Source organism: Rhizobium jaguaris (genome assembly GCF_003627755.1).
GTDB classification, from domain to species: domain Bacteria; phylum Pseudomonadota; class Alphaproteobacteria; order Rhizobiales; family Rhizobiaceae; genus Rhizobium; species Rhizobium jaguaris.
In genome coordinates this window covers 230,687-346,029 of record NZ_CP032696.1, presented here as the reverse complement: position 1 = coordinate 346,029, position 115,343 = coordinate 230,687, and the positions used below count along the sequence as shown (strand labels likewise).

At 57.1% G+C, this 115,343-nt stretch carries 85 protein-coding genes and 27 pseudogenes (2 of these 112 running past the window's edge); 54 read left to right on the top strand and 58 right to left on the bottom strand.

Annotation, left to right across the window (positions count from 1 at the left end):
* A pseudogene (locus CCGE525_RS35770) lies at window positions 1-742 on the top strand (recombinase family protein); it begins 1,018 nt to the left of the window's first position.
* A 27-nt stretch (window positions 743-769) separates the two neighbouring features.
* On the opposite strand, the pseudogene CCGE525_RS35765 reads toward CCGE525_RS35770, so the two are convergent.
* Window positions 770-1,359 (bottom strand): annotated as a pseudogene (locus CCGE525_RS35765) (IS66 family transposase); the annotation flags it as partial.
* 201 nt (window positions 1,360-1,560) lie between these two features.
* Between CCGE525_RS35765 and CCGE525_RS35760 the strand changes: the two are divergent.
* Both CCGE525_RS35760 and CCGE525_RS35755 read left to right on the top strand, forming a co-directional pair.
* Window positions 1,561-1,932, top strand: coding sequence for a ribbon-helix-helix protein, CopG family (locus CCGE525_RS35760; protein ID WP_120709027.1), 372 nt, complete (start codon window positions 1,561-1,563; stop codon window positions 1,930-1,932).
* Window positions 1,883-2,080 carry a group II intron maturase-specific domain-containing protein gene (locus tag CCGE525_RS35755; protein WP_245472395.1) on the top strand — a complete coding sequence of 66 codons (198 nt, stop codon included), beginning with the start codon at window positions 1,883-1,885 and terminating at the stop codon, window positions 2,078-2,080. Before CCGE525_RS35760 ends, CCGE525_RS35755 begins: the two co-directional genes overlap by 50 nt.
* Window positions 2,081-2,426: 346 nt before the next feature.
* Here the strand turns inward: CCGE525_RS35755 and CCGE525_RS35745 are convergent.
* From CCGE525_RS35745 to CCGE525_RS35735, 3 genes and pseudogenes are all read right to left on the bottom strand, one after another.
* A pseudogene (locus tag CCGE525_RS35745) lies at window positions 2,427-3,181 on the bottom strand (IS701 family transposase); the annotation flags it as partial.
* A 90-nt stretch (window positions 3,182-3,271) separates the two neighbouring features.
* Window positions 3,272-4,864, bottom strand: coding sequence for a 5-guanidino-2-oxopentanoate decarboxylase (locus CCGE525_RS35740; RefSeq protein WP_120709025.1), 1,593 nt, complete (start codon window positions 4,862-4,864; stop codon window positions 3,272-3,274).
* 989 nt (window positions 4,865-5,853) lie between these two features.
* Window positions 5,854-6,816: an aldo/keto reductase gene (locus CCGE525_RS35735; protein ID WP_342637465.1), complete on the bottom strand. Its 963-nt coding sequence runs from the start codon at window positions 6,814-6,816 to the stop codon at window positions 5,854-5,856.
* A gap of 81 nt (window positions 6,817-6,897) precedes the next feature.
* Here CCGE525_RS35735 and CCGE525_RS39370 point away from each other — a divergent pair.
* The 3 genes and pseudogenes from CCGE525_RS39370 to CCGE525_RS35715 all read left to right on the top strand — a co-directional run.
* Window positions 6,898-7,369, top strand: a pseudogene (locus CCGE525_RS39370) (helix-turn-helix domain-containing protein); the annotation flags it as partial.
* 350 nt (window positions 7,370-7,719) lie between these two features.
* Complete coding sequence (locus tag CCGE525_RS35720; protein WP_120709023.1) at window positions 7,720-9,273, top strand: ISL3 family transposase; 1,554 nt, start codon at window positions 7,720-7,722, stop codon at window positions 9,271-9,273.
* A gap of 133 nt (window positions 9,274-9,406) precedes the next feature.
* Window positions 9,407-10,436, top strand: a pseudogene (locus CCGE525_RS35715) (IS110 family RNA-guided transposase).
* 211 nt (window positions 10,437-10,647) lie between these two features.
* On the opposite strand, the pseudogene CCGE525_RS35710 reads toward CCGE525_RS35715, so the two are convergent.
* Window positions 10,648-11,669, bottom strand: a pseudogene (locus CCGE525_RS35710) (IS110 family RNA-guided transposase).
* A 72-nt stretch (window positions 11,670-11,741) separates the two neighbouring features.
* Between CCGE525_RS35710 and CCGE525_RS35705 the strand changes: the two are divergent.
* Window positions 11,742-12,309: pseudogene (locus CCGE525_RS35705) on the top strand (IS630 family transposase); the annotation flags it as partial.
* Here CCGE525_RS35705 and CCGE525_RS35700 read toward each other — a convergent pair.
* Window positions 12,272-13,408 (bottom strand): GMC family oxidoreductase, encoded by a 1,137-nt coding sequence (locus tag CCGE525_RS35700; RefSeq protein ID WP_120709020.1) that lies wholly within the window; start codon window positions 13,406-13,408, stop codon window positions 12,272-12,274. The pseudogene CCGE525_RS35705 and the gene CCGE525_RS35700 sit on opposite strands and share 38 nt — an antisense overlap.
* A gap of 26 nt (window positions 13,409-13,434) precedes the next feature.
* Window positions 13,435-13,674, bottom strand: a complete 240-nt coding sequence (locus CCGE525_RS38660; protein ID WP_162950429.1) for a hypothetical protein — start codon at window positions 13,672-13,674, stop codon at window positions 13,435-13,437.
* Window positions 13,675-13,724: 50 nt separating this feature from the next.
* Between CCGE525_RS38660 and CCGE525_RS39990 the strand changes: the two genes are divergently transcribed.
* Together CCGE525_RS39990 and CCGE525_RS35690 are read left to right on the top strand one after the other, a co-directional pair.
* Window positions 13,725-13,985: a helix-turn-helix domain-containing protein gene (locus CCGE525_RS39990; protein ID WP_425375934.1), complete on the top strand. Its 261-nt coding sequence runs from the start codon at window positions 13,725-13,727 to the stop codon at window positions 13,983-13,985.
* A gap of 635 nt (window positions 13,986-14,620) precedes the next feature.
* Window positions 14,621-15,439: a maleate cis-trans isomerase family protein gene (locus tag CCGE525_RS35690; RefSeq protein WP_120709019.1), complete on the top strand. Its 819-nt coding sequence runs from the start codon at window positions 14,621-14,623 to the stop codon at window positions 15,437-15,439.
* A 189-nt stretch (window positions 15,440-15,628) separates the two neighbouring features.
* Here the strand turns inward: CCGE525_RS35690 and CCGE525_RS35685 are convergent, their stop codons facing one another.
* From CCGE525_RS35685 to CCGE525_RS35570, 24 genes and pseudogenes are all read right to left on the bottom strand, one after another.
* On the bottom strand, window positions 15,629-16,786 hold the full coding sequence (locus tag CCGE525_RS35685) for an iron-containing alcohol dehydrogenase (protein ID WP_120709018.1): 1,158 nt from the start codon (window positions 16,784-16,786) through the stop codon (window positions 15,629-15,631).
* A 158-nt stretch (window positions 16,787-16,944) separates the two neighbouring features.
* A complete protein-coding gene (locus CCGE525_RS35680; protein ID WP_120709017.1) occupies window positions 16,945-17,829 on the bottom strand; it encodes a polysaccharide deacetylase family protein in 885 nt (294 codons plus the stop codon).
* A 288-nt stretch (window positions 17,830-18,117) separates the two neighbouring features.
* Window positions 18,118-19,065, bottom strand: coding sequence for an SDR family NAD(P)-dependent oxidoreductase (locus CCGE525_RS35675; RefSeq protein WP_120709016.1), 948 nt, complete (start codon window positions 19,063-19,065; stop codon window positions 18,118-18,120).
* A 162-nt stretch (window positions 19,066-19,227) separates the two neighbouring features.
* Window positions 19,228-20,013 carry an SDR family NAD(P)-dependent oxidoreductase gene (locus CCGE525_RS35670; protein ID WP_245472392.1) on the bottom strand — a complete coding sequence of 262 codons (786 nt, stop codon included), beginning with the start codon at window positions 20,011-20,013 and terminating at the stop codon, window positions 19,228-19,230.
* A gap of 342 nt (window positions 20,014-20,355) precedes the next feature.
* Entirely contained in the window at window positions 20,356-22,068 is a 1,713-nt protein-coding gene (locus tag CCGE525_RS35665) for a recombinase family protein (RefSeq protein WP_245472391.1), read from the bottom strand.
* Window positions 22,049-22,588 carry a DUF5372 family protein gene (locus CCGE525_RS39985; protein ID WP_425375933.1) on the bottom strand — a complete coding sequence of 180 codons (540 nt, stop codon included), beginning with the start codon at window positions 22,586-22,588 and terminating at the stop codon, window positions 22,049-22,051. The genes CCGE525_RS35665 and CCGE525_RS39985 overlap by 20 nt, the downstream gene beginning before the upstream one ends.
* Window positions 22,557-22,958, bottom strand: a pseudogene (locus CCGE525_RS35660) (ATP-binding protein); the annotation flags it as partial. The gene CCGE525_RS39985 and the pseudogene CCGE525_RS35660, both read right to left, overlap by 32 nt.
* 123 nt (window positions 22,959-23,081) lie before the next feature.
* Window positions 23,082-23,819 (bottom strand): IS21-like element helper ATPase IstB, encoded by a 738-nt coding sequence (istB, locus tag CCGE525_RS35655; protein ID WP_120709014.1) that lies wholly within the window; start codon window positions 23,817-23,819, stop codon window positions 23,082-23,084.
* 12 nt (window positions 23,820-23,831) lie between these two features.
* Window positions 23,832-25,361, bottom strand: coding sequence for an IS21 family transposase (gene istA, locus CCGE525_RS35650; RefSeq protein WP_120709013.1), 1,530 nt, complete (start codon window positions 25,359-25,361; stop codon window positions 23,832-23,834).
* Window positions 25,362-25,555: 194 nt separating this feature from the next.
* Window positions 25,556-25,816: pseudogene (gene istB / locus CCGE525_RS35645) on the bottom strand (IS21-like element ISRsp2 family helper ATPase IstB); the annotation flags it as partial.
* An 11-nt stretch (window positions 25,817-25,827) separates the two neighbouring features.
* A pseudogene (locus CCGE525_RS35640) lies at window positions 25,828-26,360 on the bottom strand (Mu transposase domain-containing protein); the annotation flags it as partial.
* Between the two features lie 59 nt (window positions 26,361-26,419).
* A pseudogene (locus CCGE525_RS35630) lies at window positions 26,420-27,547 on the bottom strand (IS3 family transposase).
* Between the two features lie 392 nt (window positions 27,548-27,939).
* The gene (locus CCGE525_RS39980) at window positions 27,940-28,158 is read right to left on the bottom strand and encodes a dimethylsulfonioproprionate lyase family protein (RefSeq protein ID WP_162950428.1); all 219 of its coding nucleotides are present in this window, start codon (window positions 28,156-28,158) and stop codon (window positions 27,940-27,942) included.
* A gap of 404 nt (window positions 28,159-28,562) precedes the next feature.
* Window positions 28,563-30,929: a penicillin acylase family protein gene (locus tag CCGE525_RS35620; protein ID WP_120709012.1), complete on the bottom strand. Its 2,367-nt coding sequence runs from the start codon at window positions 30,927-30,929 to the stop codon at window positions 28,563-28,565.
* 626 nt (window positions 30,930-31,555) lie between these two features.
* Window positions 31,556-32,303, bottom strand: a pseudogene (locus CCGE525_RS35615) (pyridoxine 5'-phosphate synthase).
* A gap of 88 nt (window positions 32,304-32,391) precedes the next feature.
* A complete protein-coding gene (locus tag CCGE525_RS35610; RefSeq protein ID WP_120709011.1) occupies window positions 32,392-34,029 on the bottom strand; it encodes an MFS transporter in 1,638 nt (545 codons plus the stop codon).
* A 227-nt stretch (window positions 34,030-34,256) separates the two neighbouring features.
* On the bottom strand, window positions 34,257-35,675 hold the full coding sequence (locus tag CCGE525_RS35605; RefSeq protein WP_120709010.1) for an aldehyde dehydrogenase family protein: 1,419 nt from the start codon (window positions 35,673-35,675) through the stop codon (window positions 34,257-34,259).
* Between the two features lie 161 nt (window positions 35,676-35,836).
* Window positions 35,837-37,240, bottom strand: coding sequence for an aspartate aminotransferase family protein (locus tag CCGE525_RS35600; protein ID WP_120709009.1), 1,404 nt, complete (start codon window positions 37,238-37,240; stop codon window positions 35,837-35,839).
* A 789-nt stretch (window positions 37,241-38,029) separates the two neighbouring features.
* On the bottom strand, window positions 38,030-39,208 hold the full coding sequence (locus CCGE525_RS35595; protein WP_245472389.1) for a M24 family metallopeptidase: 1,179 nt from the start codon (window positions 39,206-39,208) through the stop codon (window positions 38,030-38,032).
* A 546-nt stretch (window positions 39,209-39,754) separates the two neighbouring features.
* The gene (locus tag CCGE525_RS35590) at window positions 39,755-40,897 is read right to left on the bottom strand and encodes a M20 family metallopeptidase (protein WP_120709008.1); all 1,143 of its coding nucleotides are present in this window, start codon (window positions 40,895-40,897) and stop codon (window positions 39,755-39,757) included.
* 33 nt (window positions 40,898-40,930) lie between these two features.
* On the bottom strand, window positions 40,931-42,130 hold the full coding sequence (locus tag CCGE525_RS35585; RefSeq protein ID WP_120709007.1) for an aminotransferase class V-fold PLP-dependent enzyme: 1,200 nt from the start codon (window positions 42,128-42,130) through the stop codon (window positions 40,931-40,933).
* 435 nt (window positions 42,131-42,565) lie between these two features.
* The gene (locus CCGE525_RS35580) at window positions 42,566-43,096 is read right to left on the bottom strand and encodes a GNAT family N-acetyltransferase (RefSeq protein WP_342637464.1); all 531 of its coding nucleotides are present in this window, start codon (window positions 43,094-43,096) and stop codon (window positions 42,566-42,568) included.
* A 225-nt stretch (window positions 43,097-43,321) separates the two neighbouring features.
* On the bottom strand, window positions 43,322-44,734 hold the full coding sequence (locus CCGE525_RS35575; RefSeq protein WP_162950427.1) for a Glu/Leu/Phe/Val family dehydrogenase: 1,413 nt from the start codon (window positions 44,732-44,734) through the stop codon (window positions 43,322-43,324).
* Between the two features lie 203 nt (window positions 44,735-44,937).
* Window positions 44,938-45,435, bottom strand: a complete 498-nt coding sequence (locus CCGE525_RS35570; protein ID WP_120709191.1) for a UPF0262 family protein — start codon at window positions 45,433-45,435, stop codon at window positions 44,938-44,940.
* A gap of 624 nt (window positions 45,436-46,059) precedes the next feature.
* Between CCGE525_RS35570 and CCGE525_RS35565 the strand changes: the two genes are divergently transcribed.
* The 24 genes and pseudogenes from CCGE525_RS35565 (at window position 46,060) to CCGE525_RS35450 (ending at window position 67,986) form a co-directional block, all read left to right on the top strand.
* Entirely contained in the window at window positions 46,060-46,524 is a 465-nt protein-coding gene (locus tag CCGE525_RS35565; protein WP_120709006.1) for an Lrp/AsnC family transcriptional regulator, read from the top strand.
* Window positions 46,525-46,924: 400 nt separating this feature from the next.
* Window positions 46,925-47,881, top strand: coding sequence for an ectoine/hydroxyectoine ABC transporter substrate-binding protein EhuB (gene ehuB / locus CCGE525_RS35560; protein WP_342637463.1), 957 nt, complete (start codon window positions 46,925-46,927; stop codon window positions 47,879-47,881).
* Window positions 47,882-48,190: 309 nt separating this feature from the next.
* A complete protein-coding gene (locus tag CCGE525_RS35555) occupies window positions 48,191-48,508 on the top strand; it encodes a hypothetical protein (protein WP_162950426.1) in 318 nt (105 codons plus the stop codon).
* Window positions 48,509-48,918: 410 nt separating this feature from the next.
* Window positions 48,919-50,259: a diaminobutyrate--2-oxoglutarate transaminase gene (gene ectB / locus CCGE525_RS35550; protein WP_120709004.1), complete on the top strand. Its 1,341-nt coding sequence runs from the start codon at window positions 48,919-48,921 to the stop codon at window positions 50,257-50,259.
* Between the two features lie 168 nt (window positions 50,260-50,427).
* The gene (locus CCGE525_RS35545; RefSeq protein ID WP_162950425.1) at window positions 50,428-51,870 is read left to right on the top strand and encodes an aldehyde dehydrogenase; all 1,443 of its coding nucleotides are present in this window, start codon (window positions 50,428-50,430) and stop codon (window positions 51,868-51,870) included.
* Window positions 51,871-51,992: 122 nt separating this feature from the next.
* Entirely contained in the window at window positions 51,993-53,165 is a 1,173-nt protein-coding gene (locus tag CCGE525_RS35540; protein ID WP_120709002.1) for an amidohydrolase, read from the top strand.
* A 337-nt stretch (window positions 53,166-53,502) separates the two neighbouring features.
* Window positions 53,503-53,906 (top strand): annotated as a pseudogene (locus CCGE525_RS35535) (VOC family protein).
* Between the two features lie 44 nt (window positions 53,907-53,950).
* A pseudogene (locus CCGE525_RS35530) lies at window positions 53,951-54,692 on the top strand (SDR family NAD(P)-dependent oxidoreductase).
* Between the two features lie 11 nt (window positions 54,693-54,703).
* Window positions 54,704-54,985: pseudogene (locus CCGE525_RS39760) on the top strand (SDR family NAD(P)-dependent oxidoreductase); the annotation flags it as partial.
* 28 nt (window positions 54,986-55,013) lie between these two features.
* Window positions 55,014-55,810, top strand: a pseudogene (locus CCGE525_RS35520) (thiamine pyrophosphate-dependent dehydrogenase E1 component subunit alpha); the annotation flags it as partial.
* The gene (locus tag CCGE525_RS39755) at window positions 55,755-55,991 is read left to right on the top strand and encodes a reverse transcriptase domain-containing protein (RefSeq protein WP_425375932.1); all 237 of its coding nucleotides are present in this window, start codon (window positions 55,755-55,757) and stop codon (window positions 55,989-55,991) included. The pseudogene CCGE525_RS35520 and the gene CCGE525_RS39755, both read left to right, overlap by 56 nt.
* Before the next feature lie 3 nt (window positions 55,992-55,994).
* Window positions 55,995-56,108 (top strand): annotated as a pseudogene (locus tag CCGE525_RS40045) (group II intron maturase-specific domain-containing protein); the annotation flags it as partial.
* Between the two features lie 176 nt (window positions 56,109-56,284).
* Window positions 56,285-56,476 (top strand): annotated as a pseudogene (locus tag CCGE525_RS35510) (IS630 family transposase); the annotation flags it as partial.
* Between the two features lie 174 nt (window positions 56,477-56,650).
* Window positions 56,651-56,842 carry a Rossmann-fold NAD(P)-binding domain-containing protein gene (locus CCGE525_RS35505; protein WP_120709001.1) on the top strand — a complete coding sequence of 64 codons (192 nt, stop codon included), beginning with the start codon at window positions 56,651-56,653 and terminating at the stop codon, window positions 56,840-56,842.
* 539 nt (window positions 56,843-57,381) lie between these two features.
* Window positions 57,382-58,146 (top strand): maleate cis-trans isomerase family protein, encoded by a 765-nt coding sequence (locus CCGE525_RS35500; RefSeq protein ID WP_120709000.1) that lies wholly within the window; start codon window positions 57,382-57,384, stop codon window positions 58,144-58,146.
* Between the two features lie 806 nt (window positions 58,147-58,952).
* Window positions 58,953-59,837: an ectoine/hydroxyectoine ABC transporter substrate-binding protein EhuB gene (gene ehuB / locus CCGE525_RS35490; RefSeq protein WP_120708998.1), complete on the top strand. Its 885-nt coding sequence runs from the start codon at window positions 58,953-58,955 to the stop codon at window positions 59,835-59,837.
* Between the two features lie 69 nt (window positions 59,838-59,906).
* Window positions 59,907-60,578, top strand: coding sequence for an ectoine/hydroxyectoine ABC transporter permease subunit EhuC (ehuC, locus tag CCGE525_RS35485; protein WP_120708997.1), 672 nt, complete (start codon window positions 59,907-59,909; stop codon window positions 60,576-60,578).
* Window positions 60,575-61,243 carry an ectoine/hydroxyectoine ABC transporter permease subunit EhuD gene (gene ehuD, locus CCGE525_RS35480; protein WP_120708996.1) on the top strand — a complete coding sequence of 223 codons (669 nt, stop codon included), beginning with the start codon at window positions 60,575-60,577 and terminating at the stop codon, window positions 61,241-61,243. The genes ehuC and ehuD overlap by 4 nt, the downstream gene beginning before the upstream one ends.
* A gap of 112 nt (window positions 61,244-61,355) precedes the next feature.
* Window positions 61,356-62,132 carry an ectoine/hydroxyectoine ABC transporter ATP-binding protein EhuA gene (gene ehuA, locus CCGE525_RS35475; RefSeq protein ID WP_120709189.1) on the top strand — a complete coding sequence of 259 codons (777 nt, stop codon included), beginning with the start codon at window positions 61,356-61,358 and terminating at the stop codon, window positions 62,130-62,132.
* Window positions 62,133-62,458: 326 nt separating this feature from the next.
* Window positions 62,459-63,067, top strand: a complete 609-nt coding sequence (locus CCGE525_RS35470; protein ID WP_120708995.1) for an adenylate kinase — start codon at window positions 62,459-62,461, stop codon at window positions 63,065-63,067.
* Window positions 63,068-63,192: 125 nt separating this feature from the next.
* Complete coding sequence (locus CCGE525_RS38640) at window positions 63,193-63,396, top strand: hypothetical protein (protein WP_162950424.1); 204 nt, start codon at window positions 63,193-63,195, stop codon at window positions 63,394-63,396.
* Between the two features lie 120 nt (window positions 63,397-63,516).
* Window positions 63,517-64,992 carry an NAD-dependent succinate-semialdehyde dehydrogenase gene (locus tag CCGE525_RS35465; RefSeq protein ID WP_120708994.1) on the top strand — a complete coding sequence of 492 codons (1,476 nt, stop codon included), beginning with the start codon at window positions 63,517-63,519 and terminating at the stop codon, window positions 64,990-64,992.
* 617 nt (window positions 64,993-65,609) lie between these two features.
* A complete protein-coding gene (locus tag CCGE525_RS38635) occupies window positions 65,610-65,768 on the top strand; it encodes a hypothetical protein (protein WP_162950423.1) in 159 nt (52 codons plus the stop codon).
* A complete protein-coding gene (locus tag CCGE525_RS35450; protein ID WP_120708991.1) occupies window positions 65,761-67,986 on the top strand; it encodes a recombinase family protein in 2,226 nt (741 codons plus the stop codon). The genes CCGE525_RS38635 and CCGE525_RS35450 overlap by 8 nt, the downstream gene beginning before the upstream one ends.
* Before the next feature lie 17 nt (window positions 67,987-68,003).
* On the opposite strand, the pseudogene CCGE525_RS35445 reads toward CCGE525_RS35450, so the two are convergent.
* Together CCGE525_RS35445 and CCGE525_RS35435 are read right to left on the bottom strand one after the other, a co-directional pair.
* Window positions 68,004-68,453, bottom strand: a pseudogene (locus CCGE525_RS35445) (reverse transcriptase domain-containing protein); the annotation flags it as partial.
* 537 nt (window positions 68,454-68,990) lie between these two features.
* A pseudogene (locus CCGE525_RS35435) lies at window positions 68,991-69,475 on the bottom strand (IS66 family transposase); the annotation flags it as partial.
* A 16-nt stretch (window positions 69,476-69,491) separates the two neighbouring features.
* Here CCGE525_RS35435 and CCGE525_RS39345 point away from each other — a divergent pair.
* From CCGE525_RS39345 to ectB (CCGE525_RS35390), 11 genes and pseudogenes are all read left to right on the top strand, one after another.
* Window positions 69,492-69,977, top strand: a pseudogene (locus CCGE525_RS39345) (IS110 family transposase); the annotation flags it as partial.
* Between the two features lie 457 nt (window positions 69,978-70,434).
* On the top strand, window positions 70,435-71,094 hold the full coding sequence (locus CCGE525_RS35425) for a recombinase family protein (protein ID WP_120708990.1): 660 nt from the start codon (window positions 70,435-70,437) through the stop codon (window positions 71,092-71,094).
* Between the two features lie 21 nt (window positions 71,095-71,115).
* A protein-coding gene (locus tag CCGE525_RS35420; protein ID WP_162950421.1) for an IS3 family transposase occupies window positions 71,116-72,254 on the top strand; the annotation gives its coding sequence in 2 pieces (ribosomal slippage) (window positions 71,116-71,374 and window positions 71,374-72,254; 1,140 coding nt in all).
* Between the two features lie 61 nt (window positions 72,255-72,315).
* Window positions 72,316-72,756 (top strand): annotated as a pseudogene (locus CCGE525_RS39340) (recombinase family protein); the annotation flags it as partial.
* 98 nt (window positions 72,757-72,854) lie between these two features.
* Window positions 72,855-73,502: a hypothetical protein gene (locus tag CCGE525_RS39335; protein WP_245472484.1), complete on the top strand. Its 648-nt coding sequence runs from the start codon at window positions 72,855-72,857 to the stop codon at window positions 73,500-73,502.
* Between the two features lie 87 nt (window positions 73,503-73,589).
* Entirely contained in the window at window positions 73,590-73,784 is a 195-nt protein-coding gene (locus CCGE525_RS39330; protein ID WP_342637472.1) for a hypothetical protein, read from the top strand.
* A gap of 29 nt (window positions 73,785-73,813) precedes the next feature.
* A pseudogene (locus CCGE525_RS35405) lies at window positions 73,814-74,188 on the top strand (transposase); the annotation flags it as partial.
* Window positions 74,189-74,643: 455 nt separating this feature from the next.
* Window positions 74,644-75,681: an IS110 family RNA-guided transposase gene (locus CCGE525_RS35400; RefSeq protein ID WP_120708988.1), complete on the top strand. Its 1,038-nt coding sequence runs from the start codon at window positions 74,644-74,646 to the stop codon at window positions 75,679-75,681.
* 512 nt (window positions 75,682-76,193) lie between these two features.
* On the top strand, window positions 76,194-76,325 hold the full coding sequence (locus tag CCGE525_RS39640; RefSeq protein ID WP_281024690.1) for a hypothetical protein: 132 nt from the start codon (window positions 76,194-76,196) through the stop codon (window positions 76,323-76,325).
* 480 nt (window positions 76,326-76,805) lie between these two features.
* On the top strand, window positions 76,806-77,510 hold the full coding sequence (locus CCGE525_RS35395; RefSeq protein WP_120708987.1) for a winged helix-turn-helix transcriptional regulator: 705 nt from the start codon (window positions 76,806-76,808) through the stop codon (window positions 77,508-77,510).
* A 346-nt stretch (window positions 77,511-77,856) separates the two neighbouring features.
* Window positions 77,857-79,185 carry a diaminobutyrate--2-oxoglutarate transaminase gene (gene ectB, locus CCGE525_RS35390; protein WP_120708986.1) on the top strand — a complete coding sequence of 443 codons (1,329 nt, stop codon included), beginning with the start codon at window positions 77,857-77,859 and terminating at the stop codon, window positions 79,183-79,185.
* Window positions 79,186-79,295: 110 nt separating this feature from the next.
* On the opposite strand, the gene CCGE525_RS35385 is transcribed toward ectB (CCGE525_RS35390), so the two are convergent.
* From CCGE525_RS35385 to nodD2, 12 genes are all read right to left on the bottom strand, one after another.
* Window positions 79,296-80,309 (bottom strand): 1-aminocyclopropane-1-carboxylate deaminase, encoded by a 1,014-nt coding sequence (locus CCGE525_RS35385; protein WP_120708985.1) that lies wholly within the window; start codon window positions 80,307-80,309, stop codon window positions 79,296-79,298.
* 359 nt (window positions 80,310-80,668) lie between these two features.
* A complete protein-coding gene (locus CCGE525_RS39325) occupies window positions 80,669-80,893 on the bottom strand; it encodes an exopolysaccharide production repressor protein (RefSeq protein ID WP_425375942.1) in 225 nt (74 codons plus the stop codon).
* 54 nt (window positions 80,894-80,947) lie between these two features.
* A complete protein-coding gene (gene fdxB, locus CCGE525_RS35375) occupies window positions 80,948-81,277 on the bottom strand; it encodes a ferredoxin III, nif-specific (RefSeq protein ID WP_120708983.1) in 330 nt (109 codons plus the stop codon).
* Window positions 81,274-81,477 carry a CCE_0567 family metalloprotein gene (locus tag CCGE525_RS35370; protein ID WP_120708982.1) on the bottom strand — a complete coding sequence of 68 codons (204 nt, stop codon included), beginning with the start codon at window positions 81,475-81,477 and terminating at the stop codon, window positions 81,274-81,276. Before CCGE525_RS35370 ends, fdxB begins: the two co-directional genes overlap by 4 nt.
* Before the next feature lie 24 nt (window positions 81,478-81,501).
* Entirely contained in the window at window positions 81,502-81,990 is a 489-nt protein-coding gene (locus CCGE525_RS35365; protein WP_120708981.1) for a NifX-associated nitrogen fixation protein, read from the bottom strand.
* A gap of 12 nt (window positions 81,991-82,002) precedes the next feature.
* The gene (nifX, locus tag CCGE525_RS35360; protein WP_120708980.1) at window positions 82,003-82,500 is read right to left on the bottom strand and encodes a nitrogen fixation protein NifX; all 498 of its coding nucleotides are present in this window, start codon (window positions 82,498-82,500) and stop codon (window positions 82,003-82,005) included.
* Window positions 82,466-83,857, bottom strand: coding sequence for a nitrogenase iron-molybdenum cofactor biosynthesis protein NifN (gene nifN, locus CCGE525_RS35355; protein ID WP_120708979.1), 1,392 nt, complete (start codon window positions 83,855-83,857; stop codon window positions 82,466-82,468). Before nifN ends, nifX begins: the two co-directional genes overlap by 35 nt.
* A complete protein-coding gene (gene nifE / locus CCGE525_RS35350; protein WP_245472465.1) occupies window positions 83,857-85,302 on the bottom strand; it encodes a nitrogenase iron-molybdenum cofactor biosynthesis protein NifE in 1,446 nt (481 codons plus the stop codon). The genes nifN and nifE overlap by 1 nt, the downstream gene beginning before the upstream one ends.
* Before the next feature lie 112 nt (window positions 85,303-85,414).
* Window positions 85,415-86,956 carry a nitrogenase molybdenum-iron protein subunit beta gene (gene nifK, locus CCGE525_RS35345; protein WP_120709187.1) on the bottom strand — a complete coding sequence of 514 codons (1,542 nt, stop codon included), beginning with the start codon at window positions 86,954-86,956 and terminating at the stop codon, window positions 85,415-85,417.
* A gap of 123 nt (window positions 86,957-87,079) precedes the next feature.
* Entirely contained in the window at window positions 87,080-88,582 is a 1,503-nt protein-coding gene (gene nifD, locus CCGE525_RS35340; RefSeq protein ID WP_120708978.1) for a nitrogenase molybdenum-iron protein alpha chain, read from the bottom strand.
* 106 nt (window positions 88,583-88,688) lie between these two features.
* Window positions 88,689-89,582 (bottom strand): nitrogenase iron protein, encoded by an 894-nt coding sequence (gene nifH / locus CCGE525_RS35335; protein ID WP_120708977.1) that lies wholly within the window; start codon window positions 89,580-89,582, stop codon window positions 88,689-88,691.
* A 473-nt stretch (window positions 89,583-90,055) separates the two neighbouring features.
* Complete coding sequence (nodD2, locus tag CCGE525_RS35330) at window positions 90,056-91,030, bottom strand: transcriptional regulator NodD2 (RefSeq protein ID WP_120709186.1); 975 nt, start codon at window positions 91,028-91,030, stop codon at window positions 90,056-90,058.
* A 1,113-nt stretch (window positions 91,031-92,143) separates the two neighbouring features.
* Between nodD2 and CCGE525_RS35325 the strand changes: the two genes are divergently transcribed.
* Window positions 92,144-93,109, top strand: coding sequence for a phytanoyl-CoA dioxygenase family protein (locus CCGE525_RS35325; protein WP_120709185.1), 966 nt, complete (start codon window positions 92,144-92,146; stop codon window positions 93,107-93,109).
* A gap of 498 nt (window positions 93,110-93,607) precedes the next feature.
* Here CCGE525_RS35325 and CCGE525_RS35320 read toward each other — a convergent pair whose 3' ends face one another.
* The 3 genes from CCGE525_RS35320 to CCGE525_RS35315 form a co-directional block, all read right to left on the bottom strand.
* The gene (locus tag CCGE525_RS35320) at window positions 93,608-93,937 is read right to left on the bottom strand and encodes an amidohydrolase family protein (protein ID WP_120708976.1); all 330 of its coding nucleotides are present in this window, start codon (window positions 93,935-93,937) and stop codon (window positions 93,608-93,610) included.
* A gap of 141 nt (window positions 93,938-94,078) precedes the next feature.
* The gene (locus CCGE525_RS38630) at window positions 94,079-94,237 is read right to left on the bottom strand and encodes a hypothetical protein (protein ID WP_162950420.1); all 159 of its coding nucleotides are present in this window, start codon (window positions 94,235-94,237) and stop codon (window positions 94,079-94,081) included.
* 50 nt (window positions 94,238-94,287) lie between these two features.
* Window positions 94,288-96,363: a prolyl oligopeptidase family serine peptidase gene (locus tag CCGE525_RS35315; protein ID WP_120708975.1), complete on the bottom strand. Its 2,076-nt coding sequence runs from the start codon at window positions 96,361-96,363 to the stop codon at window positions 94,288-94,290.
* A 1,037-nt stretch (window positions 96,364-97,400) separates the two neighbouring features.
* Here CCGE525_RS35315 and CCGE525_RS35310 point away from each other — a divergent pair.
* Window positions 97,401-97,946 carry a hypothetical protein gene (locus CCGE525_RS35310; protein WP_120708974.1) on the top strand — a complete coding sequence of 182 codons (546 nt, stop codon included), beginning with the start codon at window positions 97,401-97,403 and terminating at the stop codon, window positions 97,944-97,946.
* A gap of 184 nt (window positions 97,947-98,130) precedes the next feature.
* Here the strand turns inward: CCGE525_RS35310 and CCGE525_RS35305 are convergent, their stop codons facing one another.
* The 4 genes from CCGE525_RS35305 to CCGE525_RS38625 all read right to left on the bottom strand — a co-directional run bounded on the left by CCGE525_RS35305 (window position 98,131) and on the right by CCGE525_RS38625 (window position 102,397).
* Complete coding sequence (locus CCGE525_RS35305; protein WP_120708973.1) at window positions 98,131-99,195, bottom strand: LLM class flavin-dependent oxidoreductase; 1,065 nt, start codon at window positions 99,193-99,195, stop codon at window positions 98,131-98,133.
* Between the two features lie 261 nt (window positions 99,196-99,456).
* Window positions 99,457-100,965: an SDR family oxidoreductase gene (locus CCGE525_RS35300; RefSeq protein ID WP_120708972.1), complete on the bottom strand. Its 1,509-nt coding sequence runs from the start codon at window positions 100,963-100,965 to the stop codon at window positions 99,457-99,459.
* Window positions 100,966-101,117: 152 nt separating this feature from the next.
* Window positions 101,118-101,651, bottom strand: a complete 534-nt coding sequence (locus tag CCGE525_RS35295; protein ID WP_120708971.1) for a nuclear transport factor 2 family protein — start codon at window positions 101,649-101,651, stop codon at window positions 101,118-101,120.
* A 581-nt stretch (window positions 101,652-102,232) separates the two neighbouring features.
* Window positions 102,233-102,397, bottom strand: coding sequence for a hypothetical protein (locus CCGE525_RS38625; RefSeq protein WP_162950419.1), 165 nt, complete (start codon window positions 102,395-102,397; stop codon window positions 102,233-102,235).
* 291 nt (window positions 102,398-102,688) lie between these two features.
* Here CCGE525_RS38625 and CCGE525_RS35290 point away from each other — a divergent pair, with 291 nt between their 5' ends.
* Entirely contained in the window at window positions 102,689-103,399 is a 711-nt protein-coding gene (locus CCGE525_RS35290; protein ID WP_120708970.1) for an amino acid kinase family protein, read from the top strand.
* 107 nt (window positions 103,400-103,506) lie between these two features.
* Here CCGE525_RS35290 and CCGE525_RS35285 read toward each other — a convergent pair.
* Window positions 103,507-104,215 (bottom strand): annotated as a pseudogene (locus CCGE525_RS35285) (SOS response-associated peptidase).
* A 22-nt stretch (window positions 104,216-104,237) separates the two neighbouring features.
* Window positions 104,238-104,702, bottom strand: coding sequence for a hypothetical protein (locus CCGE525_RS35280; RefSeq protein WP_120708969.1), 465 nt, complete (start codon window positions 104,700-104,702; stop codon window positions 104,238-104,240).
* A 290-nt stretch (window positions 104,703-104,992) separates the two neighbouring features.
* On the opposite strand from CCGE525_RS35280, the gene aepX reads away from it, so the two are divergent.
* The 4 genes and pseudogenes from aepX to CCGE525_RS35255 all read left to right on the top strand — a co-directional run.
* Window positions 104,993-105,904, top strand: coding sequence for a phosphoenolpyruvate mutase (gene aepX, locus CCGE525_RS35275; protein ID WP_120708968.1), 912 nt, complete (start codon window positions 104,993-104,995; stop codon window positions 105,902-105,904).
* A 162-nt stretch (window positions 105,905-106,066) separates the two neighbouring features.
* Complete coding sequence (locus CCGE525_RS35265; protein WP_120708967.1) at window positions 106,067-106,870, top strand: phosphocholine cytidylyltransferase family protein; 804 nt, start codon at window positions 106,067-106,069, stop codon at window positions 106,868-106,870.
* Between the two features lie 97 nt (window positions 106,871-106,967).
* Entirely contained in the window at window positions 106,968-107,192 is a 225-nt protein-coding gene (locus tag CCGE525_RS35260) for a hypothetical protein (RefSeq protein WP_120708966.1), read from the top strand.
* Between the two features lie 345 nt (window positions 107,193-107,537).
* Window positions 107,538-107,693: pseudogene (locus CCGE525_RS35255) on the top strand (IS5/IS1182 family transposase); the annotation flags it as partial.
* Window positions 107,694-107,794: 101 nt separating this feature from the next.
* On the opposite strand, the pseudogene CCGE525_RS38820 reads toward CCGE525_RS35255, so the two are convergent.
* Window positions 107,795-108,304 (bottom strand): annotated as a pseudogene (locus CCGE525_RS38820) (transposase); the annotation flags it as partial.
* A gap of 445 nt (window positions 108,305-108,749) precedes the next feature.
* On the opposite strand from CCGE525_RS38820, the gene CCGE525_RS35240 reads away from it, so the two are divergent.
* The 3 genes and pseudogenes from CCGE525_RS35240 to CCGE525_RS35230 all read left to right on the top strand — a co-directional run bounded on the left by CCGE525_RS35240 (window position 108,750) and on the right by CCGE525_RS35230 (window position 112,614).
* Window positions 108,750-109,577, top strand: a complete 828-nt coding sequence (locus CCGE525_RS35240) for a type IV toxin-antitoxin system AbiEi family antitoxin domain-containing protein (protein ID WP_120708963.1) — start codon at window positions 108,750-108,752, stop codon at window positions 109,575-109,577.
* A pseudogene (locus CCGE525_RS35235) lies at window positions 109,574-110,460 on the top strand (nucleotidyl transferase AbiEii/AbiGii toxin family protein). Before CCGE525_RS35240 ends, CCGE525_RS35235 begins: the two are co-directional and overlap by 4 nt.
* 192 nt (window positions 110,461-110,652) lie before the next feature.
* Entirely contained in the window at window positions 110,653-112,614 is a 1,962-nt protein-coding gene (locus CCGE525_RS35230; RefSeq protein ID WP_120708962.1) for a DUF4236 domain-containing protein, read from the top strand.
* Here the strand turns inward: CCGE525_RS35230 and CCGE525_RS35225 are convergent.
* The 3 genes in view from CCGE525_RS35225 to hxsC are tightly spaced (at most 24 nt apart) and all read right to left on the bottom strand, a layout consistent with a single transcriptional unit that may run on beyond the window.
* The gene (locus tag CCGE525_RS35225) at window positions 112,549-113,709 is read right to left on the bottom strand and encodes a COG3904 family protein (RefSeq protein ID WP_120708961.1); all 1,161 of its coding nucleotides are present in this window, start codon (window positions 113,707-113,709) and stop codon (window positions 112,549-112,551) included. The two genes, CCGE525_RS35230 and CCGE525_RS35225, sit on opposite strands and share 66 nt — an antisense overlap.
* 24 nt (window positions 113,710-113,733) lie before the next feature.
* A complete protein-coding gene (gene hxsA / locus CCGE525_RS35220) occupies window positions 113,734-114,357 on the bottom strand; it encodes a His-Xaa-Ser repeat protein HxsA (protein WP_120708960.1) in 624 nt (207 codons plus the stop codon).
* Window positions 114,354-115,343, bottom strand: the 3' portion of a protein-coding gene (gene hxsC / locus CCGE525_RS35215) for a His-Xaa-Ser system radical SAM maturase HxsC (protein WP_120708959.1). It continues 93 nt past the right edge of the window; 990 of the gene's 1,083 nt are visible here — the last part of the coding sequence; the start codon falls outside the window, past its right edge; it ends in the stop codon at window positions 114,354-114,356. Before hxsC ends, hxsA begins: the two co-directional genes overlap by 4 nt.

Genomic DNA, 115,343 nt, shown 5'->3' with positions numbered 1-115,343 from the left:
CATTGCCGCGCGGCTTGAGAAGAATTGGGAAACCGCGCTACGCCGCGTGCGCGATCTGGAAGTGCGCAAGCCTACCGAAAGTCCTTCAACCATCGAGGTTGACCCGGGCACCTTTGCAAACCTTACCGATAATCTACACACGGCCTGGGAATCGCCCGATGTGACCATGCGGGTGCGCCAGCAATTGCTTCGTACTTTGATTGCCGACATTGTCGTTGATGTCGACGATGCGGTGCGTGACGTGGTTTTGACGATCCATTGGAAAGGCGGTCAGCATTCGGAGCTCAAGGTCCGCAAGCCTCGGACTGGTGAACACGGTTGTGCCACCACGGAGGATGCCCTTGCGGTGATGCGCAGCATGGCTGGTCGCTGGTCCGATGAACATATCGCCGCGTCGCTCAATCGAATGGGCATGCCCACGGGGCAAGGAAAAACCTGGACCGCGCACCGGGTCGCTTCGGTAAGGCGGGTACGTGCGATCCACGCGTACAAATCAGCCGACAAAGACGGCGAATGGCTGACCATCACCGAGGCTGCGGCGGCATTAGGCGTGACCAATCATCGGATACGCCATCTGATTAAGATGAAGGTGTTGTCCGCCGAACAGGTGGTTCGCGGTGCGCCGTATCAAATCAGGGCCAGCGACCTGATTTCGCCGACGGTTCAAGCCGCGATAGCCCGAAAGGGCCGTCCGTGTCGCATTGCTGACGCGGAGACGCTTCCAATGTTTACAGATACTTAGAGAAGGAGTGCGCAATGACTCAGGTCCGGCAAAAACTCTGATGTCACGCTCCAGCAAATTGTTGTCGATCGGCATGCTGCCGTCGTCGGTGTAGCGGGTCAGGTAGTCCTATTGATTGAGCACTAGGAGACGGCATCGCCAAGTTTGGTGTCGGGCACGACCTTCGGCGCGATTTTGTCGAGCCATTCCTTGAAGGCGGAAAGGACCGCGATGGTGTGTTTCTGGCGAAAGCGGCGTATATAATGATCTCGCGTTTCGCCGTCGTCGGGTTTTTCGAGCCGCACCTGCCTTTCGATCCGGTAGAGCTGGTCGAAGAACTTGATGGCCTGTGCCGGCGGCCCACCGGGTGTCTTGCGCGCTTTGAGAGCATCGACAAACTTCCGTCTGGCATGGGCCGTGCACCCGACATGCGTGGCGCCTTTCAACGTGCGCCAGGCCTGATAGCCATCGCTCATCAGGATGCCACGGTAGTCGCCAAGGAAGGCCTGCGGGTGTTCCTGCCCGCGGCCGGGCTGATAATCGAACAGCACAATCGGTTGCTGGCTGTCCTCGCCGCTACGGTAGCCCCACATGTAAGAGATGCTGGCGGCCTCTTTGTCTTTTTCCTTGAGAACCTGCTGTGCTCGGGGTTGCGACGCATCAGCGAAGTTGGTCGCCCAAGGACGGAGAAGTCGTCGAGCGAACACGCGGTACTCCGCAAGGGGGCGTTGTCACCCCCTGATCGCAAAAGGTAATTTTACGTTCGAGCGGACGATTCCACTCGATCGTTCTCGTTCTGTGCTTGATCTTCGTCTCAAAAAGTAATATGTATATGTCACATGTCGCGATCGACCGATGCGCAAAAAGCGGAACGTCTCAATACGGCCCATGGGTTACTCGCGCGCGGGCTGAGTGTGACGGAGGGTGCCTTGTCGTTGTCGCGCGAATTCGCAATGTCCCGACGTCAGGCCTATCGTTACCTCGAGGAGGCGCAGTTGATCGGTCGCCCCGTGCCGGTTGTCGAGCCAGCCGCAGCAGTGACGTTCAAGCTTCCGCCGAACCTGGTCGATGCCGTCCGGGCGCGGGCAGCGGCGGAAGGAACGACGATCAGCGAGATGGTCAGCCGGGCTCTGCGGGCGTTCCTCGGCGAAGCTGGCGGCCATGATCAAAAGCTTGAACATCCCGCGGCAGACGCCCGGGACGCTAGCTGAAATAGCCAAACAGCTCAATCCACTCCTTCGGGGATGGATTCCATATTATGGCCGGTTCAGTGGTCCCGGTAGGGACGATGGTTACCCATCGCCCCCCGGTCAGTTCCGTACGTGCGGTACTACCGCATACGGCTCCTATCGGCTGTAGTGACGGTAAGCCGAGCATCAGGATGCGGATGCATCAGCCGGCACGGTGGCAGGTATTTGCGGACGAGCCTTTGGAAACGATCCCAAAGCAAGCGGTGTCGCTGGGTTCGGCGCATCAAGGCGTGTCGCCAAGCTCGACCAACTTCCCAGCGGAACCCTCCCAATCGTCGCAGATTGTCAGGCACCGCATGGTAGTTAAGATACCCCTGTAGCACTTGCCGTAACCACCGACCTACCTTTGCCATTGGTTCATGGCGTCGTCGCATCAGCGTTTCCCGTATTGCCGTCAGCGTCGTGCGCATGCGCTTCTTGATCGTCAGACGGACAATCTTGAAGCCTCCATCATTTCGCCAGACACTGAGTGTCGGCTGCACGCCCACGACGTAGTCGAGTCCGAGCGCCGACAGGCCAGCGCGGAATGCGCCGTCGGCGCCATAGCCGGCGTCGGCCAACGCCACGCCGGATGTAACTCCGGCCGCTTGGGCGGCGCGGATCTGATCGAGTGCGATCCTTTCCGCGCCAAGGTTTGGGTGGCAACGGGCCCTCCCCGGGTTGCCGTCTTGGTCTGGAATGCGACGCTGTCAGGGATCTTCGCCTTGCGCCGCCGCTCGGCATCGCCGGCCCAAATCTCGGGCAGATACAGCCGGTAGGCAATTGGCAAACTCGCTGCGACGTTGGCGACCGAAAGGCTGACCGCGACCTGGCAGTTGTCCTGCTTGCCGAGCTGACCGCAATATTGCCGCGCAACCCCGACCGAATGCTTGCCCTTCTTGGGAAATCCGGTGTCGTCGACGATCCACGCTTCAATCGACCCATGTCGCTCGATCAGCGCCAGCACCAAATCGCCAACCCGCCGCAGGAGCGCCTCATCCGACCACGGCGCTTGGCCGACGAAATGCAATAACGACTGATGTTTGGACGATACTCGCGCCGGCGCCGTTACCGCCGCCAAAGGCTCGACACTCTTGCGCTCCACCGGTAGCATGAGGCCGAGGCAGTAATCTTTCAGCGGCTCGGCTCGATCGGCATGGCCGATCACATCGACAAGCCCCTCGACATAAGCTGCAAAGTCTGATTCACTTCCTCTGCTCAGGCCATTCATCTCAGCTCGCTCCTGCTGACCACGAATCGCTACGCTAACACATCATCGCAACGCGCGAATCTCCCATTTTTGTGACTCAGTGAGACTAGATTAGGAGGTCTCTACAATCTCGATCAGAGAGGGCTTGCTGCACCCCCTGACCGCGGCCAGACAGGCACCAAGGTTTTCGAGCCCCACCAGTATCTCAGCGTGCCAGTCAAAGGCCTGCGCGAGCTTCCGGAAATCAGGTGTAAAGATGTCAACACCGACCGGCTTGATCCCAGCATTCTCCATATGTGTCTTGATCTGGCCATAGCCGTTGTTGTTCCAGACGATCATGATGACTGGACAGCCAATTTCGGTCGCGGTTGCCATTTCCGCGAGAGTGAATTGAAGTCCACCGTCTCCGATGACACAAACCACGGAGCGGTCCGGAGCTGCGATTTTAGCGCCTATCGCGGCGGGCAGCGCATATCCAAGCGTCCCGTAGCCGGTCGCCGAACAGAAGAAGGTGCCGGGCGCGTCCGCACCGAATGCCATGCAGCCGGCATAGACTGGTTGGGTGGAATCGCCGACGATGATCGTACTTGGCGCGCTGTCGCGTAACGCCGATAGTAAATACAGGCCCGCCTGCTCCATGGGCGTGGCTAACGCCGCCACCGCTGCCCGTGCGGCGGCCGCGCGTCCCTTCCCCCTGCCTCCTGCACCGCAACACGCGATCAGTGCACTGATTTGTTCGACGGCTTCGGCCGCATCGGCCACGATCGCCAGATCCGGGGGCATGCCACGCACCGCCTGTTCAGGGTCGATATCTATTCGGACGAGCTTGCCAGAGAAGCTGGTGAGATCGAAGAGCTTGTCCCCGAAATCGGTCGGCCCCATTTCGGTACCGATCGCTAGAACTACGTCGGATTTGCTCAGCAGTTCGAAGGCGGGCGAGCTGGCAGGAATAATGGGAACAGCTAGCTCGTGCGCGTACGACAAGATTCCGCGACCGTTCACGGTCATCAATACCGGCGCGTGTAAGGCTTCGGCTAGACTCCTGATGGAAACACTTGCGCGCCTGGCTCCTCCACCAGCCACTATCACCGGCCGACCGGCGTTTTCGAGCAGTTCTGCCGCTGCAGCCGCTATTTCCTTTCCGATGCCCGGGCGGGCCGGCGGGTCAAAGCGGCGCGCACCTCCCAAGGACGTGCTGTCGCATCGCAGCAAGGTCGTGGGAATCTCTATGTGAACTGGACGCGGCCGGGCAGAACCAAAAATCGCGAAGGCTCTCGCAAGAGCCAGTTCGAACTCATCCATCGTCAGAACCGTGTGACTGAAGGCACTGACCTGCCGCATCAGCTGGCGCTGATCCGGAAGTTCGTGAAGATAGCCGGCACCTGAGCCCATCGCGCCGAGTGGATTTACCGCGGAGATCACTAGCAGTGGGATCGAGTCGCAATAGGCCTGCCCCATCGCAGTCGCGATGTTGGTCACTCCCGGGCCGCTGATGACGAAGCAGACCCCAGGCTTGCCGCTGACCCGGGCGTATCCGTCGGCCATGAAACCGGCGCCCTGCTCATGGCGGGACGTAACGTGCCGCAAACCTGTGTTTTGCAGGCCGCGGTAAAGCTCGATCGTATGTGCTCCGGGAATGCCGAAAACGAGCTCGACTCCGTTGGCGACCAGCAACTCAACAATGTAAGTTCCAAAGGTTCTCATTACAGAGCACTCCACTATTGGATGAGAGCTGGACTGGCTCTCAGGCCGGGGCTGATTCCGCTGCGGACAGCATTTTTGCGTCGCATCAGCTTTCTCAACCGTGTCTAACCATCAGACTTCCAGTGAACTTACCCATTGTTTGTGATTTGGGTAGCAAAGATTCTGTAAAGTTATTTGAAGGTTCTGTTGCGACCTTTTTGCCAACGACCGGCGACAGCTCCGTAACCGCCAGTTGTTACCGCCTGCCGGAGTGATCGCCAAAGAGACGGTTTAGCGACGGCGTTAGCTACTCGATGAGCTGATGCAGCAATGTCGCCCACAACGGCGCAATGGATCTTCTCCCTCTCTAAAAACCGAGAGAACGGGCACGGAAGGTCTATAGGACTCACGACGACCAAGGCGGATGTGCTCAAGATAGGGCCTAAGTTGAAGAAAACGGCTACTGTAGCCATGGATGAATAACTGTGCTGCGGGCGGAACCTTCACTTTGACTGCGCGTGATACGGTTGCGACGCGTCACGTCGATTATGCGGCGGCGCAGCGGGCTAGTCCCGCCGGAGCGTTGGGCATCAGTCAGGCTGCTCATCAGTGCTTGGTTCCCCAACATCCCGTAAGGAGAGCTCCTCAAATGCACACTTCTCCGCATCATCGGATTAGTTCAATCCTAATCCGTTATTTTAGCACTACGGCCTAGGCCAAACGTGTCGAGTTTCGGAGTCGCGGACACGAATTCCATTGCAAAATGCAGAGCGATTTCCAAATTTGGGACTCAGCCCCGAACTTGCCGGGACAGTGTTTCTTAATCCGTCATCGGCATCTAACTGCGACCAAATTTCTAAGGCAGCTGACCTGCCAACCATGGCGAGGTCAGCACAGGCGGTGGAGAAAAATTTTTCCTGCTGCTCTCGACTCCGCGCTATCGCGCGCATGGCGGTGAGGAGAATTTGTATTACTTAGGGGCATAATCCCGCCGCCTTGAGAAGGCACCATCACCCGCCCGGCATCCTAATGCCGGGTCCATTAGTGCAATGGATAGCGCGAATAGTCAGTGGCACCGTTATCGCGTCGCGGGCAACGCCAGTTTGTCCATCGGGTATGCCCGCGAAGAAGATACTAGGCAGGCATATCCCATTTTGGCGAGTGGTAACCTTCGTTAACGTAGAAGCGCAGATTGCGCGACCGGAGCCGCGAGATAGCGGCCATCTCCTCACCGGAAAGATCAAAACGAATACGTCGATGTTTTCCGCCAGCCTCTCCTTGCGCTCGGTGCGCGGAATGGCGACCACGCCCGCCTGCTGCACGTGCCATCTAAGCACGATCTGCACCGGGCTCTTGAGGTGCAACTTGGCGGCTTCCCTGATTACCGCCTCCTCGAGCAGCGTTCCGCCTCGGCCGAGTGGGCTGTAGGCGACCATCGCCATGCCGGCCGCGCGGCAGGCGGCATGAACCCTGGTCTGATCGAGATAAGGATAATATTCGACCTGGTTGGCCACCAGCGGAGCATTCGACAGGCACGCCGCGTCCGAAAGCAGCCCGGTTGGGAAGTTCGACCCACCGATGTACTGCGCCATGCCGGAATCGCGAACGGCGTTCAGCGCCTTAATGGATCCGGCCAGCGGAATTTCCGGGTGAGGCCAGTGGATCAGTAGCAGGTCGACAGCGTTTAGGCCAAGTCGCCTCAGGCTCTCCTCTGCTGATCGTTCCAGATCTCCCGGTGCGATATCGCTATACCAGACTTTGGTTATAACAAAGACCTCGTCGCGCGGTACGCCGGAAAATCGCAGTCCCTCGCCCACCGCGCCCTCGTTGTCGTAGATTGATGCGGTGTCGACATGGCGGTAGCCGAGCGAAAGTGCATGCGCGATTAACTCCGAGCACACTTCGCCCTTAAGGGTATAGGTTCCAAGCCCGATTACCGGAATTGCCGCGCCGTTCACTATGACGTTATGCATAATACGGCTCCTCACTGAATTCGACTCGCTCGCCCCAAAATGTGATGAATCTGAATCGATGGTGCAAACTGCAGGTTTGCGATGGCTTCAGCGATTTCACTACGAGGAGATTTTGACGGGAAGTGTCTGCGGCGGTTGGCGCGGCAGACCAAGGATGCCGCTCAGGCACGGCGACTTTTGGCGCTTGCCGTGATCTATGACGGCGGTTCTCGTTCGGATGCGGCGCGGCTGGGCAATGTCACGCTCCAGATCGTGCGGGACTGGGTCATACGTTTCAACGCACGCGGTCCTGATGGTCTGATCAATGGCAAGGCTCCCGGTCAGCAGTCGCGGTTGAACGATCACCAACGTGCGGCCCTGGCGCAGGCCAGTGCGTTGGCGTCTGTGCGATCTGGTCCAATGGCTGTGGGAAGAATTGCGCGTCTCGGTCAGCGAACAAACGCTGAGCCGCGAGGTGCGGGCCATGGGCTACCGCAAGCTCGCCACACGACCGAAACATCATGCACAGGACCCGGAAGCATTGAGGAATTTAAAAAACGTATGGCCCGCCCGTCTGCAAGAGGATTTTACGGTGTTCTGATCACTCTGCGTCAACGTATACGGTCTCATGGGTTACACCCATGGCCAAGATGGACATCCGCGCGTGTGGAGCCCCATAAACTTCTCGGCATCAAGTGCCATTTTTTTAATCGGGCTTTCCAAACGCCGGTCAACTGTCGGGCCATCTTCACGATCCTTCCTGCAAACCTCGTTGAGCTACATGCGCGATAGGGCATGTTCCAGACGCAGATTATGCCGCCACCAGATCCCATGGGTGTGATTAGGCATGGAATAAGGGGTCTGACTCATTCTCGATGATGTTTCGGATTCTACTGGCCTGGTTCCCGACGGAGAATCAGCACCATGCGAGCCTATTTTCAGCCTTCCGATTTAATCCCTGCCGAGTTGAACGTGGAGGCAGTGCATCACAGACCCGATGTAATCGTCGTCACTGCACATGGTCAGTCCCGAGGTTGCAGCTGTCCCGAATGCGGCACGACCTCCCATCGTGTACACAGTCGCTATGCTCGAATTATCACCGATCTGCCGTGTGCGGGCCGAAGGATCAAATTGCATCTGACGGTCCGACGCTTCGTCTGTGATGTCGTCCATTGCCGCCGAAAGATTTTCGCCGAGCGCTTCGGTGATGGCGTGATCCGACCCATGGCCCGCCGGACAGCACGCCTGGAGACCTTGGTTCACCATCTCGCTTTGGCATTGGGCGGTCGGCCAGCAGCACGGTTCGCAGATCGTCTCGGGTTACCGGTTAGCAATGACACGCTGCTTCGAACCGTTCGGCGATATGATCGTCCGCCACCGCCGCCGCCGAGCGTTATCGGCATTGATGACTGGGCGTGGCGTCGCAATCACCGATATGGCACGATCATCTGCGATCTGGAACGGCGAAAGACGATCGCGTTGTTGCCCGACCGAGAACCGTCGACCGCAAAGGCCTGGCTGGTCGAGCAGCCGCAAATCGAAATCGTGGCAAGAGACCGCGGCGGCGGATATGCACAGGCCGCTGCGCAAGCCCTGCCACAAGCCGAACAGATCGCCGACCGCTGGCATCTCATGGAAAACGCTAGCCACGCCTTTCTTGACGCCGTTCGCAAGTCGATGCGGCAGGTCCGCATGGCAGTCGGTACCGCAACCGTAAATCCCAGGCTTTTGACTGCCGCCGAGCGCTTGCAATATGAGGGATATCTGCGACGTGAGGAGACAAACTCTGTCATTCGTGGACTCGTCGGCGATGGCGTGTCCATCAAGGAAATCATGCGCAGAACCGGGCATAGCCGTAAGCTGGTTCGCAGTGTCATCCGTGGTCAAAGGACCGACATCTTCCGAGTCCGGCAAACTTCGCTCGAACCACACCTACCCTGGCTTGAAGCGCAATGGGATGCGGGATCACGAAACGGCGCTGAACTGTGGCGGCAGCTTCGGCTGGCTGGTTTTGGCGGAGGTCTCCGGGTTGTTACGGAATGGGCAACACGACGAAGGCGGGCCGAAAAGGCCGAGAACGGGCTCGGCCACGCGCCGGCGGCGCGCACCATCGCCCGCCTGATGACCCTTGAACGCAACAATTTGACCAAGGCGCAAACGATGACGGTCGCTGCGATCGAGGAGCACCTACCAGACCTTGTCGAAGCTAGAGATGTCGTGGAGAGCTTTCACGAGATGCTGCGGCGCAAGTCTAGAAATGATCTCGACTCGTGGATTGACCGCGCAGAAACAAGCTTGGTCGCGTCATTCGCCAACGGCGTTATCCGCGACAGAGCAGCCGTTCAGAATGCAATCACTTCAATTTGGTCGAACGGCCAAACAGAGGGCCAGATAACCAAGCTGAAACTTATCAAGCGCCAGATGTACGGACGTGGAAAGCTCGATTTGCTTGAGGCACGGATTGTGGGAGCACCCTGATGTCATCGAGATTGCGTCAGACCCCCTTTTGGGAGCCGATAAGGGGTCCCGTTACTACACGATGACGTAATTGCTCGCCTTCGTTCTTCGAATGACGCTCAATACTTGAGCCCCATCCTCGAAGGAGACTCGCATGAAACACTATGTTGGCCTGGACGTATCGCAACGGGAAACAGCCGTTTGTGTCGTGGACGAGACCGGAAGACCGATCTTCGAAGGTAGGGCTAAGTCGAATCCCGGAGCCTTGGCAGAGCTGATCCGGAGGAAAGCGCCGTTTGCGGAACGCATTGGCTTTGAAACTGGAGCTATGTCGAGCTGGCTGTGGCATGAGCTCAGGCGTATCGACCTACCTGTCGTCTGCATCGACGCACGGCACGCGAAAGCCGCATTATCGGTGCGCATGAACAAGAGCGACGAGAATGATGCCCGAGGCTTAGCGGAGCTGGTTCGCATCGGTTGGTACAGGGAGGTGAAGGTCAAGAGTGCCGAGAGCCAGCAGGTTCGCTCCCTGCTCGTAACCCGCTCGCGCCTGATCGAAATAAGACGAGCGATAGAAAACCAGATACGAGCAATGGTGAAGGAGTATGGACTGCTCTTCGATCGCGCCATTGGATCGATGTTCCGGCGTAAGGTGGCGGAATTGGTCGATGCCGAACACGCTCTCAAAGATGTCATCGCCCCGCTGCTTTCCATTCATGAACAAGTTTGCGGCGAACAGGAGAAGCTCGACAAGCGGATCGCCGCTCTTGCACGCGCCGACGAAACAAGCCGTCGGCTGATGACCGTGCCAGGCATCGGCGTCGTCACAGCGCTGACGTTCCGTCACACCATCGACGATCCGAGTCGGTTCCGATCGGCCGCGACGGTTGGCGCATATCTCGGTCTGACACCCAGGCGAAAGCAATCTGGGGAGAGCGACACGAACGGCAAGACATCGAAATGGGGCGATCGACTGTTAAGAACGTATCTGTTCGAGGCCGCGTCGGTCCTGCTGCACAGGACGAAGAAATGGTGCACATTGAAGGCGTGGGGGCTGCGGCTAGCGAAGCGCATCGGGATGAAAAAGGCCAAGGTCGCCGTTGCCCCGAAAGCTCGCTGTCATCCTTCACTGCATCTGGGTCGACGGCACCACCTTTGAATGGAGTGCTCAGAAAACCGCTTGAACTAAACTCGAGTTTGCAGGCCCTAGACGGGGTCTGCAATGTCCCCGCCGGGACGGTGGTTGCGGTGACTTCGGTCAATCGGCTGATGGCCCAACAGGCACATCGATGGACACGTTGAAGCACTCGATCCGAACAACATCATGAGGCAACGACCTCGGAAAGGACCATGACCCCGGCAAGGATGTTGCAGGCGCTTGACAAACACCCGCAATTAAAGGGCCGATTGACAAAAAGATGTCTCCTTGCGTAAAGCGGCCCAGGCGATGCGTGCCAGCTTGTTGGCCAACGCCACTACCACGGCGTTACGGTGTACGCCTCGCTCGATCATTGCCTCAACCATCGACCCATCGGCGTATCGCTCTTCGAAAGTGATGGGAGTGCCGCACGGGCGCCGTGGATCAGCAAAGTTCGTAGATACGTATTGCCGCGCTTCGATATCCCGAGCAGCCGAGGTTTGCCGCCCGTGCTGTATTGCCTCGGAACCAATCCAAGCCAGGAGCCGAGGTCTCGGGCCTTGGCAAAGCTGCTGGCATTGCCCACTGCCGCGACCAAAGCCGTCGCGTTGAGCACCCCAATGTCAGGGATCGAGGTTAACCTATGTGTGGCGGCATCGTTACGAGCCAGTTGGACAAACTCGTCGTTCAGCGCCCCAATCTTCGCGTCGAGCTCCTTCCATTCAGCACGCAGCTCGCAAATCAGCTGACGCATGCGCGCCGACAAGCTCTCATTGCCCTCGGAAAGCATACAATCCAAATCAAGCTCGAATCTTCGCCGGCCCGCCGGGAAGATCACCCCGCGTTCCAGCAGGATCGCCCGCAACTGGTTGAGGAGGTTCGTTCGTTCGGCTACGAGGCGCGAACGCACCCGATGCAACGTCTGGATGTCTAACTGCTCCTGGCTCTTGAGTTCGACGAAGCGCATTGTCAGTCGTGAGGCGGCCTCCGCGATCCCCTCGGCATCGCGGTCATCATTCTTCTGCGCTTTGATATATGGGCGAACGTATTCCGGCGACATCAACCGGATCTGGTGGCCTTGCGCCATAAAGAGGCGTCCCAGTTGATGCGCACCGCAGCATGCTTCCATTGCGACCACACAGGCCGGAAGCTTCGTCACATAGTCGATCAGCGTCTGTCGGCGCATTGTTCGACGAACGACCACCGCACCGGCCGCGTCGACGCCAACTATGCTGCAAGAGTTCTTGCCCAGATCAACACCGAGGATAGCAATAGACATTCGCTCGTTCCTTTCTCCTTCCGGATATCAGCATCCTACTCGATGCTGGGTGAAAGGGCGGGCCATTCCATAAACTTCCCTGCCGCAGTGGCGGAAATTGCCGCCGGAACCGCCAAAAGCAAAAGAATAGAGATCTGGTTCCAGGACGAGGCTCGCATCGGCCAGAAGAACAAGATCACGCGCCGCTGGGCCAGACGCGGAACGCGACCTTCAGCGCCGCACGATCAGCGCACGAGATCGGCCTACATCTTCGGAGCGATCTGCCCCGAAGCATGGCAAGGCAGCCGCTCTCGTCATGCCGTGGTGCGACACACACGCCATGACCCAGCATCTGGCCGAAATCGCCCGCCATGTTGCCGAAGACGCCCACGCCATCCTCATCATGGATCAGGCGGGCTGGCACATGTCCAACAACCTCGTCGTGCCCGAAAACATAACGATCCTACCGCTCCCGCCGAAATCGCCAGAGCTGAACCCGGTCGAAAACCTCTGGCTCTTCATGCGAGAGAACTGGCTCTCCAACCGTGTCTTCAAATCCTATGACGACATCGCCGCCCATTGCTGCGACGCATGGCGAAAGATCGAAAGCCAGCCTTGGCGCATCATGTCCATCGGGCGAGAATGGGCAAATGGGTTTTAATCAATGAGAGGCCGTATGAGTCCATAGGAGCGGCAACGATACCGGTTAGCTCGTAGTTCAGGCGGCTGTACCTACTGATCTGCTTGGCACGCCCGGTCCAAGCTGTTGGGAAAGGGGCAATGGCTACGGAGGACAGATTTGAATCAAACAATAAACGCGAGATGAAGCAGAAGGCCGACTTCAATCTATCGAAATCGCGCTCGTCACTAAGCATATTGAACTGCACGTCCGGTCCTATGAGGTGCGACGGGCCCTTCAGCCGCACCGATCCCGTTGAATATGAACGATTGACCCAGAAATAGAGGGACCCGAGCGCAGGCGGATGTAGTGCGCTTGCGCTAAGCGCGACGTTGGCGCCCTCGTAAGTCACGCGGCCCTCTTTGTTCTCCGTTCCAATGCCGGTGATTGCCCCGTCGACGGAAGTAAGCTTGGTGACCGTCGTGTCAGCCAATATTCGAAGATTATGACGCGCCCTTACGGCCGATGTCAGGTAACCCATGGCCGCAGAAACACGCTGCCCATTTCGGCTTGTCAGCGGAACGACTGAGTGGCCGTTCATGAATTCACCGTTGAAATCGGACACGAAGGGAATGCCCTTTCTAAGGTAGGCCTCAGAGACGGCTTTGATATAGCCGGTCCAATCGCTCCGCTTTATGCGCTGAATCGGCAGCGGGCCGTCCTGGCCATGGTACTCGTCGTCGAAATCAAGATCGCTTTCCAGACGGCGGAAGAAGGGTAACACGGATTCCCAATCCCAGCCGGTCGCTCCGCTCGCTGACCATTCGTCATAATCGGCCGGCGCACCCCTGTTAGCCACTTGCGCATTGATACTGGAGCCTCCACTAATTACTCTCGCCTGCTCGTAATGCTCGGCAGCACGGTGGCCTTGCTCCATGGTTGCGTCGAAATCTTTCCATTGGTAGCGGGGATTGAAGTAAGCTCTCGTTGGGTTACCGTCAAGAATGTCGTCAGGGACGGAATCTGGCGGAAAGTCAGCTCCCGCCTCGACCAGGAGGACGCGCTTGCTGGCATCGGCCGAAAGTCTGTTGGCCAAAACGGTTCCAGATGACCCGCCACCCACGATAATGAAGTCGTACATGAGATTGCCTCACGCGCCCACTAAGGTTATTGCATTGTCAAACCTGTGACACAGCGAACCAGCGCCGTGTTGTGCGGGATTCCTGCGCAAGCAATTTTTGATTGCAGCTTTTGTGCGCCGGACGAAGGAAAATCTGGCAAACGCTCTATAGCCGCTTGCCGCTCAAGTGCAGCCGCATAGGGCGTAGCAGATGAACAACTGTATGGCCGGTCAGCAAAGGGATAGGTGCGTGATATTTTCCAAAGCGCATCATGCAGCAAACTCACACTTTCTCCACATTAGTTTCCGGGCAAAGCGTCCATCTTGACGAGCAGACATGATGAACATCAACACTCCAGAACCTTTACCGACACTGGGTCTCGATTTCCTGCGGACATTCGTTCACATTGTAGAGCGTGGGAATTTCACTTTGGCGGAGGTTGCGATGTCGCCCACCACGTCAGCTAAATCCATGCAGATCAGGAAGCTAGAGGAAATGCTGGGCGTCGATCTCCTCTGGCCCTTTTCAGCCGGCTCCGCTTTTAGGGCGTTGTATAACGCAAGGTTAGGAGGACCACCACCATCAGCGCCGCGATGATTAGCCGATGACAGGACCGTTACCTGAAGCCGTGGCCACGTTTCTGAGAGCTGTCTCAAGATGCCAGGCGACATCAGGCTTACTATATCGTCAGGAGCCTTAATCTGGATTATGCCGTTCATTTCGGGGATGACGAAAAGTGACACGACCTCGTCGTTGAGCGCGAGGATGCGCTTTGCATATGGAAGGAGGATTTCGTTCTGTCGCGTCAGTTGCACGGACCGAGCGTCACGCAGACGTCACTGCCCGCGTAATCGCTGTTGCCGACTTTCTTCGCAGTGGGCTTGCCAAATATTGCAGCCGGCCGACCGGATCTGCGGTGCAACTTTAGATGGTTGTACCACGCGAGTGTTCAAAGGCCCCAAGGTACACGGTTCCGGCTGGGGGCCGGAGCGGTTGCCTGGCCGCGTCTGACCTGCTGCTCCGCATTTTAGCGGAGTTCATGAAGCGGATGCGCCGTATTTCTGCGTCGCTTGCCAAAAATTGCAGCGAAACCTATTCGTCTTTCCCTAATAATAGGTGGCCACAACGTGGTATCACGACACACGTAAAAGTTGAGGTTCTGGCCAATAAGATGACCAAGTCCAAGCGGTCTTAGAACAAATCATTAATATGATCGGGAGTGAATTAGAAACATGTCGGCAGGTGCTTCGAAAAGTGTAAAAAAAATCGGTGCCATTGTACCCGTTTCCACTCGCAATCCTATTCCGTTCGAAATCATAGATGATGCTTTGATCTCGAATTGGCTGGTGGAGCAACACTTGGCCAACGTCGAGTATAATTCTGTGCAGACACCCGAGCCTGATACTGAAATCTATGACTTCCGATATTATGAAGGGCTAGCAGACGAAAGTCTACTGAGGGCGGCCGCATTGAAGTTGGGAGAAGCAGGATGCAATTCGGTCGTATGGGGGTGCACCTCAGCTAGCTTTCTGAAGGGGTTAGACTACGCACGGAACCAAGCGCGATTGCTGGCGGAAAGTGCCGGCGTGCCGGCAACGAGTACATCGATCGCGTTTCTGGCAGCGCTCGACATCCTGGGCTCAACAAAGGTAGATGTGCTATTGCCCTATTCACCTGAGATAGCAGAAAAACTTGTCATATTCCTCTCTGAAGCTGGAATCAGCGTGGGTAGCGTGTGGCACATGAAAGCACCCGCGCGCGGAAGCTTTTTCGAAATAGATATTGAAAGTGAACTGGCCCGAGTCTCATCAACGCTAAGCTCTCACGATCCAATTCTGCTTCCTTGTACAGCAATTAGTTCGCTGGCTCGCATCGAAATTCTCGAGAACGTTTCAGGGCGGCCAATTATCACCGCCAACCTGGTGACAATCTGGCATGCGCTCGTGTTAGCCGGGGTCAAGCCAAGTATTACTGGCGCGGGGTCGTTTCTACGGGCGTATGCCAGACAACTTGCTGGCCTTCCGCTTGGCCGGGCACTTAAGCGATCCTGATCTCGTCAAGACTGCCTCAGGTCTGGTCGGTATTGTCTCCTCTTGCCGTAGCACAGTGTCCTAGTTGGGGCGAAGCGCTGCAACGCCTGTTGATGCCGCGCGGAATTGATCCGTAGACGCGAAATTTCCATTGAGAAAGCTTCAGCTTTTGTCCGCCGTCCGACCCTTCTCAAGTTTTCAGGCAATTCGTCAAAGTGCTGCGCGATAGATCGCGAAGGCGTCGCCTTCCGTCACGGCTCGCGGGTTATTCACCAAGAGTCTCGTTTGTTTCATCGCATCCTTTGCTAGACGGGGCAACTGGTCCTGAGTGATATCCACTTCACGCAATGTCTGGGGAAGGCCGCAGTCGCGGCTAAGCGCGCCAAGCGCATCGCAGAAGGCGGCTACCCGCTCACGACCTTCGAGTACTGCGAGTGCGGGAAAGGCATGAGGCACGAGATCGACGTATGCCTCATGCGCGGTCGCGGCATTGAACCGCAAGACGTGCGGCAAAACGAGCGCATTGGAAAGGCCATGTGGAATGTGAAAGTGCCCGCCGAGCGGATAGGCAAGCGCATGAACTGCAGCGACCGGTGAGTTGGCGAATGCTTGGCCAGCCAACATGGAGCCAAGCAACAGATCACTGCGCGCCTTCTCGCTTTTACCATCGCGAACAGCGTCGAGCAGTGAGCCGCTCAAGAGTTTCAGCGCCTGGATTGCGAGCGATCGGGAAATCGGATTGTTGTTCGCATTGGTCGAGGCAAAGGCCTCAATGGCGTGAACCATGGCGTCTATTCCCGTGCTAGCAGTAACGCTCGAAGGAAGGTCGTAGGTGAGCTCCGGATCGAGCAAGGCTACGTCCGGCAGGAGGATAGGTGAGACAACGCCCATCTTCTCTGAAGTGCCTGTCGTCACGATGGAAATAGGTGTCACCTCGGAGCCCGTTCCCGCCGTAGTTGGAATGAGAATTAGCGGTAGGCGCGGACCCATGGCATTCCCGACGCCGTAAAGGGCGTTAAGCTCTTGTCCGCCGTTCGCCAACACTGCGACAAGTTTGGCTACATCGAGAGACGAGCCGCCGCCCAACCCGATGACGCCCGCGACGTCGGAAGAGCGAGCCATCTCAGTTGCGCAATAAATAACTTCCTCAGGAGGATCGGCTTTGACCTTCTCGAACAGCAATACCTCCACACCAGCAGCACTCAAAATTTTCACTGTGCGCTCGACAATACGAGTCTTCATCATGCCAGGGTCGGTGACTAAAAGCACGCGCGTTCCGATTGTCGAGCGGGCAATATCACCGAGCTTGGCGACAATTCCGGTACCGAACTGGATGCTCTTAGTCGTGTTGAAGATGAAATGGGACATGAATTTTCGGCCTTCAGTTTGGGGACGCAGGAGGACGTGGAGCTTCGGGAACACAGGCTGAAGAGCGCGTCCTTGTTAAGACGTTCATCTTTTCACGCGTGACGCTATTCGCAATTGGAGCGGGTCAGTGTGAGGAACTATTCCCGCCCCTCTCAGGACTACAACGCCGCCGACACATGTTCGGCCACTTGTCGGTGGGTTGCGAACCACACATCGCCCTTGGCTTTGGCGGCAAGGATCAGTTCTTCAAGGATCCAGATTCTCGAGCGATAGCCAATAACGTGGGGATGCAGCGTGAGTTGGAACATCTCCCCTTCCTCGTATGCCCGCTCAAACTCTCGCATGAAAATCTTCAGGACATCATCCGGCGCAGGACCATACATGTTGGCAGTCGGCCAAAGATATGCGGCGTCATCTCGAATCCATTCGACGGGTATTTCAACAATGCCTGTCCGTTCGCCTCGCTCCAGCAGTTCATAGCAACTATCATCGGCCATCAAGGATGAGTCATAAGTCAACCCCATCTCACGGGCAATAGAAAGCGTCTTTTCAGAGAAGTCCCACGCCGGCGTGCGCATTCCGCACGGGCGAGCGCCCGTAATGAGTTCGAGCGCCTCTGCGCTGCGCAACATCAAATCGCGCTCGTCCGCTGCAGGGAGTTCTGAATTGCGCTCGTGAATCCAACCATGCAGACCAACTTCATGGCCTTCTTCCGCGATCGCACGTTGCTCTTCTGGGTACAGCTTTGCAGCGACGGCCGGGACAAAAAAAGTCGCCATGACATCGTGCTTATGGAGTAAAGACATAATGCGCGGCATTCCGCGCCGATGCCCGTATTGCCCCCAAGATAGACGAGCGATGGATTTTCCACCGTCTCGCAGTTCGTTGGTTTCATGATCCACGTCGAACGACAGAGCGACAGCACAGCGCTTGCCTTCCGGCCATGGTGGCGTCAATCGCTTGCCTGCGCGGACTAGGTTGACGCGGTCACACCACTGATTATCAGGCCACTGCCACGGTTTCGAATTTTCTGCTTCCGTCACAATGATCCTCCATCGTATCGCGGCTGGGCAATTTTTCGCCAAATGCTGCGCGAAAAATTTGGCGCCGGAACCGTCGTGCAGTCGCTTGATCTCTGCTTTGCATACCGCTTGCCCATCCTAGTGGGTTCTAAGCGGTCGGATGCCAAAGAGCATTCGCTGGTCGCGGCCACGCTGGGTTTGCAAGGCCAATGATGAGCGAGTCCCCGGCGATCCCTACAACTCGAACAACTGACTTTCCCGTATCGTACGCCCCGCCATGTCCGGATAGGTCAATTATTGCCCAGAACACTAGGTGACAGCTTTAAATATAGACTCAAGCTCCGCCATTCCAACCGGAAGCTGTCGCTGCTTCAACTCGCGATCGAACGCCGCAGTGATCTTTATGAAGGTCCAGTCGTCATTAAGAATTGGCAGTGCAATGGCAGGATGAGACATGAGCGAAAGCTTCTTACCTTCGGTGCGGACCACCTGCCCATGGACTCCAGAGGCTAGATCCGAAAGAAGGAAGCAGACAACCGGCGCATTGCTCTCTGACGATGGAAACACGGTCTGCTCGGAATCTAACTGCACAGATTCTGGGAGATGCTTGCTCCGGTAACCAGACCATTCCTCGTTCATGCGGGTTCTTCCGACCGGGGAAATGGCATTAACCCTGATTGGAGTGCCGGAAGTTTCCACCGCCCAAGCGTAAGTCATGGAGGCTACCGCGCCCTTGGTAGCACCATAAGCTCCCATCGCCTCTTCTCCCATCTCAGCTCCGGAAGTGACATTCACGATCGAACCGGCGTTTTGACGGCGCATGTGTGTGATAGCATGGGCTGCGCAGGCCAATGTTCCCATAACGTTTACTTCCAGCATGGCGCGCGCATCGCTTTCACTCTGCTCTTCGAGCCGTGCCATCCGAAACAGCGCAGCATTATTGACGAGGCCATCAATCCTACCCCACTCCTCAACGCACGCGTCAATGAGCTTTCCTGCTTGATGCCATTGACTGATATCTTCCGAGTTCGCCAAAGCTATGCCACCGCGCTTTCGGATTGTTTCGCAGGTCTCGTCGGCACGCTTGCCATCAATGTCATTGACCACGACCTTAGCGCCGAGGTTTGCGGCGGCAATCGCGCATGCGGCTCCAATGCCTTGGCCAGCGCCGGTCAAAACAACCGCCCTGCCCAGAAGCGGTTTTCCTTCTGTGATGCCGGGCTCTATGACGGACCCGCTCGCCGCGTGAGATATCATATGCTGCTTCCTTTAATGTTGCGGTTGGATATCCCGGCCCCGTGAACCTGGTTGTCTGGGCCGCGTTATTGTGTGCTTAGACAGACTGGGAGCAGGTTTCTTGTTCGGTGAAAGAGTCAGCTCGGCTGATACTCGCCTTGATAATCGGCCATATTGGAACAGTTATATTTCACCAATCGGATACTCGCGCGGGAACCTACCCATAGCCCATCCTCCATCGACTGTAAGGACCTGACCTGTGATAAACGATGACTCGTCGGAAGCGAGGAACCGCACTGCAGGAGCAATGTCTTCCGGCTTGCCCGTTCTTCGCATAGGCGCCCCGTCAATCATCACATGCCGGTACCATGCGTCTGCATAAATATGTTCCGCGGTTCGGCCGTGCTCGATAACGCCTGGGGCGACCGCGTTTACACGTATCCCATTAGGTCCAAAATCGGTTGCCATCTGGCGCGTCAATCCAAGGACAGCTGACTTAGAAGTTGAATAGCCGCACATGCCCGGCACTCCCACCTCCCCATAAACGGACGAGACGTTCACAATCGATCCACCTCTAGTCATCATCTTTGAAACGGCCCAGCGCGATAGGCGAAACACCGCTACGAGATTAACGTCTAGGCAAGTCCGGAACTCATCTTCGGAGGCAGTTAGTGCGTGACCACCGTCGCGGCCAAGTCCCGCATTGTTCACAAGAATGTCGAGGGATCGGCCAGCGTCACGGAGGAGCGCATCTAAACGGTCTGGCAAGGTGGGGTCCGTAACGTCGGCTTCCAACGTCAAAATGGCCTCAGCAGAATTCGCTGGATTGATTTTGGAAGTGTCGCGATCAACGACTATTGCGCATCCCCCCGCCGAGCAAAAGGATTCAACTATAGCCCAGCCAAGATTTTGAGCTCCTCCTGTGATGACAGCCGTTCTTCCTTTTAAGCTACCAAATTCATGACTCAATGTAGCCTCCCCAAAAGCCTGCTCTACGACAAGCAGCCCAAGTCTCGCGATATCTGCTCTATACGATAGCGCCCGCCGGATTGCGGAATGGGGCGATGTGACATTGTGATCGGCAGATAAGCGGCTCTTTTCCGCGTAAAGCGCAGGAAATCCCCGCGACGACACACTTAACGCAGCAGCGGAAACAAAGAGGCATCGGTCACCAAGGGCTGCGCTCGGACAGGCCGGATTATGCGACATCACTACCAGAGCTTCTTGAACCTGGCCCGGATTTCAGCACTCCACAACTTCATCGAGACGGATTTGGGCTGGCGCGCGCGCACCCCCTGACTGATCTGCGGATTAGAATGTAATTTCGGGCAAGTTCGACGCCGGCCTACCGTAAGCGCGCGTTTCAGTGCACGTCGCTCCCGTTTGCCACAGGATCTTGATCCAGACCTGGCCCCGCAGGCGCTTTTGGTCGAGAACGACCTCGCAGATGATGAGGCGCAGGATGCTCTTTCGCTCGGCCGCTGTGGTTGATGGGGCATGCCAGATGCCAGGCAGGTTCTCCCCAAGTGCCAGTAACCCGTCGCGATCTGCCTCGCTCAGGACGAGGGGCTCGTCGGACCGCCATCGTTCATAGTCCTGCTCGATGGCCTCGGCTGCACGCAACTTTTCCTCCCATCCGCGTTCCAGCGAACGGGCCACCAAGCGGTTCTCAGGCTCGACTGCATCATATTGGCGCCGTGCCCTCTCCGCCTCGTAGCGCGCACGTTCGCGCCGCAGAGCCCATTGACGCTCGAGTTGATGTGCCTCCTCTTCCATCTGGCCCAGTGCGGCGACGGCGATCGCGATCCTATCCGGCGTCAGAGCCTCGAGTAGAATGCTTTCGACGCGTGCATCGACCGGCAGAGCGCGCACCTCCTGACATAACGGCCCTCCGTCGTGGCCGCGGTCGGCGCGGCACGTGTAGACGGGATAGTTTCCGGCAGGGCCGCTATAGCGCAAACTCATCCGGCGACCGCACCGCCCGCAGACAGCGATGCCCTGCAGCAGTGCGGCGCCCTTGCGCGGCACGCCCGAATGGCCGGCTTCGTAGCGGTTGATGTTGTTCTCCAATCGCCGTTGATTCTCCATGAATTGCTCCCAGCCGATGTAACCAGGATGGGCCGCTTCCAAACAGACCTCCCAGTCCGCGATGGGGACCTTAGTCGTCCGCGGACGATAAACGTCCTGACGAACGCGTCCGCCAGTCTGCCGCCGCCGACCATAGACATAGGCCCCAGCATAGCCGGGATTATGGAGAATGCTGAGCACGCGCGGGTTGCTGGCCTCACGCCAAACCACTTCGTGCGGCGCCGGACCACGAAGGGGGCGCATTGGCAACGGCAAATTCTCCTTGCGTAGATAGCGCATCACTGCCCGCGCGCTTTCCAATTCGCGGAATTTGCTGAAGACCAGACACAACCTTGCCTGCACCTCCTCATCGGGATTGAGAATGATTTGGCCCGAGCGGTCATGAGCCAACCCGGCGGGGAGGCCAAGGCGCAATTCGCCGCGTGCCGCTTTCTGGCGCTCACCCTGATGAAGGCGCTGCTTAATCTGGCGCAGCTCCGCTTCGCACTCATGATGCCGGACAAACCCAGCAGCAGGCGGTCGTGATAAGCGCAGGGATCGTAGAGCCGTTCGCCGTAAGCGATGATGACGCCAAACAATGAGCACAGATCGAGAAGTTGATGCCAGCCAGTCACGGTTATTGCGGGCAAGCCGGGAGGCGTCGAGGCTGATGACAAGCCCCGCGTTTCCAAGCCCGATCTCCGCGATTAGTTTCTTGAAGCCCTCTCGCTCGACGCAGCCCGAACCGGACTTGCCGAGATCTTCATCGATGACGTGCACGCGTTCATGTGGCCAGCCAAGAGCGACAGCACGATCGATGAGACGATACTGCAACTCCGTGCTCTCCTGATGATGCCGTACTTGGTTCACGGAAGACTGGCGGACATAGATGTAGGCGAGCTTGCCGCGATGCTCGGCCGTGACGCGCTCATCCGGGCTATTCGTCGCTCTCAGCATGCCGAGCTACCTTTGTCGGCGCGCGTATTGACCGCATCCGCATCAACAGGGGGCAAGTTTTCGAGCGACTTGTTTCCGCGTCTCCGGCGGCAAATCGAGCCACGGACGCGGGACTGTCGTGCTCGGGGTCTGAAGTTTTACGAGGGACTGAGACGCTACGCGGTACGGTTTTGATTGCACGTTCATCGCGAATCACCTCCTTGGAACGTGAGGTAACCATGCTGTTTAAATGGCGCATCAATGTGAGCAGGGTTCGAACGCTGATGCGAGGCGCCGACTTCGACTCGCTCCGCGCTTCCGGCGAAGCGGCTACAAGATCGGTTGCTGATCGGCGAATTGAACGGCGGCGTCCGTCAGGTAATCGAACGACAACGAATGCCGCACCGCGTCCGGACTGGACTGACACCAGCTCAAGACGCTGACCCGCAAGGCCGTGGCGTGGGTCAATGATAGTCACGTGATGCACTACCCCGTCGACAATAGGGGCAGTCTGCGATGCTTGGTTCGGCGCTAATGTCATGCCAGCTTGCCACTGGAACCTGGGCTGTGATCAGGGTGGATTTTCTCTGATATCGTTCCTCGACGATTTCGAAGAGATAGAACCGCTGCTGATCGGTGAGCGTATGGGTTCCAAAGTCGTCGAGGATGAGGAGCTGGACGCGGGTGAGCTTGTCGATGAGGCGGGGAAAGGAGCCATCGAGGCGAGCAAGCGCGAGATCCTCGAACATGCGCGGCACGCGCGCATAGAGCACCGAGTGACCGAGCCTGGCCGCTTGCCTGCCGAAGGCACAGGCCAGCCACGATTTGCCGGTGCCGGTATGGCCGGTGATAATCAGGCCCTCATGGGCGGTGAGCCATTGCCCCTGGGCCAGCGCCATGGTGTTGCGTGCCGATTCCGATGAAGCCGCCCCTTCGTTCCGAGATGATTGCGCCCCTTGATTCCGGGATGATCTCGCCCCCTGTTTAATGGGGTCTGCAGGCGATGATTGTTGTCATTTCATTCAGACGACGTGTCAAGCTTTGCGCGGCAGATTCCGGCGCAGACTATCGCCGCTCAATTCGATGCGATGGGCGTTATGAACGAGGCGATCCAGAATCGCGTCGGCATAAGTTGGATCTCCTATGACACCATGCCATGCCGACACGGGAAGCTGGCTGGTGATGATCGTGGATCGACGGCCATAGCGATCTTCGAGGATTTCGAGGAGGTCGTGACGGGCCTGATCGTTGAGCGGTTCGAGACCCCAGTCGTCTAGGATCAGAAGCTGAACATGGCCCAAGGTCCGTTGCAGCCGGGCATACCTTCCATCGCCACGAGCGAGCGCGAGCTGGGCAAACAGCCTTGGGACACGTTGATAAAGAACGGAACGATCATCTCGGCAAGCCTTGTGGCCGAGCGCACAGGCTAACCAGCTTTTTCCGACACCCGAAGGTCCGCAAATGGCCAGATTGTCATGAGCGTTGATCCAGTCGCCGCCGAGCAGCTTCATGAAGAGCGCGCGATCAAGGCCGCGCTCGCTGCGATAATCGACGTCTTCCGGGGGCGCCTGGTGGCGAAGCTTGGCAAACCTGAGGCGTGCCGCAAGCTTTCGATCGTAACGGGAGCTCCATTCCCGTTCGAGCAGCAGTCCGAGCCATTCGGCGTGCGACAGATGTTCGGCTTCGCCGTTGGCAACGAGTTCGCTAAAGGCCTTTGCCATGCCGGCCAGGCCCATGGCATTCAATTTATCCAGTGTTGGATGAGCAAGCATCTTTCGTTCTCCTTAGTGGTAATAGCGGGGTCCGCGGATGTTCTCGTGATGGATCGGTTCATGCGACGCCGCACCATTTGAGGCAGCCGTTCGGTCGAGGTGGTTGTCGAGGATGGAGCGTACCGAGCCATAGGTCCTTGCCCCGATCTCCAACGCGCGGCTGCAGGCGGCATTGACCCTGTCGCGGCCAAAGCTCTTGTTCAGGCGGATGATGCCGAGACAGGCTCGAAAGCCCTGCTCGGGATGCGGCCTGTCGGCAAGAATGCGCTCGCACAACAGCGCAACATCCGGCCCCATCGCAGAGGCTTCGCGTTGAATCCGTTCGATCGTCCAGTCGGCGAAGCGGCGATGCGCCGAAGGCATATGGTCGGGGATCGTCGTGTGCTTGCCATTGCCGCTGGAGCGCCGGTGAGCGGCAATTCGCTCGCCCTTGTGGAAGATCTCGATCGTATTGGCGGTGATGCGAGCCTCGATCTGCTCGCGGGCGAAGCGATAGGGAACGGAATAATAGTGCCGCTCGATCTCGACGTGATAATCCAGCCCGGCGCGCCGGATGCGCCATTCGGCAAAAACATAGCGCTCCACAGGCAATGGTCGTAAAGCCGGCTGGTCAAGCTCCTCGAACAATTGGCGGCGGGTAACGCCGACACGGCGCAGGACGCGCTTGTCGTTGAGGTCATGAAGCAAGTCGCCGATCGCCGCATTGACCTCGGCCAGGCTGTAGAAGATGCGATGGCGCAGCCGGCCCAACAGCCAGCGTTCGACGATACGAACCGCAGCTTCCACTTTCGCCTTGTCGCGGGGACGTCGCGGCCGCGTCGGCAGGACGGCGCTGCCGTAGTGGCCCGCCATCGCACAATACGTCCGGTTGACCTGGGGATCGAAGTGACACGCCTTGATGATCGCCACCTTGGCATTGTCGGGAACCAGCAAGGCTGGCGCTCCGCCAAAAAACTCCAGCGCCTGGATATGGCATTCGATCCAGTCAGGAAGCGTCTCGCTCCAGCGCGCATGAGCGTGTGACAGGCTCGACGCGCCCATAACCGCCACGAACAGGTGGGCCTGTCTCGTCTTGCCGGACAGCCGATCAACGATGACGGTGACCGTGTCGCCGGCGTAATCGACGAACAGCTTGTCGCCGGCCGCATGATCCTGCCGCATCGTCACCGGCAGCTTCATCGCCCAACCGCGGTAAAGGTCACAGTACCGACTATAGCGATATCCATCAGGATAACGGCTGATGTATTCGTCCCAGAGGATCTGCAACGTCACATGCTTGCGCTTCAGCTCGCGATGGACGTGCGCCCAATCCGGCTCAGGAGCGCGACGGTGCCCCGTCTTCGTCCCGGCCGCTTTGTAAAGCGCCGCTTCCAGAACTGCGTCACTGACGTCGTCACCCAGAGGCCACGTCAGCCCGGCAACCGCCGCACGCCGTAGCGTCTCACGCACCGTCGAGGGCGCAGCCCCAACCCGCACCGCAATCGACTTGTGCCCAAGTCCTTGCTCGAAGCGATATCTCAATATCTCGCGGACACGCCGCATCTCCAGTCTCTCCGCAGGCATCCCGTTCCTTCCTCGTCACAGTCGAAGGAAGAAACTTCACACCGGCAGAACACCCACGCCAGATGCCTTCCAAAGGGGGCGGCATCATCTCGGAATAAGGGGGCGACTATTTCTCGGAACTGGGGGGCGACATCATCTCGGAATCAGGGGGCGGATTACCTCGGAATTTGCATGTTGCGCCGGTCGAGACCACGGGCCGCGGCGAAGTCGATATCTTCAATGCAGGCCTGGGCGAAGCGTAGCTTGGCGGAGGCGAGCCGGTTGCGGATGCGCTTGTCGGCACGCAGGGTAACTTCGCGATCGAGCATTAGGCCGAGCCACTCATCGCGGCTGAGCTCATTGGTGCTGGACTGCTCGGTCAATTCGCGCCAGGCGGCGGCCATGCCGGTGAGCCCGAGGGCCTGCATCTGGTCGAGGGTGGGGTTTGTCAGCATTCTTGCTTCCTTCACTGATAGTAGGATCGGCCACGGATATTGGTATGCGCAGGTGTGGCGGCCGCATGTTCAGCCTGCGGTCGAGGCCGGATTTGAGGATGGAGGCGACGGAGGAATAGGTGATGGCATTGATGGTGAGCGCCCGCTCACAGGCCGCATCGAGGCGTTGCGATCCATAGCGCGGTGCCAGTGACAGAATGCCCATGGCCGAGCGGTATCCTTGTTCCGGATGCGGCCTGTCGCGCATCATGCGTTCGACCAGGATGGCGGCATTGGGGCCGATCTGGGTCGCACGGCCGATCAGATTGGCTGGCGTGGTGTTGGCATAGCGCTGATGCGCCTTGGGCATATAGTCGTTGACAGTGACGTGGCCGGAACGCTGGGAGCGGCGAACATGGCTGGCGACACGCTGGTGATCGTGAAAGATCTCGACCACCCGGTGGGTGAGCCGCACCTGGAGGGTGCATCCAATCAACCGATGTGGCACCGAGTAGAAGGTCTTGTCGACCTCGACATGATAGTCCGGATGAACCTTCGCCGACTGAGTTGGCTCGGTTTGTCTGAACAGTTCCGGGCGTTTCGCTAAGTGGATTTCCGCCTCGATTATGCTGCTACCATCATCGGTGTCAGCGCGTTGAAGTAAGCCTGATCCGGCGTCTGCCGGTCAAGCGATGAATGTGGGCGTCGTTGGTTGTAAAAGCTTATATAACGACCAATTCCGGCACGAGCCTCCGGCACGCTTTTGTAGGCATGGAGATAGATCTCCTCATATTTGATCGACCGCCAGAGCCGCTCGACGAAGACGTTGTCGCGCCATGCGCCCTTGCCATCCATCGAGATTTCAATCCCGGCCTTCTTAAAAGTCAACGGAGGTGAACTGCGATCCCTGGTCGGTATTGAAGATCTCTGGCCTGCCATATCGGCAAAGAGCTTCCTCGACCGCCTCGATACAAAAAGCCGTCTCCATCGTGATCGACAGCCGCCATGAAAGCACTCGGCGACTGAACCAATCGACGACGGCGCAGAGATAGACAAAGCCCCGCGCCATGGGGACGTAGGTCAGGTCCATTGCCCATACCTGGTTGGGTCTGGTGACCGCCAGCTTCCTGAGCAGATATGGATAGACCTTGTGACCAAGTGCTGGTTTCGACGTATTCGGACGACGGTAGATCGCCTCAATGCCCATCTTCTTCATCAGCGTCGCGACGTGAAGCCGCCCCGCGACAAGCCCGTCGGCCTTCAAAAGCCCTTGCAACATGCGACTTCCGGCGAAGGGATAATCGAGATGCAGTTCGTCAATCCGCCGCATCAGAGCCAGATCGCCGTCTGACGCAGGACGCGGCGAATAATAGACGCTGCCACGGCTGAAGCCGAGAAGCTTCGCCTGGCGAACGACGGACAGTTTGTGCTCGCGATTGATCATTTCTTTCCGCTCAGCAATCCGGCTTTGCCGAGCGCACTGGATAAAAAATCATTCTCTAACGTCAGTTCCCCAATCTTGGCGTGCAGGGTTTTGACATCGACGGTCGGAGCCGCCGGTTCCGCTTTGGCGTCATCGCCGAAAACGCCCGTCGCCCCCTCAAGGAGCTGGTCTTTCCACTGCTTGATCTGATTGGCATGCACGTCGAACTGCTGGGATAATTCCACCAGCGTCTGTTCGCCCCTAATGGCGGCAAGCGCCACTTTCGCCTTGAAAGCCGGGCTATGGTTCCGGCGCGGTCGTCTTGTCATGGTATCTCCTGTTCCCGGCATCTAAGCCGAAGTCAGGCAGAAATTCCACTTATCCTTGCTGTCCAAATTTCCCGAGCCAGCTCTCATCGTCCCTACCGGGACCGGCCTACCTAAGCAACGTAAATGCACTTAGATGTCACTTTACCGTGTCGATGCCGGTCCCGGTTTGCAAGTTGGGCGTCGACCTTCGCGCCCCTCTTCACAGGACGGAAAACTCCGAATGAACACGTTGCATTGCACTGTCATTCTGCAGATCAGCTACCAACCAAGTGTTCGCGTCACCGGTCGCTCACTTTTTCGCACCAAAGCACGAGTCTAGGTCCATTGGTGCAACGAAGCGCCAGTTTGCTGCCAACGTCAGCGAAGAAAGTCTTGCCAGCGCGATGCGGCTTTCAAGAGTTCTCATCCGATCGAACTTCCATGGGTGACAAAGCAGCGAAGGCTCCAAGAAAGCGTCTACGATGATTAGGATATCTCGTATAGGCCATTGCGGTAACTCCCAGATGAATGTCGCCCCGTTGTTCGACACCATCAGGCCCAGCAATGCGCGTGGCGTGGCCTTCGAGAAAGTTGATGCTGGCATAGAGCCCTGTGTGTTGCTTCGGTATCACCTAAGTCGAGAAGCAATCGCTTCAATGCCACGGCAACCGCCGCGACATCCCCTCCCCCTGGCTCGCGTCGCCAACTGCATGCGAAAGATGACTTCCAGCGGGACCTCAAAGCCAAGCGAAACAATTGTGTTTGTTTGGCCGTGAAAGGCAGTGAAACACCTTTCCGGCAATGTATCTGCCCATGGTCGGTACGTCGTCTGCGAGAAAAGGTTTCCAACGGCGCTGATCACCTCTTGCTAAACGGGCGACCGGCCGCCGCGCGTCGATATAGAAGAAGATCGGAGCTGTTCGAACGTAGCGATATATCGCAGACTCTGTGAGCGATACAATGGAGTGTCCCTTCAATGAATGTATATCTGGCACGCCCACCCAATGCGTCGGTGAATGGGGCGATCCACACTCGCTTACTCAGCCGGGTTCAACACGATCCGCAACTCTGTCGCCTCATCGATCGCTCGGCACGAATAGAGCAGCGGCTTGTAGTCGCCGCCAAGCCAGGTTTCCTTGAGATCCCGATAGTGCGAGCAGCGCGGATCTCCCGACTGCCCGGGGAGGTTCACGAAGAGGCAGTTGTCCCAGTCTCCTACGTCGATAACCATTCGCATCGACGGACCGGTTGTTGTTTGAAAATCGTGGGAGCGGTATGCCGCGTACATGATGGTCGAGTCACTGCCCCCAATTTGCATCGGTTCAATGTCAAAGGATGCCGAGAGTTCGGGGAAGGCGCGGCTCACCGCATGGTTCAATGATAATCTGTGCATCTGGCCCCATTGCCAATTTGTAGGGTCTGCTCCGAGGCATGCCTCACAGTCGCGCCATGCGGCTGCCAACGTCTGTTCCAGAATTTCCTGGCGTGTTTTCTCAGCATCAGTGCCGATCCATTGTTCAGGCCTTTCCACCACCGAGAGGATAGATTGGATATTACCGGGTTGTAGTAGACAGCTGTACTCTTCCTGGGCGAAGATTTGGAAAATCCTCGGCTTTAGGTGCTTGGTGAGCCAGTTTTCAAACAGCACCGCAGGTGACGATTCGGCGTTCAGCACGCAATCCCAGGAAAGCATATGAGCAGCCGCCCGACGAGCTGTGTCTCCTTTAAAACGTTGCTCCCGCAGGACAGCTTGGAATCGCTCCGCCGGCATTGAATAAAGATCGTTTTGCAGTCTGCAAGAGTCGTAAACCGTGTGCTGCGGCTGGCCGTTCAACACGTGATGGATCCGCTGCGCTCGGCTTCTTTCCCCCCATTCGTAACCAATTGGAGACTTACTCTTCTCCCCACCGTCGGGTAAATTCATTTCGTTGGCTGTCGCAAGGAAGCCCTGTTCGGGGTCGACCGCTGACGGCAGATCTACTAACGCAACAAAACCGCTCCACTCGTATCGGCCATCACCTGGCACTGGCAGAAGCCCATTCCAGTTTGGCCGAATTGGAGTCCTCCCGGCGATCTGCCAACCAATAGTCCCACTCACGTCTGCATAGAGATGGTTTGTTGAAGGCGTCCCCCATCCCCTAAGGGCCTCGCAGTACTCGCTGAAAGTTTTTGCACGCATAGCCGATAAGCTTGCTAAGTACGGAGCGCTGCCCGGTTCGTTCCATACAGTCCGTATGGCAAATGATTTGCGACTGTCAGGATCTTCGTAGATAACTGGACCGTGCCGGGTGAAGCGCAATGGTAGTGTCTGCGGTTCACAACCCTTGACCTCAAATATTTCCTCAACGATCCTCATGGATTCCCATCCGTCGTTGTAACGATATACAGCGGGATCGCCCGAATGAGTTTCGTAGACATAAATATCTTCTTGGTCAGCCCCGGAGATGGTGAGCGAGAAAGCGCTGTGGCCGTTGTGGCCCAACGCAATGCCTGGAACAGCTGGCTCGCCGGCGCCAATCAGATTCAAGCCTGGCATCGAAAGGTGGACCATGTAGCGGAGCGACGGCACAGTTTGCGCCCGGTGCGGATCCGTAGCCATAATTGGACGACCGGTTGCGCTGCGCTGTGGCGAAACCACCCAGTTGTTGGAGCCTTCTGAAGTAGTCGATTGCTCCACCTCACCGTTAACATCCAAGCGATTCCAAAGGCGCGCCTGACTCAAAGTAGCGGCAAGACGTCTCGGACTGAAGCTAACGGGTGCTTTTGCCAGCTTTAGCAGGTCGGCAACCGCCAACGGAATATCCGAGAGCCTGAGGTTTGGATCTGCCACGGGCTGTACGTGCGGTTCGAGCTGGCTGCGAAGGATATCCGCCGTGGCTCCAGACGTCGCCAGCACGTTAGCCCGTGCGATTTCCAAAACTGCATTATATGTGAGGCAATGGCTCCGGATTCGAACGACGTCTTCTGCTTTCCAACGCGATGGCCGGCTATCAAGCTTTTCGAATTCCGGGGGGAGGTTTTCGCCGCCCTGCTCTATGCGCTCGACAAAGGCGTTGACACCGGCGACGAACGCCTCGCAGACAAGCTTCGCGTCGGGCGAATAAGCCGCCCACTCTGCATCCATATCTCCGCGATAAAGCATCAGCCGACAGGCCCGATCTTGCTCCAGAAATCCTGGACCAAAATCGGCCGCCAACAGTCCGAGACCTCGTTTACGCCAAAGGTCGATCTGCCACAGGCGATCCCTCGCCGCATTGTAGCCCTGCACGAAAAAAAGATCCTCAAGGGTCTTAGCGCGAATGTGGGCGACACCCCATCGGTCAACCGCAATCTCGGCAGGCCCGTTCAGACCTTTAAGGTTAATTGTTCGCACTTCGATATCAAGTCTATCTTCCGCGGCCATGAGGGACTATTTCTCCCGATTTTTGATCTTGTGATGAGTATGAGTAGTGCTGTGACCGCAATCTTGAGCTTGGAAATAGAGCGTTCACAGTGCTGGCTTCTTTGTTACATTCCTGCGATTTGGCGTGTCACCCGAGGGCCAAAAGAATCATCTAAGCTCGTTACATAACTATACAATTCCCTTGTAACAAATATGCCACAGAAGACGTTCGGGCTCGCTAGGAAAAATGTGGTATTCTGCAAGCCGGAGGAAATCTCAATTGTTCCATATTGAAGCGTAACTTGCGCTCTAAGCTACCCCCGTCCAGCTTATCCGGGGCTGCGTAAATACGGGCGTCACGCAGAAGTCCTGCGTAGTTCCGATGCTCCCTGCAGAATTCTGGCGCTCATCGGCGCGCATAGCGCCGAGCGAAGGGTCGTACGAACATAAGAGCCGGACTAAGCATGGCCAGCGCGCTTCAGTCGGTCGACCCAATCTTTTGCCTTCGCTCTCGCCGCAATAATGGAGGGCGACACCGTAGGGTCACAAACGGCCTAGGTTCAAGCCTATGCACCAAGTTTCAGGATGCGGAGCGTTCAACTCCTGAAAGCAACTATAGCGCCACTCTTGAAAATCTCCTCTAGCCCTCATACGTCCTGACCGCACACGCGCCGAAATCGCCGTACAGACTGGCTGATCCCATATTCGAGGGCGTCGGCTATCAAACCATGTCCGATCGAAACTTCCGCCAATTTGGGAACGCGGGCGACGAGCGCCGGTAGATTTGCAACCGTCAAGTCATGGCCGGCATTGACCGCGAGACCGAGGTCAAGCGCGAGCTCCGCCGTCTTTCCAAGCGCGTCAAGCATACGCACAGCTCTTGCAGGATCGTTATAACAGGCACCATAGGGGCCGGTGCACAGTTCAACCCGGTCGGCTCCAATCTCTTTTGCAATCTTCAGCGCCTCGCTGTCCGGCTCGCCATTGACGAAGACTGATACCCGCACGTTCAGTTTTTTTAGGCGCTGGATTACGTTTTCATGCAGTCTGTGGCTCTTGCGAAACTCCCAGCCATGATCCGAAGTTGCTTGCGAGGGGCCGTCCGGAACTATGGTAACCTGCTCCGGCAGATGCTTCTCTACTAGACGCAAGAAAGTTTCATCTGGAAAGCCTTCCAAGTTGAACTCTACTCCCGAAAAAGAGCCGTCGATCAGCGCCCGAATAGGACCCAGGTCGGAGAAGCGGACGTGACGCTGGTCGGGGCGAGGGTGCACTGTCAGCCCGCTTGCGCCCGCTTCTAGCGAGATGCGACCGAGGTCTACAAGGCCATGGTAGGTCGCGGCGGTTGCGCAAAAGGGCGATAGCATTCAAATTTACTGAAAGTCTCGCAGGCATAGCATTCCTTCTTGGTTCCAGGCGTCGCGCGTCCCGCCGGCATTTGATAGATTCGCAGTTGTGCGTGTGACAGAACTCGGTTACGATGTTAGAGGCGAGACAAATAGGGGTTCTGATCTGACTTACGGGACGCGCCTGCCGGTCGCTCTATCGAAAATGTCGTTTCAGGTGGACGATCTGCTGAATGCAATCGCATCAATCGTGCGCCTATTTCCTTGTCATTCGCCGTAAGCCGATGGTTGAGGCGTAAGAAATCCAGCCAGGTCGGCGTCCGGAACGTCTCCGTCCATAGCGAAGGGAACTGGAGGTTCCGCTGGAGCGTCCAACTCCGGGCTCCAGCCCTGCTCTGGACTCTACGCCTTTCGCGCATAAGTCCAAGAAAGTCGTCAACGCTCCCTTCCGGAATAGAATATTCCACTTTGACGACAATGGGACCGCTCCTCGGCGTCACGTCGAGCGCTAAAGTGGGTGGCGTGAACTCAAAGTCCTCTTGCTCTTGCTCTTCCCAAGGCAATATGGGCAACACTCTCCCGACTGCGGCAACAAGCAACAAAACTACCGCGCAGCTGACCAGGGCCCACGTCAATGAGTAGTTCTGCGCAACAGCGCCCCAAACCCAACTGCCGACTGCAATGCCGCCGTAGGTAAATGTATAGTAGATAGATAGGGTTCGCCCAACGACCCATCTGGGACTTGCCATCTGCACAGCCACGTCGATCCCCGTCCATGTTATAACCCATCCCGCGCCCGCAACTGCCAGCGCAACCGCCGCGACTATTACCGACGGAGCGAATGCGATCGTGAGGCAACATGCGGCGCAGCTGAGAGATCCGAGCATGATCAGTCGTTCTTGTGGCATCATGCGCCTCAGGATGCTGTTGCTCATACCGGCAATGAACGCGCCTGCACCGAAGCCGGCCAGCAAGATGCCATAAACCACCGGTCCGCCCGCCAGTTGGTCCCTGACGACGATGGGCAGCAGGGCGAGGATAGATATGCTTGACATCCCGAAAATCGTTGCACGCACAGTCGCCGCTCCGATTTCCGAAGACATCGCCGTAAACCGCATGCCGTCGTGAATTGCTGTTATGATCCGTTCACGCGGAAGTGGTGGCTGGCGAACTTGCCATTTGCCACGCCAGACTGCGTTCAAGGGAGCTAGGTGGCTCAGCGCTGCCAATGCAAACGCGGCAAGCGGCCCGAAATAAGCCAGGATGATACCACCTAAAGCCGGCCCAACGCTGCGCGCAGTGTTGTAGCCAATCGACAGCAGCGTCACTGCGGCTGGAATATCGCGTTTCTCAAGAATATCGCCGACCGAGGCGTGCCACGCTGGATCGTTCAAGGTGAAACCGCAACCTGCTAAAAACCCCAATCCAAGTAGTAACCATGGACTAACGAAGCCTATCGCCACCGAAAACGCTAGTGTGATGGATGCCATTGCGATCAAGAAATGGCCGGCTAGCATCACCCAACGTCGGCTGAAACTGTCGGTGAGGGCTCCAGCGAAGATTGATAGAAAGAACGAGGGGAGTGTTGAGGAAGCCTGAACAAGTGCGACCATCAAATCGGAAGTGGAAATCGTCGCCATCAACCAACTGACGGCCGTGGTCTGGACGAGCCAACCGATACTGGAGATTTGTGTGGCTAAGCAGAGCGATCGAAATATTCTGTTTTCGAGAGGCGCCAACGTCGTCGAACTGACTACCGATTTTTCGTGCTGCATAGCTCACTGCCTCGCGGGAACCAATGCTCTGCCGTTGGTTCGTTTCTTCTGACGCGATTGCGAGCAGCTCTCGGACGAATGAATTACGCAAGCGAAATGGCTGTCACCGAAACGTGCTCGGCGACAGCCTGGTTGCCTTGGGAGGCGTGAACCGTTCGCTTGGTTGCGTATTTGATTCCCAGTCTAGTTCCTGCTTTCGCGCTCATGGTGTCCTCAGAACGCACGGGTTAGAACCTGTAGGGCCGATTGATGCAAACCACCTTGGGCTGGGTCATTTCCTCGTAGGCGAAACGGACGCCTTCCCGGCCCATGCTGCCGTATTTGAAGCCGCCGAATGGCATGGCATCGAAGCGATAGTCCGAAGAGTCGTTGATCATCACGCCTCCGGCCTCGATCCTGTTCGCCGCCTCAAGCGCGACATTGAGGTTGCTGGTGAAGATGCCGGCATGCAGGCTGTAGTCCGGATCGTTGGCCATCTCGATCGCTTCATCGAGCGTCTCGAAGGGCGCGAGCACGACGACAGGAGCAAACACTTCTTCCTGCCACAGGCGGCAGGTCGTCGGCGTGCCCTCGAGTACCGTCGGGTGGTAGAGCGATCCCTCACGCTTGTGGCCGCAAAGCAATTTCGCGCCGGCAACAATGGCCTCATTGACCGCTGCTTCGGTGCGTTCCGCAACTTCCTTCGAGATCATCGGACCGACATCGGTACCTTCGAGCAGCGGATCGCCGGCCTTCAGCTTCTTCGTTGCGGCGACAGAGGCATCGCGGAACCGCTCGTAAAGCCCTGCTTGGATTAGCACACGCTGAGCGCCGATGCAATTCTGGCCAGCCGCCCAGAAGGCGCCGGAAACGCAGCCTTCAACCGCCATGTCGAAGTCGCAGTCATCCATGACGATGACGGGAGCATTGCCGCCGAGTTCCATCGCCAGTTTCTTGAGGCCGGCCTTGCGGCTGATTGCCTCGCCGGTGGCAAAGCCGCCGGTGAACGACACCATGCGCACGTCACGTTCGGAGATCAGAGCCGTCACCAATTCCCGGTCGCCGTGAGCGGTGGTGATGATCTCCTTCGGCAAGCCCGCTTCCACAAGCACCTCGACCAGCCTGATCGCCGAAAACGGCGTCAGGTTCGACGGCTTCAAGAGCACGGCATTGCCGCCGGCAATCGCCGGGCCGAGCTTGTGAGCGACGAGGTTCAACGGATCGTTGTAGGGGGTGATGGCGGTGATGATGCCGAGCGGCTCGCGGGTGAACCAACCCTGGCGCTGTTCCGATCCGGTATAGGCATCGAAAGGCACGATTTCGCCGGCATTGCGCTTAGCCTCTTCGGCAGACAGCTTGAGCGTGTTGATGCAACGGAGCACTTCCTTGCGCGCCTGGACGATCGTCTTGCCGGCCTCGCGCACGATGGTTTCGGCAAAGACGTCGCGACGGCGCTCGATGAGTTGAGCGGCCCCTTCGAGAATGCTTGCGCGCTTATGTCTCGGCAGATTGCGCGACAATTCGGCGCCGCGCCGGGCGCGGGCGATGAGTTCGCCGATCTCGCTGGCATCGGTGGCGTCAATCGTTCCCAGCACAGATCCGTCATAGGGGCTATGGACGGTGATCGGTGCCAAGCTGGTCGTGACATGAAGTTTGGCAGCGGTCATAGGCCGGCTTCCTCTCTGTTGATGGTGCGCAAAGCCGCGCGACGGTTGAGCTTCTCGATCAGGGCAGGAAGTGGATTCCCCTGCCCTGTCAGAATCCGATTGCATGGGTCGATGGCGACCGGTCGTTCGAGCTCGACCAGAACAGTACCGGTCGCCTTAACTCAGATTTTCTCGCCGTTGAGAACGAGGTCGTCGATCACGCAGCGCACCGCCTTCTCGGCGATGGAGACGATCTCGTCGATTTCCGCCTTTGTGGTGACAAGCGGCGGGGCAAAGCCGAGGATATCACCATGCGGCATGGCGCGGGCGATGAGGCCACGGTCGCGGGCTGCCTTGGAGACGCGGGCACCGACCTTCAGCGACGGATCGAAACGTGTCTTGTTCTCACGGTCTGCGACGAACTCGATCGCGCCCATCAAGCCAACGCCACGCACTTCACCGACGATCGGCAGCTGTGCGAACTTTTCCTTGAGCTGAGCCTGGAAATAGGCACCGACTTCGCGGGCGTTGCCGGGCAGGTTTTCCTTCTCGACGATGTCGAGGACCGCGTTTGCGGCTGCCGCGCCGATCGGGTGGCCGGAATAGGTGTAACCATGCGAGAAGGCACCGACCTTGTCGGCCCCCTCTTCCATCACCTTGTAGACCTTCTCACCAACGATCGAGGCCGAAAGCGGGAAGTAGGCCGAGGTCAGGCCCTTGGCGACGGTGATCAGGTCAGGTTCGATCCCGTAATGCTGCGAGCCGAACATCGACCCGGTGCGGCCAAAGCCGGTGATGACTTCGTCGGCGATCAGTAGAACGTCGTGCTTCTTGAGCACCGCCTGGATCGCTTCCCAATAGCCTTCCGGCGGCGGCGTGATGCCGCCCGTACCAAGCACGGGCTCGGCGATGAAGGCGCCGACATTATCCGGACCAAGCGTCTCGATCATCTCGTCGAGCTCTGCGGCACGACGGGCCGAGAATTCGCGTTCGGTCTCGCCGGGGTTGGCGCCCCAGTAGTGGTGCGGGACACCGGTATGATCGATCTGCGGTAGAGGCAAATCCATATGGTCGTGATAGAAGCTCATCCCGGTCATTGAGCCGGAAACGACGCTGCAGCCGTGATAGCCGCGTTCCCGCGAGATGATCTTCTTCTTGGTCGGCTTGCTGCGCAGGTTGTTGTAGTACCAGACGAGCTTGGCCTGGGTCTCGTTGGCGTCCGAGCCGGACATGCCGTAAAACACCTTGCTCATCTTGCCGGGCGCCATCTTCACGAGGCGGTCGGAGAGAATGGCCAGCTCATCGGTCGTGTGCGCGGCGTAGGAGTGATAATAGGCCAGCCGATAGGCCTGACGCGAGATCGCCTCGGCAACCTCGGTGCGGCCGTAGCCGACGTTGACGCAGTAAAGACCGGCAAAGCCGTCGATCAGCTGGTTGCCATGGGCATCCTGGATGCGGATCCCCTTGCCCATCTCGACGATCGTCGGCTCGCCGAGCTTGCCGGTGGCGAAATCCTTCAGCTGCGTGAAAGGGTGCAGGACCGAGTTGCGGTCCTTCTCAGCGATGTCTTTGATATTGATGGTCATAATTGCTTTCCCTTAAGTCCGCGGCGGCGCAACGCCTGCATTTCTCACTCCAAAGCTTTTGGGATCAGACCGCTACGTGCGGTGTGTTCCAGCTCTGTCAACTAAGCAAACAATACACGACGCCCCGCGGCTGCCGGCTGCGTCAAGGGTCTCTTCTATGCTCAAATTCGGCGAAATTGGCGACCGAAATGCTGGAATTTGACTCGGTCCCTGAAAAGAAGCCTCGGTTTTGACAGTTACGCTCGAGGACGCAGTTCTCCATCCATGCGATACACGAGTTCAGTTGGGAGGCGGGATCCTACAGGTTGACGAAATCCCATCGCCGCCAACGTGGTCGCTTCCCAGTTCCGGAAATCCCGCGGTTGTACGATCACGCTAACAAATCACACTGTCATTATGAGGGATGTCGCCTTTGATCGGTTCCGCGAAGCTTTCAGCTTAGGGTGACGCGTGGTCACAGAGCTCGGGAACAACGAAAAAGCTGAACGACCGGAACGGCATCTGCACCACAGGTGATACGCAAAATAAAAAGGCGATGCGATGAACTATCTTGCTTGCAACATATCCGGATTTGTGAGCCGAAATATCAGCCACACTTCGAATTTTTGGTCTTACACGAGCCAAGAAAGTCAACGGAATTTCGACGTAATGTTTATGCCGTTGGAACAGAAAAGTGGACGCCCAACTCAACATGAGGAAGAGCGCCGACCGTTGCAGAGGATCGTTCATTGCGTCCAGACTCGCGAACCAAATTGATTGATCTAGCCGCGAGCCCGGGATGGGATGGTCTTAACGAACGTGAAGTTGCCGTGGGAAATTCGTAAGGATTTCGCACCCTGTTTCCGTGACTCGAACTGTTTCGCTCGTGCCGGCGTCCGCGAAACCGAATACCTTGACCAAGGAAGGAATATGGAACGTCATGTTAGGGCGCAACGTCCGCGTTTCCCCGCGCTTAAAGGATAGAATGTAGCCTTCGCCCCAGTCCGGGGGAAAATTAATGCCGATGGAATACCCGGTCCGTTTGAAACGACCTTCATAGCCACCCTCGGTAACGGCAGACGACCAAACATCCCAAACCTCTCCCAACGGTCGGCCTGGCCGAATGGCGCTGATCATTTTCTCAAGAGCCTTTCGCGATACCTCTTCCATTCGCTCCATCTCGCGATTGGCCGGTTTGACCAGGATAAATCGCATCAGGGCTGCGCTGTAACGATGCACGCAACCAGAAATTTCGAGCAGTACGGGATCACCCTCTTGAACCCGTCTTCCGGCCCATGTCGCATGGGCTTGGCTTGTCCGAACGCCTGACGAGACAAAAACAGGCAGACCCGGATATTCGCTCCCCATACTCGTGACGGCCCGCTGAATTTCCGCCGCAATGTCGTTTTCATTGGCGCCTGCACGGATCTGAGATATCCCCATCTCCATCCCAACTTCCGCTATACGAGCGGCCTGGCGTATATATTCCAGTTCCAGATCTGACTTGACAACTCGTGAACTCTCCACCGTGAACGAGCCGTCTTGAAACTTGGCACCAACGAGCATCTCTCTCAGACGTTCATAATCAACAATTGACAGAAACCAACTGATTTTTTCGACACCGATTACCGCGTCAGCGCAGCCCATCTTGCGTATGGTGTCGACCAGCAGTTCGATCGGCACCTCATGGTCCATGTAGCTTGTGGACTGTTCTATCCAAGACAAAACTTTGACGTTAGTTTCCTCGATGCCACGGGTGATATGCACCGGGTCACCGGAAATAGGGACCAATAGGAACTGGCTGCTGAAATATCCGACGGTGTGATAGCCGCTCATGTAATAAATGTTTTCGGGCGTGCTCACGACCAGAAGGTCAAGTCCTCTTTCTGCCATTTCTTGGCGGACTACTTTCAGGCGCCTTTGAAATTCCTCGACTGGAAATGCGAGATCTTTTTGAACAACGGCGTCGTTCATACCCGGAACTTTCATCTACCTATCCTTGAGTTTGAAGCTTCTCCTTCGAGAATCTAGCAGTGATCGCAATGACACTTCAGTCGCCTGCTACGCCCTTTATGCAGAAATTCTGCCCAATGCGTCGTCTTCCGCACAATTCCTGCGACTTTGTGAAGCGCTCAGTCGCGGCATCCCATTTCACAGGCATCATCTGCGGATTAGTGTGGCGGCTGGCTCGATCAGGCCGTGGATGTGCTGGCAAAATCGAGGTATAGCAGGTCCTCGTTGTCCGCACCGACAGCGCCTAAGGTCAACAGTGAACACGTGGCACAACCAGGCTAATGGTTCAACACTTGGAGTTCGGCAAGTGAACATTAGGCTGTGATTGACCGAGCTAATCGTCGCCGCGTCGGCGGTATCGCAGAACAGATCATGCTCACGATTATGACAAGCGGCATATTCATAAGTTGTCGGTGCGGCGGTTTCCGCCACACCTTTAGGATGCTGAGGGAGCGATCAGGTCGCCAGCGGCACAAGGAAGTTGATATACGGTATTGCCTTCGTGCCGCAGTAAGTGTGTTGTCAATAGCTCAGCATAATGCGTTGATAAATTTCGACCGAATTCGCTAATTGGTCCATTTCGACGTACTCATTGTCCGTGTGGGCGCGATCAATACTTCCTGGGCCCAGAACGATGCATGGAATGCCCGCTAGCGATAGCTGACTAGCGTCAGTCCCGTAAGGAACTCCAGTATATGTTCCGGTCCCCGCGACCTCAGCGCACGCGCGCGCTGCTACGGCAGCAATTTTACTCGTTTCGGAGCTGTTCGGAGCCGGGTCTTCGAGTGCGGGAAGCAAGGAACGGACATTTATACTCTCGCGTTCGCGCAGAGCCTGCAGTATGCTCTCAACCTCTTGTAAGGCTTGGTCTGGTCGTTCGCCGGGGACCAAGCGCCTGTCCACCCAGATGCGGCACGACGGGGGAACAGTCGTTAGTTCCAATCCACCTTCGATAAGGCTTACTGTTAGAGTTGGAGGAGTGACCAATGGTTGCGTCCGAGAGGCTAGGTCCTGGCCATGTTCGCTAAGTGCCAAAATGACCTTGGCCATGCCCGTAATTGCGTTGACGCCGAGATGAGGTTTCGATGTGTGCGCCGGAACTCCCTGAACCTCAATTTGCCAGCGGACCGAGCCCTTATGAGCGACTACGAGTTCCAGTTCTGTCGGCTCCCCTACAACTGCCGCCTCGTAGGTGGTTCCGGAAAAGGCGATCGCCCGGGCACCAATCTTCCGATACTCCTCGTCGATGCTGGCGGCAACTACAATAGTGGCGTTGGGCTGCCGATCTCCGAAAGTACTGAGGGCAACTAACATCGCCGAAAGGGAACCTTTCGTGTCACAACTCCCGCGACCATACACCCGACCGTCTTTCTGCTCGGCGGAAAACGGATCTGAGGCCCAATTGTCGGTCGGCACAGTGTCCATATGGGCTACGAATAGCACGCGCCGATCCGGATCCTTTCCCGGGACCCACGTCAAGAAGTTTGACCTTCCTTCAACCACATGCTGTAACTCGTAAGCAAGGTTGTTGTCTTTGCAGAACCTTTCGAGATAATCGGCAACCCGCTGTTCTCCGCTTCCCTTCGGCGAGAGTGATGGATTTATACTCTCAATTTTAACGAGGTCCTTAAGGAGCGCGACGGTATCTATGCTGCGCGATGACATAATTTCTCCTGCTTCCGTGGAAATTAGCTTTGACTATTTCAGCCAGTTCTTTGTCAGATCGATCACCCGATCAACCTGGTCCTCAGTGTTGTAGAGATGAAGCGAGAACCTGAGCATCCCGCGACGGCTCGATACGAGAACTTTGTTTTTGGCAAGATAGTTTTGTAGTTCCTGAACAAAGGGCGGGGCCGCTTTGGCACCGGAGAGCGTGGCAACGTCGCCGGCGGCTACAATACTTCCTGTATGCTTGCCCGGGGCTCCGCCGCAGATGGGCAGTCCGAGATCCAACAGCCCCGCGGCCAATCGCGCGGCCAACGCCGTAACATGCCTATCGATTGCTTCGGTGCCGATCTCAAGCATCTGCCCCATGGAGGCATATGCGGCGATCATCCCGGGAAAGTTATAGTGGCCAACATCAAAACGGGGAGCGCCATCCCGCAGTTTGGCCGCATTGAGAATCGGAGCCGATTCCGGCGCATTTCCGAGGTCAACACTGAAGCGAGCAAGATACGCCGGATTGAGCCGATCGGCCCACTGTCGGCGGCAATACAGGAACCCTGACCCATAAAGACCCATAAGGCCTTTCACGGTCGATACGGCCAAGCCATCTAACCCCATTTCGGCAACATCGGTGTGAAGGATCCCGACCGATTGAGTTCCATCGGCGAGAAGAAAGGCGCCAAATCGTCTACAGGCTTCGGCTATCGGTTTTGTCATTGTCCGGAAGCCAGGAACCATAGTTGCAGTGGAAACGGCCACTACGCGAGTCGTGGAGCTGATCGCGTCGACGATAGCGTCGACGGGCATTGCGCCGTTGTCCGGCTCAACAACTTTCAGCTCGATATTGTGCAGCGCTTTAACCTGTAGCCAGGGCAAAATGTTGTTAGCGTGCTCCAGTTGAGGGCAAAGGACAACGCGGTCTCCGGGCCGCCAGTCAATCGCATTGGCGATTATATTAATGCCTTCCGACGCATTCTTTGTGATCGCAACTTCGTCTTTATCCGCACCGACGAACTGCGCAAACCGGGCGCGGGTCTTTTCGACATCCCGCAACTGAGGAAGTTCGTCGTTATCTCCGTGCAAGCGATTGTCCAGATGCTGGTCGAAGGACGTCCTCGTGGTTCGGGAGATCAATCCCTGATTTGCTACGTCCATGTAGAGGTAGTTCTGGGTGGCGGGAAACTCCTGCCGAAGTACGTTGAGGGGAAGCAAACTGCGTTTCATACCAGTCATAGCGGCTCGTCAATTTGGGGGACGATCAGTACCTTTTTACCTTACGTCCCAAGTTGGCAGGTTGAAGTGCTTGCGCCGCGCATCAACAGCGGCAGAGCCAGCTATCTACTGGCACCGTCACCATATGCTCTTTGCTGTGTACAAAGCGGACGGTTTTTCGAATTTGGAGCAGGTTTTCTGCGTGTAAGTGCGATTCTTGCAGTTTCACGTCACAACTGGGGCGAACGCCCGAATTACGTTGGCCGGCGTCCCTTTGACCGAAACCGGAGGGATGAAACCTGTCTGCGTTAGCACCGCGGTGTAGATGGATTGAGCCGTCGATGTCACTGTTCATCGTCGGACCCCCGATAGCTGCTCGCACCGGTGCCCGAAATTTCAAAACGGTCGGGGATTTATGACCGGAAGAGATAATTTACCTTACTGGTGTATGGGGCGTCAGGAACTGATGGCAGTGCCGCTTGATGCGGGGAGTATCAAACTGCGGTGGAAAACCACGCGGTCCTCATACGGACCATCATAATGGCGATGAACGACCGCCCCTTCGGCGTCACCAACGAGCGTGAAACCGAGGGCCTCGTGAAAGGCGATCGAGCCTGTATTTTGTGGAGCGGTGATCGCGATAACCTCAAACCGGCCAGCGGCAATCGCACGGTCGAAAAAAGTCAAATATAGGCGACGCGCAAGTCCTTGTCCTCGACTGCGCGGGTCAATGCCAACAAAGTGTATGTAGGCCTGCTCCAGGTGGTCTGGGGAGAAAAAACCAACCAAAAGGCCGTGGATGCGGGTTTCATCTTCCGCAATCAGGCTTGTGGACGCGAAGTGCTGCAGAAACAACTGTGGGAGCAGAAGAGAAAGAGCCCGTGCCTGTTCAGGAGTACGAGAATCTGCCCACCAAACTTGGATCGCATTGACTAGGACTGGATAGTCGGAGGTGCGGGCGGGACGCAAGCTAGTCATACTATTCATCTCAATGCTCCCACGGTCATATCAGTTCAGAAGAGTCGAAATGAAGAACGACTTATTTCCGAACAGCCCGAAAATCCGACGTCGGATCTTGAGGGTGGTATCCGCTTTGATGCCGCCTGATCACGTTACGATATGATTGGGCGGCGAATGACTGTCGCATGATCAAAACCTTCCCGCTACTCCGCTTATTCCGCCCAGTCTCGCCGTTGACAGTCGTAAGTCGGATCAAATGCCTATTGCCTCATAAGCTTCGGCGATTTGTCTAATCGATACGACATAGGCCGCGGTCCTATAATCGGCCAGTTCGGGACGTAGCTCCATGAGGTTCGCGATGCGTGCCCAAGTGCTTCGCATGACGTCCTCTAGTCCGGATCTGACCAGGTCGATCTCCGCTCCTCCCTCTAGGAACTCGTCGCGCATATCTGGGGGGAACTCCCTCCCCGTCATGCGTTCCAGCACAGTCGCAATCGCATGGTTTCGCCTTTCACGTCGGCGCCTTTCCATTAGCCCAAACGGAATATGGGTAAGGTTTTTTACCCATTCGAAATAGCTGACGACCACGCCGCCGGCATTGACATAAAGGTCCGGAAGGATTGTCACCCCCCTGCTGCGTAGAATCCTGTCCGCTTCAAAGGTGATTGGCCCATTAGCAGCTTCTACAACTAGATGCGCGCTGATGCGCTCCGCATTCTCCGAGTGAATGGCGTTTTCCATCGCCGCAGGAACAAGAACATCGCAGGGATGCTCGATGCCTGTCATATCGCCTGCACATGATCTCGCGCCGGGAAAACCGAGAATGCTTCCAGTCCGGACTTGATGTTGCTTTAGAGCCTCGATGGCCAGACCTGCGACGTTGGCAACATAGCCGTCCCGTTCAGCTACGACAATCACGCGTGCGCCGTCATCCTCTGACAGGAACTTGGCAGCGTGATAGCCGACGTTACCGAAACCCTGGACGATGACTGTTGCATCCTTCAAGTCGCGACGACCTTGCAAGCCCGGTGTTCGGGTGTCTTTCAGGAAGCTGTGGATGGCGAACTGAACGCCGCGACCGGTAGCTTCCGTGCGACCGGCAATTCCACCCTTTGATATCGGCTTACCCGTGACACAGGCACGCGCGTTGACAACATCAGTGGGATTGGCTCGACGGAACTCGTCTACCATCCAGGCCATTTCCCGTTCTCCCGTACCGATGTCTGGTGCCGGTACGTTAACTCCTGGGCCAATGAGGCCACGCTTGTTGAGTTCCTGCGTGAAGCGGCGGGTGATGCGCTCGAGTTCCTGCGGAGTCCACGCGCTCGGATCGATCTTGAGTGCTCCCTTCGATCCACCAAAGGGAACGTCAACAAGCGAGCACTTCAATGTCATGAGAGCGGCCAGAGCTTCAACTTCGTCGGCATCGGCATTCGACGCGTAGCGAATGCCGCCCTTCACCGGCTCGCAGTGCTCGCTATGAACGGAGCGCCAGCCAATGAAGCTGTACATGCGGCCGCGTAGCCGCACGCCAAATCTTACCGTGTAGGTCGAATTGCATTGAACGATCCGCTCTGCAAGCCCTTCAGGAAGATCGATAAACGTCAGGGCGTGGCGGAAGTTCTGGTCGACGCTTTCGAGAAAACTAGCAGAATTACTTTTCATAATACACCTCGACCGTGGCGCCCTCATGTCGAATAGCGGATATTCGAACTTGTTTACTCTGTTCTAGTTGAGAAGCACGGGTCTTTCGTCTTGAGCTTGTAGACAATGGAGGGTCCTTCTTATTGGTCTGATCCGGATTGATCATAGGCGCTTTGCCGTATAACGCAGTCTCGCGGGGGTCCTGATCGGGAGGGGTCCCCGTTTCAACCGAAATGAAATCGATACCTGTCGCTCCCCCAAAACAGAGCGTGAATGAGAGAGAACAGCCGACGGGCGGTATCTTGATCGACGCTCACGCCTGTCGATAGCCGCTCCTTCAATAGCTCAGCCGCCCGGTTATGGATCCCGCGTCGACCCATCTCGATTGCTTCGAGCCTCTCAGGGCCGGGGTATCGAATTGCATCGTAGTACGTCTCACAAATGCGACTGTAGTCACGAAGGAGCCGGCGAAAAGGCGTGAGCGAAAGGTGATGAGTAATCACTGGAACCGCCTTGGCATCGGAAATACTCAAAGCTAGCAAGCCCTTGGCCATTCCAACGTGTAATTGGTGCGCCCCCCCCGCATGGCCTACGGGACGAAACATGTTCTCCTCAAGAAGACCGAGAATAGCAATGGCCCTCTCGCCTTGAGCACGAGCGTCTGGCCCGCGGAAACAACGGTCGAGCGACACATCCGAAAGACGAAATTCTGCCGCGGTCACGCTCGCCTCCGACGCAAGATTGCGGACCATCTGCAGCCCAGGCAACGCTCAGCTGTGTTCTCTAGGTGGCGCGTGCTCTTTCTAGCGGACAGCGATGCGGTGAAGATCCGGACGTCGGGGCAGAACCTAATCATGCGAGCACACTTCTCCGATCCGGAACAGTTGTAAGATGAGTTGCGACGCGTTGTTCGGGAATCGTATCAACATCTCCCATCGTATCAACATCTCCCACGGCGGCATTTGCCCTAAGGATAGATGCGGAGAGGGGTCTAACTAAAGCTCAGTAGGATTGATAACGCAGAAAACCGGCGTATATATGCGCAAATGCGCAGGATTTCCGTCGTACCTTTAGATTACCAACTTGAGGGGCCTATCGCCCGCGCATAGTCTACGAGTGCAACAATGGCCTCGAAACGAAACCCGTAGCTGGAAAGGTTACTCTCAAGTCCCTCCCGACTTCAGGACAATGAGCCGTTGGGTCGGCCTGTCGTCGAAGCAAGAATGGAGCACGAAGAATGGAACCGCCTTTGGCGTTTTTGGCGCCCGGCTCGGCGTCACATTACACAGAGTAGCCGTACAAGGCATTTCACCTGCGCGTAAGCGCGATCTCTCGAAGGATTGCCAATGGAACTGGACCATTTTGACCGAAAGATCCTTGACGCGGTTCAACGGAATAATCGGCTAACCACTGAGGAACTCGGCGAACTTGTGGGCCTTTCGGCTACCGCTTGTCAGCGACGTTTGAAGAAACTGCGTGACGCCGGAGTCATTGAGGCGGATGTTGCTATTGTTTCGCCGGAGGCCGTCGGGCGGCCCATGCTCATGCTGGTATCAATAAGCTTGGAGCGCGATCGGTCCAATATTATCGACCGTTTTAAGCAAGCTATCAGGAAAACGCCTGAGATAATGAGCGCATTCTATGTGACAGGCGAGGCCGACTTTGTTCTCCTTATTTGCGTGCGAGATATGGTCGAGTATGAGGCATTTACACGCCGATTTTTCTACGAAAATCCTGACATCAAAGGATTCAGTACGATGGTCGTCATGGACCGCACTAAGGTGTCGTTCGCTGTGCGCATCGACAAATAGGGCGCCGGACATTTGGTCCGGAAAGCATGCTTGCTGTCGCAGCGGCACTATGCTCTGCGGACGCCGACTTTCGCTAACTAAAATCAATTCGAACAGTAGGTCTAACCGCTGGAAAACGTAAGCGTGATCGGCCAATAACGCGCTATCAGGCCCCGTGCCCCATGCCGGAGCCAGTTCCTGCTAACAAGAATTGCCACCAACTTACACGCGATCCTTTTTTCGACGACGACCTGCTGCTTTTTTTCCACCCAATGCGCATATTTCCTGCATGTCCTTCATATAATTGCACGAACGGGTCCGATCTCCGTTGCTAAACTAAATGAGTGGAAAGTGAGAGATCGGCCGGCAGCCAGAACATGGCCAGAGGTGGTTTGGGCTGGGCACGGGCGCTCACGTCACCATGAAAGGGAACTGCCGCATCAAAGTTCGCGTCATAGGCGGCATTGCGGCGAACAAAAATCGGAGGAAATGCAAGATGAAGTGTACGAACAGCGACCAATACCGGCTTGATCTTTCGAGGCGCACGGTTCTGAAAACCATGGTTGCGCTGGGTGTCGTAGCTCCTACAGCATCCTTTGCTGGTTCGGCTTCGGCGCAATCGCTACTTGATAAGATCAAAAATGGCGAGACGATAAAAATCGGGTTTTCCAATGAAATTCCCTGGGCCTATCCAGGAGAAAACAATGAACCGCTGGGCTTCGTCAATGTCATGACGATCGATATTCTGAAGAAACTCGGCACGACTAAGGTCGAGCCCGTGGTGACCGAATGGGGCTCTCTCATTCCGGGTCTTCAGGCAGGTCGCTTCGATATTATCACCGGAGGCATGTTCGTCTACCCGGACCGCTGCCGCAACGTACTTTTTACTGAACCACTCGGGAAGGCTGCGGATGGCCTGCTCGTACCGAAAGGAAATCCGAAAGGACTGCACTCTTACCAGGACGTGCGCGATAAGGGGCTCATGTTCGTGACCGCGTCTGGCTACGACTCGGTGAAACTCGCCCAGAAGGTCGGTATCCCCGACGCAAAGATCATGCAAGTCGCAGGGCCTGCGGAAATTCTGCAGGCGGTGAAGACTGGCCGGGCCGACGCTGGCGCAGGCGACTACTTCACCGTCAAGCAATTTGCTGACAAGGAGGAGAGCATCGAACTCGCTGATCCCTTTACCCCACCAGTCGTCGGCTATCCTGCCTTTGCGTTTGCCCTTGACCAGCAGGCAGCAGTCGACGCCTTCAATGCGGTTTTGAGAGACTATCTCGGCTCCGACGAGATGATGGCATCGGTAAGCAAGTACGGCTATACGAAAACGACTCTGCCGGACGGCACCAAGACCGTCGACCTCTGCAAGCAGCCTTGATTAGATAGCTGGGCTCTAGGCAGCGGTTCCCGCCGGCTCGGGACTGGAAGGGGCGCACTGGTTTCTCGCTACGCGACCCACGCCAGGGTTGTCGACCACTCCTGGCGTGACCGTCGTGGCATATTAGTGGCAATCGTCCTCGGTTTGTTCGTCGGCCTAGCCCGATTCTCGTTATGCTAGCCAATGCATTGGTTTTGTACGGCCTTTAGCGAGTTCGTCGCGCTTGTCGAAAGTATTCGAGGCAGTCCGGCCCCGTCCCGGAGAGGCAGCATTCATTCTTCTGTTTGCTTTCAGAATGCGCGGGAGTAGATGTTCTGGTCGTTACCGGTCCACTCACCGGTGAACCCGAAGCCCTTTGTCAGTCATTGCATCGCCTCGAAGCCATCGCGGGCTCGGCGCGCCGTTCTGAAGATTGGAAGCCGCAATCTTCAGCATCTTTTTCTCGCCTCGGCAGTGGCCGATCCCAACACCTTGCTGGAAATGCCTGGTGACATAACGAACCGGATCCAGATGCAGATGCCCGTTATCGCCGACGACAAGGCATTGGCGCTGTCCGTGCAGGGTTGTTTCCGGCAAAAGGAATGGCCGTCCTTCGGCATTTTCCGGAAGATGCGCTGGGGAACTTAAGGTCGTTGACCGGTCGATGCTATTGTACCGCGCCCGCGATACGCACGCTTCGAAATGCGTCCTCATTTTTCAAATGGTAAATCAACCTTTGGAATGGCATCAGAACCCTGTGCCCGCTGCACAACATTGCGGGTGTTTATTTGTCTTCCGTTAGTCAGCGTGCGGTTATGCCTTAAAATCTGCGACGGGCCAAGAAATCTTCCAGGGTTTCCAAAGAATTCCGTCGTTTTTCTGCGCGTTCGCCAAAATGACGCAGCAATCCCGCTTGAGGCCGGAATAATCTACGGAAAGCGTGTTGCCAGCTCTGCTAGATTCCCGGGCATGGGTTCCGAAGGCCTGACTTACAGAAAATGCCCGTCCAGCGGCTGTAGGAAACCAACCATCTGCCTGCTAATAAGGAGATTGCGGCTATGAGCAAGAACTTCGCGCCTTCAAACGACGCGAGCATCGAGATTTTCGAGCGCCTCGAATCTGAAGTTCGTGGTTACATTCGATCGTTCCCGATCGTCTTTGATCGCGGAATCGGTACAACCTTGATCGACGTGGAGGGTCGGGAATATCTCGACTTCTTCGCAGGTGCTGGCGCCCTCAACTATGGTCACAATAATCCAGCTTTCAAGAAGCCGTTGCTCGACTACATTCAGCGCGACGGCATCATTCACGGGCTCGATCTCGCGACGAGCGCCAAGAAGGCGTTCATCGAGGCTTTTGAGCGGTACATCCTGAAGCCACGGGGTTTGAATTACAAGTTGCAGTTTACTGGCCCGACCGGCACAAACGCGGTCGAGGCGGCACTCAAGCTTGCCCGTCAGGTCACAAAAAGATCAAACGTGGTCGCATTCACCAACGGGTTCCATGGCGTGAGCGCCGGAGCCTTGGCCGCGACCGGAAACAAGAAGTACCGGAGTGCTGCGGGGTTCGGTCTCGCACATGTAACGGCTTTGCCTTACGATGGCTATCTCGGTCCTTCGGTTGATACGCTCGACTACTTCGAGAAGTTGCTCAACGATCCGAGCAGCGGGCTGGACAAACCTGCCGCCGTCATTTTGGAAGCCATCCAAGGCGAAGGTGGCATCAGGCCGGCCAGTTTGGAGTGGCTGCAACGACTGCGCGACATCACCAAGCGGCACGAAATCCTGCTTATCCTGGATGAAATTCAGGCAGGTATTGGACGCTCGGGGAAATTCTTCGCCTTTGAAGCGGCTGGGATCGTCCCAGACATCGTAACTTTGTCGAAGTCGATCTCGGCGGTCGGAACCCCGATGGCTCTCGTTCTTTTGAAGCCTGAACTGGACATCTGGTCGCCGGGTGCGCACAGCGGTACGTATCGCGGCAACAATCTCGCTTTCGTTGCTGCTCGAGCTGCTCTTGAAACATATTGGGCCGACAGCAAGTTCGAGGATGAGATCGCTGCGAAGTCTGCAATTTTGGCGGACGAACTGAAGTCCATTGCCAACGACTTCCCCAACTTCGAACTGACTGTACGTGGCCGAGGACTGATGTACGGTCTTGTCTCGGAAAAGGATCCGTCGCTGCCCGGCAAGATCCAGGCGGAAGCACTTCGTCGCGGTCTTGTGATCGAAACCTGTGGCGGTCGGGGCGAGGTATTGAAGTTCCTCGTTGCCCTCATCATCACCGAGGACGATTTGCGCCGGGGTCTATCAATCGTTCGCGAGAGCATCGGCGCAGTACAGGCGAGCTTGGGCAAAGGCTCCGCCAAAGCAACTCTCGGCACAGAAGTCGACGCCTAGATTATCTGCCGACAAGAAAAATGCTCGGATCGCCTGCTGACGCCAGGCGATCCTTTCCGACCCGCCAGCTGCTTTCCGGCCGATGCTGGCACGAAGCACCGCGGCGGGTCGACTATATAAGCAGCGAGAGGCACGGAAATGATAGCGACAAATGGCGCAGAGACCCCGATGAGCGGCGAGCACATCGATATATATGTGAATGGGAAACTCCGACCGGCGCATTCGTCGGCCAGGATTCCGGTGGTTAATCCTGCTGATGAGCGTGAGTTTGCCACGATACCGGATGGCGATAAGGAAGACGTCTCTGCAGCGGTAGACGCCGCGCGGGAGGCATTCAGGAACTCCGGTTGGCCGCAACTGCCGCCGTCGGAGCGAGCCAAGTATTTGCGCCGACTTACCCGCGCAATTGATAAGCGCGCCGAGCAACTCGGTGCAGTTGTCACCGCCCAGATTGGCATGCCGATCGCAGCCTCGGTGCAATCAAATGGTGGCGCAACAACAAAGCTCTACGACTATTACGCCGAGGTCGCCGATCAGCTCGAAGTCGAGTTCGAGCGCACCGGACACGGCCTTCGTACAGTCATGCGAAGAGAGCCAGTTGGCGTTGCCGCGCTGATCGTTCCATGGAATGGACCGCAAGGGGCTATCGCGTGGAAACTTGCTCCCGCGCTCGCTGCCGGTTGCACAACGGTGATCAAGCCGCCGCCGGAAGCATCGCTCGATTCCTATTTGCTGGCAGAAGCTCTCGACGAGGCAGGTATTCCTCCCGGTGTTGTGAACATTGTGTTCGGTGGTCGCGAAACTGGAGCCTTGCTTGCCTCACATCCCGGCATCGACAAGGTATCATTCACCGGATCAACGCATGCCGGGCGCCAGGTTGCTCTTGCCTGTGCGGAGCGCTTCGCCCGTGTCACGCTTGAGCTTGGCGGGAAGTCAGGTGCGGTGCTACTCGATGACGCGGATCTCGATACGTTTCTTCCGCTCGTAGCGCCGGCATGCATACCTTTCAGCGGTCAGATTTGTCACGCCCTCACTCGAGTGATCGCGCCACGCGCCCGCTATGACGAAGTCGTGGAAGGGATTGCGAGCAAAATGGCAGCACTCGTCGTTGGCCATCCGCTGGATCCGGCGACTCAGGTCGGTCCCCTCGTGGCGAAGCGACAAAGGGATCGTGTCGAGGAGTACCTCGCGTCCGGCCGTGCACAAGGTGCACAGGTGGTGACAGGTGGGGGTAGGCCGCCGGGTCTGGATGTCGGCTATTACATCCAGCCAACGGTTTTCCGGGGCGTGGACACCTCAATGCGCATCGCACAAGAGGAGATCTTCGGGCCGGTCGTCTCCGTAATTCCTTACGACAGTGAGGAAGGAGCAATCTCGATATGCAACGGCACGACATATGGCTTGGGCGGGGCGGTGTTTACGTCTGACCCTGAGCGGGGCATGGCTGTAGCGCGTCGGATCGAAGCTGGCGTTGTCGGTATCAACCGATACACCCTCCATATCGACGCGCCCTTCGGAGGCATCAAGAGCAGTGGCATCGGCCGCGAACTCGGGATGGAAGGTCTGACGGCTTTTCTGGAGTTGAAGTCGATCTTTCCACCCCAGGGGTGAAAGCATGAAATGCCGCATTATACTGGTCGCCTCGTCTACGGTTCGTTGCTTTATGAAACGGGAGCCGGGCCGAAAACTAGGCGGCACGTATTACAACCCGTTTCGTTGAGAAAGCAATCGCCATGCCCATCGTAAATCGCGTCGCCGACCTTTTGCCGGATATTATCTCTTGGCGTCGCGACATCCATGCCCATCCCGAGCTGGGGTTCGACGTTAATCGTACTGCTGCTTTGGTTGCCGAGCGCCTGCGCGAATTTGGCTGCGACCAGGTTGTGATGGGCGTCGGCAAGACTGGCGTGGTCGGCGTCATACGCGGCAAGATGGCCGCCCATAACAACAAAGGGAGCGTCATTGGCCTACGCGCCGACATGGATGCGCTGACTATAGAGGAGGCAACTGATCTACCCTACTCTTCAAAGAGCAAGGGTCTCATGCATGCTTGCGGACACGACGGCCACACCGCGATGCTGTTGGGTGCGGCCCGTTACCTTGCTGAAACTCGAAACTTTGCCGGTACGGCAGTTGTCATTTTCGAGCCAGCGGAAGAAGTTGGCACAGGTGCACAAGCGATGATCGAAGACGGTCTCATGGAGCGCTTCGGTATCGAGGAGGTCTATGGAATGCACAATTGGCCGGGGTTGCCGATTGGCGTCTTCGGTATTCGATGCGGTCCAATGACCGCAGGAACGGATGGCATTGAGATTACAGTTAAGGGGCGGGGCGGTCATCCTGGTACCCCGCACCAATGCGTCGACGCGATTCTTGTCGTATCGCAGCTGGTAGTTGCAATCCAACAAATCCTTGCTCAAAACGTCGACCCATTGGAACCGGCAGGCATTTCCTTCCACGAACTCCAGTCGGGTAGTCCGCAGCGCATTGTCCCTGAGGCGGCCCTGCTGCGAGGTAGCATGCGTACGCTGTCCCAGGAGGTACGAGAATTTCTGAAGAAGCGCATCGGGGAGGTAGTCGCCGGGATCGCTCTAGTAACCGGCGCTGCGATTGAACTTGTTATTGAGAGCAGCGATGCGCTCACGTTCAATCAGACCGCGCAGACGGAATTCGCGCTGCAGGCCGCAAAGCTCGTTGTCGGAGACCACAATATCATTGAGCCTCCGCCGGTGATGGGAGGAGAAGATTTCGGCTACATGGCAAAAGAGCGACCAGGCACGTACGTCTTCGTCGGAAATGGAGATAGCGCCGGCTTGCATCACGCAAATTACAATTTCGATGATGAGGCAATCTCGTATGGGACGTCGTTCTGGATCAAGCTCGTCGAGAGTAGGCTTGCTGGGTGAAATGTTCGCCAACATACGCAGCTGACAATCGGTCACGCCATTTGGGCTGAATGCTTGTATGGCTGACCTATCGGAAAACGTGGTTTTCGTTGACAACCTTCGTTAGTGCGACTGCGCATCGATGCAGATTTTGTAGCATTATGTCGAAGCTGGCCTTTTCGTGAAACGGTGGAGGGCGGGGGCTTTTAAAGCAAAATTCCGTTGAAGGCCCTGCGGACCCGCCGCCACGGCAAGGTATGATAGGCTCGATACTCTCGCTCGACGAGCTAAGGAACACTGTCTAACTTATCGCCTAATTCGACTGGTTACGGATGTGTAGTTGGGGTGGTCGGATAACATTGCAACGATTATCGCACCGTTCGAAGTCCGTCTCGCCGTGCGGGATTTGCCGCGAAAGCGCGCCTTTTGCGAACAGGCGCTGGGGCTCGCCTTCGTGTCGGAATTCAAGGTAGCTGGCTCGAAGGCTGCTGCTGTGTCTGTCACAGGATGGGTATTCGGTCGTGCGCCTCCAGACGCAGAAAGGCGAGCATATTAAGCTGCTTTGCCCGGACCGTCCGAATGCGCGGCAAGAAAACGGTCTTATCCTTGACTGGCCAGGTGCCAGCTACCTTACCTTCATTGTGGATGACCTGCAGGTTTTGCTTAGTTGATTGATCGAGCACGGCGCGGAGGCGATCACCGGAAGGCACGTGGCTCGCCTTCGTGACCGATTCCGAAGGCCACATTGTGGAGCTTGTTTAATACGACGACCTCCATGGATATCGCACGAACTTTGAGAAGGCGCCATGACTTTCGATTTTGAACACCGAACGCTTATTGTTACCGGCGCCAATGGCGGCATCGGCCGGGAGATTGCCGAACTGTATCACACGTCCGGCGCTAATTTGCTTCTAACGGATCTTGATGAGTCAGCGTTGGAAACGCTTTGCGGGCTCATTTAGCGACAGCAAGCGAATCTTGACACTTAAGGCAGACGCTTCAAGCGTGGAAGATGCAGAAAAGACTATAGAACTTGCCATGAAACAATTCGGAGGCATCGATTTCCTCGTGCCGTCCGCAGGCATCTACCAAGCCAAACCGTTCGCTGAAATGTCTGATGGGGATTGGCACCGGACAATCTCGGTCAATCTAAACGGCGCTTTTTATCTATGCAAACGCGCCCTGCCGGCGTTGAAAAAAAATGACTCCTCGATTGTCACGATTGCATCTTTGGCCGCCTATCGCGGGGCCTATGTCAACGCCCACTATGGCGCGACGAAAGGGGCGATGGTTTCTCTAACGCGTTCCCTTTTCCGTGAGCTTGCCCCGACGACGCGCGTCAACGGCGTGGCACCAGGGATCATCGAGACCCCGATGATCAACGAACTGCTGAAAACACGCATGGATGAAAGCATTTCCCAGACGCCACTCAAGCGCCTGGGCAAGCCATCTGATATCGCTTCCGTCGTTGCCTTTCTGTGTTCACCCGCCGCGAGCTTCATCATCGGCGAGACGATTCAGGTGAACGGCGGGATATACATGGCTTGAAGGCACACACAATGACCGGACTTCTAGAAGGCAAACTGGCGTTAGTGACCGGTGCGGGACGCAAGCTCAGTGCAGCAATTGCTGCCGGCATGGCCGCTCAGGCGTCAACCGCTGTCCTCGTCGATCTAAACGGCGACGCGGCAAGGGCGCAGGCAGAGACGATCGCTCGCAACGGGATGGCGGAGGGTCACGCGCTCGACGTGACTGACCGCGAAGCCGTCGGAAAGTTCGCGTTAGACATTCGGTCCCGCTTCGGCGGTCTCGACGTGCTGGTCAACAATGCGGGCGTTGCGGGGCGCGCTGCTTTCGGCGTGAAGCTGTGGAACTATGCTGGCCCAGATGCAGCTCATACGTGCATTCGAAGAGAAGTGCTGGAGCTTGCGGGACAGGGACTTGTGCACGGCCCCGCCCATTCAGCCATCGGTCAGGAAGGAGGCGCGGTCGGCTCGGCCGTGTCGATGCGGCCTTCAGATCAGGTCAACGGCTCCCATCGTGCTCATCATCAGTTCTTGGCGAAGGTCCTAAGTTATGTCGCGCAGGACGGTATCGATCCGAAGGCCGAATTCGGATCGGAGATCCGCACTCTGGCGCAGCGAACGCTGGCGGAAATTCTCGGACTATCACAAGGTTTCTGCCGCGGCCGCGGCGGTTCCACGCATCTGCGCTGGGCCGAATCCGGCAATCTCGGCACGAACGCCATCGGCGGCGGCGGCGTACCGATGGCGGCAGGCGCCACCTGGGCCCACAAACGGGCAGGCACTGGCGACGTCGTCTATACGTATTTTGGTGACGGCGCGACAAACATCGGCTCCGTCCTGGAGACCATGAACCTTGCTGCGGCGTGGAAGGTGCCGATCTGCTTCTTCATTGAGAACAACCGCTATGCGGTTTCAACCCACGTGGAAGAGGTGACGGCAGAGCCGAGGCTGTCGTCTCGTGGCCTCGCTTTTGCCATCCCATCTTTTAAGGTTGATGGCATGGACCCGCTCGCCGTCCATCTCGCGTCCGAAGAGGCGAACGCTATTATGCGGGACGGTGGCGGGCCGACGATCATCGAAGCGGATGCTGTACATCGAAAGATGGCTGACAGCGCCTATGGAGAAGAATGGAGAAATCGTTGCGCGAACACGCGGTACCCCGCAAGGGGGCGTGGTCAGCCCAATCCTATCCAATCTTTTCCTGCACTATGCATTTGACCTCTGGATGACGCGGTCGGATCCGAGCCCTCCATGGTGTCGATATGCCGACGATGGTGTGCCACGAAAGCATCGACAGAGATGGAGGTGCGGAACTGCATGAGAGATGAGGGTAGCATACTACGGCCGGTTCAGTCGTTCGGCACTGTCCACCCTGGTTGACTACGTCAATCAGAAGCTCAGGGCTTGGATCATGCGAAAGTTCAAGCGCTTTCAGTCTCATAAGACCCGAGCCAACCTCTTTCTAAGAAAACTGGCGCGGGAAAATCCGAGGCTGTTCGTGCACTGGCAAGTATTTGGAACGAATACGTTTACCGGACGCCACGCAAGACTTGGTACGCGGCTGCTCGCTAGGCTTTGCCGCGGCCGTCATCTCAGACGGCTGACTTCAACGCGCTTGCAAGGCGCAACCCCGACCTTAATCCGATCGAGCAGGCCTTTGCCAAGATCAAGCATTGGATGCGCCAAGCTCAAAAGCGAACCATCGACGACACTTGGCGCCATCTCGAATACCTCGTCGACGCCATCAAACCAGATGAATGCGCCAACTACTTCCAGAACGCCGGATATGCTTCTGCCAAAACATGAAACGCTTGTCGCACTGGCAGAGCTCGCGTTTCCCGGATTACCATCTTAAACCGCACGCCAACCAAATCCACAGAACTTGTAGCCCGTCTGCACGCTGATTTTCCCACCACCTCGTTTAACACTGAGAGGACGCCTGTTGGTCATGACCTTGTCGTCAACGGGACATCTCTCGGCATGAGCGAAAACGATCCTTCGCCGATCGATCCGCGGCTTCTTGAACACGGAAAGATGGTCGTCGACGTGATTATGTCGCCCGAGGAAACTGCCCTTTTGCGCTCGGCGAAGGAGCGTGGTTGCCTCGTTCATCCCGGGAGGGCCATGCTCGATGGACAGTTGTTCGAGATCTTCGACTTTCTCACAGCCTAAAAGCTTCACATCTCCGGATTAGCATCGGGCCCACCGAGTGACCGACGATCCGATAACCAGCAGAATTCGCATCTATCTCTGCCTATCCATAGCAGGTCATGGTTGGAGGAAGCACAAAGATGCAGCGACGCCGAAGGCAATTCGGGCTAGTGGCATTTGAGATATTCGCGCGAGCCCGTGCATCGTGCCGGACGATGGGGATATGGAGGCTGGGCTTATTGGCAAGTTCCGGGACGCGATATTTGAAGATTGCTCCGCATTGAACTAACGCCTCCGCTGCGGCATCGGGGTCATCCTTCAGGAGGAGCTTTAATTACGCGCAGATTCGACGGTTGTTTTCAGCTTTTCTTCGACCGTAAATATTTCATTGCGCCCATCAACCTTCCCCCACATCAGGCTGAGCACCCCACCGGGAGGATGGATTTCTGCGCGGTTGGTCCAATAACGCACGTTTCCTGCACCTTGATCGGAAATTCGCGAGTTAGAAATAACCCCCAATGCTACACTTGGGTCGAAGATTTAGGGGGAGAGTCGATCAGATGCCAACGCAAACAGCAGTCTCTACACCTCATGCAGAGCAATCGCATGCCGCCGTCGCCAGTGAACTCACCATTGGATTAATCGTATTGTCGACTGACACCCTCACCGAGCTCGAGTTGCGGCGAATGTTGCCTGATGACAATGTCAACTTTTCAGCCACGCGCATCAAAAACCAGGAACCTGGTACAATTGAGACCTTACGTGCCCATGTTCACGAGATTGCGAAAGCTGGTAACCTCTATGACCCGCCAGGCGCAGTCAACGTGTTTGCATATGCCTGTACGTCTGGATCCGTCATCATCTCGCAGGAAAAGCTTGAAAGCGAACTGCATCGATCCTTGCCCCGGTCACACCTGACCTCTCCCATGACGGGGGCGTTGCGGGCTTTTCGCAGACTCGGAGTGAAACGCGTCTCGATGCTTTCGCCGTACGGCGACGACGTTGTTTCACTAATGACCCAGTGCCTCAACGAGTGGGATGTCGCTGTTCTTTCGTCAGCATCATTCCACTCAAAAACTGACGAAGAAATCATTGCGATCTCACCTCAAAGCATATTGGACGCGGCATGTTCGATAGACCAGAATGAGTCCGAGGCCATCTTTATCCCGTGTACCGCGCTTAGGACGAGCAGCATAATCCAGATGGTGGAAGCTCGGTTGGGCAAGCCGGTTGTCACAGCCCACCAAGCAATGCTGTGGGACGCGTTGCGGATAGCTGGATACGAAAAACCAATAGCAGGCTATGGGCGACTCCTGACGCTGTAAGGAGTTGTTCTCCTTTTAACGGCCGCGAAACGTCATTGGACGGAGGCCACTAAAGGCGGCGAGACATGTGTCTGAGCATGTTCCCGCCCTCCTCTGAAGCCATTCGCAGGATTCCGGAGCACCAGAGGTCTATCAAGCAGCTCGCGCTCAGCAATGCCACCATACGAGGCAGTGAGTGAAAATTGCCGCCGGCCCCTCCGATCGAAAGGCCCAGAGTGATTCTTGCGATGGCCCATCGTCTAAGCGAAGCTCCCGTCATTCCCGACAGAGGGTGGGCGATATTAACACCGATTGCCAATCTCGGTGAAGGTCGGGCATTCGCTCCCCAATCCGCTATCGCCTGAAGAAATTCCAGAAAGTCTAGCCCTCCACACATCGCGGAGTTCGATGTGAAGAGCCAATCACTCAACGACCCGTGCGCCTTCTCCGACCGAATACGTGCGGCCTCTGCGTCGCCCATAGATACCCTCGTGCCTCAACCGCTGGGTGCTTAGGGCGGATCTTTCTCTGCACCGGAGTATCGTCGTATAAATATGAAATTGGCCGTTCTTTATGCGCTCGACGCCAAAATATGCAGATTTCCTGCGCAGAGCGTCGTCTATTAAAGGATAACGCCGAGCTAAGGTGGTAAATTCTAAAGGCGAGCCAGATGGTCCGATGCTGAACACTCGACAAAAGAAGAGATAAGGCACTGGGCACCCCTCGCATAAGGGAACTGCCGCTCAAATCTGAGACGAGATTGGATGCTACGGCTTTCACAACAACTGCGCCAGAACGCAGCGGCAAAACGAAACTGAGAGGAAAACATGAAAAAACGGAAACACGGTTCGACGTGGATCGATCACGCGCGGCGTCAGGTCTTGAGAGGCATTGCGATCGGCGTCGCTGCGATTGCGATCGCGCCATTTGCTGCCTCGGCCTCAGCGGAGTCTTTGCTCGAAAAGATCAAGAACGGCGAGACGATCCGAATTGGATTTTCTAACGAGATCCCCTGGGCCTATCCTGGTGACAATAACGAGCCCCTGGGCTTCGTAAATGCTATGGCGATCGACATTCTAAAGAAAATGGGCACGACGAAGATCGAGCCGGTGGAAACCGAATGGGGATCGCTCGTTCCGGGCCTGCAGGCCGGTCGCTTCGATATTATCACCGGCGGCATGTTTATTTACCCGGAACGGTGCCGCAACGTACTGTTCAGCGAACCGCTTGGCAACTTCACTGACGCGCTGCTGGTGCAAAAGGGCAATCCCAAGGATTTGCATTCCTACGAAGATGTGCGCGACAAGGGGCTAATCTTCGTCACTGCGTCGGGTTGGGAGGCAGTGAAATCTGCGAAAAGGGTCGGAATACCTGATGACAAGGTCTTGAAGGTCGCAGGGGCGCCGGAGGTTACGCAAGCGGTGAAGGCCGGTCGCGCCGACGCCGGTGCTGGCGATTATTTCACGCTCAAGAAGGTCGTGGAAAACGACAACAGCCTCGAACTAGCTGATCCGTACACCTCCCCTGATCCTGCCGGTTATCCGGCCTTTGCATTCCTTCCCAGCCAGCAGGCTGAGGTTGATGCGTTCAATGCCGCGATGAAGGATTACATTGGAACCGACGCGATGTTGGCTGCGGTGAGTAAGTACGGGTATACAAAGAAAAACCTGCCGAACGGCACCAAAACCGCTGATCTCTGCAAGCAGCCTTGATTTAGTGACGCCGGAGATTTGTCCTGTCCTCCCCGGCACTGACCGGGGAGGACTTGCGGAGGAAAACTAATGAATCAACTCGCACTTGGCTTCAGCCTTGAGGCGCTCGTGAAGGGCGTGACATCCACTCTACTTATCACAATCGGAGCCTCCTTGGTTGCGATCATCCTAGGTTTGATCGCTGGGCTGCTCCGGGTGTCACCGCTTTGGCCGTTGCGCTGGATTGCAATTGTCTACATTGAATTTTTTCGCGGCACGTCGATGCTGGTGCAAATCTACTGGTGGTTTTTTGTATTGCCAATCTTCGGCATCTTCCTTTCCCCCTGGGCAGTGGCGGTCTTCGGAATAGGTCTAAATTGTTCTGCCTATGGCGCGGAACTGGTTCGTGCTGCCCTTCAAGGTGTAGATCGTGGCCAATATGAAGCAAGTATCGCTCTTAACTATCCCCGCCTTACCATGATGCGCCGGATTGTACTCCCACAAGCAGTACGTGCGATGCTACCCGCTTGGGGAAATCTTCTTATCGATTTGCTTAAGGGTACATCGCTTGTCTTCTTTGTTACCATCACTGATTTTACTGCCGCGACAAAGTTCGCAGCCGACGCTACAGGCAAGTACCTCTTGTTCTTCGGGGTGGCGCTTTTTGGCTATTACATCATTGCGCGAGCGTTCATAACGCCGCTCGTCCGGTTTCTGGAACGTCGGCTTTCGAAAGGCTTCGTGCGGGAGACGTTTGCGTGAACATTTGGGATTGGTCTTATGTTTGGGAGGCACTCCCATATCTCTACCGCGGCTCGATCGTCACGGTAGAAGCGACTCTGCTCGGCTTCGCAATCGCCTCGGTGCTGGGCTTGGTCTTTGCTCTGATCCGCCAGTCGCCAAATCGATATGTTTCGACCGCCATGGCGGAGGTTATCGAATTCATTCGCTCAACGCCCCTCCTTGTGCAGGTGTTCTTCGTCTACTTTGTTGGTCCGCAATTCGGAATCGTGATTTCTGCCTGGGTAGCGGGCGTCGGCGCGCTCGGCATTCACTACGCTACTTATTGCTCGGAATGCTATCGCGGTGGCATTGAAAACGTTGATGGAGGACAATGGGAGGCTTGCACAGCACTCAATCTGTCGCGGGTGCGGGCTTGGCGCGCTATAATTCTTCCGCAGGCGATACCGCCCGTTGTGCCAGCGTTGGGTAACTACCTCATCAGCATGTTTAAGGACACGCCTATCTTGGCGGCCATTGCGATACTCGAGATACTGCAACAGGCGAAAAACTTTGGTTCGGACAATTATCGCTTCATCGAAGTGATAACAATGGTCGGCTTTTTCTACCTTGTCTTTAGTTTGGTCGCTTCCGCCATAGTGCAGGTAGTGAGCTTCTGGCTTAACCGCCGCTACCATTTGCAATAGGAGATGCACGATGAGCGATCTAAAGGTCCACGTTGACAACCCTGAAATGCTCTATCGCATGCCAAACGTCACGGGTAAGTCCAGTCTCGACACCCCATGCTATGAGGAAGTTATGACTAAGCCCATGGTCCGCTTCGAGAATGTCGCGAAACGATACGGCGCGTTGACAGTACTTGACAATCTCAATCTTGAGATTGCCCGAAATGAGAAGGTCTCGATCATTGGCCCGTCCGGATCGGGCAAAACAACGGTTTTGCGCATGCTGATGACGCTGGAGCGCATCAACGGCGGAGTGATCTGGGTGGATGCGGAACCGCTCACGCACATGGAGAAGAAAGGTCAACTGGTCCCAGCGAGCGACCGTCATCTGCGGCGCGTACGGGGCAAGATTGGCATGGTGTTTCAGCACTTTAACTTATTCCCACACATGACCGCCCTGCAGAACTGCATGGAGGCTCCGGTTTCGGTGCTTGGTCTCACGAAGCAGGAAGCGGAAGGCCGGGCGGTGGATCTACTCAACTTGGTTGGCCTGAGCGACAAGAAAAATCATTTCCCCATCCAGCTCTCCGGCGGCCAGAAGCAGCGCGTGGCTATCGCTCGCGCGCTCGCAATGCGTCCGAAGGTTATGCTTTTCGACGAGGTAACGTCGGCTCTTGACCCGGAACTCGTCGGGGAGGTGCTTAACGTCATCCGCAAACTTGGCGCCGAGCACGACCTGACCATGTTGATGGTGACACACCAAATGGGGTTTGCGAAGGAGTTTTCCGACCGCGTCTGTTTCTTCGATGGTGGAAAGATTGTCGAGCAAGGTCCACCAGAACAACTCTTTGGTAGCCCGCAAAATGCGCGGACGCGACAGTTCCTCAATGCCGTGCTAGAGGCTGGATAGTGCAATCGGAGGCATCCGCAATTCCCTACTCTGAATGCGATTTCTAGTGTCGTATCAATGTGACGAAAGAATTGGAAGTCTTAGCGGGGCAGAAATCGCGGTGTCCACTGTGATGGCGGGTGAGGTCGACAGCGAAAAATCGCGCCAGGAACTATAGCAAATCGTGCGCCGGATTTTCCGCAAGATCCCCGAAGACGACTTCGGTTCTTTGGTGATACCCCGCCTCTCGCAGGCCCTGCGGTCGTCGATGATCTTGTCAACAGCCGGCACAACCGCTTATGCGCGGTGTAACAAAATACGAACCACATCTAGGATGAGGGAAGACATTGAAATTGATTTTGTTAGGCCCACCGGGGGCTGGAAAAGGTACCCAAGCCAACCGCATCTCTGAACGGTTTGGGATCCCGCATCTCTCGACCGGTGACATGCTCCGGGCGGAAATACGATCTGGAACATCATTGGGGAATACGCTCCGGGCGAAGATAGACGCTGGCATTCTCATCAATGACGAAACGATCTCTGAAATCGTCGCTCTTCGGCTCAATCAGCCGGATGCAGCGTCGGGTTTCATACTTGACGGTTTTCCACGCACACTGGCTCAGGCCAACGCATTGGACAAAATGCTGATTGGAAGTACCATTTCTGCAGTCGTCGAGCTTGTTGTCAACGAAGACGTATTATCCGAGCGAATCCGCTCGCGTGCCGCTCAGGCGATGAGTGCAGGAGCGGAGGTTCGATCAGACGATAATCTGTCAACACTCCAAGTGCGATTAAATGCTTACTATGAAGCGACGCGTCCGTTGTCGCGGCACTATGATATGAAAGGGCTTTTAAAGCAGGTAAACGGCCTTGCCTCGATCGAGGAAGTCGATAAGGAGATCGCAAGCGTACTCAACAGCATCCTGTACAGACTGACCCCGGGGGATCTAATTTGAGCGCCGGGATCCCGGCGGCGATTGCAGAGCTCCCTACTGGGAAATGTCACCAATCACATAACCAGTGCTAAGCTCCCAACGGTTCGAGGCGACCTTCTGGTCTTGCCTGAAGCCGATGACTTCGGATGAATTGGCTGGTTAACGGCCGGCGGAATCGGCGGCCTTTGGGTGAATACCGGCTTGGACAAATCGACGCAGCCATGTACATCGGCTTCGCGTGGATCGCCAGCGATATCGCCGGTGGCGGAAAGCCGCAGATCGACCTTACCGAGTTGGTGGACGGTTTCTATCTCGACCTTTGCCCTTCAGCAAGGGCCCTGGCCGGCTGAATGGCTCATACAGGCTTTCACGTTTTGTAGCCGGAGCGATCGGTAGGGGTCGCTTCGGTTCAGCCTTTTTGACGACAAGTGGTTAGACACTGCCACACGCTCAAGCCAGGAGGATCACCGTTGACATTGACGCCGTCGCTAACCGCACATCTAAAAAACCCCGAGATATTCGCCGAACTCGCGTCGCTCCCTGATCTTAGCGCAACAGGCGGTGCCAAGCGCTTTCCGGTGCTCAATCCGTCCACCGGCGAGCTCTTGGCTATTCTTCCTGACATGGAGGCGGCGGATGTCGGGGTGGCAATTGATCGGGCAGACGCCGCAAGAGTAGATTGGGCGGGACTCCCCGCCCGCGCGCGATCCGATGCCTTGTGGCAATGGCACCAACTGATCCTCTACCACAGCGACGATCTTGCCGCCATCTTGACGGCCGAGATGGGTAAGCCGCTCGCCGAGGCGAAATCCGAAATCGCCCATGCCGCGGCTTATCTGCAATGGTATGCGGAGGAAGCCAACCGCATCTATGGTGAGACGATCTCGGCATCCTCCAACGATCGCCGCATGCTGGTGATCAAACAGCCGATTGGCGTTATCGGCGCGATCACCCCCTGGAATTTCCCAGCATCGATGGTCGCGCGCAAGATATCACCGGCGCTCGCCGCCGGGTGTACTGTCGTCCTGAAACCTGCCGAGCAAACACCGCTTGTTGCCGGCGCGATGTTTGCCCTTGCCCGGCAGGCAGGGTTTCCCAATGGCGTCCTCAACCTGATATATGCGTCCGAAGGGGATGCGGTTGGCCGCCAACTCTGCTCCAATCCGAAAGTTCGCAAGATTAGCTTCACCGGTTCGACCGAGGTCGGCCGGCTGTTGATGCGGCAATGTTCGGATCAGATCAAGAAGGTCAGCTTCGAACTCGGCGGCAATGCGCCCTTCATTGTGTTTGACGATGCCGATGTCGATGGGGCGGTCGAGGGCGCGATCCAAGCGAAATTCCGCAATGCCGGCCAGACCTGTGTTTCAGCGAACCGGCTGTATGTCCATTCGAGTGTCCATGACGAATTTGCGGAAAAATTTGCCGAGCGGGTGCGCACTCTACGTGTCGGCGACGGCTTCAAAACGGACGTCGCAATCGGCCCGCTGATCGATGTGCGGGCGATTGCTAAGATTGAGGCCCATGTGAGCGACGCTGTGATCAAAGGGGCGACGATCCGCTGTGGCGGCAACCGGATCGGCCCGTCCGGGACATTCTTCGAGCCGACGGTGATCACCGAGGTGACAGGTACGATGCGGCTCGCACGTGAGGAAACTTTCGGTCCTCTGGCACCGATCATCCGCTTCGATGATCCGGACCAGGTTGTGCACGCGGCGAACGACACGATCTACGGCCTTGCCGCCTATTTCTATGCCTCCAACCTCAAACGAGTTTGGCGCGTTGCCGAAGCGCTGGAATATGGGATGGTTGGCATCAACACTGGCCGCATGTCGTCCGAAGCAGCACCTTTCGGCGGCTTAAAGCAGTCGGGGATTGGGCGGGAGGGCTCGCGTCACGGGCTCGAGGATTATCTCGAGATGAAATATCTATGTATCGGCGGGCTTTAGCCTGCCACCCCCCGCAAGCTGAATAATGCTCGAGACACTATCAACTGAACCGCCATGGCAATGGGTGAGTAGGCCGGAGGGATTTCACCTGCCAGCCTCTCGCAGAACGGTGCGTGAACCTCTCGATTCACACCGCTCCCATCAGGTAAACGTATTCGTTCCGAACGCCTTCCAATGGACGAACCATCGGCGCTACCGGCCATCTTTCGATGTACAGCAGGGCCCAATTGCATGTGACATGCTTCCTGACTGCTTTCAGCAGGAGATCATGCGGAAGATTGTCAAAGGAAACGTCGCCAGAATACCCATCACCAGGATCTACCGACGTCGATAGCTGTTACCCGCTCGGGACACGCCTTCGAAGGGCGTGTTCTGCCGGTCGTCAAGCGACTGGTGAGCCGAGGCATGCCATTGCTGCTTGTGGAATTACCCGATGGCAGTCGCAGTCACATTCCCGTGGCGTGGACGGATATCGGCGATACGGGCGTTTCCTCCTCCGACGCCACTGCAAACCACATAGCCATCTGTCGGCTCGCAGATCTTCAGCATTTGCGCTTTGTGGCCGACGCTCTTCTTCAGCGGCGTGATGAGTCGCCGCCCGCTCAAGGAGAAGGCATATGCAACTGAAGCTGACATTTGCCGAGGAAGACAGCAACCGGCATTCCGAACCGCCTGCCTGTGAGAAGCTGGACGCCGAGGCGCGGGCAAAGGCGTTGCGCCGACTTGCCCTGATGATCGCACGCATGCTGACAGCCAGGGAGGCCTGCGATGATTGAACACAGCAAGATTGCCACTGGCCATCTGGCACGGCAGGCTGTCGTCTCCCTGCGTCAGTCGAGCGCCTCGCAGGTGGAGAACAACCGCGAATCGACCGATCGGAAGTACGCCCTTTCTGGCCGGGCGCGTGAACTGGGCTGGCCTGCCGAGCGCATCGTGGTCATCGACGAAGATCTCGGCCTGTCCGGCTCCGGCAGTGTCATGCGCTCGGGCTTCGCTCGGCTGACGAGCGAGGTTGCACTGGCCCGGGTCGGCATCGTGCTTGGCCTCGAGGTCTCGCGGCTGGCGCGCAATAATGCAGACTGGCATCGGCTGATCGAGTTGGCGGGCCTGACCGACACGTTGATCGGGGACGCCGACGGAATTTATCACCCGGCCTTGTTCAACGACAGACTCTTGCTCGGTCTGAAGGGTGCCATGAGCGAGGCGGAATTGCACGTCCTTCGGGCTCGGCTGGACGGAGGCATCCGCAACAAGGCAGCACGCGGCGAATTGCGCCGCGGCTTGCCTGTCGGCTTCATCTGGGGCGAGGACGATGGTGAGATCCTCATCCATCCCGACGAAGCGGTCTCCCATGTCATCCGCACGATCTTTGCCCGCTTCGCCGAACTGGGTTCTGCACGTCGCGTCTGGTTGTGGCTGCGCGCGAACGATATCAAATTCCCGCTACGCCTCGGCGAACATCAGGATTTACGCTGGAGCGAGGCAAGCTATCATGGCGTTCACGCTGTTCTTGCCAATCCGGTCTATGCGGGCGCGTATGTTTATGGCAAGAATCGTCATGAGACAGTGCTCGACGAAACCGGCGCACGGCGCAAGCGGGTGCGCAAACTGCCAAGGGACGAATGGCAGGTGCTGATCAAGGACCATCATCAGGGCTATATCGACTGGCCGTCTTTCGAGGTCAACCAACAGCGCATGGCAACCAATACACAGCCGCGTCCGCATTCCGACGCAAGCAGGCACTCTGCTGGTGCGGTTCGCGAAGGAGGCGCATTGCTTCAGGGTATTGCCCATTGTGGTCATTGCGGACGACGGTTACGCACCCACTATCGCGGCCGCAACGCGGCGCCCGGCTATCATTGCGCTGGCAAGATCATCGTTGACGGACGGGGCGTCTATTGTCTCAATATCGGCGGCGTGCAGATCGATGAGGCGGTGGCTGCAGCTTTCCTGGAGGCACTTGAACCAGCGCGCCTAACCGCCACGATTGAAGCCGCCGAACGTCTGGAAAGCGATCGGGAAGCAACCCTCAAGCAGTCGCGGCTCGACGTGGAACGGGCGCAGTTCGCCGTCAACCGTGCCAAGCGCCGCTATCGCGCTGTCGATCCTGACAATCGCCTGGTCGCCCGCTCCCTGGAACGGGAGTGGGAAGAAGCCCTGCGCGCGCTGGAGGTGGCCAAGACGGAATTGGCACGCCGAGAGGAGGCGCGTCCACGGCTGTTGTCGTCCCAGGAGCGGGCAAATCTGCTCACCCTTGGCGTCGATCTGGTGAGCGTCTGGCATGCACCATCGACCACAGCACGCGACCACAAGGAATTGCTGCGGACATTGATCGAGGAAGTCACCCTCCATGTCGATCGAGACAATGCTTGCGCACGTCTGACGCTGCGCTGGAAAGGTGGTGCGATTGGTCAACTCGAGGTCGCCCTGCCGCGCTCGCGCCCGGCAACGGTCCGGACCGACGAGGACACTTTGACGCTGGTGCGGCGACTGGCTCCGCACTATCCGGACGCCGTTATTGCCGGTGTTCTCAACCGCCAGGGCCGGCAGACAGCACGCGGACATCGATTCGATGCCAACCGCGTCGGCAATTTGCGGCGCCATTGGAATATTCCTGCCTGCAAGGCCCGGCCGCAAACCGCGGACGGCGACATTCTGACCATCCGTCAGGCAGCCAGCGTCCTTGGCGTGGCGCCGTCAACCCTTCACCGCCACTTGAACGACGGCCTCATTCGAGGCGAACAGATCACGCCCGGTGCTCCCTGGCGCATCCGACTGACAGACGAGCTCAAGGCCCGCTTCCTCACCACACCGGACGATGGCTTCGAACCCATCCGCGATGCATTGGATACCCTCGGGCTTTCCCGCCAAGCTCTGTTGCAGCGAGTGAGACACGGTGAGTTGGAATCAGTCTATGTCATCCGTGGACAGAGAAAAGGTCTATGGATCAAGACCATAGATCAAAACCCAACCCTCTTCGAACACATGCTATGAGCCAGGGGGCATTATGAAAGTCGATCCAACAGCCCTTTGATGTCGAATTCGAGAACCCGATCATACTTCCAGCACCGCTGGCGCGTCACGCCCACGGCATCCAGGGCCGATTTTCCCGGCCTGTAACCGTAGGAGTCGGGAAGAAAGAGGGAGTCCAAATCCGGCTCGATCATCTGCTTGACCACCATCTGCGCGATCCGATCGTCGACGGTGGGCACACCCAAAACCCGTTCGCCTCCAGTCTTCTTCGGAATGGAGACGGCGCGCACCGGCGGCGGAAAGTACGTCCCAGAGGACATCCGATTCCAGATCTTGTAGAGATTTCCTGCAAGGTCTTTCTCAAACATCTCCAGGGTCTGCCCATCCACCCCGGCTGCACCATGGTTGGCTTTGACCGTTTTGTAAGCTTCGTACACTTGCCGTTTCTCAATTCGAAACGGCTTGTCTGTCGTACCTATCGAAGTCATCCTGTTTCCAGTTGTTCCAAACAATACGACCACCTGATCGGACCCCTTTGCTCTGCCCCCATTACACGGCCTTCAACGCTCGTACAGGTCGGTCTGCCCCAGTCTCCTGCATCGGTATTCTCGCCTTGCGGTTTGCTCCGCTTGAGCTTCTCCCTTGGCATCAGGAGCCTGGTTCCTGCAGTTCCGCGTGAAAGCCTATGTCCAACTCACGCCCCCTCTACGCTGGTCGCCGACCGCCCGGTCATCAGGCACCCGACGGAGTGTCCCAGGATGACGAAACGGTCCTGGTTTCGACGACACTTAAGTTCACAACGACGCGTCCTCGGAGGGTTCACTTTCGTTCGTCTTTTGGACATGCATCTGCTCGGATCTCGTCCGAACGTTTCATCCGACGCTCACCACCACGGCTCTTTACCGCAGCAGCTCGGACTGGTTTGAGACCTGCTCCTGAAAGCCGATCCCGGAGGGCCGTCCCCCATCATTCACGCAGCTTTACGCTACGGTCTTAGTTCATATTGAACTCCTTCCGCTGCTCTGCAGCACACTCTCGTCACAGAGCACCCTCGGCTGCGAGCGGATGAAGGCAAGCAGCTCGTCATGGAGAAGCTCCAGCCACCAGGCGACCCGCGTGACCCAGGCGCCGAGTGTTCCCCGATCAATGATGACGCCGCAGGAGGCCTGCATCTGCGCCTGGCGATTGAGCGGGAGATGCCAGGTAAACTTCGAAAAAGCGACATGCGCGGCAAACGCCGTGGTCACCATGCCACCGTCCATCACGCGCGCTGGTGCCAACGCCTGCACAACAACGCTTTCGCAAGCCCGGCAGGCATAGCGCGGCCGGATCGTCCGTTTGACCCGGACAACGCAGGCACGATGTCGAGCGCCTTGCTGACGTCCGTGCCGATGCAATGAAGTTCGAACGAACAGCAAGGGGAAGTCTTGCTCTCCGGCTCGATGATCTCGTCATAACGCGGAAGGTGCTTGGGCAAACGGCCGATATTGCGGGCTGGCGATCGCCGTGCACCATTATCGACATGATTCTATCATGCGCTGACGGCCGAGGGAATTCCTGCAATCTGCATCGAAGCGCGGCACGCACAAAAGGTCTTGAACGAGACGCTCAACAAGACCGACGCCAATGATGCGGATGGGTTGGCGCAACTGGCTGAAGCCGGCTTCTACAGGTGGTCCGGGTAAAAGCGTTCGACAGCATGCTTACGCCCCTTAATCGGGGCTCGAAATCAGCTTCTGAGCGTCTCAACCCAGCTAAGCAACCAGGTTCGCGGCCTAATGAAGACGTTCGGTCTCGTCCCTAAAGGAACAGGTCGGGCGTTCGATGGCAATGTGAGAGAGCTTCTAGCTGGGAATGACAACCTCGCACGGATCATCTTGCCTCTGCTCGATGCGTGGCGAGACATACGCAAACGCGCGGCTGATCTTGATCGCCAACTGCTCGCAGCGGCGCGACAGAGTCAGGCGACAAAGCTTTTAATGACGATACCGGGCATCGGTGCAACAACCTCATAATGCCCGCTATCAGTCGGGCGAAACGATTGTCCGTCACCGATTTCATCCGCGTTACGGAGAAACGGTGATTGTTGCCGGGTGCAGGCGGTATGGTGAGGAGGTCGCTTTGATCTTCCGCCAGCCTGACGGGACCCTGGCGCATTTGCCGTTCTGGATGACGGAAGATCGTGCGGAGACGATGATGGTGACGGAGTCTCCCCGTCAGCCGCTAGCGCATCTGCGTGAACTTCGTGTGGAGCTCGATGCCTGTTTAAGCTTGCTGCGCGACGATTCCCGTCGCGAAGAAGGAGACAAGCATGAAACAGCGCCAACCCCGTCAGCGCCAATTGAACCTCTTTCCACCCGAGACACTGCCGGCACCGATAGTAGCGCCAGAGCGGAGCAAGCTACTGCCCCTGGTAAGCGCGCTCCTGTCGGAGTCCCTCGACGTGTCCGGCAGTGACGGAGGTCAGTGATGAAGATCACAGATGACCACCTGACGCGCGGCGCCTTCATCTACATTCGCCAATCGACTGTCGACCAGCTTGCCAACAATCATGAGAGCCGGCGGCGTCAATATGGCCTTGCCGAGCATGCCCGTGCTCTTGGCTGGACGGATGTGACAGTCATCGATGACGACCTTGGGCGCTTGGGTTCGGGCGTGAACCGTCCAGGCTTCGAGAAGCTGTTGACAGCGATTTGTGAGGGCCGCGTCGGCGCGGTATTTGCAATCGAGGTGTCGCGCTCGGCGCGTAATGGACGTGACTGGCACACGCTGATCGAATTTTGCGGCTTGGTTAACGCGGTGATCGTGGATGAAGACGGGATTTACGATGCTCGCCACCCTAACGACCGGCTTTTGCTTGGCATGAAGGGGACAATGAGCGAGCTCGAGCTGTCGCTCCTGCGGGTCCGTTCGATGGAGGCCTTGATGCAAAAGGCTCGACGGGGTGAGTTCTTCTTCGCGGTTGCCGTCGGCTATGTGAAAGTGGGCAGTGACAAAATCGAAAAGGATCCCGACCAGCGTGTACGGGAGGCGATTGGGCTGGTCTTCACGCGCTTTGCCGAAATGAGAGCTGGCTCGGGAAATTTGGACAGCAAGGATAAGTGGAATTTCTGCCTGACTTCGGCTTAGATGCCGGGAACAGGAGATACCATGACAAGACGACCGCGCCGGAACCATAGCCCGGCTTTCAAGGCGAAAGTGGCGCTTGCCGCCATTAGGGGCGAACAGACGCTGGTGGAATTATCCCAGCAGTTCGACGTGCATGCCAATCAGATCAAGCAGTGGAAAGACCAGCTCCTTGAGGGGGCGACGGGCGTTTTCGGCGATGACGCCAAAGCGGAACCGGCGGCTCCGACCGTCGATGTCAAAACCCTGCACGCCAAGATTGGGGAACTGACGTTAGAGAATGATTTTTTATCCAGTGCGCTCGGCAAAGCCGGATTGCTGAGCGGAAAGAAATGATCAATCGCGAGCACAAACTGTCCGTCGTTCGCCAGGCGAAGCTTCTCGGCTTCAGCCGTGGCAGCGTCTATTATTCGCCGCGTCCTGCGTCAGACGGCGATCTGGCTCTGATGCGGCGGATTGACGAACTGCATCTCGATTATCCCTTCGCCGGAAGTCGCATGTTGCAAGGGCTTTTGAAGGCCGACGGGCTTGTCGCGGGGCGGCTTCACGTCGCGACGCTGATGAAGAAGATGGGCATTGAGGCGATCTACCGTCGTCCGAATACGTCGAAACCAGCACTTGGTCACAAGGTCTATCCATATCTGCTCAGGAAGCTGGCGGTCACCAGACCCAACCAGGTATGGGCAATGGACCTGACCTACGTCCCCATGGCGCGGGGCTTTGTCTATCTCTGCGCCGTCGTCGATTGGTTCAGTCGCCGAGTGCTTTCATGGCGGCTGTCGATCACGATGGAGACGGCTTTTTGTATCGAGGCGGTCGAGGAAGCTCTTTGCCGATATGGCAGGCCAGAGATCTTCAATACCGACCAGGGATCGCAGTTCACCTCCGTTGACTTCACCTCAGTGCTTAAGAAGGCCGGGATTGAAATCTCGATGGATGGCAAGGGCGCATGGCGCGACAACGTCTTCGTCGAGCGGCTCTGGCGGTCGATCAAATATGAGGAGATCTATCTCCATGCCTACAAAAGCGTGCCGGAGGCTCGTGCCGGAATTGGTCGTTATATAAGCTTTTACAACCAACGACGCCCACATTCATCGCTTGACCGGCAGACGCCGGATCAGGCTTACTTCAACGCGCTGACACCGATGATGGTAGCAGCATAATCGAGGCGGAAATCCACTTAGCGAAACGCCCGGAACTGTTCAGACAAACCGAGCCAACTCAATGCAAAGCATCCGCCAGGTGTTCTTATCGCTTTGCAGTGACCAGATCGCGCTGCCGTACACCAATCCCGGGATCACGGCACAGCAGCAGGTGCTGTGGAAGCTTCCGGTCCACACAACGGTGAACAACCTTCTCACCAATCCTGTTTATGCGGGTGCTTACGCCTTTGGCAGAACCGGAAGTCGGACGATAATCAAAAATGGCCGCAAGCGAATCGTGCGCGGCCGTCGCAAAGATCGCTCAGACTGGGCGGTCTTGCTTGTTGAGCATCACGAAGGCTATTTGTCATGGGCGGACTTTGAAAGGAACCAACGGCTGATCGCTAATATCGCCAGCGGTAAGGGTATGATGGTGCGCGGGCCGGTGCGCAGAGAGGTTTTGCTCGCCGGTCTATTGCGCTGCGGTCATTGCGGCGGCCGGATGCTTGTCGGTTATCATGGCGCCAAGGGCGATGTCGGGCGCTACAGCTGCGACGCAAAGCGGAGCAATCCTGGCGAGATCCCTGTATCTCGTTCGGAGCGCTGCGGGTTGATGAGTTGGTGGGTGGCGAGATCGTGCGGTTGCTGCAGCCGCTCGGCGTTGAAACGGCGGTCCAGGCGATCACGCAGCGTGAACAACAGTCTGGCGAAAAGCAGTGCCAGATCGATTTGGCGCTGGAACGAGCGCGGTATGAGGCAGCTAGGGCGCGCCGGCAGTATGACACGGTCGATCCCGAGAACCGTCTGGTCGCTCGCGAACTTGAACGGCGGTGGAACGATGCCCTGGCGACCGTACGCACACTCGAGGAGGAATTGGAGACCCTTCTGCGACAGCGGCCAGCGGCTTTGAGCGTCGAGGAACGCCAGCGTCTATTGCAAATGGGAGGAGATCTGGAGGCCGCCTGGCGTCATCCGGCGGCCACTGCGGTGACGCGCAAGCGTATTGCCAGGGCGGTGTTGTGCGAGGTGATAGCAAGTGTCGAAGGTGACCAGATTCATTTGCTGTTGCATTGGCAGTGCGGTGATCACATCCGCCTGACGGTGAGAAAGAACCGGCGGGGTCAGACACGATGGTCTTGCGAACCGGAAATGGTGAAATTGATCCGCGTCTGCGCGCGAATGATGCCTGACAAGGCCATTGCCGGTATGCTGAATCGGGAAGGAAAGCGGACCGGTCGATCGAACGGATGGACACAATCGCGCGTCTGAGGCTTCCGCAATGTGCACGGCATCGCAGTCCACCGGGATGGCAAATGGGTGGAGCGCGGCCAAGTCACACTGGCCCAAGCCGCGGAAATGCTTAATCTGAGCTCTATGACGGTCTTACGAAAGATTCGCACGGGTATTATCCCTGCCGAGCAATACTGTAAGGGTGCGCCATGGGTCATCAAACGACGGGATATCGAAGATCCGTATCTGATCGAGACCGTCAGAGCTGCAAAGGGTCCGCGATCATCAAATGCGGAGCAAGTGTCCCTTTACTTTCAATAACGTAGCAAGATGGGTATTATAATGTGTGACTAGGCGCTGTCACAGCCGCCTCCTACGTCGCAGCGATTGAAGATCCAGGAAACTTCAGAACGTCGCGCTCGGTTGGCGCTTGGCTCGGAATGACAACTCGGCGCTACCAATCAGGCGAGGTCGATTATGACGGCCATATCTCGCGAAGGGGTGACAATCGATTACGTGGGCTGCTTTATGAAGCCGCGACAGCGCTTCTGACGAGAACCAGTGCCAGGAGCGACAGCGGTCTAAAAAAATGGGGTCTTAAGCTGCGGGAGCGACTCGGCTTCAAGCGTGCTGCGGTGGCGGTCGCGCGAAAGCTTGCGGTCATCATGCACAGCATGCTCAAAACGGGAGAAGTGTTCAACGCATCGGCTGGCGCGACCATATAGGAGACGCTCGGCCTTCGTCCCTCAGCGCGCCATCAAACTCTGGGTACTGAGCGTCCCTGCTGCGGACGTGGGCAGGATCATTCCGCTCCTGGTGGTTGCAGCTCGTTGAGACTGCGCCTCGAACATTAGGACGATCCCACCTGCGAAGACCATTGTGCGGCGACCATGTGTCGACCGCGGAGACAACCCTGCTCCCGGCACCGGAAAGCTCTGAACAAAACATGGCCGCTGAGGCTGGAACCAAGCAATCCACCTATGCCGCGCTGCGCGCTCAGCAACGCGCTGACAATGCCGAATGCCCAGATCACCGTTGACGAACGGAATGCGATTAGATGGGATATTCGGCTTTGCGTCTCAGCGTTGACCATTGTGGATTGGGGTGCTGCGCTTCTGGCTGATGGTAAAACGAGGTCATGTCTTTCAACAGCCTCAAACATCAAAGGGAGAAGCGCAGCATGAAACACTATTGTGCACTGGATGTGTCGGTGAAAGAGACCGCGGTCTGCATTGTTGATGAGACAGGCAAGATTTGCCGGGAGACGAAAGTAGCCACTCACCCTGAGGATTTGATCTCGGTGATCAAGGATCCGAAGTGGCAGATTGAGCGGATCGGTCTTGAAGCCGGACCACTGTCGCAATGGCTTTATGACGGACTTGCCAAGGCAGGATTGCCGGTGATCTGCATCGAGACCAGGCATGCCAAGGCATTTTTGAAAGCCCAACCGAATAAGACGGACCGCAACGATGCGCGTGGCATGGCCCAGATGATGCGCGTCAATCTCTATCGGCCTGTGCATGTGAAGACATTGACGAGCCAGAAGCACCGAGCATTGCTGACCGCGCGCAAACTTTTGCAGGAGAAAGCCATCGCCATCGCGAATGACATTCGCGGATTGTTGCGCAACTTCGGTCTGAAAGTCGGATTGGTCGGCAAGATCAAATTCGAGGAGCGGATCAATGAGCTCGTCGAAGACAGGCCTGATCTACACGAAATCATGCAGCCATTGTTGGCTGCACGCAAACTGTTGCGCAACGAGTTCACCAAGCTGCACAAGAAGGTTTTGGATTTGGTCCGCGAGGATGAAGTCTGTCGCCGATTGACGACGATCCCTGGTGTCGGCCCCGTGGTCGCTCTCACCTATACGGCAACCATCGATATTCCTGCGCGGTTTGCACATTCAAAGGCGGTCGGTTCTGTGCTCGGGCTGACGCCGAAACTGAACGAGTCTGGTGAAAGCAAGCGGGTCGGGCGCGTATCCTGTTGCGGTGACGCGATGATGCGATCCCTGCTTTACGAAGCAGCACAAGTCCTGCTTGTAAACGTCAAGAAATGGTCGTGGCTAAAAGCGTGGGCGATGAATATCGCCAGACGCCGCGGGAGGCAAAAGGCGGTTGTAGCGTTGGCACGACGGCTTGCGGTGATCATGCATCGCATGTGGAGTGACGGAACCGAATTCTGCTGGACACGGGAGAGCTTGCCTGTTGCTGCATAGTTAGCAACCAGGGTAACGAAAAAAAAGGAGACAAGAAGATTCCGCCGGTGGTGGAAAGATGTCCTTCGCAGGACGACGGATGAGGTGAGTTCGCGTGTTGTCTTGGTACGGTCGTTTATTGCGATCAGGTCGCCGATTAGGTCGCCGATTAGATTGTTCCGCCTCATTCTTCTGGTCCCATAGTGGGAGGGCCACACAGGTCGATCCCGGAGAGAAGCGCGATACTGCGAAGACATCAATCACCGCAGCTGCGGATAGTCAGAAGGTGCTTGACCTCACCACGCCGAATAGAGAAGACAACCATTCCGTTCAGCTCCTATCGATGAAGGAGCTTATCCCGCGGCCTCAATCACAAAAGAAAAGGTGGGATGTTCGTCGCGCTCACCTTGAATTTGCTTAGTTCAGCGTGGCGCCAGTCTCGTTTACAATACAGAGTAGGGCGATGATAATGAATCTCCATTCCTGTAGGCCGACGGATATAAATTTGCACGAATGATTGACGAGCTTGCTCCATGTGGCGCAACGATGGCGACGATATTGTCGTGATGTTTGAAATGCGATTAAAAAGCCAGATTTCTCGCATAAACGCTAGTCGTTTCCTCGCCGGTTCAGCTCGTGAGGCGCTGGCAAGAACATCAGAGTGATTTCGAGCAGCCTGCTGAGTTTCCGCGTCGCGTACCATCCTCTACTGTTGAGGATAAGGACGGCATGCGCACCGTATCGACGTCCTCGTCTGTTTGAGCGAAGACTAATGCATGCCTCCGGTGGCCAGGAGCACACAGGGTTCTTGAAACAGAGTCGACGAATGTTTCGTATCCTTATAAATATTGCGGTTGCACGTAATACATCCGACACATTCTGCAGGCTTTGTTGGCTCCACGACACAGACTTGTTAACACAATCTCGCGTTTTTTTTAGAATAAATTGTTGAAATACAATTGCAAAACTTCCTTCGGCTAGATCATCCGAGTCGGCACAAATATTGAAGTCCTTCGTTGCGACGCGGCGAGTGCTGCCTGAGTGCAGCCATGTCGCGCGCTATCGCGATCGTTTGAACAAAGAGGAGAGCAACATGGCAGATTGCTATCAAAGTGCATTTTATTGAAAGAAGGAGCTGAGCGCCGATGATCCCACTGGTCCTGATCTGCTCGCAAGATGCGGAGTTCTATTTGATCTATAGCCACATTCTGAAGATGGGTGGCTTTGCAAGTAAGTTGGTCGACGGCTTGGAGGAAGCGCTCGCAATTGTCGGCGAACGGGGGGCGCAGGCTGTCGTGTTGGACTGCCAGCCGACGAGCGCGGCAGAGCCCACTATCTGCGGCCGGCTAAAGCAGGAGCTCCAGATTGGCGATCTCCCTGTCATAGCGCTGATCGCACCCGGCGCCGGAGGCCAGCAACTCGATCTCTTGAAAGCGGGGATTGACGAGAGCTTCGTGCGACCCATCGCGCCAGCCAAGCTGCTCGACTATTTGCGCGCAAAGACAGTATTGGCGCGACCGGAGCCTTACAAGATTGAAAACGGTAGGTCGCTCTGCTGTGGCGACGTTGAAATGAGGATTGATACGCACCGGGTCCGCTGCAATGCCGAAGAGATGCATCTCGGACCGATTGAATTCAACTTGCTGCGGCACCTGCTTGAGAATCCGGGCCGGGTCTTTAGCCGAGGCGAGTTGATAGACGCGGTCTGGCCGGACAACATACACGTGGGTGATCGCACCGTTGACGTCCATGTCAGCCGGCTCAGAAGAACGCTGGAGAGTTCATCGTCCCGCAGGATCATTCGCACCGTCAGGTCCGCCGGCTACTCGCTCGAGGAAGTGGGCGACTGACAGGCAGCAGGTCAATCCTGCAAGCGTACAATCGCTCGTCCGGCAGATGCAGGTCGATCCGCAATGATCCCCCTCTCAGCAAATTTTAAGAAGCCTCACGATAGCCGAAACAAAACTGGCGCAGAAATTTCTTAGAACTTTAACCCACGGAAAGCGCATTTTAGGAGATCATGGCCCCGCGGTCGCGGTGGGTGCCGCTCCGTCGTGCCGGCCCAACGAAGCGACCTCACTTTGCACCTCCTAGAAGCGCTACGCCTGAGGCGCCATCGCACGCGACAATTCTTTGCGACGATCCTCCTGGAGGCTGCAGATCCGCAAAGTTGCTCATCACGAGGGGAATGCGGTTATGAACAAGACATCCGTCGCTAAGAGTGATGCGGGCATCGGAATTTTCGAGCGCCTCGAATCTGAAGTGCGCGGCTACATCCGGTCGTTTCCGATCGTGTTCGATCGCGGGGTTGGCACCACCCTGATCGACGCGGATGGTCGGGAATATCTCGACTTCTTTGCGGGAGCAGGCGCCCTCAATTACGGGCACAATAACCCGGCTTTCAAGAAGCCGCTGCTCGATTACATTCAGCGCGACGGCATCATTCACGGGCTCGATCTCGCAACGAGTGCGAAAAGGGCATTCATCGAGGCCTTTGAGAAATACATCCTGAAGCCTCGGGGTTTGAACTATAAGCTGCAATTTACGGGCCCCACGGGTACAAATGCGGTCGAAGCGGCACTCAAGCTTGCCCGTCAGGTCACAAAAAGATCAAACGTCGTCGCTTTCACCAATGGATTCCACGGCGTCAGCGCGGGCGCTTTGGCCGCGACCGGAAACAAGAAGTACCGGACTGCAGCGGGGTTTAGCCTCGCGCACGTGACGGCTTTGCCCTACGACGGCTATCTCGGTCCTTCGGTTGACACGCTCGATTACTTCGAGAAGCTGCTCAACGATCCCAGCAGCGGCTTGGATAAACCCGCCGCCGTCATCTTGGAAGCTATCCAGGGCGAAGGTGGCATCAGGCCGGCTAATTTTCAATGGCTGCAGCGGCTGCGTGATCTGACCAAGCGCCATGAAATCCTGCTCATTCTGGATGACATTCAGGCAGGCGTGGGACGCTCGGGAAAATTCTTCAGCTTTGAAGCGGCTGGGATTGTCCCGGACATCGTAACCTTGTCGAAGTCGATATCGGCAGTCGGCACGCCGATGGCTCTCGTTCTTCTGAAGCCTGAACTGGATATCTGGTCGCCTGGTGCGCACAGCGGTACCTACAGGGGTAACAATCTCGCTTTCGTTGCTGCCCGTGCGGCCCTCGAAACATATTGGGCCGACAACAAGTTCGAGACCGAGATCGCTGCCAAATCTGCAATTCTCGCGGACGAGCTGAAGTCGATCGCCAACGATTTCCCCAACCTTGGGCTGACCGTACGGGGCCGAGGACTGATGTACGGTCTTGTATCGGAGAAGGACCCGTCGTTGCCAGCCAAGATCCAGGCAGAAGCGCTGCGGCGCGGCCTGGTGATCGAAACCTGTGGTGGGCGGGGCGAGGTATTGAAGTTCCTTGTTGCCCTTATCATCACAGAGGTTGATCTGCGTCGCGGTCTCTCGATCGTTCGCGAGAGTATCGGTGCGGCAAAGCTTTCGGAGAACGACGTTCCGCAGGACCTCCCCAACGTCAGTTGACGTCGAGCTGATAAAACTCGAACCGCTCAATATCCTATTATCGCGGAGAATAATTCTTAAAACAGCGGCTCCACGATGCCAGCGGGGAAGCCCACTGTTATATGTGAGCGTCAGCCGTTTCGAAACGTGTCGCTGTAAGCATTAATTGCCGGTGCGCCGCCGAGATGCACGAACAGAATCCTAGATCCTTCTGGAAAGAAGCCTTTGCTGATGAGATCTATCATCCCTTGCATCGATTTGCCCTCATAAACGGGATCAGTAATTATTCCTTCTAGCCGAGCACAAAGGCGAATCGCCTCCTTCGTTTCCTCGGAAGGAATGCCATAACGTGGGTGCGCGTAATGCGCGAGCAATACCACGTCATCGTTGGTGATTTCCCTGCCGAGTTCGACGAGCTTTGCAGTGTGCTGGGCAATGCCGAGCACCTGCGCCCTGGTTTGGGTGGGAGTGGCGGAAGCATCTATACCGATCACATTTCGCTGTCGCCCATCCTTGGCGAACCCGACGGCCATGCCTGCTTGCGTCGAGCCTGTCACCGTGCAAACAACGATATAGTCAAAGGCAAAACCAAGCTGTTTTTCCTGTGCGCGGACTTCCTCAGAAAAGCCCACATAGCCGAGACCGCCATATTTGTGGACAGATGCGCCAGCTGGAATCGCATAGGGTCTGCCACCCTTTTGCTTGACCTCGTCGAGCGCCTGTTCCCAACTGCTGCGGATGCCGATATCAAAGCCGTCATCGACCAACCGCACCTCCGCTCCCATGATCCGGCTTAAAAGAATATTGCCGACACGCTCGTATACCGCGTCCTCGTATGGTACCCAGTTCTCCTGCACCAGAAGGCATTTCATGCCGATCTTGGCGGCGACCCCGGCCACCATGCGCGTGTGATTGGATTGCACCCCACCGATCGACACGAGCGTATCGGCTTTCGACGCGATGGCGTCCGGGATGATGTATTCGAGTTTGCGCAGCTTGTTGCCGCCGAACGCAAGACCCGAATTGCAGTCCTCGCGCTTGGCGTAGATCTCCACCTTTCCTCCTAGATACTCACTGAGGCGGTCAAGCTTTTCGATAGGCGTGGGGCCGAAGGTAAGGGGATATCGTTCGAAATTTTTCAGCATTTTTTCTCCAAATGTGGCCTCAAATCCAAGTCAGCTATGCATGACCCTTAAGCTACTGACGGCACTCTCCCGCGTTCCAAAGATCCCATTGTCCCCTCGCCTTCGTTGGTCATCGAGGCGACGCAACCTGAATGCCAGTGCTCTGCGCTTCAGCGTCAACGCGACCGACAGCAATGAACTCTTCAGGTTGCGACCCCGTGGAAGCGATCGCCGACGGTCATGTCGTGTAGTTGTTCCAACAACGTCATGCTCGATGATCAATGTCTTCCAAGCAGCCCGAGGCTCGCAACTGATCTGTTCCCGACCCCTCAACGGCAGCAAACCGCACCATCGAGCCGAGCTGAAGACAACGGAGTAGTTCAGTCTTTATTTTCGCAATGCTCTGGCCGATAGCGCATTTCCTCGAGATCATCGAAACGCAAGGCCCGCTCGCTCCTCTTTGAAGCGCAACTGGCGCGCCAGATCAAAAAAAGCACGCTTGCGAAATAGGCCACCTGAAGAAGAAGCCAAATATCCAGCGTCGTGACCATTGCCCTGAGGATGGAATGTGAAACGAAATAAGTGCCCAGAAGGCTCGCGCACATGACCATATGCAGGAGGCGACAGAAAGTTGAAAAAGGCATCGCCGTTCTCCGGTTTTATACGCCCGCACATGTAGTGAGCTTGTCAGCAGCAATATGAATCTGGCAGTTCTTGGGGCAGACGCGGGCGCAGGCCCCGCACCCGATACAGCGTCCGGCTTGGTCCACAACCATGATCATACGATTGAGCTCGCCATCGAAGTCGTCGTCCTCGTCATCACAGACGCCGAGGATTTCACCCGATTCATCGACGCCATAAAGTTTCATGACCTCGCGCGAGCAGACTTTGAAGCAGCGACCGCAGCCGATGCAGGTTTTGCCATCGATAGCGGTTAGATATTCTGGTACCCAGCTGGAACCATCGCGCGTGACGAAAGGCGCCGTCATCGTGCCTCCTCCAATGCGGCAAGGTCTTTTTTTGCGGCGTCCAGCTCGGCGAATGCGTCAAATGTTTTCTGTGCGATCTTATTGATTTTAGGCCAGTTGACCGGGAGGTCCTCGGCAAGATCGTGCAACTCCATTTTCGCAGTTGCTGCGCGTGACTGCAGTTGGCGGACCTTCTTAAGCTGCTCCACAATGTCTGACATGATCTCTTTCCTCGAAAACCGATTTCATGACGCCCGCGCCACGTCGGGATGAGCTTCGATGGTGGCGATCGCATCATCGACCAGTTTCGCACCGGCATCAGCCAGTTTGCGAAGTGTCTCGAAGCCGAAGCGGTGCACGTCTCGAAGGGTCTTAGACAAAAGGACCAAACGCCCCGTCGTGAGAACGACACGCCCGAAGCCTTCAGGGTTCATCGTCACGATCGACGATGCGAGAAGGCCAGAGCGCTCCTCGATTCCTAGTCCCACGCAGGTGTAGAAGATTTGGAGCCTCCATATCACGTCCGGATCCGGATCACCGATGATCGGCATTTCGTGGCGCTGCTCCTTCGTCACAATGAAATCGGCAAGCAGGTCAGTGTTCGATTTTCCTTCCCACGCCCCATGGGTGTCCTGCGCCCTCACCAGGCGAATAAGGCATTTCATGAACGGCGTTGCCATAACGTTGCTATCGCCATGAGCGACTGTGTTTTCGAAAGCGGTGGGCGAGGTCATCGGCGATCTCCTCTAATCTTCGTTGTCGAAGAAAGGTTTGGGGACGCCCATGCCGGCATCTGCAAGCACCTTGCGCAGCCATGGTGGCGGAGCGGCTTTCAGCATGGTTTGTGTGCGGGTCAGTACCTCCTCGATGGATGATGGCTGTGGCACCTTAATCGGATGAATTTTTGCCGAGACCACTTTTGCGGCAGAGGGGCCGCCGATCGCCAGGCAGAACAGCAGGTGACAGCCCTTCAGCGCCTCGACCCTCATCGTGATGCGATCACCACCGTCGTTCGCGTGCCGACCGCTTTCGTCGGTTACCTCACCAAAATCGACAGCTTCGACGATTTCCCAGCCGGTCGGGGTGACGTCATAGACGGCAAAAAGCTTGGCAGATCCGAAATGTGCATTCAGCCTCTTCAGGTCCTGTGTCGCGATCGCGACGCGCAGCACTCCCTTCGGGCACTTTGGGACAGGTGCCGGTCCCTCGTCAGTGACGAGTGAAAGACGTCGCACAGCGGTCATTTTTTGCCTCCATGTCTTGCAAGGGATTGAGCGCTTCGGGGCTCGGCTGGCGGCAGTTCGACTGGAAAATGTTGGCGGCCTCAAACAGGAAGTTTCGGACACCCTCATAGAGAATGGTTTTCTTATGCGGGCTGCCCAACCGATCGAAGATCGGAAAACCAACGCGCATCAGCGGCATGCCAAGCCGCTCGGCCGCCTGACGGCCATGGGAATGGGTTACAATCAAATCACCGCCAGCGTGACGCGCCATGCTCTCGAGATCGGAAAGATCGCCGACCTGCACGGCGTCTGCCGGCACCTTCTGCAGAATACAGTTGGTGCCGGTTGTCGTCACCGCGGCGACTATTTCAGCGCCCATGCCCTTGAAGAACGTCGCAAGTTGAAAGAGATGATCCGGCTCTGCGGCTATCGCGATCCGCTTGCCGCCGAAATGAAAATGGCCGTCGAGTAGCGCGTCCTGCAACTGCGCGCGGCGGCGGCGCACGGTAGCCGGGATTGGATTGCCGGCGATCATCGCCAACATGGTCATGAAACGATCGATCGCCTTCATGCCGACAAGCTGCTCGAAGAGGACACAAGGCACGCCGGTCTTGGCCTGCAGCGCCGCGGCGGCCGTGCGCATATGTTCGCCGATCGCGACTGCCTGGAAGCAAGTTCCGAGTTCCCGGATTTCCTCGATCTTCGTGCCGCCATAGGTGGTCGGCACCCAACGGTCGTCGGGAACCGTGCCGTCGAGCGAGCCGGAAATATCCGGCAGGATCACCGGCTTCAAACCAAAGCTCTCGACCGTTTCGCGCAGATGCTCGATATCGGCGACCGTCAAATGCCAAGCAGGCAGGATCGCAATCTTCTTCAGATCGCGGGACCGCGCGCCTGGGATCGTGATGCCTTCGATCATGGAGGTGACGGCCTTGGCCCAGCCCTCCTCGATCGCACCGTCGAAATCCGGTGTGCTCGCCAGTACGACCTCGGTACCTGCAAGCTCTTCAGCCCGCTCCAGCTTGATATTGGCAAGATCGCCCGCAAAATTTTCGCCGCGGGTTTCCACCAGCGCCGTCGTGCAGATCCCGATCAGCTTCGGTTTTGCGCGCGTCTTGAGATTAAGGAGCGCCTCTTCCAGATTGCCGGCGCCGCCGAGGATCGTCGCCACGCCGTCCATCGCCGTTGTCTGTAAGGGAATGGCTTCCTTGAAATGGCGCACAAAAAGCACGAGCGCGAAGCTGGTGCAGCCTTGGCTGCCGTGAAACAGCGGTATCGCACCGTCGACGCCGAGAAATGCCATGGCTGCACCCAGGGGCTGCGACGATTTCAGCGGATTGACTGCCGCCGACTTGGTCTGCGGAAGAATGCATGCCATCAGCTTTCCCCAATACTTGCGGAAGCCACCGGCGATAGTGCCGACGACGGTCTTGAGAGGTGGAAGGCTTCCGTGTCACTGTGCGCGCTTGGCACTCCTTCCTCGATTGCAGGCTGGCATTCCCAGGGCGCCGGCTCCCGCACCGCACTCCAGATCGGATTGTGAATAGCAAGATCGATCTGGCGAACGAGCTCCACCATGCCGTCATAGCCGGCATAGGGGTGATGGCGTTCCTGATTGATATCGAGCCAAGGCGTTTTGGCCTTCAGCGCGACGAATTGCGTGCGCCCGCCCGACAACATGATGTCGGCCTTGTGTTCCGCCAGAAAGTCATAAAGCTCGCTCGGCCGCATCGATTCGAATATATGGTTGTCTTCCTTCAGAATCTGTTTGATGCGCTCCTTGTCTTCGGCCGTCGATTTCTTGGTCGAGGTGCCGACAATTTCGACGCCGATCTCCATCAGCGCATGGGCGACGGACCAGGCCTTTACGCCGCCTGTGTTGAGCAGCACGCGCTTGCCTTGAAGCCTCGGCCGGTATGCCGCGAGCTTCTTCCACGCAATCGCCTCCTGCTCTGCGATCAGTGCCTCGGTGCGCTGAAGAATTTCGGGATCGGCGCCCTTCTTCACGAGCAGCTCAGCGATCTGCCGCAGGGATTGCGAAGTGTCGGTGACGCCGTAGAAGGAACCTTCGAAGAACGGAATATCCCAGAGCTCCTCCATCTTGCGGGCAAGATTGATGAGTGCGGTCGAGCACACCATCATCGCTGCCCGGGCACGATGGGCTGAGGCAATGTCACGATAGCGCGCGTCACCGGGAATACAGGCGCGCACGCGGATACCGAGCCGGTCAAGAAGCGGCTTTACCAGCCAGAACTCGCCGGAGAGGTTGAATTCGCCGAGGATATTGATGTCGTAAGGGCCGGCATCGTCGGGCTCCACCGTGCCGATGACATGATCGAGCAGCGCCTCGCCGGCGAGCTTGTTTCCGAGGTTCTTGGAGCCGGCGAAGCCCGGCGCATTGACCGGCACCACCGGCAAGCCGAATTTTTCTGCAGCACGCTTGCAGACGGCTTCGATATCGTCGCCGATCAGTGCCGTGACGCAGGTCGAATAGACGAAGATCGCCGGCGGCGCATAGGTCTCCTTGATCTCGCGGATCGCTTTGAACAGTTTCCGCTCGCCGTGGCCCATCACCACGTCGAGTTCTGTGAGGTCGGTGGTGAAGCTCGTGCGCCAGAGCATCGGTCCGGACGAAGCCGTGCCGCGATTGTCCCAGGAATTGCCTTCGCAGGCGAGCGGCGCATGGATCAGGTGCGCGACGTCGGTGATCGGCTGCAGCACGATCTTGGCCCCATCGAAAGCGCAGCCGCCAGCCGCCGCCCCGGGAGTGAGCGGCTTCGAACAGCCCTTCTTGCGCACGCTGTCATCTTTGCCGCGGTTCATCTCGCAGGCGGGCTCGTCGAAGACTTCCTGGATCTTGGCATCGAGCGAGCGGCTTGCGCCGGTTTGAGACGCCGAACGCAAGACGTCGGGGGTGCCAAGCGGGTCTTTGCTGTTAGCGTGTGAGGTCATAGGAATAGTCCGTGACACCTATTTTGCTCGTCTCGCGGTCAAGCTTGTCGAAGGTCGTGTCGAGGATCGTCGTTAAGACACGCAAGCCCCCCTGGTAGCCCATCAGCGGGAAACGATGATGATGGTGCCGGTCGAAAATCGGAAACGTCAGGCGGATCAGCGGCGTGCCGGTGTCACGCTCCAGATATTTGCCATAGGAATTGCCGATCAGCAGGTCCACCGGTTCGGTGAAGAGCAGCGAGCGCAGCGCCCAGAGGTCCTTACCCGCCCAGACCTTGGCATCCTTTCCAAAGGGCGAGGATGCAAGCAAGTCCTTCATCTCGCGTTCCCAAGCCGAGGTGCCGTTGGTGGCCAGGCAATGGATCGGCTCGCCGCCGGTCTCCATCACGAACCGGGCTACCGCATAGACGAAATCGGGATCGCCATAGATCGCGTATTTCTTACCGTGCAGCCAGGCTTGGCTGTCCGCCATGGCGTCGACAAGCCGGCCGCGCTCCAAGCCGATCGTCGAAGGGATTTCCTTGCCGGAAATCTCCGAGATTTTCATCAGCAATTCGTCGGTCGCCTTGACCCCAAGCGGGTAGTGAAAGGAGGCCGTCGTCTGCCCGAGCTCATTGCAATATTCCAGCGTCTTACGGGTATTGTAGTGCTGCAGCGACAGCGTCGCTTCGGCATCGAGCGCGTCCTTGACGTCTTCGATGGTCGTGCCGCCGTCATACATGCGGTACATGCCGTCCGACGGGGTATCGAACTGATCGGAGGCGTCCTGAATGAGCGTATACGACACGTCCATGAGGTCGAGCAGGCGCTTGAGCTCGCGGTTGTTGCCGACACAGAAGCCGTCGAATCCTGGAACGATGTTGATGGTTCCATTGAATTCCTTTCGCTCCCTGCCCTTCCAGAAATGCTCCAGAATGCCCTTGACCATGCCGTCATAACCATCGACGTGGCTGCCGACGAAGGCGGGGGTGTGGGCGAACGGAACATCTAGGTCCGCGGGGACCGAGCCTTCGCTCTTGGCGTTTTCGATGAAGCCGTGCAAGTCGTCGCCGATCACCTCCGCCATGCAGGTGGTCGAGACGGCAATCATCGTCGGATCGTAGAGTGCGTAGGTATTGGCAAGCCCATCGACCATGTTCTTCAGCCCGCCGAATACCGCCGCGTCTTCGGTCATCGAGGACGAAACCGCCGACGCAGGCTCCTTGAAATGTCGCGATAGGTGCGACCGGTAATAGGCAACGCAGCCCTGGCTGCCATGGACGAAGGACATGGTCCGCTCGAAGCCCGCGGCCGCGAATACGGCGCCGAGCGGCTGGCAGGCCTTGGCGGGGTTCACCACCAGGGCTTCGCGGGCCAGATTTTTTTCCCTATATTCCCAGGTCTTGGTGAACTCGCTTTGATCGGCAACGATCTCGTCCGGGTGCGGGCATTCGAAATTCAGCTTCTTTTCGGCGAGCATCCGTCTGTATTCCGGCTCGCGGAACAGGGGCGCGTGGTCGAGAATTTTTTCGGCCGACTGCGGCATGGTAATCACCTTTCTTTTCATCGTGCCGCACCGGTGGCGGCAAAGGGACGTCATCTTTCAGGTGTGCGGATCAAGTCCGACAGGAGAGCCTGGCCTGCCCCTGCTCCAAGACAGGCCAGGCCCTCATTCGGCCGCAACCGCCTCAGCCGGCGCGGCCTTTTTTTTCCAGGGGGCGTCGTAGAGATCCCAGACTGGATTATTGATGGCGAGATCCATGTCCTTGGCGAAGATCGCAAAGCCGTCGTAGCCATGATACGGGCCGGAATAATCCCACGAATGCATCTGTCGGAACGGGATGCCCATCTTCTGCACCGGGTACTTTTCTTTGATACCGGAGCCAACGAGATCGGGACGAATTCCCTCGATGAACTTTTCCAGTTCGTAACCGCTCACGTCGTCATAGATGAGCGTGCCTTTTTTTACGTAGTGGCCGGTGCGCTGATAGTCGTCGTTATGGCCGAACTCGTAGCCTGTGCCGACGATCTCCATGCCGAGATCCTCGTAGGCCGTGACCACGTGACGAGGGCGCAAACCGCCGATGTAGAGCATCACCGTCTTGCCTTCGAGGCGCGGCCGGTATTTGGCGATGACGGCATCGACCAAAGGCCGGTACTTGGCGATGACTCTTTCGGTCTTTTCCTCGATTTCCGGCCCGAAATGCTTGGCAATCTTGCGCAGGGAGGCGTCGATCTGCGAGGGACCAAAGAAATTGTATTCCATCCACGGGATGCCGTATTTTTCCTCCATGTGCCGGCAGATGTAGTTCATCGACCGGTAGCAGTGGATGAGGTTGAGCTTGGCCTTGGGCGCACGCTCCACTTCGGCAAGCGTGGCATCTCCCGACCAGTTGCCGACCACGCGCAACCCCATCTCCTCCAGGAGGATGCGCGTGGCCCAGGCGTCGCCGCCGATATTGTAATCGCCAACGACATTGATGTCGTAGGGACCCGCCTCGAACTCGACACCCCCCTTGTCAAAAACCCAGTCGCGGATGGAATCGTTGGCGATATGATGGCCAAGGGATTGCGATACGCCGCGGAAGCCCTCGCAGCGCACCGGTACGATCGTCTTTTCGTATTCGTTCGCCTTCTTGCGCGATACCGCCTCGATGTCGTCGCCAATCAGACCGATCGGGCATTCGGACTGAACGGTGACGCCATTGTTCAGCGGGAATAATTCCTGGATCTCATCAATGATCTTTTCCAACCGCTTGTCGCCGCCAAAAACGATGTCTTTTTCCTGGAAGTCGGAGGTGAACTGCATCGTCACGAAGGTGTCGATCCCTGTCGTGCCGACATAATAATTGCGACGCTGCGACCAGGAATATTGGCCGCAACCGACGGGCCCGTGTGAGATATGGACCATATCCTTGATCGGACCCCACACGACACCTTTGGAACCAGCATAGGCGCAGCCGCGGATCGTCATGACGCCCGGAATGGATTTGATATTCGATTTGACGCTGCATTCGGAAAGGACGTTGTCCTCCTCGTCGGCCCCTTCTCCACCCGTTGCAACACTGAGGTGCTTGTTGCGGCGCTTGGCCGCTTTGTCCGGATACTGCGACAGCACGTCCGCGATGAGCTTTTCATGCAAAGCGCCGTCATTCTCGTAGTCGAGGCTCATTGGGCCTGCCCTCTTTTAAGGTTCGGTTGATGCCGCGCGCAAAGGCGCGTTCTCGGGGAAGGACGCGCCGGGTTGGGGCGCCGGCGCGTCCTGTCGAAAGCGGCAGTTAGTGGGCGGCCGCCACCTTCGATTCCTTGGCCTGAAGTTCGGCAAGCATCTGCTCGTCGGTCTTCATGATGCCGAAGTCGAGCAGCATGTCCTCGAGCTCTTCCATGGTGATCGGGGTCGGGACGGTCCCTTGACCCGAATTGGCGTGGATCTTCTCAGCCAGCGTGCGATATTCTCCGGCCTGTTTGGACTCCGGCGCATACTGGATGACTGTCATTTTCCTGAGTTCGGCGTGCTGGACGATGTTGTCGCGCGGCACGAAGTGAATGAGCTTGGAATTGAGCCTGGAAGCCAGCGCCTCGGCGAGGTCGACTTCGCGGTCCGTCTGACGCTCGTTGCAGATCAGACCGCCGAGCCGCACGCCGCCTGCATGGGCATATTTCAAGATGCCCTTGGCGATATTGTTTGCCGCATAAAGCGCCATCATTTCGCCGGACATGACGATGTAGATTTCCTGGGCCTTGTTCTCGCGGATCGGCATGGCGAAGCCGCCGCACACCACGTCGCCGAGCACGTCATAGGAGACATAGTCGACATTGTCGTAGGCGCCGTTTTCCTCGAGGAAGTTGATGGAGGTGATGACGCCGCGACCGGCGCAACCAACGCCCGGCTCCGGGCCGCCGGACTCCACGCACTTGATGCCTTTATATCCGATTTTGAGCACGTCCTCGAGTTCGAGGTCTTCCACCGAACCTTCCTCTGCCGCCAGATGCAGGACGGTGTCCTGCGCCTTCGAGTTCAGGATCAGCCGGGTGGAGTCGGCTTTGGGATCGCAGCCGACGATGAGGATCTGCTGCCCGAGATCGACGAGGGCCGCGAGCGTATTTTGGGAGGTAGTGGACTTGCCGATGCCCCCCTTGCCGTAGAATGCGATTTGACGCAAAGCTGACATGTTGCCTTCCTTCTTTCGTTCCATCCATCGCGGAATAGGTCGGCAGCTCGCGCCGCCCGCAGGCAAGTGTTTCAAAACTCGTGCCAATGTGGCGGTCGACTGGAAGGAAAACTCTCTTGATTGTTTTTCAGCTATTTAGGCTGAAGAAAACAAAAGGCCGGAGTGGACAAGCCTGTGTCGCGGGTCCGACAAATCGGACGCAGGGTGTCGGAGGCCTTACCTGAAGCCGATAAAGGCTGACGATCGGGGTGCCGCAGATTCGCAGCGACCAGCAGCAGGATCAGCGAGCTTCGCGTTCCTCAGCAAAGAAGAGGCGTAGCGTGCGATCTCCATTCGTATCAGGTGGAGCGGCAAAACGCGGACATCTGCATGAGCACGGCAATCGTCATTGCCGGCCGTCGAGTGTAGGCTGAGACACCGGAACTATTCGCCGGCTTTGCGCACGTCGCAGCTGCGTGAAACGAGCAGTGTTTTCACCCGGCGGAGACTTTGAAACGACCGGGCTTAGTTCTCGGAGCGCTTTGATGTTCCGTGACGCGCGGCGAAACCATGCGAGCCCCCTCCTGCATTAACGTCTCCCGCATCCAGAGGCTTGCCGGATCGGTATTGTGAAGCGCGGGCCATTGGACGGCCTCTGTCAATGCGGGGATCGGCAGCGGGAGCTCGACGATCCGCAGGGGCGTCGTTTTTGCACAATATTGCGCGAGCCGCAGAGGCATGGTCCCAATGCGGTTGGTACCCGACAACATGGGCGGGATCATGCTGAAGGACTGTACGACGACCTCAACACGTCTCTTGAAACCGTGCTCGTGCAAATACCACTCGTCGATGGCCGGCTTGCGCGTATTTCCGAACTTGACCGCTACATGGCCCATCGACATGTATTGCTCGAATGTAAATGGCTCGGACAGCTGTTTGTTCGTCCCGCAGGTTACGCACACGAATATGTCATCGAACAGTGCGGCATGCGGATGTTTCGACATGAACACTTCCGGCATAATGAGAAAGTCGACATCGCCGCGCCGGAGGAGCTCCTCGAAATCGTCGGAAACAGGCAGAAATTCGAAGCTGACGCCGGGAGCCTCCCGCGCCACGCGCTCAACGACCATTTCAAAAAACACAAGCGTGACGTAGTCGGAGAGGATGATCCTGAAGCAACGATCAGATTGAGCGGGATCAAACGGCTCCCAGGAAATAATGGAGAGCTGGATATAGAGCAAAGCCTCGCGGACTGGCGAAGCGAGCCTTTCCGCACGCGGCGTTGGGACAAGTTCACGGCCAGCCATCGTAAAGAGCTCGTCGCGGAAATATGTCCGCAGCCGGGCGACGGCCGCGCTCATTGCCGGCTGGCTGAGATTGATGCTGCGTGCGGCTGCCGTAAGGTTACGCTCGGTCATGAGCGCGTCAAGCACGACGAGGAGATTTAGATCAAGGCCTTTAAAACGCATGTTTTCCTTCATCCATAGCGTGGACGCATGCCATCCATGCCATCGATCATCATGCCCATTGAAAGAATATAAATTGGCCGAAATCAAGTACATCGAGTGCACATTTGCGTGGGGGTTCGGCCGAAACGAAAGGATGCCGGTCTGAGAGTTTGCATCAGGTCTGCCTCGTTGGGCGTTTCGAGAGGTCGCTTATCAAGGCACGGCTCCGGGCATTGCGAGGTGGGGCTAAAATTTCGAACCAAGCCAGAACCTTGACATTAAAGGGCTCCGGCCCCACGCGATCGCCGGAAAACATTCGCTTCGTTACTCCAAGAATGCCGGCGCGATCGTGGCAAACCGGCGCGGGAGAACATACCAACTGCCTCTTCAGCAAAACGGTTCGCCAAAGGGGTTGATCACCGAGAGCGCGTTCAGGGAAAATCTAGGACCCGCTCTATCCACCGCTCCTAAACGCCTGGGCTATCTGATATTCGGCGGGGATCTTCAACAAGAAAATGCCATGCCCAAACGCCGGTGTCGCTTAGCATCACGCGTAGATAGCAGTCCGCGGTAACCTTCCAATCGTGGAGCTATGTCTAGAATTATTCATGTCGTGAATGAGCTCCATCCAAACAATCCATTTGCCAAGCCTGTGGGGCATTGGAGTAACAAAAGCAAGCCGCCAATCGATGGGCGGCTCAAAACAACGCGGTAATAAGGGGTGGGCCCCAATGCCTGCGACTTTGATCGCATTCGCGCATTTGGCACGAGTAACATGAGGAGAGATATTGTTGAGACATGGAATCAAAGTCGATGCCCCGGACTTTCGTTCATTGGTCTAGGTCCAACTGACTTTGATATCAATTCTGGGGTATCAAATCTGGTTTCGATGAGAGGAGCAACGACACATTCCCTTGAACGAATCCTACCCTGGAAGAGAACAACAAACGCGGCGTGCGAGAGCATGCCGCGTTTGAATATTCCGTCGCCCGGTCGATTGCAAAAACGGCCCGTTGATTTCGCGGGTTTTTCGAAGCATCGAACAGGAACACTTAAGTTTGCCGAGGATAACACCATTCGCGCGGAGGTTCTTGCCGGCACCGGAAAATTCTATCATCCATGAAAGGCCATCGAATGCTCAGTTCCGCAAACTCCAATCCGAAGGACCTCGAAACGATCGCGCGCAACGGCGGCGTATTTCGCCGCATCGCGTCCCGAATTCCAACCTATCTGACGGATATGCGAGAGAACCCGGCTTGGCTCCCAATGTTCCTGCTGGCGCGCACGATGCCGTTGCGCAAGGCGCATTGGCTGACCGCAAGACCAGTGCCGCGGCCGGAAAGTCGCAAGCCCTCGATGTTTGGCGATCTCAGCGCAAAGACGATCGCAGCCGAACTGAGACAAACGGGCATATTTGCCGGCTTGACCCTACCAACCGCAATTCACGAGGAAATTGCACGTTTTGGACATGAGACGCCCTGCTTCGGCAATTTCGACCGCAGGCTTGAATTTCTGGCTGGTGACCATACCGAAACCGAGCAATGGCTCGGTCGCACGATACTGAGCGGCCACCATTACGAACGGGTTTTACGATGTGACGCCGTCGTCGCCGTTCAGCAAGATCCGCTGCTTCTGGACGTGGCAAGGCATTATCTCGGTGGCAATGCAAGATTGATCACCACGCGGACGTGGTGGAGCTTTCCAACAAAAAAAGCCTCGGATGCGGATCTGAGCCGCGCTTCCTTCAAGTTTCACTTCGATCTTGATGATTGGCGAATGCTGAAGTTCTTCTTTTATCTTTCCGACGTCGATGCCGATTCCGGCCCGCATGTCTATGTGCGCGGCAGCCACAACCGTCGGCGTTTGAAGCATCAGTTGACTCTGCTGGTCGGCCATCCGGCGCATGAGGTGCTGGATTTCTATGGCGAAGAAAATGCCATCACTTTGACCGGCAAAGCGGGTTCTGGCTTCGTCGAGGATCCTTTTGGCTTTCATATGGGCACCTTGGCAAAACAGAGGCCGCGCTTGATGATGGAGGTCGGATTTGGCGTCTCAAAACCATCAAAGCGCCGCTTCCACGGAGAACCGGTGCTTCGCTAGACAGGCAGCCGTTCAGGCGCCGATCCAGTTCTGACCGGCCGCAATGTCGGACAGCTTAACTGGAATGCACTGCGACCGTCATATCTGGCGGTCGGGGCCTTGCAATCCCCCTCCCCGGCCGCGCATTCGCTGTGTCTTAGGTCGGGGCGGAGTTGAAGGAAACGTCTAAGGGCCCACTCCGGTTGCTTCTGAGCGTATTGTCTCACTTTCAAAAGCGAAATTGACGTGTCGCCGCGTGTTACCAACTCCGGCGCGGGCGAAAGTGTCCGAGTAACGGATGTCGGGCGATCATGCGACAAGGCGCCTTCGATGGAAGTGATGCAATTAATTGCAGACGCCTGCTTTATTACGGTCTTGTAACTTTTGCAGCACACCGTCGTGACGGCGCCGAAAATTGCCCACGCGGTTACGCCGCCGACACAGCGGATTTCGACGTGTTCGAGCCGCTCGCATCCACGGTACTGGCAGACGAACGCGATGAACAGCTTCCACCAACGCTTAATCAGCGCCGCCCATGTCGCGAACTGCCGTAAAGCCGCGGCCAAGCATTCCGCGCGGGTATTTGCAGTAGAGCGCAGCGAGAGTGTTGGGCAGCATAGCATTGACTGCAAGGTTTGCGGTCGCGGCCGCGACATGCACGTGACAATCGATCAGGCCTGGCATGACGAAGTGTCCCGCTGCGTCGAAGACGTGGGCGCCTAGCGGCGCGTTTACTCGCTCTCCGACTTCGACAACACGTCCATCCGTCAGCAGTACATCAACCAGATGCGCAGCGCGGTCCGCGCTCCCATCCACGATGGGAGCATTGGGGATAATGATTGGCGGCATTGCGCGTCCCTATGGTTTTGATGCTGAAAGGACCGACCGCGTCCAGAACGCCATGCGCTTTCCTGAGGAAGCATGCTTGAACATGAGCCTGTTCAGATCGGATGCACGGAGAAAGGCGGCCTCGCCTCACTTAAGGATCTCTCAAACGTCAGCCGCCGGCGCGAGCACATCGCAGAGAAGACAGGACAATTGACGGCGATGCCAATTTCGTTGAACCATGCTGCAATCGAGGAAGCCGGTCTCGTTCACCGACTTATAAAGCGCCGTCATCTTGGCCGAACGGCCGATTACATCGCTCATGACCAAGGCACTTGCCCCCGATTTAGGTCGATCCCTCCTCCAGACGGACCCTATAGAAAACCGATTGCATCGCGAAGGAAACTATAACCAAGGGCAATGAAGGCCGCCCGCTCGCGATTGTTCGGCCCGGGGGTATGACCGCCGACCTCAGCTTCGTAGAAGTAGGCAGGGCAGCCGAGTGCCTGCAGCTTTGCAGCCATCTTACGTGCGTGCCCCGGGTGGACGCGGTCGTCCTGTCTCCTGGTGGCGAGCAGGATGGGCGGGTAGGATCGCTCTGCTTCGGCTGTGTGATAGGCAGACATTTGACTGAGAAAGGCCCAATCCTCCGGCTTGTCGGGATCACCCTTTTCGTCGATCCAGCTCGCACCGGCGAGGAGCTTCGTGTAACGACGCAGGTCGAGAACTGGGACGGTGCAGAAGAGCGCGCCGAAACGCTCGGGATAGCGGGTCAACATGTTGGCGATCAGGAGGCCGCCATTTGAACCGCCCTCTGCGGCGATCCGCTCTGGGCGTGTGACACCCCGGCGCACCAGGTCGGCAGCCACGGCGGCGAAATCGTCATGGGCAAGACGCCTACCGGCCCTTCGTCCAGCCTCGTGCCAGCGTGTACCGAACTCGCCGCCGCCGCGGATGTTGGCCACCACGCTCGTGCCGCCGGGTTCAAGCCACAGCTTGCCTATCGCGGAGTTGTAGCGGGGCAGAACCGATTTGCCGTATCCGCCATATGCGGTGAGGTGAACCGGCGCCTCTCCATTTGCGTTCTCCGGGCCGACCTGTGTATAGGGGATCATCTCACCATCCGTCGAAACCGCCTCGTGACGCGTGGCCACCAGTCCGGATGCGTCGAAATTCTCTGGATCGCGTTTCAGGACCACGGGCGAGCCGAGACTCGCCGCCCCGTTGAGATTGAACAAGAGAAGCTGCGCTGGCGTCACCGGATCTTCGGCCGAAACGAGGACTTCTCCATTACGCTCGTGAACTTCCGCATCGAACGGCCAGGCTCGAACGGTCGTCGCATCGGGCATGGTGTCCAAGGTTCGGCGCGTCCAATCCCGTCGTCCGGGCGTGACCATATCGAAGCGCGGGATGAGATTGTCGAGGAGAGATACGACGAGCTTTCCGTCATTCCAGAAGAAGGACTGCAGGGCGCACCTGCTGCCAGGTTGAAAGAGCGTGGTAAAGCTGCGCGCGCCAGCGATGAATGAGGATAGGGAGATGCCGATCAGCGCGTCAGCCGCATGGGTCGTTCCTGCGACCGTCCATGCGTTACGCAACTTCACCGCAAGCCAATCACCGAAGACGTCCCAGCTAGCATCTCGAGGAAGATCGATCTGCGTCTTCGGACCGCTCCTGTCGCCGATCCAGCCGATTGCATCGAAAAAGGCGCGTCGCTCGGTGAACCAAACGCGTTCGCTCGCCGCGGTGCGATCCAGATGGCCGAATACGAGCATGGAATCGGAACTCGCCTCGAAGATAACCGGCGCGGTGAGCGGATCTGCGCCACGCCTCCATAATCGCACGGTGCGCGCATAGCCGGAGCGCGTGGCCATGCCGTCGCCAAGAGCACTGGAAAGCAAAAGAGTGTCGTGATCGAGCCAGGCGATGTGGCCTTTGGCCTCCGGCAGATTGAAGCCGTCTGGGACGAGGCTTCGTGCGGTTAGATCGTACTCGCGATGCACGACCGCATCGCCGCCACCGAGCGACAGGCGAAGGACGGCTCTTTCACGTCTTCCGGGTTCGACCGAGGCGCCGCCCCAAATCCAGTCCTTTCCTTCGGTCTTGGCGAGGGCATCCACGTCGAGAACGATCTCCCACTCCGGCTTTGCCGTTAAGTAGGCGGCAAGCGTTGTTCTGCGCCACAAACCTCTCGGATTTTCGGCATCTCGCCAGAAATTGTAGAGGTATTTGTCGCGGCGCATGATCCAGGCAATCCTGTCAGGGCGATCGAAAATCCCTGTGAGCACGTCGCGGTCTCCTTCGAACCGCGGCCCGCCAAAGCGTGCCAGCGTTCGCGCCGATTGCTCGGTGACCCAAATCAAGGCCTTCTCGCCATCGATGTCTTCCAGCCAGAGATAAGGGTCGTCATCGGGAGCATTCAGCGTCGGGCGAGGATCGATAACAGTCATGTGCGAGCAACTCCAAATCGAGAAGAATTTCGTGGTGCGAGGAAGCGGTAAACTTGTGATGGCGGGCACCCGCCAGACGATCTGTCCGGGGATGGTCTTATCTCCGCTTGCTTTTGCGTTGCTGAGCCTCCCGCGTTGAGAACGTGGTGGCAACAAGCGGCTGTTTTTGGCCCACCGAATGAATTTCGCCCTGCCAGAAATCGGTATCACTCGATGGCCGCTAGGCGATGATCCCGGTGATCCATGCATTCGCCCGATCGCCTTAGCCTGGGGTCGCGGAAAGCCCGCACGGAATTTGCGCCTCTCCCCTCCTCCAAGGAGAAGGCTTGGCTGACGGCAGCCGAGAAAGGCGCGGCTTGACGTGTGAAGGGCTGGTTGCCGCCGTCGGTTCTTGTCCAGCGAACGCGAACGTAAGGCAAGCACATGTTCATCGAAATTCAACCTGAGGCCCATTAGCGGCGGCGCCAAGCGGTTGTGAGAATTGTCGCCAACTTGAGCAATCGAACGTTCCGATGCCAGGCGCTATCTGCCTTTCCGGCCGAATGCGGATCTGCGCCAGACTTGGCATGATGGCTTTCCTCTGCGTCCTGTTGCATCGATGTCGTCACAGGTCGGCCGTTCCTACCACCTCCCGACAGAGGAACTTCAAAAGCCGTGCCAGCTCGGCAAAGAGCGTGGATGACCTGATAATCAAAGGCTTAGGCGTGGCTGCGCCAGCTCGCCGAACAAGTCCGTGTCGCGGACGGAACAAACCCGACGTCCGCTTCCCTGGATCAAACAACAACCATCACGAAGTCTTGCGGCTTCAGGCGAGAGCGCACCTGCATCATCAGAGTCTGGTAATCCCATCGACCAACTAGGAAGTGGTAAGACCGTGGAGCAGCTGTCACGGCCGCGGGAGGCCGTGTCCTGGTTGGTGTGCTGGTTGGCATGCTGTTTGCTGGTTGAGCCTGAGGCAGCGAATGCGGCAAATCCTGGTCGGCTGCTAATGGCGCATTGGATTTTATAAAGAGAGCCGACGTGAGGAGCAGCCGCGGATGACATGTATTGTCGGTTTAGTCAGCGACGCATCCGTTCATATCGGGGGCGATAGCGCTGGCGTGGCCGGCTATTCGCTTACCGTCCGAGCCGATCGCAAGGTGTTCCGCAAGCAGGACTTTCTCTTCGGATTTACCTCTTCGTTTAGAATGGGCCAGCTATTGGCACATTCCTTCAAGCCACCCAAAAGACACCCCGAAACGGATGTGTACGCCTTTATGGTGACGGAGTTCGTCAACGCGCTCCGCCAATGCCTGAAAGATGGTGGCTACGCACGGCGGCAGAACGATGCCGAGCTCGGCGGCACCTTCCTCGTCGGCTATGCCGGAAGGCTTTTCAGGATCGATGACGATTATCAGGTTGGCGAGGCGATCGATGGCTTTGACGCCTGCGGATGCGGTCAGCAAATTGCACTGGGCGCGCTCTTTGCATCGTCACGCTCTCCGCCCCGCGAAAGGTTGGAAATGGCTCTCAACGCGGCTGAGCGTTTTTCCGCTGGGGTGCGCGGCCCGTTTCACTTCGAGACTCTGGGTCTGGCTGACTGAGGTCGACACCGCGATCCAAGTTGCAACAATTTATCGTGGCGAATTCGCCAAAGTCTAGCTTGCGGTCTCCCCAGGCCAGAACCAGGCATCGTCAACGAGGCCCGCTCGCCGTGGTGCGGCGTCGATTTCAGTCATGGTCCGAACGACCCATCATCAGAAATTACAGCCTAATCTCGGGAAGCGTCTATTCCGTCATCCCGGGCGCGTGACCGAGCGATTTGTTGACCGCCGGAATGATTTTGTCTCCCCAGAGCTCTATTTGCCGCAGCATCGTCTGATGATCGAAATCGCCCAATTGACAATGCATTGCGATCTGGGATGGCTTCAGCACACTGATCTCTTCCAGCAGGCGATCGATCACCCGATCCACACTGCCGACCGGCAGATTGTCGCGCATAGTCTGAAACGACAGGTCCTGTTGCGTTGGGGTTTCCTGCAGCAGATAGCCGTCCTCGCTCTGCTGGCGGCGCTGATGAAGCGCTTCGGATAGCCGGCGCTGGAAACGGGCGTTATCGAGATAGCTGTTGATCTCCGTCTCGTTGTCGCTGGCATAACAACAACGCAACAGCGATATCTTGGCGTCCGTAACGTCCTTATTTTTTGAGAGTGCTGCTTTCTCGATGCTTTCGCGCAACGTGCTCAAAGCATCCAAGCCGTCGTGGAATGCTGTGACGAAGAGATTGTGTCCCTCGCGATAAGCCCGGCCCATGCTGTATCCGGACGCCGCAGCGATCCAGATCGGAGGGGTCGGCTTCTGGACGGTCCGCGCCGAAATCGCCGTGGGAGGTATCTTTATATATTGGCCGTCGTGCTCAAAGATCTTTTGCTTGAGGCCCTTAAGTAGGACGTCCAGGTATTCCGAACAAACAGCGGGCGCCGCATCGATATCGACACCGAAGCGCTCGAACTCGAACTGCTGATATCCGGAGCCGACGCCAAGCTCAAGGCGACCGCTCGAAACGATATCGGCGAAGCCGATCTCGGAAAGCAGACGCTGCGGTTGATAGAGCGGCAGGACGCAGACACCGGTGCCGAGGCGGATGGAGTTCGTCCGGCCGGCGCAATGCGCTACCATCATCAAGGGCGATGGAACCAGGCTATAGTTGTTGAAGTGGTGCTCGGCAAACCACGCGGTGTTGAAGCCAGCCTGTTCCGAAAGGACCGCCTGTTCGATTGAATTGCGGATGACACTCTCGGACGATTGATGATAGCCACGCTGGGAGGCAAGGATGAATGTCGCAAATTCCATAGCGTTTCCTCATTGAGGTTGGGCCCGTCAGGGAATAGCCGGCGGGCGCGCGAATTGTCCTTGGCCTTGATGCCGATTCCCTTTTTTCGGTATTCGAGGTTTCGAGGGAAATTTGCTTGCCATTCGCCAGTCGCCGGCGCTCCTTAAAACTGTCGTCTTCGATGACCCTCCGCACGCTGTCTGGCGCACGGTGGATCTTCATTTTTCGATCTCCTTGAATGTTCCTGATCGTGAGAGAATCCCATATCGTCAAAACGAGGTTCAACTGCTGCCCACGTAGAGTGTCGAACCGTTGACGTATGAAGCATCTGGCGAAGCCAGGAAGAATGCTGCGTTAGCCACGCCTTCGGACTGTGCCACCATCTCGCCGATCGGGTCGCGGCGGCTGATCGCATCCTGTGCAACATCAGGTGTGTGAATAAAGCCAAGTGCGATCGTCGCTGTCCGAATGCCAACCGGTCCGAGTTCGGCAGCCATGCAGCGGGTCAGCATTTCTAACCCCGCTTTTGATGCACCATATGCATGGCGTTGGGCAATCGTCAGGGAGCGGTTGATTGACCCGATATTCAGGATCACCCCGCCCGGCCGCATCATCTTGATTGCCTCACGCGCGCAGGCGAAGGCACCGGTGAGATTGACATCAATGACGCGTGCGATCTCGGCAGGCGTTTGCTCAACTCCCGAAGCGCAACTATCGGGCCAAGCTGCGCCGTTGACGAGGACCTCCAGCCGCCCGAACCGCTCGCGCAAATCGTCGAAGAGCGCAACCACCTCCGCTTCGATGGTGACGTCCACGGATTTGCCCATGTGCTCGCCACCGAGAGAGTTTGCGAACTGCGCCGCGGCGGCCCCGTTTTTGTCGGCAATTACGACGGTATCGCCGTTTGCTCTAAAGCGGCGAATGATGGCTGCACCTATGCTGGTTGCTCCGCCTGTGACGAGGACGATCCGCCTGTCGCTCTGTTCTGGCGGACGCAAGAGTTCGGCTCGTGGTGTGCCGCTGACGCGCGGGTGCGCGCGGCCGGGCTGGTTGAAGGACATCCAACCCCCATCAATTGTCAGCACCGTGCCGTTGATAGAATGCGCGTCCGCACTGGCGAGAAACAGCACGACTCGTGCAATTTCCTCCGGACGCGCCATGCGCCCCATCGGCACGCGGCTGCGAACCGCCGCTAAGTTCGTCTGGCCCGCGCATTCCAATTGTGCGACCATCGGCGTGCGTACATATCCCGGCGCCACTGCCGTCACGCGGATGCCAAGAGAAGCCAACTCGCAGGCGAGCGATTTCGTAATCGAGATAAGGCCCGCTTTCGAAGCTGCGTAGGCGTTGCGTTTCGGATTGCCAATCATGCCCGCCATCGAGGCAACATTGATGATAGATGCACCTGGCCGCATCCGCCGCGCGGCTTCGCGACCCATGACGAAAGGCCCGATGAGATTTACCGCCAATGCACGTCGGAAGGCGTCGATGCCGGTGTCGGCAGTCGCAGCCATACTGGGTCCTATCCCCGCATTGTTGACGAGAACGTCGATCTGGTCGAACTGCGCGTCGATCCTCTCATAAAGGGCAAGGATGTCTTCTTCCCGCGAGACATCGAATTCAAGTCCAATATGCACTGGGTCGAGAGCCCGAACCAGTTCAAGCACGCCGCTGCCCGGGAGATCCGCGGCAACGACAATGTCTCCTGCAGCGACATGGGCATCGACCAAGGCGCGGCCGATCCCGCCTGCGGCGCCTGTAATGATGACGACGCGTCCTTGCCGTTTCATGAGAATTCTCCTGACCTTTTACCGGTCCATGTGTGCCGGGCAATCACCCACGACATGGCAATAGACAGAATGGTCATGTGATTTCCGCTCCGTCGCCGACCAAGATCTGAAACCCCTCATCACAAGGCATTTGCGCCATATGGATCACACCTTCACGTTTCTGAACGACGTTTCCCGAGCGCATAGACCGGATCGGTCGGATAGGATGCTCCGATCGGCTGCCGGAGACCGAAGCGCTCCGCCTCGGAGGTCGCCGGCGCGGTCTGCTCCTCGACCCAATCGTAGACAACAGTCCGCTCGGCAATGCGCCACTCCCCGTCCCGTTTCTGAAACAGGTCGCAATAGCGGCCGCACAAGAGGACCTGACGTTCCGTCCTCGCGCCGTCCGGTCCGCGTTGCAGCGCAGTGAAGTAACTTTCGACGGCAGCCGTAGCCGGATCGATGAACTCGATCAGGACGTTGGTGATCTGGTGAAAATTGCGCGGTTCGGTCTTAAAGACGTTCAGTGCGAACTCGATGAAACCCTCGGCCGAGCCGGAATAGGCTCCGTGATGATCATGCGCATCGGGCCAGTAGGCGCTCCGCAGCGCCGCCTCATCGGCCCGATCTATCCCGCGGCAGTATCGGTAAAGGCAGTCGCGGATCGCCTCGCGATCAAGTAATTCGGTAATCTGTTCGTGGAACATCGCTTTGTCGCAAATTCTAAGGTTGGAAGAGGCGTTTTCGCGCATCGAGTAACGCGGCAATGATTCCAGAATGTTCACGGCCGGTGGACGATCGCAGGCGCACCGCACCTTGACCCTCAATCGCGGCGAGGTGGTCCGATAACACGTTTCCCGACCATCAGGCCCTCGTCCGGCTGGAAGTCCTGTGGCGGCGATCGGCCGACGTTGACCGTTATACGGGTGGCGGCGCGACAGACCGATCGGTCCTCTGGTTTCCATTGATTTTCTTCTTCGACAAAATGCAATCTGACGATTCGATACGGCGCCTACCTCCTCCCGACTGACGGTCATCCAATAAACGATCGCCGGCCGGCAGCTTTCGCCGTTACAACGCTGAACAGCATCAAAAACCGTGCCAACTCGACCAGCGTAGCCGAAGAGACGATTTCCGTGTGTGATTTCAAGCCATTAAGGGAATGCAAGCGAGATTGACTTAACAAGCCTCTGTCGCCTGTCCGACAAATTGGACAATACTTGCGCGTTTAATCCGCGTGACGCGCTCTTATCAGCTTCTGCGATCTTTCGCTGCCTGCGGCTTTAACTCATGGAGAAACACAGAGAAAATCCTTGCGAACCCGTCCTGCATAGTTGGCACGGTTTTTGATGCCGTTCAGTCGCGACGCAAAGAATGCTGCCGACACATGTTCCTGTTGCTGGATGTCCGAAGCGCAGGGATGTTGGAAGTCAACAACTAAATAGACAGGCATGGTCGCTTGAGCTTCCTAGCAAATATGAAAGGTCGTCGCCACGTCGAGATTTCTCCAGCAGCGTTCAGTGGAAATCTGCGTGGAACATGATGGAAGAGCGACTTTTTGAGCGTGACGAAGCTTCTCGGCATAATGATCAACGTGACCGAGTTTGTTCCGCAAAGTGACATGGAAATGAAGCAATCGAACGCTGCCTCTTTCCAGAAAATCTCAGATGCGCGTCGGAATCTGACTTCGGAAATCCCCGCAGATGTCGATATGGCTTAAGCAGCGGGAGGGGAGCTTCAGAACATGTTCGCCGAAAGTTTTCCCTCACACGACTTTTCGATCGTTGTCGAATTCGGCGGAAGCCTCATGCATGATCTGTCGGTATGTAGGGCGGCTGTCGCGGAGCTCGAGCGCTTGGTCCAGCGTGGCGATCGAATTTTGGTGGTCCCTGGCAGAGGCTTTCAGGACAAAGCCATTGAGGCTGCTGACACAGCATATCCTCCGGCGCCGTTTGCGGCCCCTCACGCCTGCGCTCTCGCTCAAGATCAGACGGGATATTTGCTGGCGCACCGCGCTTTCTCTCCTAATCTTGTTCCATCCGCGACGTTGGGCGAATGCCGGAGCCTGGCAAAGGTTGGCAAAATTCCAGTTCTGCTTCCGTCACACATGCTCTTCGCGATGGATCCGGCTGTTTGGAGTTGGGACATCACGTCCGATGCTGTTGCCGCATGGAGTGCTTGGGTAACGAATGCTCCTCTATTGGCAATGCTGACCGATGTAGACGGTATCTATCGCGACGCCGCAACTCATGATCCCGAAGCGCTCATAAAAGAGATTGATGCCCATGATCTAGCTGAGCTTGGTCATACGTCAATCGATACTTGTGCTGCCCATTTCATGTCGTTGCGAGGTGCCTCGGGGATCATTATCAACGCTGCGCATCCAAACCGGCTCCGTGATTGGACCGACGGAAAGCATGTGAGAGCGACCCACATCACCACATTTCGCCGCTAAGAAAGACCGCATCAAATTCGGTTAACGACATTGCCGAATTCAAATCGCATTACCCTAATCATTGTACCTGCCCCTTGCAGAGCGTTCTTTGATGGTAACGTCATTAATCACAACAATGGCGGCTCCGGATCCTCGATTGGATCGATGATGTCGGGCCTATCGTTTTTCGGCGAACCTACGTCCTTGCCGATTGGCCAAATTGTCATCAGCTCGCTCGGGAACGGGCTCATCAAGTGGTAGGGATCGTGCTCCGGCGACAGCCAACGCTCGTAGTCTTGCCGATGCAATATGACCGGGATGCGGTCATGAATGGCCGCCATCACCTCACAGGTGATGATGGCGAAGGTCTTTCGATCAAGACCGATGTCGGGATCGCGTCGGCTCGACCAGATCCCGGCAAGGGCAAATGGCTCGCCCGACTTCATGGCGATGGCATAGGGCTTTTTGTTCTTGCCGGTTCCGAAGATGTCCTTCCATTCGAAGAATCCGTTGATCGGCACGAGACAGCGCTTCGATTTATACGATTGCTTGAACATGCCACTGGTCGATATGCCTTCGGACCTGGATCATCGGCCGAATCGTGCCGTCATCCTTCGCCCAAGCTGGAATAAAGCCCCATCGGGCAGTGGCAAACACCGGCCCCATAACATCGGGTTCCTGCACGATCTCGCGAATGATGATTGGATAATTTTGCTGCGGGGCCCCGTTGTAACGCGGGAAACTGTTAGACAGCGGCTCAACATCTCCGGGATTTGCGAAGGCGAAGTTGGCGAGTAGTTCCCGTAGTGACGATCGGATGTATACGCGTCCGCACATGATTAGGCTGCCGTCCTTCCGTTCAGTCGCATGATCGCTTCATAGCATTTTTCTGCGCGACAGGCTGTCTCTCTGGCACTCCACTCCCATCCTGCCGATGGACATCCGCAATCGGGTCGCTCAAGCGGTACAGCTCCACAAGCCAAAACCATTTCGCGGACTGTGCGGTATAGTCGAGCCGGAATACGCACCCGAGACATGTGGCACAGTCGCAGCCCACAATATCGTCACCTTTTTCTCCCGCCCAGGTGTGCCGCCATTTGTAGCGTGGCTTCTCATCCCCTTTTATGCATTCGCGCGCCGTCCAACCGTTGATCTCGGTGGCGCGCGGCCGCTCCTCCTGCTCGATTTCTGTCACTGTATAAGCGTCCAGAATCGCATCCCGGGCTTGAATAGCGATTTCATCCTTCAAAGTTTCGCGTTCTTCCGTGGCGATGCTTGGTTCAGCCGGCTTAGGCTTGGACGCCTGGTCCACGATCCAACGCACCTCACATTCCTGGCCTGGACAAACAGTCCTGGTCGCCTAACTTGATTAAATCAAGCATATATTGGACAGGAGTGCGCCCTCTGCTCAAAGCAATCGTCCGCATCGAGATCATTATCAATATATTTCTCGATATATTCCTTATTTGATCTTTCTAGTTCCTTGTTTCTACGGTGACGTTCCGGTTGTCATGGTGTTATTACGAAATATACGAAAAATATAATTCAATCATCCATTGCCTTTCTTCAAAGAAGCGTTCAGCTTTAGCTCCAGCTTCATGAAGGAGGAGTGACATGAATCAGGCAGCTCTAATAGCTGGGCCGATCGGTCCGATCGAGAACCCAACGACGATGCTCCGTGATCTCGTTTGCTCCGCCAAGCTGTCGTTCCTTATGGAAGCTCATGACGGACTTTCTGCGGCGATCGTCAAGCAGGCTGGCTTTAAGGGACTTTGGGCATCCGGATTTTCGATCTCTTCGGCATTAGGCTATCGCGATGCCAACGAGGCGAGTTGGACCGAGGTTGTCGACGTGGTGGAGCGGATGGCCGACGCTAGTGGATTGCCGATCCTGGTTGACGGCGAGTCTGGATTCGGCAATTTCAACAACGCCCGTCTATTGGCGATAAAGCTCTTGCAGCACGGCGCCGCCGGCGTCTGCCTTGAAGACAAGCTTTTCCCGAAGAGAAACAGTTTCGTTGGAGACCGTCACCCGCTCGTAGATATCGATGAGTTTTGCGGCCGCCTTAGAGCAGTCAGGGACACCACCGGGAACGACCTCGTGCTCGTCGCTCGCATCGAAGCGCTAATCGCCGGCTACGGTCTAGGTGAGGCGCTGAGGCGCGCGGAGGCCTATGCCGAAGCCGGCGCCGATGCGATCCTGATCCATTCGCGCAAAAGCCATGCGAACGAGATTCTCGCTTTTGCGAAACAGTGGCAGAAGCTTCCGATCGTGATCGTGCCGACGAAGTACTACCGTACTCCAGTCTCGGCATATCGGGATGCGGGCATCTCGACGGTGATATGGGCAAACCATGCAATGCGGGCTGCGGTTGCAGGGATGCGCGCGGTGTGCGGCCGTATCGCCACCGAAGAGAGCGTTGCCGGAATTGAGCCGGAAGTCGCCACACTCGAGGAGGTCTTTGACCTCATGGGCTATGAGGAATTGGTATCGGCCGAAGAACGCTATCTGCCGAAGCATCTATAGGCCGCGGTTTCCGGCACTGGATTCGGTAGCCCAGCCGGGCTTCGCCTCTCCTATGGGGTACCGACTGATAAACTGGAGACCGGCCTCACCCGGCTCTTTACGGTTCTGAACGCCTGGCCATGACGAGATCATGGTACGAGCAGACAGAAGGGAACTACGACGATGAAAAGTGCTCCCAAGAACGCAGTCATACTTGCCGCAGGTCGTGGATCTCGCCTGCGACCCTTGACAGACCTGACGCCGAAGCCACTCGTCAAAGTCAACGGTACGCCCATTATTCACAATGCGCTTCGCAACCTGGAAGCGGCAGGCGTACAGGAAGTCACCATCGTCGTTGGCTACCGCATGGATGCGATCCAGTGCTCCTGCGGCAATCGCTTCGGCAATCTTGAAATTAGCTACGTCGAGTCCTCGGTCTTCGACAAGACGGGCACTGCGTATTCTCTCTGGTTGGCACGCGAGAGACTGCTGGCCGGGGACATCTATCTCCTGGAAGGGGATGTCTTTTTCGAGTTGGATGCCCTCCGCTATATCGAAATGGGAGAAGCCGAAAACGTTGCTGCGGTCGCACCTTTCGGCTGGTCGATGGAAGGCTCCGCTGTCGTCCTGGCCGAAAACGGCTATATCACCGAGGTGCGGATGAAACAAACGGGCGCCGATTTGAGCGACGGCTCGCCGGCGCTATTCAAGACGATGAATCTGATCCGCTTTTCTTGCAACGATCTGCGCGAGACGATCGTCCCTTATCTCGACGACCTCATCGCCGGCGGCGCCGTAAAGTCCTACACTGAAGAGCTGTTGTCTGATCTGATACGGAACAAGGATCTGCAGATCGCCGCTGCCATATGTGATGACGTCAGGTGGTGTGAGATCGACAATGAGGACGATCTACGCATTGCTGAGGCAATGTTCCTGGGAGTTCCGTCAAGGTCGCAATCTTGTCCGCAGATGCCGACGCATCCCTAAAGCCGCTCCATTTCCGAGATATCGGTAGCGATTCTAGGAACCCGTCAGCTCTGACGACAGAGAGATCATACATGCCCGCTGACGCAGGAGCACCAACATGGTGGATTTCGTCAGGCTTGCCGCAATAGTCGGTGAAGAATACCTACAAGACTTCTTGCTTGGACAGGACGCCGTTGTGAGTTCTCGTGAGCTTCTGAGAAGGACGGAACAGTTCCTCAGGCAACCAAATAATATGCTGGGCCGGCAAGACGAGCTGAAGCTACCAGAAACTTACCTAGCCGACGAGCTTCAAAGCGAAGCGCGCTCCAGCCGGTCACAATGATCTTTGTTGACGTTGTCGCGCAGTTTTTCGGAATTAGGTAGCACTACCCCCAGACTCCATCCCACTGAAGGAATAGAATCGGTACGATCCCGTGGAGCAGTTGACCATGGCAGTTGTCACAGACGAACTGAAAAGAAAGCGGGCCGAAATCGGCGTTCCTATCGAGTCGGCTGTGAAGAACTTTGAAGCGGCTGATTTGACATAGGAATCGAGGGATCAGCAGATCTTATAATTGCAGGAAACGGCTTCCGAACAGGCTGTTTCCTTGCGGAATCAATTTGAGGTTTCCCCCGCTTGCGAAGCGCGATTCACTGGATTTACCCCCGGTGGATCGGAGAGCCAGGAATGGGCGAACGGCGCGAACCGGGTGAACAGGATCTGTTCCGATCCCGGCTCGACCAGATCATCAACATGAAGCACAAACGGTGCGCCTGGCGCAGGCCATTGACTGGTCGGTGCTGGGAGCGCTTCGGTGCGATCTATTCGGACGGAGCGGGCATGGCCTTGGCCTTGCCTAGGTGACTGATCTGTAATTCGACTATCTTTGGATCGGGTGTTCAGACAGCAGAGTCCCGGCGAATGTCATCACGGGAGGTTCTTCCTCAATTTCTGTGGTTCAGTGGCAGCATTCTCGCCCTCATCAGTTCTGGGCCGGCGCGCCCGTACATTGCTCGCTTCAGCATCTTGAGGCGGTTGATCTGACCTTCGGCTTGACCGTTGCTCCAAGGGAGTTCGATTGCATTTTTGACGGCATCAGTATCCCGGCGCAGAACGCTGGCGAAACGCATGATTGCCGTGAACTCGGTGTCTACGGCATCGTCTATCCCTTCATCCAGTGCTTGCGAGCGCCCGCTGCGCAAGATGCCGTTGAAGCGCATGGCCAAGCCACACATGATAGCGAACCCTCGAGAGCCCTGCTTCAAAGCATTGAGCTTTCTGGCCTGATGACCTGTTGGCAGGCCGCGCGGTTTTATGCACAAAGCTGCGGCCACCACAAACGAGATCACATGGCCGGTGTCGGGATCGCGAACGGGTTCTGAAACATCCAAATCGGAAGGCGTGTCGTCGGTTTGGAAGTTTTCGGCTTCACGCCACGCCTTCACTAGGCGCTCCCCATGTAGGGGCCGGAACAAGACCTGTGCAGAATCTTGCGCTAAGGTCGAACGGAGAGTGAACGCCCGGATGTTCGCTGTGGATATCTTTCATCTCCTGGCGGTGGCGGCGTTCGCCACGGCATCCAACTTGCGGCCGATGTCTCTCCGACTCTCAAAGAGGCGCACCTCTATTGCAACCTGAGATGGAGCTATATTAACTACCTTCTGGCCGAACTGGCGGAACAGAAATAGCCGCAGTAGCCAACGGTTCGTCAGCCATATTTCGAACCACCCACGAGCTAATCGCAACGCGATCCCGTCAGGTAGCCAAAAGGCCGGCCCGTCGCGAGGACGCCCATCAATCGTGTTTGGAAAGCCGCATTTAGCGCGGAAAAGCGAAAACAATTTGTCTTGCGAGTCTGAATCATGTTGAAAAATCCGCGCTAAGAGCGGATAATGACGCATGGTACACGATCAACGATCCGCGCTTTCAACCCATATCGCAAGCCTGCTCTCCGCAGGGCAGGTGGTCTTTACGCGCCAGCAGGCCGAACAGGCGATAGGCGTCAAACGCGGTGCCTTCCTCGATGCAGCCGAGCGCCTTCAACGCCGCAAGGCACTGATCAGGCCCAGGCAGGGACTCTATGTTGCGGTGCCCCCGCAGTTTGCATCCTGGGGCGCGCCACCGCCATCCTGGTATATCGACGCCCTGATGCGCCACGAACAGCAGCCCTACTATGTCGGCTTGCTGAAGGCGGCAGAGCTTCACGGCGCCACGCACCAGGCCGTGATGGAATTCCAGATCGTCACGCCCAAACGCATGCCGAAGATCAAGGCGGGTCGCAATCTGATCGTCTTCTACTACCGCAAAGACATTGCAGCAGTGGAGCCTGGCATCGAGGACCGCAAAACGGATACTGGCAGAATGAAGATATCATCTCCCGCCCTCACGGCGCTCGACCTCCTGCGCTACCCACAGGCGGCAGGGGGGATCGATAATGTCGCGACAGTCCTTATGGACCTCGCCGAAAAGATCGACCCTTCTCAGCTCGCCGCACTGTCCGACGCGGCCGAGCGGCCTGTGGTTCAACGTCTCGGTCACCTCCTGGAGCGGCTAGGACATAAGGATCGCGCTGAACCGATGCACGTGGCGCTGATGGCGCGCGGTGCTGCGCCGTGGACGGAGCTTGACCGGCACGAAACGCGCGACCCGGATTTCACGCCCGCGCCGCAGGAGCGCAACGACCGCTGGCATGTGATCGTGCGCCGCACGCCGGAGGTCGACGAATGATCCCCGCTCAGAACATTGTCGCGTGGGGGAGCATCGTCCCGTGGGCGGATCAGCGTCAGATTGAGCAGGACCTCATCATCAGCCGTGCGCTTATCGATATCTTCAATGACGATCTCCTGTCCGCCGAACTGCGTTTTCGCGGCGGCACGGCGCTGAACAAGCTGCATTTCCCGAAGCCTCTTCGCTACTCGGAAGACATAGATCTCGTCCGAACAACCGCAGGCCCGATCGGACCAATCCTGGATCGGTTGCGGGAAGTTCTGGAACCTTGGCTTGGCAGGGCGCAATTCGATCAGAGCCGGTCGCGCCAAAATTTCGCTTTCGTGTGGAGGCGGAAGACGGAAGCGGCGTGCCCATTCGCCTCAAGGTCGAAATCAACACGCGCGAAATCGAAGCCTACGATCCGCCACAAGCTCTACCGCTTCGGATAGACAATCCCTGGTTTGCCGGCGAGGCAGAGATTCCGACCTTCTCCAGGGAGGAGATTCTCGCCACAAAGCTTCGGGCTCTCCTGCAGCGCGACAAGGGTCGTGATCTCTATGATCTCTCCCATGCCCTCGATGTGTTCGAAGGGCTTGATGCTGGTCTGGTTGTTCAGCTGTTCAGCCGCTATCTTCAATTTGCAGGTCAATCGATATCCCGCGCCCAGGCCGAAGAGCGAATGTTCGCAAAGCTGGCGAACCCGCGGCTGCTGACCGATATGCGGCCACTGCTTCCGCTCGCTCAGGCGGAAGCGTTGTCAGAGGACGCCACCAAGGAGGCATTCGAGCGCGTATTCGAAGGGCTGGTTGTCAAGATCGCTGGTGAGACCTGGGTTCGCACCGACGAGATGAAAGAGCGGTTTGGGCTTGGCGGCGGTCCGTCCGTTCAAAAAGCCCCCTAGCCTCGACCGGAAGAAAGTCGGCGTTCCCTTCGAGGCGGGCGGTTGGCCGCTCGACGTGTTTGGCGCCAAGCTTTAGGCCGATCTGCAGGAAGCGCTCCGCCAGAGAATCGAAATCGGTCGCAAAGCCATTCGTTGCGGCGAAAAATTCCTGTAGCATCCATCCGTTGCAAGGAAACGGGGGGGGGGGGTCGGGTGCCATTCTACATTCGCAAGTCGGTAAAGGCGGGACCATTCCGGTTTAATTTTTCCAAAGGCGGTGTCGGCGTCTCAGTCGGCGTAAAGGGCTTGCGGATCGGTACCGGACCTCGAGGCCACTATATCCATGTCGGACGAGGCGGGCTGTATTATCGAGCGTCAATTAGCAGTGCTGGCAAAGGTCGACATCGGGCGAATAACGAGCCACTTCCGGCCCAGATCATTTTCGAAGAACCTGGCGTCAACATGATCGAGATCGAGTCCGGCGATGTCTTATTGATGCGCAACGAGAACTTCGGCGAGTTGCTGGACGAAATCAACGCGAAGGCCAATCAATGGCGGCTGTCGGCTCTTTTTGGATTGCTCGCGGCACTCCTCGGTATTTTTCTGCTGATGAAAGCACCACCGGTGGGGATTTGGGTGCTGATCGCCGCCCTTGCCGCCTGGGCGATCGGGTCGTGGCTCGACTCCTACCGTCGGTCGGCAGTACTCTTTTACGACATCGATGGCCCGATCGAACAAGCCTACAGGGAGATGATCGCGGCTTTCGATGGCTTAAGCTCCTGCGCGGGGAAATGGCATATCGATGCTGGCGGTGCGATCAGCGATCTGACGACCTGGAAAAGAAATGCAGGCGCCTCCTACCTCGTCAAGCGAACCGCCGCAAAGCTCGCCTACGCTCTGCCGAAGGTCATCAAGAGCAACATCACGCCACCCTCGATACATGTTGGCAAGCAGATCATCTATTTCATGCCCGACGTTATTTTGGTCGCCCACAATTCACGCTTCGGGGCGGTGTCGTATTCCCATCTCCGCGTTCGTTGGCAGGAGTCGCGATTCATCGAAGATGGGCGTCCCCCTCGTGACGCGAAGGTCGTCGACCGTACATGGCAGCACCCGAATAAGAATGGCGGGCCTGATCGGCGTTTTCGCAACAACCGACAACTGCATGTTTGTCTCTATGAGACACTTCATCTGCAAAGCGACAGCGGCCTCAATGAGGTGCTGGAGTTTTCACAAGTAGGAAAACTTGCTCGCTTTGTCGCAGGTTGCCAAGCTCTGGCGAGGGCAAAGACCGAGGCTTCGCTGACACCGAAAGCAATTCCATCCACCGAAACGCCATCGTTACCAGCTGAGGCATCAGGTTCGCCTGTACCTGCCCAGCAGAGACCAAAGAGCACCGTGCCTACCATAGCGTTCATCATTGGCGGCATCTTTGCACTTCCTATAGCGATCGCCGCATTCCAAAACGCGGGACGCTCGACCAGGCCCGTCACAACACAAGCTGCTGTCGCCACCGGTTCGGGGCAAGTCGCGTCGTCATCGGCCACGCAGTTGATGTCCGCCGGTTCTACCACCGGTTCAGAGTCCCCGTCCACGCTGTTGCCGTCCGCCGCCTCTGCCTCGGCTACAAGTCCGCTCGCAGACCCCAGCCAGGCGCAGAACGTGGAGGTTCCCGAACCTACAGGCAACCAGAAAACTTCGACACCTGATCTCATTCAAGCTGATCAGGAGCCAACGCCCGATCCCGCTACCTTCGAAACGCTTGCGGCGGCGGCGACCGCACCCGACGTGTCTCCGGTAGCTGCTGCATCCGAGCCTCCCGGCACGCCTTATATCGCCCCAGCCGAGCTGAAGTTCGCCTACCTTAAGCAATCCTTTCAGCTGAGGGATGGGCCCGGCGCAAATTACATCCCGGTCGCCGCAGTCGGGCAGAACGCTTTGCTGGCCTTACTTGAGACGGAAAGTGGATGGGTTCATGTCTCGGGTGGTGCGTCAGCGGTGGGATGGGTGCCGAAGGAATTGCTCGGTCAACGTCCGGTCTCGCTTCAATCCGCCGCACCCAAGGTGCAAAATACATTCACGCCTGCGCCCGGGAGAGCGGCCGTTAGCCTATTGAAGGGTACACGGTCCCCAAGTCGCATCGAGTTTGCGGCACCAACCGCTGTTGCTCAGTAGTGTAAGAAGCAGCGCTTGTGAATTGCAGGCCTCCTGTGAGTACGATAGCGAGCATGCAGAGCTGTCGGTCAGCCACCGACGAATAATCCGATCTGGTCCAGCTACTGATTTGTCATTGGTCGTAATCTTACCGTTCTCAGCCAGAATTTTGTGGGTCGTGGGGTCCCATGTCATGACCGCATTCACCGCACCCGAGGATGATTTTTTGCGTAGAGGGCTGGAGGCGTACCAGTCGACCACGGCGAAGATAGTGCAGACGTCAAAACATGCTGCGCGCGCCGTACCGGATCGGACGGCATAGATGCGCACGGGCCAGCGGATCGCGAACTGCTGCTTCTCCTGCAGGACATCCGCTTTCGAGTGCTGGGATCCGTAATAGAGAACCGAATCCCCGTAGTTATTCGCAAGGAACGACATTCCTTCGTTCGTGGACCAGGTTCGCTGCATTTCCTGAAAGAACTGTAGCGCTGCCTCGTTCAAAGTTGCCGACGGAGCCTCGTCCGATACGGCCGTCTCTTCCGCCGTCGGCGCGACATAAGGCGTGGGCTGCCCGGTCACGAGACCGAAGCCAGCCATATCGATGAGCGACAGCACCCGCCGGTCGCCGTCAGCAAGGCCGGTGACGAATGTAAGGAAGGTGGGATCGAGACCCATCTCAGCGAAATAGGATTTGTACTTGTCGGTGCCGGTTTGCTGGCCTGATGCGCCCGACGACAGAAGTGCCCGATCAACGACCACCGAGACGTCTTCCGCAAAGCGCTGCGTCCCACCTGCAAAAGCGAGCAAGCATGCGGCCTCGCATTTTGAACCCGAGACCTGCAATGTCGAAAGCTTCAGTCGACGTATTGCTCGGCCGTATCCGATCGCGGCATCCGCATCACCGCCGGGCGAATTGAACGCGATGAATTTCGGAACGCTGCTCTTTATTTCGGCTTCGAGCCTATCGGGAAGATCGCTGGGCTCGAACGTTCCTTGAATCAACAAGATGTCGTTGTTCGCTGCTTTCACATGGGCAAACCTGACCGCGGCCTGACCCGGGCTGGCGATCAGCGTTGCCAATGAAATGAGGGCAGAAATGAAGATTGACGAGCGCATCACTCCCTCCCCGATCCCATCGGGTCAGTTCGTTGAAATTCCAAAAGCTGTTAGGACCTGAGGCGTGATTGTTCCGGTCACCTTGAGACCATAGGCATCCTGCATTTTGCTAAGTCCGCCCCTCGTTGCGGCATCGACCTGCCCTGTTATCGGGCCGCCGAAATAACCAAAGGCAATCAGCGCCGTCTGGACCTGTATGACGATACGGCGAAATTTGTCCGAGTTGCCTGGCAGCGTCTTCAGCGGCACTGGCTGCGCGCTCGTCGAGGAGGACTGCGTCGAATAGGTGCCAGTTGAAGTCGTCGCCGGTGTATTGGGAATGGTCGGGAGACTTCTGATGACCGGCCCTGGGTTGGGCGAATAGCGCGGTGTCGGGTCGGGCGATGGATAAGCGGTGTCATAGTCGCCCCGTGGGATGTAGCCGCCTCCAGCTGAAGATGCGTGGCTAGCGTGACTGGCATGACTTGCGTGGCTCGAATGCGAGCTATGGCCCGCAAGGGTGTAGACCTGCTTGACCCGCAGCCGTTCGAACAGGGTGGTTGCCGGCTTCTTTTCGGTAAGGCCGGTGATTGGCGCCGCATCACTTTTCGATGGCATGAAACCCGCCGCGATCAACGACGGCACCAGGTAGATCTTGCGCTTCTTCATTGTGGTAAGAGTCCCCCAAACCCCTGATCGGCTTTATACCATTCAAAAAATCCACCACAAGTAGAGCGAAGCGCACAATCGCCGCATCCATCCAGGAATTTGTTCTTCCAGTCTGAAATCGTGCCTGGTGCCAGGTGCCGGTACAGGGAAGGAACCGTGCAAAGAGGGAAATTATAAAGAAGAGTTTGGATACCGCGTCCAATCGCAAGATTGATGGCACTGCGCAGTTGGCCGAAGTCCAGCGACGTATCCTTGAACGAATGGGCCCAGTTCATTCTGGCGTAACCGATATTCTCCAGCTGCATGATTGCCCAAACATCGATGAACGGCAGCCTGGTCGAGACATAGTTCGCAAGCTCAGGCAACGCGGCCCAGTTCTGCTGAAGGACAACTGTGCGAAGTTCGACCGCCGCCCCCACCCTCATCAGCGTCGCGAAGCTTAGCGAAAGCCTTTCGAAGGCGCCGGACTTTCCAACAATGCTGTCGTGAAGTTCGGCGTAAGGGGCGTACAGCGGAATGCCCCACAGCACGCGATCTCGTCCAATCTCATCTATCATCGCGCCGTCGTCTGGTTCAAAAAACTGGCCGTTGGTCAGAACATGAAATGAGATATCCGGCCGGGCATTCGCTGCGGCGACGAGAAATTGAAACAGTCTTCGTTTGTGTAAGAGTGGCTCGCCGCCAGATATCGTGATCCGGGCGCTTTCCGGGGCTAAGGTGGCAGCAACCGTGAACTGGTCAAAGAGGTCGGCGTGATATTTCTTTGGAGGCTGCGAGCACATGACGCAGAGCTGGTCACATTGCTCGGTGACCAGGAAGGTGTTGTGCCTCGACCGTGATCGCACCAATCGATGCGCTGACGTTCGCCCAGGAACTAGAAGCAGAACGTCACCGTCAAGATCGGTTTCGGGACCGCAGTGGACGCGAAGCGAGTAGCCTGCGAGATCGAAGGTTTGACTTTCCTGATCCCTGTCGATCAGGAGGGC

Bases quoted from the DNA above. Each gene is read 5' to 3' on its own strand.
- CCGE525_RS35450 (WP_120708991.1), top strand. From the start codon at position 65,761: ATGATTGAACACAGCAAGATTGCCACTGGCCATCTGGCACGGCAGGCT.
- CCGE525_RS35395 (WP_120708987.1), top strand. From the start codon at position 76,806: ATGATCCCACTGGTCCTGATCTGCTCGCAAGATGCGGAGTTCTATTTG.
- CCGE525_RS35370 (WP_120708982.1), bottom strand. From the start codon at position 81,477: ATGTCAGACATTGTGGAGCAGCTTAAGAAGGTCCGCCAACTGCAGTCA.
- CCGE525_RS35675 (WP_120709016.1), bottom strand. From the start codon at position 19,065: ATGATATCTCACGCGGCGAGCGGGTCCGTCATAGAGCCCGGCATCACA.
- CCGE525_RS35685 (WP_120709018.1), bottom strand. From the start codon at position 16,786: ATGTCCCATTTCATCTTCAACACGACTAAGAGCATCCAGTTCGGTACC.
- CCGE525_RS35365 (WP_120708981.1), bottom strand. From the start codon at position 81,990: ATGACCTCGCCCACCGCTTTCGAAAACACAGTCGCTCATGGCGATAGC.
- CCGE525_RS35425 (WP_120708990.1), top strand. From the start codon at position 70,435: ATGAAGATCACAGATGACCACCTGACGCGCGGCGCCTTCATCTACATT.
- nifD (WP_120708978.1), bottom strand. From the start codon at position 88,582: ATGAGCCTCGACTACGAGAATGACGGCGCTTTGCATGAAAAGCTCATC.
- CCGE525_RS35665 (WP_245472391.1), bottom strand. From the start codon at position 22,068: ATGCTGAGAGCGACGAATAGCCCGGATGAGCGCGTCACGGCCGAGCAT.
- CCGE525_RS35400 (WP_120708988.1), top strand. From the start codon at position 74,644: ATGAAACACTATTGTGCACTGGATGTGTCGGTGAAAGAGACCGCGGTC.
- CCGE525_RS35260 (WP_120708966.1), top strand. From the start codon at position 106,968: ATGGTGGATTTCGTCAGGCTTGCCGCAATAGTCGGTGAAGAATACCTA.
- ehuB (WP_120708998.1), top strand. From the start codon at position 58,953: ATGAAAAAACGGAAACACGGTTCGACGTGGATCGATCACGCGCGGCGT.
- CCGE525_RS38640 (WP_162950424.1), top strand. From the start codon at position 63,193: ATGAATTGGCTGGTTAACGGCCGGCGGAATCGGCGGCCTTTGGGTGAA.
- CCGE525_RS39755 (WP_425375932.1), top strand. From the start codon at position 55,755: ATGCTGTACATCGAAAGATGGCTGACAGCGCCTATGGAGAAGAATGGA.
- CCGE525_RS39640 (WP_281024690.1), top strand. From the start codon at position 76,194: ATGTGGCGCAACGATGGCGACGATATTGTCGTGATGTTTGAAATGCGA.
- nifN (WP_120708979.1), bottom strand. From the start codon at position 83,857: ATGGCATGCATTCTTCCGCAGACCAAGTCGGCGGCAGTCAATCCGCTG.
- nifH (WP_120708977.1), bottom strand. From the start codon at position 89,582: ATGTCAGCTTTGCGTCAAATCGCATTCTACGGCAAGGGGGGCATCGGC.
- CCGE525_RS35545 (WP_162950425.1), top strand. From the start codon at position 50,428: ATGAGCGGCGAGCACATCGATATATATGTGAATGGGAAACTCCGACCG.
- CCGE525_RS35610 (WP_120709011.1), bottom strand. From the start codon at position 34,029: ATGCAGCACGAAAAATCGGTAGTCAGTTCGACGACGTTGGCGCCTCTC.
- ehuC (WP_120708997.1), top strand. From the start codon at position 59,907: ATGAATCAACTCGCACTTGGCTTCAGCCTTGAGGCGCTCGTGAAGGGC.
- ehuA (WP_120709189.1), top strand. From the start codon at position 61,356: ATGACTAAGCCCATGGTCCGCTTCGAGAATGTCGCGAAACGATACGGC.
- CCGE525_RS39330 (WP_342637472.1), top strand. From the start codon at position 73,590: ATGCTTAATCTGAGCTCTATGACGGTCTTACGAAAGATTCGCACGGGT.
- fdxB (WP_120708983.1), bottom strand. From the start codon at position 81,277: ATGACGGCGCCTTTCGTCACGCGCGATGGTTCCAGCTGGGTACCAGAA.
- hxsA (WP_120708960.1), bottom strand. From the start codon at position 114,357: ATGAAGAAGCGCAAGATCTACCTGGTGCCGTCGTTGATCGCGGCGGGT.
- aepX (WP_120708968.1), top strand. From the start codon at position 104,993: ATGAATCAGGCAGCTCTAATAGCTGGGCCGATCGGTCCGATCGAGAAC.
- ehuB (WP_342637463.1), top strand. From the start codon at position 46,925: ATGAAAGGGAACTGCCGCATCAAAGTTCGCGTCATAGGCGGCATTGCG.
- CCGE525_RS35500 (WP_120709000.1), top strand. From the start codon at position 57,382: ATGCCAACGCAAACAGCAGTCTCTACACCTCATGCAGAGCAATCGCAT.
- CCGE525_RS35760 (WP_120709027.1), top strand. From the start codon at position 1,561: ATGTCGCGATCGACCGATGCGCAAAAAGCGGAACGTCTCAATACGGCC.
- CCGE525_RS38630 (WP_162950420.1), bottom strand. From the start codon at position 94,237: ATGAGCGATGTAATCGGCCGTTCGGCCAAGATGACGGCGCTTTATAAG.
- nifK (WP_120709187.1), bottom strand. From the start codon at position 86,956: ATGCCGCAGTCGGCCGAAAAAATTCTCGACCACGCGCCCCTGTTCCGC.
- istA (WP_120709013.1), bottom strand. From the start codon at position 25,361: ATGCGGCGTGTCCGCGAGATATTGAGATATCGCTTCGAGCAAGGACTT.
- nifE (WP_245472465.1), bottom strand. From the start codon at position 85,302: ATGAACCGCGGCAAAGATGACAGCGTGCGCAAGAAGGGCTGTTCGAAG.
- ectB (WP_120709004.1), top strand. From the start codon at position 48,919: ATGAGCAAGAACTTCGCGCCTTCAAACGACGCGAGCATCGAGATTTTC.
- CCGE525_RS35505 (WP_120709001.1), top strand. From the start codon at position 56,651: ATGAGCGAAAACGATCCTTCGCCGATCGATCCGCGGCTTCTTGAACAC.
- CCGE525_RS39990 (WP_425375934.1), top strand. From the start codon at position 13,725: ATGATGAACATCAACACTCCAGAACCTTTACCGACACTGGGTCTCGAT.
- CCGE525_RS35325 (WP_120709185.1), top strand. From the start codon at position 92,144: ATGCTCAGTTCCGCAAACTCCAATCCGAAGGACCTCGAAACGATCGCG.
- CCGE525_RS39325 (WP_425375942.1), bottom strand. From the start codon at position 80,893: ATGTGCGCGAGCCTTCTGGGCACTTATTTCGTTTCACATTCCATCCTC.
- CCGE525_RS35265 (WP_120708967.1), top strand. From the start codon at position 106,067: ATGAAAAGTGCTCCCAAGAACGCAGTCATACTTGCCGCAGGTCGTGGA.
- CCGE525_RS35540 (WP_120709002.1), top strand. From the start codon at position 51,993: ATGCCCATCGTAAATCGCGTCGCCGACCTTTTGCCGGATATTATCTCT.
- CCGE525_RS35240 (WP_120708963.1), top strand. From the start codon at position 108,750: ATGGTACACGATCAACGATCCGCGCTTTCAACCCATATCGCAAGCCTG.
- CCGE525_RS35565 (WP_120709006.1), top strand. From the start codon at position 46,060: ATGGAACTGGACCATTTTGACCGAAAGATCCTTGACGCGGTTCAACGG.
- CCGE525_RS35575 (WP_162950427.1), bottom strand. From the start codon at position 44,734: ATGAAAAGTAATTCTGCTAGTTTTCTCGAAAGCGTCGACCAGAACTTC.
- CCGE525_RS35320 (WP_120708976.1), bottom strand. From the start codon at position 93,937: ATGCCGCCAATCATTATCCCCAATGCTCCCATCGTGGATGGGAGCGCG.
- CCGE525_RS38625 (WP_162950419.1), bottom strand. From the start codon at position 102,397: ATGCCTGTCTATTTAGTTGTTGACTTCCAACATCCCTGCGCTTCGGAC.
- CCGE525_RS35590 (WP_120709008.1), bottom strand. From the start codon at position 40,897: ATGTCATCGCGCAGCATAGATACCGTCGCGCTCCTTAAGGACCTCGTT.
- CCGE525_RS35385 (WP_120708985.1), bottom strand. From the start codon at position 80,309: ATGCTGAAAAATTTCGAACGATATCCCCTTACCTTCGGCCCCACGCCT.
- CCGE525_RS35295 (WP_120708971.1), bottom strand. From the start codon at position 101,651: ATGTTCCACGAACAGATTACCGAATTACTTGATCGCGAGGCGATCCGC.
- ectB (WP_120708986.1), top strand. From the start codon at position 77,857: ATGAACAAGACATCCGTCGCTAAGAGTGATGCGGGCATCGGAATTTTC.
- CCGE525_RS35300 (WP_120708972.1), bottom strand. From the start codon at position 100,965: ATGAAACGGCAAGGACGCGTCGTCATCATTACAGGCGCCGCAGGCGGG.
- CCGE525_RS35305 (WP_120708973.1), bottom strand. From the start codon at position 99,195: ATGGAATTTGCGACATTCATCCTTGCCTCCCAGCGTGGCTATCATCAA.
- CCGE525_RS35605 (WP_120709010.1), bottom strand. From the start codon at position 35,675: ATGACCGCTGCCAAACTTCATGTCACGACCAGCTTGGCACCGATCACC.
- CCGE525_RS35225 (WP_120708961.1), bottom strand. From the start codon at position 113,709: ATGCGCTCGTCAATCTTCATTTCTGCCCTCATTTCATTGGCAACGCTG.
- CCGE525_RS35315 (WP_120708975.1), bottom strand. From the start codon at position 96,363: ATGACTGTTATCGATCCTCGCCCGACGCTGAATGCTCCCGATGACGAC.
- CCGE525_RS35580 (WP_342637464.1), bottom strand. From the start codon at position 43,096: ATGAATAGTATGACTAGCTTGCGTCCCGCCCGCACCTCCGACTATCCA.
- CCGE525_RS35735 (WP_342637465.1), bottom strand. From the start codon at position 6,816: ATGCATAACGTCATAGTGAACGGCGCGGCAATTCCGGTAATCGGGCTT.
- CCGE525_RS35585 (WP_120709007.1), bottom strand. From the start codon at position 42,130: ATGACTGGTATGAAACGCAGTTTGCTTCCCCTCAACGTACTTCGGCAG.
- CCGE525_RS35600 (WP_120709009.1), bottom strand. From the start codon at position 37,240: ATGACCATCAATATCAAAGACATCGCTGAGAAGGACCGCAACTCGGTC.
- CCGE525_RS35740 (WP_120709025.1), bottom strand. From the start codon at position 4,864: ATGAGAACCTTTGGAACTTACATTGTTGAGTTGCTGGTCGCCAACGGA.
- CCGE525_RS35700 (WP_120709020.1), bottom strand. From the start codon at position 13,408: ATGTACGACTTCATTATCGTGGGTGGCGGGTCATCTGGAACCGTTTTG.
- CCGE525_RS35555 (WP_162950426.1), top strand. From the start codon at position 48,191: ATGTTCTGGTCGTTACCGGTCCACTCACCGGTGAACCCGAAGCCCTTT.
- CCGE525_RS35720 (WP_120709023.1), top strand. From the start codon at position 7,720: ATGCGAGCCTATTTTCAGCCTTCCGATTTAATCCCTGCCGAGTTGAAC.
- CCGE525_RS35755 (WP_245472395.1), top strand. From the start codon at position 1,883: ATGATCAAAAGCTTGAACATCCCGCGGCAGACGCCCGGGACGCTAGCT.
- CCGE525_RS39985 (WP_425375933.1), bottom strand. From the start codon at position 22,588: ATGACATTAGCGCCGAACCAAGCATCGCAGACTGCCCCTATTGTCGAC.
- CCGE525_RS35310 (WP_120708974.1), top strand. From the start codon at position 97,401: ATGACATGTATTGTCGGTTTAGTCAGCGACGCATCCGTTCATATCGGG.
- istB (WP_120709014.1), bottom strand. From the start codon at position 23,819: ATGCTTGCTCATCCAACACTGGATAAATTGAATGCCATGGGCCTGGCC.
- nifX (WP_120708980.1), bottom strand. From the start codon at position 82,500: ATGACCGCTGTGCGACGTCTTTCACTCGTCACTGACGAGGGACCGGCA.
- CCGE525_RS35690 (WP_120709019.1), top strand. From the start codon at position 14,621: ATGTCGGCAGGTGCTTCGAAAAGTGTAAAAAAAATCGGTGCCATTGTA.
- CCGE525_RS38635 (WP_162950423.1), top strand. From the start codon at position 65,610: ATGCAACTGAAGCTGACATTTGCCGAGGAAGACAGCAACCGGCATTCC.
- CCGE525_RS35620 (WP_120709012.1), bottom strand. From the start codon at position 30,929: ATGGCCGCGGAAGATAGACTTGATATCGAAGTGCGAACAATTAACCTT.
- nodD2 (WP_120709186.1), bottom strand. From the start codon at position 91,030: ATGCGTTTTAAAGGCCTTGATCTAAATCTCCTCGTCGTGCTTGACGCG.
- CCGE525_RS35595 (WP_245472389.1), bottom strand. From the start codon at position 39,208: ATGAAAGTTCCGGGTATGAACGACGCCGTTGTTCAAAAAGATCTCGCA.
- CCGE525_RS35290 (WP_120708970.1), top strand. From the start codon at position 102,689: ATGTTCGCCGAAAGTTTTCCCTCACACGACTTTTCGATCGTTGTCGAA.